Annotated in this window: 98 protein-coding genes and 4 pseudogenes (1 of these 102 running past the window's edge); 51 read left to right on the top strand and 51 right to left on the bottom strand. The window is 72.2% G+C overall.

Annotated features, from left to right (window positions below):
- On the top strand, window positions 1-524 hold the end of the coding sequence (locus IG90_RS0129820; RefSeq protein WP_030591246.1) for an acyl-CoA dehydrogenase family protein. 1,207 nt of this gene lie to the left of the window's left edge; only the last 524 of its 1,731 coding nucleotides appear in the window; its start codon lies off the left edge, out of view; the stop codon is at window positions 522-524.
- 179 nt (window positions 525-703) lie between these two features.
- On the opposite strand, the gene IG90_RS0129815 is transcribed toward IG90_RS0129820, so the two are convergent.
- The 9 genes from IG90_RS0129815 to pgfA all read right to left on the bottom strand — a co-directional run bounded on the left by IG90_RS0129815 (window position 704) and on the right by pgfA (window position 12,198).
- A complete protein-coding gene (locus IG90_RS0129815; protein WP_030591243.1) occupies window positions 704-1,474 on the bottom strand; it encodes an FkbM family methyltransferase in 771 nt (256 codons plus the stop codon).
- Window positions 1,471-1,689 (bottom strand): Trm112 family protein, encoded by a 219-nt coding sequence (locus IG90_RS0129810; RefSeq protein ID WP_030591240.1) that lies wholly within the window; start codon window positions 1,687-1,689, stop codon window positions 1,471-1,473. The genes IG90_RS0129815 and IG90_RS0129810 overlap by 4 nt, the downstream gene beginning before the upstream one ends.
- Window positions 1,690-1,741: 52 nt before the next feature.
- The gene (locus tag IG90_RS0129805; protein WP_030591237.1) at window positions 1,742-2,635 is read right to left on the bottom strand and encodes a hypothetical protein; all 894 of its coding nucleotides are present in this window, start codon (window positions 2,633-2,635) and stop codon (window positions 1,742-1,744) included.
- Window positions 2,636-2,639: 4 nt separating this feature from the next.
- Window positions 2,640-3,365: a class I SAM-dependent methyltransferase gene (locus IG90_RS0129800; RefSeq protein ID WP_030591234.1), complete on the bottom strand. Its 726-nt coding sequence runs from the start codon at window positions 3,363-3,365 to the stop codon at window positions 2,640-2,642.
- Window positions 3,362-4,690, bottom strand: coding sequence for a condensation protein (locus tag IG90_RS0129795; RefSeq protein WP_030591231.1), 1,329 nt, complete (start codon window positions 4,688-4,690; stop codon window positions 3,362-3,364). Before IG90_RS0129795 ends, IG90_RS0129800 begins: the two co-directional genes overlap by 4 nt.
- A complete protein-coding gene (locus tag IG90_RS0129790) occupies window positions 4,690-9,069 on the bottom strand; it encodes an alpha-(1->3)-arabinofuranosyltransferase domain-containing protein (protein WP_030591228.1) in 4,380 nt (1,459 codons plus the stop codon). Before IG90_RS0129790 ends, IG90_RS0129795 begins: the two co-directional genes overlap by 1 nt.
- Window positions 9,066-9,785 carry a class I SAM-dependent methyltransferase gene (locus IG90_RS0129785; protein ID WP_030591225.1) on the bottom strand — a complete coding sequence of 240 codons (720 nt, stop codon included), beginning with the start codon at window positions 9,783-9,785 and terminating at the stop codon, window positions 9,066-9,068. Before IG90_RS0129785 ends, IG90_RS0129790 begins: the two co-directional genes overlap by 4 nt.
- Window positions 9,782-10,975: a glycosyltransferase family 4 protein gene (locus IG90_RS0129780; RefSeq protein ID WP_030591221.1), complete on the bottom strand. Its 1,194-nt coding sequence runs from the start codon at window positions 10,973-10,975 to the stop codon at window positions 9,782-9,784. Before IG90_RS0129780 ends, IG90_RS0129785 begins: the two co-directional genes overlap by 4 nt.
- A gap of 239 nt (window positions 10,976-11,214) precedes the next feature.
- Window positions 11,215-12,198 (bottom strand): cell envelope lipid trafficking protein PgfA, encoded by a 984-nt coding sequence (pgfA, locus tag IG90_RS0129775; protein ID WP_030591218.1) that lies wholly within the window; start codon window positions 12,196-12,198, stop codon window positions 11,215-11,217.
- Between the two features lie 185 nt (window positions 12,199-12,383).
- Here pgfA and IG90_RS44965 point away from each other — a divergent pair, with 185 nt between their 5' ends.
- Together IG90_RS44965 and IG90_RS0129765 are read left to right on the top strand one after the other, a co-directional pair.
- The gene (locus tag IG90_RS44965; RefSeq protein ID WP_164494007.1) at window positions 12,384-12,536 is read left to right on the top strand and encodes a hypothetical protein; all 153 of its coding nucleotides are present in this window, start codon (window positions 12,384-12,386) and stop codon (window positions 12,534-12,536) included.
- Window positions 12,533-13,738 (top strand): PucR-like N-terminal domain-containing protein, encoded by a 1,206-nt coding sequence (locus tag IG90_RS0129765; protein ID WP_030591215.1) that lies wholly within the window; start codon window positions 12,533-12,535, stop codon window positions 13,736-13,738. The genes IG90_RS44965 and IG90_RS0129765 overlap by 4 nt, the downstream gene beginning before the upstream one ends.
- Window positions 13,739-13,826: 88 nt before the next feature.
- Here IG90_RS0129765 and IG90_RS0129760 read toward each other — a convergent pair whose 3' ends face one another.
- The 3 genes from IG90_RS0129760 to IG90_RS0129750 are packed head-to-tail and all read right to left on the bottom strand — an operon-like array spanning window position 13,827 to window position 17,416.
- Complete coding sequence (locus IG90_RS0129760) at window positions 13,827-14,612, bottom strand: 3-oxoacyl-ACP reductase (protein ID WP_030591210.1); 786 nt, start codon at window positions 14,610-14,612, stop codon at window positions 13,827-13,829.
- Window positions 14,613-14,617: 5 nt separating this feature from the next.
- Window positions 14,618-16,000 carry an aldehyde dehydrogenase family protein gene (locus IG90_RS0129755; protein ID WP_030591208.1) on the bottom strand — a complete coding sequence of 461 codons (1,383 nt, stop codon included), beginning with the start codon at window positions 15,998-16,000 and terminating at the stop codon, window positions 14,618-14,620.
- 51 nt (window positions 16,001-16,051) lie between these two features.
- A complete protein-coding gene (locus IG90_RS0129750; protein WP_030591206.1) occupies window positions 16,052-17,416 on the bottom strand; it encodes a glutamine synthetase family protein in 1,365 nt (454 codons plus the stop codon).
- 139 nt (window positions 17,417-17,555) lie between these two features.
- Here IG90_RS0129750 and IG90_RS0129745 point away from each other — a divergent pair, with 139 nt between their 5' ends.
- From IG90_RS0129745 to IG90_RS0129735, 3 genes are all read left to right on the top strand, one after another.
- Entirely contained in the window at window positions 17,556-18,269 is a 714-nt protein-coding gene (locus tag IG90_RS0129745) for a FadR/GntR family transcriptional regulator (protein WP_106972994.1), read from the top strand.
- Between the two features lie 170 nt (window positions 18,270-18,439).
- Window positions 18,440-19,909 (top strand): ethanolamine permease, encoded by a 1,470-nt coding sequence (gene eat, locus IG90_RS0129740; RefSeq protein ID WP_030591202.1) that lies wholly within the window; start codon window positions 18,440-18,442, stop codon window positions 19,907-19,909.
- A 93-nt stretch (window positions 19,910-20,002) separates the two neighbouring features.
- Window positions 20,003-20,752, top strand: coding sequence for a gamma-glutamyl-gamma-aminobutyrate hydrolase family protein (locus IG90_RS0129735; protein WP_030591199.1), 750 nt, complete (start codon window positions 20,003-20,005; stop codon window positions 20,750-20,752).
- On the opposite strand, the gene IG90_RS0129730 is transcribed toward IG90_RS0129735, so the two are convergent.
- From IG90_RS0129730 to IG90_RS0129720, 3 genes are all read right to left on the bottom strand, one after another.
- Entirely contained in the window at window positions 20,655-21,413 is a 759-nt protein-coding gene (locus tag IG90_RS0129730; RefSeq protein ID WP_030591196.1) for a hypothetical protein, read from the bottom strand. The genes IG90_RS0129735 and IG90_RS0129730 overlap by 98 nt on opposite strands.
- Window positions 21,414-21,512: 99 nt before the next feature.
- A complete protein-coding gene (locus IG90_RS0129725; RefSeq protein ID WP_030591193.1) occupies window positions 21,513-22,094 on the bottom strand; it encodes a TerD family protein in 582 nt (193 codons plus the stop codon).
- A 72-nt stretch (window positions 22,095-22,166) separates the two neighbouring features.
- Window positions 22,167-22,742, bottom strand: a complete 576-nt coding sequence (locus IG90_RS0129720) for a TerD family protein (RefSeq protein WP_030591190.1) — start codon at window positions 22,740-22,742, stop codon at window positions 22,167-22,169.
- A 238-nt stretch (window positions 22,743-22,980) separates the two neighbouring features.
- Here IG90_RS0129720 and IG90_RS0129715 point away from each other — a divergent pair, with 238 nt between their 5' ends.
- Together IG90_RS0129715 and IG90_RS0129710 are read left to right on the top strand one after the other, a co-directional pair.
- Window positions 22,981-23,412 (top strand): BlaI/MecI/CopY family transcriptional regulator, encoded by a 432-nt coding sequence (locus tag IG90_RS0129715; protein ID WP_030591187.1) that lies wholly within the window; start codon window positions 22,981-22,983, stop codon window positions 23,410-23,412.
- Window positions 23,413-23,414: 2 nt separating this feature from the next.
- Window positions 23,415-24,350: a M56 family metallopeptidase gene (locus IG90_RS0129710; protein WP_030591184.1), complete on the top strand. Its 936-nt coding sequence runs from the start codon at window positions 23,415-23,417 to the stop codon at window positions 24,348-24,350.
- A gap of 194 nt (window positions 24,351-24,544) precedes the next feature.
- Here IG90_RS0129710 and IG90_RS0129705 read toward each other — a convergent pair whose 3' ends face one another.
- The 3 genes and pseudogenes from IG90_RS0129705 to IG90_RS42595 all read right to left on the bottom strand — a co-directional run.
- Window positions 24,545-24,748 carry a twin-arginine translocase TatA/TatE family subunit gene (locus IG90_RS0129705; RefSeq protein ID WP_030591181.1) on the bottom strand — a complete coding sequence of 68 codons (204 nt, stop codon included), beginning with the start codon at window positions 24,746-24,748 and terminating at the stop codon, window positions 24,545-24,547.
- Between the two features lie 288 nt (window positions 24,749-25,036).
- Entirely contained in the window at window positions 25,037-26,185 is a 1,149-nt protein-coding gene (locus IG90_RS0129700) for a winged helix DNA-binding domain-containing protein (RefSeq protein WP_030591178.1), read from the bottom strand.
- Window positions 26,186-26,343: 158 nt separating this feature from the next.
- Window positions 26,344-26,934 (bottom strand): annotated as a pseudogene (locus IG90_RS42595) (FAD-dependent oxidoreductase); the annotation flags it as partial.
- Here IG90_RS42595 and IG90_RS0129690 point away from each other — a divergent pair.
- Window positions 26,819-31,786, top strand: a pseudogene (locus tag IG90_RS0129690) (HEAT repeat domain-containing protein); the annotation flags it as partial. The pseudogenes IG90_RS42595 and IG90_RS0129690 sit on opposite strands and share 116 nt — an antisense overlap.
- 123 nt (window positions 31,787-31,909) lie before the next feature.
- Here the strand turns inward: IG90_RS0129690 and IG90_RS42590 are convergent.
- Window positions 31,910-32,476 carry a DNA polymerase ligase N-terminal domain-containing protein gene (locus tag IG90_RS42590; RefSeq protein ID WP_078841977.1) on the bottom strand — a complete coding sequence of 189 codons (567 nt, stop codon included), beginning with the start codon at window positions 32,474-32,476 and terminating at the stop codon, window positions 31,910-31,912.
- Window positions 32,477-32,786: 310 nt separating this feature from the next.
- On the opposite strand from IG90_RS42590, the gene IG90_RS0129685 reads away from it, so the two are divergent.
- Both IG90_RS0129685 and IG90_RS0129680 read left to right on the top strand, forming a co-directional pair.
- Window positions 32,787-33,695, top strand: coding sequence for a glycoside hydrolase family 16 protein (locus IG90_RS0129685; protein WP_030591172.1), 909 nt, complete (start codon window positions 32,787-32,789; stop codon window positions 33,693-33,695).
- Between the two features lie 207 nt (window positions 33,696-33,902).
- Window positions 33,903-34,895 (top strand): aldo/keto reductase, encoded by a 993-nt coding sequence (locus IG90_RS0129680; protein ID WP_030591169.1) that lies wholly within the window; start codon window positions 33,903-33,905, stop codon window positions 34,893-34,895.
- A gap of 28 nt (window positions 34,896-34,923) precedes the next feature.
- On the opposite strand, the gene IG90_RS0129675 is transcribed toward IG90_RS0129680, so the two are convergent.
- From IG90_RS0129675 to IG90_RS39875, 4 genes are all read right to left on the bottom strand, one after another.
- Complete coding sequence (locus tag IG90_RS0129675; RefSeq protein ID WP_030591166.1) at window positions 34,924-36,132, bottom strand: serine/threonine-protein kinase; 1,209 nt, start codon at window positions 36,130-36,132, stop codon at window positions 34,924-34,926.
- A gap of 270 nt (window positions 36,133-36,402) precedes the next feature.
- Window positions 36,403-37,095: an HAD family hydrolase gene (locus IG90_RS0129670; protein WP_030591163.1), complete on the bottom strand. Its 693-nt coding sequence runs from the start codon at window positions 37,093-37,095 to the stop codon at window positions 36,403-36,405.
- A gap of 38 nt (window positions 37,096-37,133) precedes the next feature.
- Complete coding sequence (locus IG90_RS0129665; RefSeq protein WP_030591161.1) at window positions 37,134-37,649, bottom strand: Lrp/AsnC family transcriptional regulator; 516 nt, start codon at window positions 37,647-37,649, stop codon at window positions 37,134-37,136.
- Window positions 37,650-37,727: 78 nt separating this feature from the next.
- Window positions 37,728-37,979, bottom strand: a complete 252-nt coding sequence (locus tag IG90_RS39875; RefSeq protein ID WP_233436116.1) for a hypothetical protein — start codon at window positions 37,977-37,979, stop codon at window positions 37,728-37,730.
- A gap of 308 nt (window positions 37,980-38,287) precedes the next feature.
- Between IG90_RS39875 and IG90_RS0129655 the strand changes: the two genes are divergently transcribed.
- From IG90_RS0129655 to IG90_RS0129640, 4 genes are all read left to right on the top strand, one after another.
- Window positions 38,288-38,482: a hypothetical protein gene (locus tag IG90_RS0129655; RefSeq protein WP_030591158.1), complete on the top strand. Its 195-nt coding sequence runs from the start codon at window positions 38,288-38,290 to the stop codon at window positions 38,480-38,482.
- Window positions 38,483-38,531: 49 nt separating this feature from the next.
- Window positions 38,532-40,037: an FUSC family protein gene (locus tag IG90_RS0129650; RefSeq protein ID WP_030591155.1), complete on the top strand. Its 1,506-nt coding sequence runs from the start codon at window positions 38,532-38,534 to the stop codon at window positions 40,035-40,037.
- Between the two features lie 411 nt (window positions 40,038-40,448).
- The gene (locus tag IG90_RS0129645) at window positions 40,449-41,327 is read left to right on the top strand and encodes a universal stress protein (protein ID WP_030591152.1); all 879 of its coding nucleotides are present in this window, start codon (window positions 40,449-40,451) and stop codon (window positions 41,325-41,327) included.
- 150 nt (window positions 41,328-41,477) lie between these two features.
- Window positions 41,478-42,329, top strand: a complete 852-nt coding sequence (locus tag IG90_RS0129640) for a DMT family transporter (RefSeq protein WP_030591149.1) — start codon at window positions 41,478-41,480, stop codon at window positions 42,327-42,329.
- An 80-nt stretch (window positions 42,330-42,409) separates the two neighbouring features.
- Here IG90_RS0129640 and IG90_RS0129635 read toward each other — a convergent pair whose 3' ends face one another.
- Window positions 42,410-43,045, bottom strand: a complete 636-nt coding sequence (locus tag IG90_RS0129635; RefSeq protein WP_030591147.1) for a universal stress protein — start codon at window positions 43,043-43,045, stop codon at window positions 42,410-42,412.
- 465 nt (window positions 43,046-43,510) lie between these two features.
- Here IG90_RS0129635 and IG90_RS0129630 point away from each other — a divergent pair, with 465 nt between their 5' ends.
- Both IG90_RS0129630 and IG90_RS0129625 read left to right on the top strand, forming a co-directional pair.
- On the top strand, window positions 43,511-44,398 hold the full coding sequence (locus IG90_RS0129630; RefSeq protein ID WP_030591146.1) for a universal stress protein: 888 nt from the start codon (window positions 43,511-43,513) through the stop codon (window positions 44,396-44,398).
- 530 nt (window positions 44,399-44,928) lie between these two features.
- Window positions 44,929-46,185 (top strand): YncE family protein, encoded by a 1,257-nt coding sequence (locus tag IG90_RS0129625; protein WP_030591143.1) that lies wholly within the window; start codon window positions 44,929-44,931, stop codon window positions 46,183-46,185.
- A gap of 203 nt (window positions 46,186-46,388) precedes the next feature.
- Here IG90_RS0129625 and adhE read toward each other — a convergent pair whose 3' ends face one another.
- The 3 genes from adhE to IG90_RS0129610 all read right to left on the bottom strand — a co-directional run bounded on the left by adhE (window position 46,389) and on the right by IG90_RS0129610 (window position 51,665).
- Entirely contained in the window at window positions 46,389-49,031 is a 2,643-nt protein-coding gene (adhE, locus tag IG90_RS0129620) for a bifunctional acetaldehyde-CoA/alcohol dehydrogenase (protein WP_030591141.1), read from the bottom strand.
- 206 nt (window positions 49,032-49,237) lie between these two features.
- Window positions 49,238-49,885: a CBS domain-containing protein gene (locus tag IG90_RS0129615; protein WP_206434053.1), complete on the bottom strand. Its 648-nt coding sequence runs from the start codon at window positions 49,883-49,885 to the stop codon at window positions 49,238-49,240.
- 511 nt (window positions 49,886-50,396) lie between these two features.
- A complete protein-coding gene (locus IG90_RS0129610) occupies window positions 50,397-51,665 on the bottom strand; it encodes an MFS transporter (protein WP_106972997.1) in 1,269 nt (422 codons plus the stop codon).
- Window positions 51,666-51,989: 324 nt separating this feature from the next.
- Here IG90_RS0129610 and IG90_RS0129605 point away from each other — a divergent pair, with 324 nt between their 5' ends.
- On the top strand, window positions 51,990-52,412 hold the full coding sequence (locus IG90_RS0129605; protein WP_030591135.1) for a pyridoxamine 5'-phosphate oxidase family protein: 423 nt from the start codon (window positions 51,990-51,992) through the stop codon (window positions 52,410-52,412).
- 59 nt (window positions 52,413-52,471) lie between these two features.
- On the opposite strand, the gene IG90_RS0129600 is transcribed toward IG90_RS0129605, so the two are convergent.
- From IG90_RS0129600 to IG90_RS0129560, 8 genes are all read right to left on the bottom strand, one after another.
- The gene (locus IG90_RS0129600) at window positions 52,472-53,491 is read right to left on the bottom strand and encodes an Acg family FMN-binding oxidoreductase (protein ID WP_033894762.1); all 1,020 of its coding nucleotides are present in this window, start codon (window positions 53,489-53,491) and stop codon (window positions 52,472-52,474) included.
- A gap of 383 nt (window positions 53,492-53,874) precedes the next feature.
- Complete coding sequence (locus IG90_RS0129595; protein ID WP_030591130.1) at window positions 53,875-55,080, bottom strand: globin domain-containing protein; 1,206 nt, start codon at window positions 55,078-55,080, stop codon at window positions 53,875-53,877.
- Window positions 55,081-55,355: 275 nt separating this feature from the next.
- Window positions 55,356-56,321 carry an Acg family FMN-binding oxidoreductase gene (locus IG90_RS0129585; protein WP_033894760.1) on the bottom strand — a complete coding sequence of 322 codons (966 nt, stop codon included), beginning with the start codon at window positions 56,319-56,321 and terminating at the stop codon, window positions 55,356-55,358.
- A gap of 292 nt (window positions 56,322-56,613) precedes the next feature.
- Entirely contained in the window at window positions 56,614-57,249 is a 636-nt protein-coding gene (locus IG90_RS0129580) for a vitamin K epoxide reductase family protein (protein ID WP_030591125.1), read from the bottom strand.
- A 5-nt stretch (window positions 57,250-57,254) separates the two neighbouring features.
- Complete coding sequence (narI, locus tag IG90_RS0129575; RefSeq protein ID WP_030591124.1) at window positions 57,255-58,022, bottom strand: respiratory nitrate reductase subunit gamma; 768 nt, start codon at window positions 58,020-58,022, stop codon at window positions 57,255-57,257.
- Entirely contained in the window at window positions 58,019-58,816 is a 798-nt protein-coding gene (gene narJ, locus IG90_RS0129570; RefSeq protein WP_030591123.1) for a nitrate reductase molybdenum cofactor assembly chaperone, read from the bottom strand. Before narJ ends, narI begins: the two co-directional genes overlap by 4 nt.
- Window positions 58,813-60,345 (bottom strand): nitrate reductase subunit beta, encoded by a 1,533-nt coding sequence (gene narH, locus IG90_RS0129565; RefSeq protein WP_030591121.1) that lies wholly within the window; start codon window positions 60,343-60,345, stop codon window positions 58,813-58,815. The genes narJ and narH overlap by 4 nt, the downstream gene beginning before the upstream one ends.
- Window position 60,346: 1 nt before the next feature.
- Window positions 60,347-64,045, bottom strand: a complete 3,699-nt coding sequence (locus IG90_RS0129560; protein ID WP_030591119.1) for a nitrate reductase subunit alpha — start codon at window positions 64,043-64,045, stop codon at window positions 60,347-60,349.
- 401 nt (window positions 64,046-64,446) lie between these two features.
- On the opposite strand from IG90_RS0129560, the gene IG90_RS0129555 reads away from it, so the two are divergent.
- From IG90_RS0129555 to IG90_RS0129470, 17 genes are all read left to right on the top strand, one after another.
- Window positions 64,447-65,256, top strand: coding sequence for a DUF2249 domain-containing protein (locus tag IG90_RS0129555; protein ID WP_030591117.1), 810 nt, complete (start codon window positions 64,447-64,449; stop codon window positions 65,254-65,256).
- Window positions 65,257-65,508: 252 nt separating this feature from the next.
- A complete protein-coding gene (locus IG90_RS0129550; protein WP_078585459.1) occupies window positions 65,509-66,798 on the top strand; it encodes a TIGR04053 family radical SAM/SPASM domain-containing protein in 1,290 nt (429 codons plus the stop codon).
- Complete coding sequence (locus IG90_RS0129545) at window positions 66,795-69,440, top strand: multicopper oxidase domain-containing protein (protein ID WP_051860311.1); 2,646 nt, start codon at window positions 66,795-66,797, stop codon at window positions 69,438-69,440. Before IG90_RS0129550 ends, IG90_RS0129545 begins: the two co-directional genes overlap by 4 nt.
- Window positions 69,440-69,886, top strand: coding sequence for a hypothetical protein (locus tag IG90_RS0129540; RefSeq protein WP_030591110.1), 447 nt, complete (start codon window positions 69,440-69,442; stop codon window positions 69,884-69,886). The genes IG90_RS0129545 and IG90_RS0129540 overlap by 1 nt, the downstream gene beginning before the upstream one ends.
- A gap of 359 nt (window positions 69,887-70,245) precedes the next feature.
- Window positions 70,246-72,504: a formate C-acetyltransferase gene (gene pflB, locus IG90_RS0129535; protein WP_030591106.1), complete on the top strand. Its 2,259-nt coding sequence runs from the start codon at window positions 70,246-70,248 to the stop codon at window positions 72,502-72,504.
- 8 nt (window positions 72,505-72,512) lie between these two features.
- Complete coding sequence (gene pflA / locus IG90_RS0129530; RefSeq protein ID WP_030591103.1) at window positions 72,513-73,238, top strand: pyruvate formate-lyase-activating protein; 726 nt, start codon at window positions 72,513-72,515, stop codon at window positions 73,236-73,238.
- A 93-nt stretch (window positions 73,239-73,331) separates the two neighbouring features.
- Window positions 73,332-74,024, top strand: a complete 693-nt coding sequence (locus tag IG90_RS0129525) for a response regulator (protein ID WP_030591101.1) — start codon at window positions 73,332-73,334, stop codon at window positions 74,022-74,024.
- A 228-nt stretch (window positions 74,025-74,252) separates the two neighbouring features.
- Complete coding sequence (locus IG90_RS0129520; protein ID WP_030591098.1) at window positions 74,253-75,977, top strand: GAF domain-containing sensor histidine kinase; 1,725 nt, start codon at window positions 74,253-74,255, stop codon at window positions 75,975-75,977.
- 829 nt (window positions 75,978-76,806) lie between these two features.
- Window positions 76,807-77,436, top strand: coding sequence for a DoxX family membrane protein (locus IG90_RS0129510; RefSeq protein WP_030591094.1), 630 nt, complete (start codon window positions 76,807-76,809; stop codon window positions 77,434-77,436).
- A 152-nt stretch (window positions 77,437-77,588) separates the two neighbouring features.
- On the top strand, window positions 77,589-78,494 hold the full coding sequence (locus IG90_RS0129505; protein ID WP_030591082.1) for a universal stress protein: 906 nt from the start codon (window positions 77,589-77,591) through the stop codon (window positions 78,492-78,494).
- A gap of 345 nt (window positions 78,495-78,839) precedes the next feature.
- The gene (locus IG90_RS0129500; protein WP_030591080.1) at window positions 78,840-79,280 is read left to right on the top strand and encodes a pyridoxamine 5'-phosphate oxidase family protein; all 441 of its coding nucleotides are present in this window, start codon (window positions 78,840-78,842) and stop codon (window positions 79,278-79,280) included.
- Between the two features lie 509 nt (window positions 79,281-79,789).
- Window positions 79,790-80,584, top strand: coding sequence for a sigma 54 modulation/S30EA ribosomal C-terminal domain-containing protein (locus tag IG90_RS0129495; RefSeq protein ID WP_030591077.1), 795 nt, complete (start codon window positions 79,790-79,792; stop codon window positions 80,582-80,584).
- Window positions 80,585-80,754: 170 nt separating this feature from the next.
- Entirely contained in the window at window positions 80,755-81,675 is a 921-nt protein-coding gene (locus IG90_RS0129490) for a universal stress protein (protein ID WP_030591074.1), read from the top strand.
- A 292-nt stretch (window positions 81,676-81,967) separates the two neighbouring features.
- On the top strand, window positions 81,968-82,843 hold the full coding sequence (locus IG90_RS0129485; RefSeq protein ID WP_030591071.1) for a universal stress protein: 876 nt from the start codon (window positions 81,968-81,970) through the stop codon (window positions 82,841-82,843).
- 502 nt (window positions 82,844-83,345) lie between these two features.
- On the top strand, window positions 83,346-84,245 hold the full coding sequence (locus tag IG90_RS0129480) for a universal stress protein (protein WP_030591057.1): 900 nt from the start codon (window positions 83,346-83,348) through the stop codon (window positions 84,243-84,245).
- Between the two features lie 32 nt (window positions 84,246-84,277).
- A complete protein-coding gene (gene adhP, locus IG90_RS0129475; protein WP_030591054.1) occupies window positions 84,278-85,300 on the top strand; it encodes an alcohol dehydrogenase AdhP in 1,023 nt (340 codons plus the stop codon).
- A gap of 5 nt (window positions 85,301-85,305) precedes the next feature.
- Window positions 85,306-86,169, top strand: a complete 864-nt coding sequence (locus tag IG90_RS0129470) for a universal stress protein (RefSeq protein WP_030591051.1) — start codon at window positions 85,306-85,308, stop codon at window positions 86,167-86,169.
- A gap of 306 nt (window positions 86,170-86,475) precedes the next feature.
- Here the strand turns inward: IG90_RS0129470 and IG90_RS0129465 are convergent, their stop codons facing one another.
- From IG90_RS0129465 to IG90_RS0129455, 3 genes are all read right to left on the bottom strand, one after another.
- Window positions 86,476-86,931 (bottom strand): cyclic nucleotide-binding domain-containing protein, encoded by a 456-nt coding sequence (locus IG90_RS0129465; RefSeq protein ID WP_030591049.1) that lies wholly within the window; start codon window positions 86,929-86,931, stop codon window positions 86,476-86,478.
- Between the two features lie 90 nt (window positions 86,932-87,021).
- Entirely contained in the window at window positions 87,022-88,497 is a 1,476-nt protein-coding gene (locus tag IG90_RS39870; protein ID WP_233436117.1) for a cation:proton antiporter, read from the bottom strand.
- A gap of 4 nt (window positions 88,498-88,501) precedes the next feature.
- Complete coding sequence (locus IG90_RS0129455; RefSeq protein WP_030591046.1) at window positions 88,502-88,981, bottom strand: cation:proton antiporter regulatory subunit; 480 nt, start codon at window positions 88,979-88,981, stop codon at window positions 88,502-88,504.
- A 363-nt stretch (window positions 88,982-89,344) separates the two neighbouring features.
- Here IG90_RS0129455 and IG90_RS0129450 point away from each other — a divergent pair, with 363 nt between their 5' ends.
- The 4 genes from IG90_RS0129450 to IG90_RS0129435 all read left to right on the top strand — a co-directional run bounded on the left by IG90_RS0129450 (window position 89,345) and on the right by IG90_RS0129435 (window position 93,056).
- Window positions 89,345-90,262, top strand: coding sequence for a universal stress protein (locus tag IG90_RS0129450; protein ID WP_030591043.1), 918 nt, complete (start codon window positions 89,345-89,347; stop codon window positions 90,260-90,262).
- A gap of 259 nt (window positions 90,263-90,521) precedes the next feature.
- The gene (locus IG90_RS0129445) at window positions 90,522-91,403 is read left to right on the top strand and encodes a universal stress protein (protein ID WP_030591041.1); all 882 of its coding nucleotides are present in this window, start codon (window positions 90,522-90,524) and stop codon (window positions 91,401-91,403) included.
- A gap of 201 nt (window positions 91,404-91,604) precedes the next feature.
- A complete protein-coding gene (locus IG90_RS0129440; RefSeq protein ID WP_030591038.1) occupies window positions 91,605-91,823 on the top strand; it encodes a hypothetical protein in 219 nt (72 codons plus the stop codon).
- A 171-nt stretch (window positions 91,824-91,994) separates the two neighbouring features.
- Window positions 91,995-93,056 (top strand): lactonase family protein, encoded by a 1,062-nt coding sequence (locus tag IG90_RS0129435; protein WP_030591036.1) that lies wholly within the window; start codon window positions 91,995-91,997, stop codon window positions 93,054-93,056.
- Between the two features lie 144 nt (window positions 93,057-93,200).
- Here IG90_RS0129435 and IG90_RS0129430 read toward each other — a convergent pair whose 3' ends face one another.
- The 4 genes from IG90_RS0129430 to IG90_RS0129415 form a co-directional block, all read right to left on the bottom strand.
- Window positions 93,201-94,133: a sirohydrochlorin chelatase gene (locus tag IG90_RS0129430; protein WP_078585461.1), complete on the bottom strand. Its 933-nt coding sequence runs from the start codon at window positions 94,131-94,133 to the stop codon at window positions 93,201-93,203.
- A gap of 167 nt (window positions 94,134-94,300) precedes the next feature.
- Window positions 94,301-95,443, bottom strand: a complete 1,143-nt coding sequence (locus IG90_RS0129425; protein ID WP_030591031.1) for an N-acetylglucosamine kinase — start codon at window positions 95,441-95,443, stop codon at window positions 94,301-94,303.
- On the bottom strand, window positions 95,440-96,117 hold the full coding sequence (locus IG90_RS0129420) for a uracil-DNA glycosylase (RefSeq protein ID WP_030591028.1): 678 nt from the start codon (window positions 96,115-96,117) through the stop codon (window positions 95,440-95,442). The genes IG90_RS0129425 and IG90_RS0129420 overlap by 4 nt, the downstream gene beginning before the upstream one ends.
- Window positions 96,118-96,161: 44 nt before the next feature.
- Window positions 96,162-97,244: a WD40/YVTN/BNR-like repeat-containing protein gene (locus tag IG90_RS0129415; protein ID WP_030591024.1), complete on the bottom strand. Its 1,083-nt coding sequence runs from the start codon at window positions 97,242-97,244 to the stop codon at window positions 96,162-96,164.
- Between the two features lie 472 nt (window positions 97,245-97,716).
- On the opposite strand from IG90_RS0129415, the gene IG90_RS0129410 reads away from it, so the two are divergent.
- On the top strand, window positions 97,717-98,121 hold the full coding sequence (locus IG90_RS0129410) for a hypothetical protein (RefSeq protein WP_030591021.1): 405 nt from the start codon (window positions 97,717-97,719) through the stop codon (window positions 98,119-98,121).
- Window positions 98,122-98,200: 79 nt separating this feature from the next.
- The gene (locus tag IG90_RS0129405) at window positions 98,201-98,941 is read left to right on the top strand and encodes a class I SAM-dependent methyltransferase (protein WP_030591018.1); all 741 of its coding nucleotides are present in this window, start codon (window positions 98,201-98,203) and stop codon (window positions 98,939-98,941) included.
- 48 nt (window positions 98,942-98,989) lie between these two features.
- On the opposite strand, the gene IG90_RS0129400 is transcribed toward IG90_RS0129405, so the two are convergent.
- Window positions 98,990-100,414: an FAD-dependent oxidoreductase gene (locus tag IG90_RS0129400; protein ID WP_030591015.1), complete on the bottom strand. Its 1,425-nt coding sequence runs from the start codon at window positions 100,412-100,414 to the stop codon at window positions 98,990-98,992.
- A 67-nt stretch (window positions 100,415-100,481) separates the two neighbouring features.
- Window positions 100,482-101,168 (bottom strand): DUF305 domain-containing protein, encoded by a 687-nt coding sequence (locus tag IG90_RS0129395; protein ID WP_030591012.1) that lies wholly within the window; start codon window positions 101,166-101,168, stop codon window positions 100,482-100,484.
- Window positions 101,169-101,328: 160 nt separating this feature from the next.
- On the opposite strand from IG90_RS0129395, the gene IG90_RS0129390 reads away from it, so the two are divergent.
- Window positions 101,329-102,822: an LVIVD repeat-containing protein gene (locus IG90_RS0129390; protein ID WP_030591009.1), complete on the top strand. Its 1,494-nt coding sequence runs from the start codon at window positions 101,329-101,331 to the stop codon at window positions 102,820-102,822.
- Window positions 102,823-103,127: 305 nt separating this feature from the next.
- On the opposite strand, the gene IG90_RS44960 is transcribed toward IG90_RS0129390, so the two are convergent.
- The 5 genes from IG90_RS44960 to IG90_RS0129365 all read right to left on the bottom strand — a co-directional run bounded on the left by IG90_RS44960 (window position 103,128) and on the right by IG90_RS0129365 (window position 106,599).
- Window positions 103,128-103,304, bottom strand: a complete 177-nt coding sequence (locus tag IG90_RS44960) for a hypothetical protein (RefSeq protein ID WP_164494008.1) — start codon at window positions 103,302-103,304, stop codon at window positions 103,128-103,130.
- A 96-nt stretch (window positions 103,305-103,400) separates the two neighbouring features.
- On the bottom strand, window positions 103,401-104,096 hold the full coding sequence (locus IG90_RS0129380; RefSeq protein ID WP_030591006.1) for an HAD family hydrolase: 696 nt from the start codon (window positions 104,094-104,096) through the stop codon (window positions 103,401-103,403).
- 48 nt (window positions 104,097-104,144) lie between these two features.
- Complete coding sequence (locus IG90_RS0129375) at window positions 104,145-104,885, bottom strand: phosphatase PAP2 family protein (protein ID WP_030591003.1); 741 nt, start codon at window positions 104,883-104,885, stop codon at window positions 104,145-104,147.
- 72 nt (window positions 104,886-104,957) lie between these two features.
- Window positions 104,958-105,893, bottom strand: coding sequence for a M56 family metallopeptidase (locus IG90_RS0129370; RefSeq protein WP_030591000.1), 936 nt, complete (start codon window positions 105,891-105,893; stop codon window positions 104,958-104,960).
- A gap of 97 nt (window positions 105,894-105,990) precedes the next feature.
- Window positions 105,991-106,599 carry a DUF5134 domain-containing protein gene (locus IG90_RS0129365; protein ID WP_030590997.1) on the bottom strand — a complete coding sequence of 203 codons (609 nt, stop codon included), beginning with the start codon at window positions 106,597-106,599 and terminating at the stop codon, window positions 105,991-105,993.
- Between the two features lie 228 nt (window positions 106,600-106,827).
- Here IG90_RS0129365 and IG90_RS0129360 point away from each other — a divergent pair, with 228 nt between their 5' ends.
- A complete protein-coding gene (locus IG90_RS0129360) occupies window positions 106,828-107,388 on the top strand; it encodes a GNAT family N-acetyltransferase (RefSeq protein ID WP_030590994.1) in 561 nt (186 codons plus the stop codon).
- A 12-nt stretch (window positions 107,389-107,400) separates the two neighbouring features.
- Here the strand turns inward: IG90_RS0129360 and IG90_RS0129355 are convergent, their stop codons facing one another.
- Window positions 107,401-108,084: a glycerophosphodiester phosphodiesterase gene (locus tag IG90_RS0129355; RefSeq protein WP_078585463.1), complete on the bottom strand. Its 684-nt coding sequence runs from the start codon at window positions 108,082-108,084 to the stop codon at window positions 107,401-107,403.
- 294 nt (window positions 108,085-108,378) lie between these two features.
- Between IG90_RS0129355 and IG90_RS0129350 the strand changes: the two genes are divergently transcribed.
- From IG90_RS0129350 to IG90_RS0129330, 5 genes and pseudogenes are all read left to right on the top strand, one after another.
- The gene (locus IG90_RS0129350; protein WP_030590988.1) at window positions 108,379-109,776 is read left to right on the top strand and encodes a DUF6421 family protein; all 1,398 of its coding nucleotides are present in this window, start codon (window positions 108,379-108,381) and stop codon (window positions 109,774-109,776) included.
- Window positions 109,777-109,802: 26 nt separating this feature from the next.
- Window positions 109,803-110,570, top strand: coding sequence for an SDR family NAD(P)-dependent oxidoreductase (locus IG90_RS0129345; RefSeq protein WP_030590985.1), 768 nt, complete (start codon window positions 109,803-109,805; stop codon window positions 110,568-110,570).
- The gene (locus IG90_RS0129340; RefSeq protein WP_206434063.1) at window positions 110,567-111,628 is read left to right on the top strand and encodes a threonine aldolase family protein; all 1,062 of its coding nucleotides are present in this window, start codon (window positions 110,567-110,569) and stop codon (window positions 111,626-111,628) included. The genes IG90_RS0129345 and IG90_RS0129340 overlap by 4 nt, the downstream gene beginning before the upstream one ends.
- 76 nt (window positions 111,629-111,704) lie before the next feature.
- Window positions 111,705-112,249: pseudogene (locus IG90_RS39860) on the top strand (transglutaminase-like domain-containing protein); the annotation flags it as partial.
- 102 nt (window positions 112,250-112,351) lie between these two features.
- Complete coding sequence (locus IG90_RS0129330; RefSeq protein ID WP_030591352.1) at window positions 112,352-113,044, top strand: B3/B4 domain-containing protein; 693 nt, start codon at window positions 112,352-112,354, stop codon at window positions 113,042-113,044.
- 30 nt (window positions 113,045-113,074) lie between these two features.
- Here IG90_RS0129330 and IG90_RS0129325 read toward each other — a convergent pair whose 3' ends face one another.
- On the bottom strand, window positions 113,075-113,797 hold the full coding sequence (locus IG90_RS0129325) for a lysophospholipid acyltransferase family protein (protein WP_030590970.1): 723 nt from the start codon (window positions 113,795-113,797) through the stop codon (window positions 113,075-113,077).
- 230 nt (window positions 113,798-114,027) lie between these two features.
- Between IG90_RS0129325 and IG90_RS0129320 the strand changes: the two genes are divergently transcribed.
- The 3 genes and pseudogenes from IG90_RS0129320 to IG90_RS43885 all read left to right on the top strand — a co-directional run.
- Window positions 114,028-114,354: a TlpA family protein disulfide reductase gene (locus IG90_RS0129320; protein WP_030590967.1), complete on the top strand. Its 327-nt coding sequence runs from the start codon at window positions 114,028-114,030 to the stop codon at window positions 114,352-114,354.
- Window positions 114,355-114,550: 196 nt separating this feature from the next.
- Window positions 114,551-115,060, top strand: coding sequence for a flavin reductase family protein (locus tag IG90_RS0129315; RefSeq protein WP_030590964.1), 510 nt, complete (start codon window positions 114,551-114,553; stop codon window positions 115,058-115,060).
- Window positions 115,061-115,256: 196 nt separating this feature from the next.
- A pseudogene (locus IG90_RS43885) lies at window positions 115,257-115,343 on the top strand (electron transfer flavoprotein subunit beta); the annotation flags it as partial.

Genomic DNA, 115,343 nt, shown 5'->3' with positions numbered 1-115,343 from the left:
ACCCGGTCGACCACCCGGTCGTCCCGACCCGCCTCGACGCCGCCGACGACGCCTTCCTGTTCCGGCAGGGCCCGGCGCGCGGCCTCGGCTCCGTACGCTTTCACGACTGGCGCACCGCGTTCGACGCGTACGCCGAGGTGCCGAACGTCGCCCGCTTCCGCGAACAGGCGGACGCCCTGTGCACGTTCGTCGAGACGGCCGCCCCCGACGAGGAGCAGAGCCGCGACCTCGACCTCCTCCTCGCCGTCGGCCAGTTGTTCGCCCTCGTCGTCCACGGCCAGCTGATCCTGGAGCAGGCCCGGCTGACCGGCCTGGACCAGGACCTGCTCGACGAACTGTTCGCCGTGCTCGTACGCGACTTCTCCGCGCACGCCGTCGAACTGCACGGCAAGGACTCCGCCACCGGGGACCAGCAGGAGTGGGCGCTGGGCGCGGTACGCCGCCCGGTCGTCGACGCGGCCCGCTCGGCCCGGATCTGGGAGCGCGTCGAGGCGCTGTCGGGGGCGTACGAGATGGCGCGGTAGCCCCGCTCGTCCAGCGGTGGGCCGACGGACGGGGCCGGGGCCGGTGCGGGGACCGGAAGGTGCGGTCGGCCCACTCCGCACCGCGGTGTGCGAACGCCGCCGTCGAGGAAAGGGCGAAGCGCCCGTTCCCGGCGTCGGCCAGGTGGGCCGACGGGGCGGGCAGCTTGATGCGGGGCCGGTCAGACCGTGCCCGGCGTCCGCCCGTCCGGCAGGAAGAGCACCGAGTTGATGTACCGGTCGCGGTGCGGCACGAGGGCCCGGCGCAGCAGACCCTGGTGCACCAGGTGCTCGGTCCGCGCCTGGTGGGCCACCAGGTCGAACCCGTCGAGCGCGATCCAGCGCCGGCCCGCCAGGAGCCAGCCCGCGTAGCCCTGTCCGGTCAGCACGTCGATCGCCGGTGCGATCGGGCCGAGCCGGCTCTCCAGCTCGATGAGCAGGGCCGGCCGGTCCTTGCTCAGCAGCTCCGCCGCGCCGAGCAGCGCCGCCCGCTCGCCGCCGTCGACATCCATCTTCACGAAGCCGACCCCGCGCAGCCCCAGACTGTCGACGGTGATCGACGGCACCTCCAGGCAGTGCGCGTGGATCTCGCGGCGGGCCAGCGACGACACCCCCCGGTCGCCCCGGTCGCCCTCCGGGAACCACAGCTGCGCCGTGCCCTCCCGGTCGGTCGCCGCGCCCTGGACCACCCGGGCGTTCGACGGCAGCGTCCGGCGCAGATGCTCCGCCAGATGCGGCACCGGCTCGATGGTGACCACCTCGGCGCAGCGGGCGGCCAGCCGCCGCGACCAGGGGCCGTACCAGCCCCCGATGTCGAGGGCGACGCCGTCCGGCGGGCAGAAGTCGGCGAGCCGCCGGAGCTCGGGCTCGAAGCGCGGATAGAGGGCGACGGCCACGGAGCCGACGAGGCTGCTGGGCAGCCGGGACGCCACCGCCGCGGCGAACGTGGTCACGTGGCCGAAGCCTTGAGCCGGGTGAGCAGGCGCTCGTGGTCGTCAGCCGAGACCTTCCGGCCCGACGAGGGCAGCAGCTGCGGGATGCCGTCCACGATCGGGTAACTCAGGCGCAGCCGGGGGTTGTACAGCGCCTCCTCCTCGGGCAGCAGGGACAGCGGTCCCTTGTCGAGCGGGCAGGCCAGGATGGCGAGCAGCGGGTCGTCGGGGTTCATCGGTAAAGCTCCCTCAACTCAGGTGGACCGGACGGCGGATCGGATGCGGCGGTCAGGACGGCGCGGCGGGCGGCGGATCGTGACGCGGCATGGCCAGCAGGACGGACAGGGCGAGCGCCGTGCCGCCCACCCGCAGGGCCAGCAGCAGCGGATCCTCGGGCAGCGTCTCGCCGAACGCGAGCGTCCCGAGGACCGCGGTGAACAGACAGGTCACCGTGGTGCACACCGGCACGATGAGGGACGCCCGGCAGCGCTGCAGCGCCGCCTGCGACATCACCAGACCGGCCGCCGCGGTGAACAGCAGCAGATACGGATACGGGGACCCCAGCAGCGACAGCGCGGCCTCGCTCGGATCCGTGCTGTTCAGACGGCTGGACGTGCCCTTGATGGCCAGCGAGCTGACCCCGTAGAGCAGGCCCACCGCCACCCCGTACCCGATGCCGCTGGTCGGGACCCGGTGCCGTTTGGCCGCCCGGCTCTCGACCCGTACGTACAGCCAGACGCCCGCCGCCAGCGCCGGCAGACAGACCAGGAGCACCAGCATCCACGGGGCGCCGCCGCTCACCACGTCCTCGCCCTCGCGCACGGAGGCGACGACCATCAGCAGGGCGACCAACACCCCGCCCAGCGCATAGCGTTCGCGGCCCGTCGACTCCTCGCCGAGCACGGCCGAGGACAGCAGCAGGAGCAGCACCAGACCGGAGACGAAGATGCCCTGCGCCGCCGCGATCGGCAGAGCCCGGTAGACGACCAGCTGGGCCCCGAACCCGGCCGCCAGCGCCAGCGCGCCGACGATCCACAGCGGGCTCGTCAGCAGCACCCGGATGACGTGCAGCGGCCGGCCGGCGGAGAGCGCGGGCAGCGAGCCCAGGGCCCGCTTCTCCACCACGAACCCCACGCTGTACAGCGCGTTGGCGACCAGCGCCGCGCCGACACCCCACCACATCGCGCTACCTCCGCCGCGCGTGGGCCAGCAGGATGGAGGACGCCCCGGGCACCGCGCACGCCGCCCGGTCCAGCAGCCGCAGCGGACGCGGCACCCCGTGGAAGGGGGCGCCCTTGATCGTCACATCGGTGAAGCCGGACGCCGTCAGGAACGAGCGCAGCGCACGGGCCGTGTACAGCCGCAGATGCCCGACCACCTCCGAGCCGGGGCGGCCGTGGATCCCGCGCAGGCTGACCTCCGAGAACACCGGCTGCACCCCGGCGAGCAGGAGCGCCCGGTTGTACCAGGCCGCCAGGTTCGGGGTGGACAGCATCAGGTGGCCGCCGGGCCGCAGGACGCGCCGCAGCTCGTCCAGCGCCTGGTCCGGGTCGACCAGATGCTCCAGGATCTCGCTGAACAGCACCGCGTCCGCGCACCCGTCGGCCAGCGGCAGCCCGCCGTGCTCCAACTCGCCGCGCACCACGAGGCCCATCCGGGGCCGGGCCCTGCGCAGCGCGTCCTGCGACCAGTCGACACCGATCAGCCGGTGCCCGGCGAGGATCGGGGCCGCCGTGGCCGCAGCCGTGCCGTCGCCGCACCCGATGTCGAGGATCACCTGACCCGGCGCGTCCAGCGCGTCGGCGAGGAGCCGCGCCTGCCGTCTGCTGCGCCCGTCGCCCGACGCCACGGGGACGGCCGGGTTCTCGTAGAAGTCCCGCAGCCCGGGCGGAGGAGAGGCGGTGCTGGTCATACGGTCTCCGAGGACGTAGAGGCCAGGTGGCTGGTGAACATCTCGCGCAGGCGTACGCCGTCCTCGTCCCCGAGCAGGGTGCGCGACCAGCGCAGCGCCAGATGCAGCCGACCGCCCGTGGACGCCGTGGTGAAAGTCAGCCCCCGGGGCATCCGGGCGGGCGCGGAGAACCACACGGCCTTCGCCCGGCCCGCCTCCCCGAAGTCCAACGGGTACGGCACCCGGCCGATGTTGCTCAGCAGCGTCGTCGAGGTCCACGGACCCGCCAGCACCCTCAGCCCCCGGGTGAACGCGGCGCGGGCGGCCACCGGCAGCAGCGGCGCGGTCAGCAGGGAAGCCGAGCGGCCCAGCGGGGGCCGGGGGCGCGCCTTGAGCGCCCGGGTCCGCTCGGCGGTCGCCCGGAGCAGGGCGGCGACATCCGCCCCGGGCGCCAGCTCCGGGGCGGCGAAACCGACCTCCACCAGCCGGGTGCCGTTCCCGATCGGCATCTCGGGCCCCCGGCTGCGGTCGTCGACCGGCATGGTGATCCGCAGCGGCCGGCGGTCGGCCCCCGGCCCGCCCTGCGCCCGGTTCCAGTCGGCCACCGTGAGCGCGGTGGCCACCATCAGCTGGTCGTTCACCGTGTACGGGGCGCCGGACTCCCGCCGGGGGACCGGCAGTTCGACCAGCAGCATCGCGTTGCCCGGTACGGGGGACGGTCCCGGCGCGCCCGCCGCGATCCGGGCGGGCCGGGCCAGGGGCGACGCCGGGGACTCCCCGACGAGCGGCTCGGACGCCGGGCGCGCCGGGGCGGGCGGTGGCGGGGTGCGGTGCGCGCCGTAGATCTCGGCGGCCGTCGCCGCCAGCCGCAGGCACGCCGGTCCGTCGAGGGCGGTGTGGTGCACGGCGAACACCAGCACACACCCCTCGCGCCCCGGCTCCTCGACCACCTCCAGCCGCAGCGGCGGCGATGCCGTCAGCGGCGGGGCCTGGTCCAGCGCCCGCGCCCGGGCCCGGTCGAGCGCCCCGGGCCCGGACGGCGGGAAGGAGACCGGATCCGCGTCGGCGCCGGCGGTCAGCTCCCACTCGTAGCGCCGGGCGAACGGGCCCCGGGGGCGCTCCCGCATCAGCGCCCGGGGGTGCCGGGCCAGCGCCTCGGTGAACGCGGAGCGCAGCCGCCCCTCGTCCACCCGGCCGGGCAGATGGATCTCGATGTGCACCGTGTTCGGCTCGGCGCCCTGCTCGCAGTGCCGGGCCACCTCGTCGACCACCGGGAACGGCACCCGGTCCGGGGTCCCGGGCCGGGGCCCGTCGCCCCGCGCCCGCGATTGCTGCGTGGTCACCATCAGGTGCTCCCTCCGGGCCGGGACGGCGGGCGCTGAACGCCCAGTTGCCGCGTCGGACCGTCACCACCGTGGCCGGGGTCGTCGCCCGCGTCGGATCCGTGTCCGGCTCCGGGAGCGGGCGGTGGAGTTCCCTGCGGCCGCTTCGGGTCGGTGGACAGTGTCCGGCCGGAGGGGGAGACGGCCTGCGCCGGGACCGTGGGCGCCCCGTCGCCCGCCGCGACCGGGCCACCGGCGGCCCGCCTGCCGAGCGGCCCGCGCCCGACCGTGACCAGGGCCGCGAACAGGCCGACCAGGGCCAGGAACTGGGCCGTCGCGCCGAACGCGCCCTCGTCCGCCGCCGTGGTGTCCCCGGTGCCCACCGCCGCGACGACACCCGCGGCGGCCATCGCCGCGAACGCCACCGGCGAGAGCAACCGCGGCCGGAAGTGGGCGAGTACGGCGAGGAGGGGAACCGCCAGGGCGAGCGGCCCCGCGATCACCACACCCACCAGGGTGAGGGCGACCGTGCCCAGGATCAGGCCCGGTCCCGGCGGAACGGGCTGCTCCTCGGCCGCGTACGGCTCGGCTTTCCGGCGGCGCCCGAAGGCGAGGCCGGCGAGCACCAGGAGCAGGGCGCCCGCCCCGATCAGACCCACCTGGTAGATCCGGGCCGGCTCGTACTCCAGGGCGACCTTGCCGCCTTCGCCCTCCGGGACCAGCCAGGCCTGCTGCCAGCCGTCGATCCGCAGCGGCGTCAGCTCCTCGCCGTCCAGGGTGGCCTTCCAGCCCGCGTTGTGGTTCTCGTGGATCTGGAGGTAGGAGGCCTCGCCCGCGCCGACGGCGATCGTGCGCCGGTCGCCGTCGCCCTGCTCGACGTCCACCGAGCGCGGCGTGCTCGCCCCGGCCTCGGAGGTGCCGTTGCTCAGCGTGACGTCGGTGATGGCGAGCGGTCCCGCGTCCCCCGCCTCGACGGTGGTGGACGAGGCGGCCAGCTCCACCGAGCCGTCCTTCGTGCACGGCGTCACCTCGATGGGCCGGCGCTGGGTCAGGTCCCGCACCCGGCCCTCGGCCCGGGTCTCCAGGAACGTACCGCCGACGGACAGGACCGGGCCCTTGCCGCAGGCCAGGCTGAAGGTCTTGTCCGGCTTCGGCTGCGGCGAGCGGTACTCCTCCAGGGCCGGGATGTAGACCTCGCTCAGGCCGACCGGCAGCTGCAACTGGTCGTCGGCGACCGGGTTGTGGACGGTCAGCGGCGCCTGCCGCGAGATGGTGATGTCCATCCGGTCGGTCCTGATCGGCGAGAAGCGGGCCATGCCGTTCTCGTCCACGGCGGCCACCGCCGTACCGTCGGGCGAGCTGATCTGCACCTGCTCGGGGCGGGTGGAGAGACCACCGGCCGCCGCGAAGACGATCTCGCCGACCTCCCTCTTCTCCGGCCACGACAGATGCAGTACGGGGCGTTCGCCCGCGATCCACGCCGTGGTCAGATCACCGTCGGTCAGATTGCGCGGACTCAGATTGGTGCCCAGACGTGCCGTGGAGTCGGCACGCACCTCGATCTTGTCCCGCTCGCCCGTCAGCTCGAACAGCAGCTTGTCCAGGTCGTCCCCGGGCACCGGCACAGCACTCGCGGACACCTTGTACGTGCCCGCCTCCTGGGCGGTGAACTGCCGGTGCAGGCCGACCTCGGCCGCCACCGACGACAGACCGCCCGGGTCACTGCCCCGCCGCAGCGAGTAGATGGTGGAGTCCGCGCCCTCACGCGGCGCGTCGGAGGGCAGCTCCAGCATCCGGGTCACCTGCACCCCGGGGATCGCGATGTCGGTGAACCCGGCGCCGGTGAGCCCGGGACGCCCCTGCTGGGACTCCAGGATCGTCACCTTCAGCCAGGCCGCCTGCCCGGCGGGCGCGGCCACCGTCTGCGCCGATCCGTCCGGCTTCAGCGGGCTGTCCTTGAAGCCCCGGTCGGTCTCGACCCGGACGACCGTCGGTGCGGCGCGCACGTTCGCGCTGGGCAGCGGCGTCACCTGGAGCGAGCCCGGCAGGTCGGTCGGGGAGGTGAAGTCGATCCGCACCCACTCGTTCTCGGGCGATCCCGGGGACCCTTCCGCCCAGCCGGTGTCCGGATTGCCGTCGAACGCGTTGACCGGGTCGTACTGCGGCAGATGGAACAGCCAGTTCCCCACGGACGAGGCACTGACCTTCTTCGCGCCCCGCAGCACGGCGGTCGTCTGGTGCTTCGCACCGGACGTCGGCAGGATCTGCCGGGGGCTCCTGCCCGGATCCTGCGCCGCCTCCGCGGCGTTGCGTTCGTCCGCGGTGTACGTGTACGAGGTGTTGGAGTTCACCAGCCCGAACCGGGTGTCGGCGCGCCGCAGCCCGTCGCCCGCCGCGTACAGCGACGGCCGTCCCAGACCCGGGTGCGCGTCACCGGCCAGCACGGCCGGCCGGCCGTCCAGTGCGCCGCTCGCCGACAGCGGCAGCAGCGACTCGGGCCCGCCGCTCACGACGGCCGTCGAGGCCACCGGGGCCGTACCCGCCCGGCCCGGACGCTCCGTCCCGGCGGGCGGCTCGTAGATCTCCACGGCCCGCTGCCGCGGATAGAGGCCCTCGACCTGTACGGGGGTGTCCGCCGCGATCCGGCCGCCGGTCATCACCGGACCGAACCCGGTCACGCGCCGGTAGCCGGAGGCCTCCAGCGTGCGCTTCACCGTGGTCGTCGGGACGTACCCCAACTGGTCGGGATCCAGGTCGTTGCGGACCACCACATAGTGGAGCCCGGCCCGGTTCAGGTACTCGCTCAGCCCCGGAACCTGGCCGCCGGAGGTCAGCGCCTGCTCGACGGCGTCCATCGCCCGCCGGTTGCCCGGCGTGCCGAACGGCACGTAATCCCTTTGAGCCCAGGGCGAGTTCGCCAGGACGTCCAGCGGCTGGTCGATGGGGGAGCCCCAGGTGTAGATGCCGTGCGCGGTCGCGGGGACCACCAGGGCACGGTCGTTCGCCGAGTTGTCCTTGAGCCAGCTCCCGGTCGCGTCCCAGTACTTGGGCAGCTGCTGGAACGAACCCGTCTGCAGGATCGACCCGTTGAGGTACGGCCAGGCGAGACCCGGCAGCACGATCGCGGCAGCGACCACCGGGGCGAGCCGGCGGGCGCGCACCGGGTTGCCGCCGCTCCGCGCGGCGGCGGCCAGGGACGCCACCGAGGTGAGGTGCGCGAGCCCCAGGGCCAGCGCCAGCGCCAGACCCGTCTGGAACTTGTAGATGTTCCGGAACGGCACCAGCCAGCCGTCCAGCCAGTCCTGCACCGTCCCGTGGAACAGCCCGCCCAGCGCGCCGCCGTAGCCGGCGAGCGTGATGAGCGCGACGCTCAGGACGGTCAGCACCAGCCAGCGGCGCTCGGGCAGATCACGCCGTGCCAGCCCTGCCAGACCCAGGGCGGCGGCGAGCGCCGAGCCCAGGATGGTGACGGTCGCGGTGGCGACGGTCCAGCCGGCGGGCAGCCAGGCCTCGCCGAAGTTCAGATAGCCGACCCAGTTCCCACCGCCGCGCAGCACCTCGGTCGCCGACATGGTCGTGGTGGTGGTGTACGAGGACTCCACGTACGGCATGAAGTTCTCGCCGAAGGTGCCGAGGAGCAGCAGTGGCACGATCCACCAGGCGGTCGCCAGGATCACGCCCGGGATCCACCAGGCCAGCAGCGCGCGCTTGCGCGGGCCGCCGGGCCGGGACAGCAGATACAGCCCCACCGGCAGCAGCGAGGCCAGCGTGGAGGCGGCGTTGACGCCGCCCATCAGAGGGATCAGCAGCGCGGACCGGGCCGCGGCGATCCGCGGTGTGAGCCGCGGGTCCGTCAGGGGCAGCAGCACCCACGGCAGCAGGGCGCCCGGCAGGGCCGCCGCCGAGGTCGAGCCCACGACGATCGTGTACGTCGGCCACAGCGCGTACACCACCGCGCCCAGCAGCCGGGTGGCCGGGGAACCCACGCGCAGCCGCTCCGCCAGCCGCAGCGCACCCCAGAAGGCGGTCGCCACGATCAGCGACAGCCACAGCCGCTCCGCGAGCCAGACCGGCACATGCAGCAGGTCGGCGGCGCCGTAGTACGGCAGCATCGGGATGGCGTAGCCCACGTACTGGTCGGCGATCCCGCCGAACCCGGCCCGGCTGTGCCACAGCTCGCCCAGATCACCCAGGAAACGCCAGGGATCCACGACGACGCCGAGCTTCGTGTCGAACGTCATCCGCCCGGGCGACACCGCGAGGAACGCCGCGAACACGGCGGCCCAGAAGCCCAGCAGCCAACGCCGCGACCGGGGCGGGGGCGGGCCCTCGGCAGAGCCGGGCGGCACGGGACCCGCGCCGTCCGGGGCCGTGGACCGGGTTGGGTGGACAGCGCTGGTCATGAACACCGCCGGAGGATGAGGAGGAGGTTCCAGGTGGCGAACTCCCGGAGTACGGGGATCCGCGGCACAAGCTGGGGAAGGACGGGCCAGTAGCGCGAGCGTGCTGAGACGATGGTTACGTCGGAGCGGCTCCGGACGTGGTCCAGGGTCTCGCCGACGCCGATCTTGAAGAGGTTCTCGCCGAGCCGGTGCTTGGCCGGGCCGCCGGTGCGCCGCTCGTAGCGGCCCCGGGCGCGTTCGGCGCCGAGGTAGTGCCAGGGCGCCCACTCGTGGCCGCCCCACGGAGAGAGCCAGTTGGTGAACGAGACGTAGATGAGACCGCCGGGGCGGGTCACCCGTGCCATCTCGCTGAGGAAGGTGTGCGGATCGGCGACGTGCTCCAGCACGTTGGAGGAGAAGCAGACGTCGGCCGCGCCGTCGGCGAGCGGCAGCAGATAGCCGTCGGCGACGACGGTGTCCGCGCGCTGCCCGGGGCCGATCTCCGCCGGATCCGGTTCGAAGAGGTAGCTCTGCGCACCGCGCCGCCGGAACTCCCGGGTGAAGTAGCCGTCGCCGCCGCCGATGTCGACGACGACCTTGTCCCGGAGCGGACCGTGCCGTTCGACCTGGTCGGCCGCGTCACGGGCCAGCAGGGTGTATGCCGTGGCGGGGTCGCCCTGTTCGCGCAGGAAGGCGCGGAAGAGGGCGGCCGACCGCCGGAACGAAGGGTCCTTCACGCGCTCGCGCCGATCGTCGGGGCGTCCGGGCCGTCCGCCGTCGGAGCCGTGGAACCGGCCGCCGCCTCGGCGGCCACCGCCGCGAACCGGCGCACACTGGCGGTCCACCGGTAGTCCGCGGCGCGCTCGCGGGCCGCCTTGCCCATCGCCTCGCGCCGCTCGTCGTCCAGCGCCAGTGCGCACCAGGCGGCGGCGAAGGAGGACGCGCCCGGGGCGAGGATCCCGGTGACGCCGTCCTCGACGGAGTCGCGCAGCCCCGGCACGTCGAAGCCCAGGGTCGGGGTGGAACGGGCCGCGGCCTCCGTGACCACGAGCCCCCACCCCTCGACGGCCGCCGGGTGCAGCAGCATCCAGGCGGCACAGAGCAGCCGGTGCTTCTCCGCCTCGGTCACATGGCCGGCGAACTCCACACCGGGACCGGCGAGTTGTTCCAGCCGGGCCCGCTCGGGGCCGTCACCGACGATGACGAGGCGCCCGCCGGTGACCGGCCGGACCCGCTCCCAGAGCTGGAGCAGCAGGTCGATGCGCTTGTAGTCGACGAGCCGGCCCAGCGCCACGAACAGCGGCTCCTGGGACCTCTCGCTCTGCGGGCTCGGCTCCTGGACGCCGTTGTGCACCACCCGGATCCGCCGGTCGGGCACGCCGAGGTCGCGCAGGGCGCCCGCCGTGGACGGGGACACCGCGATCATCAGGTGGTCGCGGTAGGCCCGGGACAGGGCCCAGTGTTCGAGTTTGCGCCCGGCACGGGCCACCGGCGCCGGGAAGCGCATGTCCCACAGGTCGGTGTGCACGTGGTTGACCAGGCACACCGTTGGCCCGCGGTGCCACAGGGGCGCCAGGTACGGCATGCCGTTGCAGACCTCGACGAGCAGGTCGCACGCCCCGATGTGCCGGGCGAACGCGGACCGCGCGCCGACGTAGTGCCCCAGCGTGCTGCCCGCCGAGACGACCCGGTAGGGCCGGCGGGCGGCCTGCCCGCCACACAGCAGCGTGACGTCGTGGCCCTGCTCGGTGAGGCCCAGAGCGAGCTGGTCGACCAGCAGCTCGGAGCCGCCGGCGGCCGGATTGCCCAGGTCGCGGTGGGCGAGGAAGACGATGCGTCTCGGGGTGGCGGGGACCGGGGCGGACGCCGGGCCCTGACCCGGGCGTGCGGCGGCGTCGAGCAGTGGGGGAGGGACGTGCTGGGGCATGGGTGCTCCAACTCGGCTCGGGGTGCGGGGAATCGGGGAAGCGGCCCAGGAGGGGCGAGGGCCGTGCGGTACGGGGACGTGACAGGGGGCGAGGGATCGCGAGGGTGAGGCGGGAGGAAGAGGAGAGTTGAGAGGGATGGACGGGGACGAGACCGGGGGGCCGTGCTCTGGTGGGGATAGACAGTTTTCGGCACGGGTACGCGCCCGGCTACTCACCAGCGCAACAACTTGTCGGTAACTCAGGTGTGCGGAATCGTCCTCATGTGAGTATTCGGAGCTTCCGGCTCCGTCCGGCGCCCCCGCACGACGAGGACGACACCCACGAGAGCGAGCACGCCGCCCAGCCCGGCCGCCCCGGCCGGCGCGGTCGTGCCGAGCATCGCCAGCCGGTCGCTGTCCGCCGAAGCGAGCTCGACCTGCTTGAGCTGGGTCTCCTCGGTGAACTCCACCCGCTTGCTCTCCAGCAGCACGACGGCGTCCTTCTCGGAGCCCGGGGCGCGCAGCGTCTTCCTCGGGCCGATCGCCGCGTTGATGATGCGGCCGGTCCGCCGGTCCACGACCAGCTCGATGCCGCTGTTGGAATACCACTCCTCGGCCAGCACCTGGGGGGTCTTCTTCTTCCCCACGAGCAGCCCCGGCACCTGGCGCACCCCGGTTTTGGTGGGCTCCACCTCGCCCTTGAAGAGAAGGCCGGAGTAGCCCTGAATCTCCTGCTCACCGGCGTACGAGAGCCGCACGACACCGCCGAGCGTGCTGTCCCACCAGCGGTAGGAACGCTTCTCGACGTCGAAGGGGAACTTCAGGTACGCCTCCCCGTCGAACGCCGGGGTCTCCTCGCAGCAGTGGACCGGCTCGTTGGTGGCCCGGTCGGTCACCCAGCGCTCCAGTGTCCACTGGAGGGCGTCACGCGGGTCCGAGGCGGGCAGGGTGTCCTGGTGGTCGACCGACGTGGACACGTCCCACACGGCGTTGCCGCTCTTCTCGCTGTCGGCCACGTCCCCGCGCACCTGCCGGGTGATCGTGATCGTTCTGCCCTCGACCGTCTCCACCTCGGACGTGTCGAAGTAGCTGCCCGTCCCGGTGAAGACGGTGGTGGTGTCGGTGTCGATGGGGGTGCGCTTGGCATGCGGCTGGACGTACCAGACGAGCAGCGGCGCGAGGACGAGCAGGAAGACTCCCGCCCCCAGCAGGACAAGCGACAGGGGTGAAGCGTTGTGGCGCATCCGGGCACTCCTGGGTCGAAATCTCTTCGCGGAGGTGCACGGGCCCCGGGCCGGTCAAGCCCTTGATTGGCGTGAACAGTAAGCACGCTCTTGACGGATGTCAATGTGCTGTCGACACTGTGTCCCAGCCGGAGGGGCCCGGCTGAAGGGGTGGGGATCGTCTCCAGCAAGGAGCTGACCCGACTATGCGCAGACTCATCGCCGCCGCTGTCACCGTCCTGGTGGCCGCGACGCTCGCCGTTGGCGCGGCGGTCGGTGTCGTGGCACTGCTCGACGCCACCCCCGACCAGCCCAATACGCCCTTGATCAGCTATGACACCGGACCGGCGGCTCCGTGACGCGCCCCGCCTGGCAGGACGTCCCCCGGTCGAAGCTCGATCGCTTCGAGGCCATCGCCCGGTCCGAGGCCCCGGAGCTCGCCCAGACGATCCTCTGCCAGATCCGCCAGGAATATCCCTATCTGCACCTGGTCGAGGACGAGTCCGGGGAGCCGCTGGCCCTCGTCGGGATCCGCCGCGCCATCGAGGGCTTCGTCCACAACCTCACCGCCGGCGCCCACCCACGGGTGCCGCCTGAGATGTTCCAGGAGTTCGGGCGGGGCGAGGGGCTCGAGGGCCGCAGCCTCGACGCGCTCCAGGCCATCTATCGCCTCGGGGTCCGGCTCACCTGGCGCAGGCTCGCCGAGATCGGCCAGCAGGTCGACATCCCCGCGCCCGCCATGTACGAGCTGGCCGAATCGGGATTCGAGTATCTGGACGGGCTCGTGGAACAGTCGGTACGGGGCTACGCCGAGGCGGCGGCCCGGCGTGCCAGTGAACGGCTCCGCCTCCAGCGGCAGCTCATCGATCTCCTCCTCGTGGAACACCGCGGGGATGTGTCCATGACCCTGGCCGAGCGGGCCGCCCGCATCGGCTGGGAGCTCCCGGAGACGATCGCCGTGGGCGTGCTCATGCGCCCGGCCCGCGAGGCCGTGGCCCCCGCGGTGGGGCAGGGCATCCTGCTGGAGATGGAGAGCGAGCAGCCGCGCATCGTCATCCCGGATCCGGACACGGCGGGCCGTGCGGAGATCCTGCGGCGAGCCACGGCCGGCTGGTCCGGGGCGATCGGCCCGGCGGTCCCGCTGGCGGCGGCGGCGACCTCGCTGCGCTGGGCGGAGACCGCCGTCCAGTTGATCAAGAAGGGCCTGCTGCCGCAGGGCGAGGTGCTGTACTGCACAGAACGGACGGAGGAACTGCTGCTGCTCCCCGCCCATGAGCTGATCGACGCCGCAGCCCGCCGTTGCCTCGCCCCGCTGGACGGCCTCAGCCCGACCCAGACGCGGCGCATGGCGGAGACGCTGCTCGCCTGGATCGAGACCCCCGGCGGCGCCTCCGATGTCGCCGCCCGCCTCGGTATCCACCCCCAGACGGCCCGCTACCGGCTGCGGCAGATCCGCGAGCTGTGGGGCGACGCCATCGACGAACCGGACCAGCGCTTCGAGATGCTCCTGGTGCTCCGGGCCCGACGTCTGCGGGGCGATCCGGCCGCGGCCCCGGGCTGAACGACGGCGGAGCGGCCGGACGTCCGATGACGTCCGGCCGCCGGGACCGCAGGAGACCGCCGGGATCGGGCCGGGGCCGGGGCCGGGATCAGACCGGGGTGACGTACGCCCCCGCGATCCCGCCGTCGACCAGGAAGTCCGTGGCGTTCACGAACGAGGAGTCGTCGCTAGCCAGGAACGCGACGGCGGCGGCGATCTCGGTCGGCTCGGCGAACCGTCCGACCGGGATGTGCACAAGACGCCGGGCGGCCCGCTCCGGGTCCTTGGCGAACAGCTCCTGGAGCAGCGGTGTGTTGACCGGACCGGGGCACAGGGCGTTGACCCGGATGCCGTCGCGCGCGAACTGCACCCCCAGCTCGCGCGACATCGCCAGCACTCCGCCCTTGGACGCGGTGTACGAGATCTGCGAGGTGGCGGCGCCCATCCGGGCCACGAACGAGGCCGTGTTGATGATGGAGCCCTTGCCCTGCGCGCGCATATAGGGGATGGCCGCCTTGCAGCAGAGGAACACGGAGGTCAGGTTGACCTCCTGCACCCGCCGCCACGCCTCCAGGCCGGTGTCCAGGATGGAGTCGTCGTCGGGCGGCGAGATCCCCGCGTTGTTGAACGCGATGTCGACCGAGCCGTAGGTGTCGAACGCGGCCTTGAAGAGGGCGTCGACCTGCTCGGCGTCGGTGACGTCGGTACGGACGAAGAGCCCGGCGGCCTCCTCGGCGGCGGCCTTGCCGCGATCCTCGTCCACATCGGCGCAGACGACGTGCGCGCCCTCGGCGGTCAGCCGCCGCACGGTGGCCAGGCCGATGCCGCTGCCGGCTCCGGTGACGACGGCGGTGCGGCCGACCAGGCGGCGGCAGACGGAAGAAGTGTCGGTCATGGTGCTCAGGCCTCCGTGCTGATGAAGACGTTCTTGGTCTCGGTGAAGGCGGCCAGGGCGTCCGGGCCGAGCTCGCGGCCCAGGCCCGACTGCTTGTAGCCGCCGAAGGGGGTCGAATAGCGCACGCTGGAATGCGAGTTGACGGAGAGGTTGCCCGCCCGCAGCCCCTGCCCGAGGCGCAGCGCGCGGCCGACGTCCCGGGTCCAGACCGAGCCGGCGAGCCCGTAGTCGGTGGCGTTCGCGAGGCGCAGCGCGTCCTCCTCGTCCTCGAACGGCACGACCACCGCGACCGGCCCGAAGACCTCCTCCACGGCCACCGGCGCATCGGGCGAGACCCCGGTGAGGACGGTCGGCGGATACCAGAACCCGGGGCCCTCGGGGGCCGTTCCGAGGATGGTCCGTACACCGTCGGCTCCCCGGCCGCCGTCGACGAGCCCTCGGACCCGGTCCCGCTGGACGGCCGAGATCAGCGGCCCCATCTGCGTCTTCTCGTCGTTCGGGTCGCCCACCACGACGGCGGACACGGCCGGGACGAGCAGGTCGAGGAAGCGGTCGTACACGGACCGCTCGACCAGGATGCGGGTGCGGGCACAGCAGTCCTGGCCGGCGTTGTCCAGGAAGGACATCGGGGCGGCCGCCGCCGCGGCCTCCACATCGGCGTCGGCGAAGACGACGTTGGGGCTCTTGCCACCCAGCTCCAGGGTGAGCCGCTTCACGCGCTCGGCGCAGCGGGTCATGATGTGCTTGCCGGTCCGGGTGGAGCCGGTGAACACGATCTTCGCGACGCCCGGATGCTCGACCAGGGCGCTTCCGGCCACCGGCCCCTCGCCGGGCAGCACCTGGAACAGCCCGTCGGGAAGGCCTGCCCGCAGGGCGAGTTCGGCCAGTCGGAGGGCGGTCAGCGGGGTCGTCTCGGCGGGCTTGAGGAGGACGGCGTTGCCCGCCGCGAGGGCCGGGGCGAGACCCCAGGCGGCGATCGGCATCGGGAAGTTCCACGGGGCGATGACGCCGACGACGCCCAGCGGCTCCAGGATGGTGAAGTCGATGCCGCCCGCCACCGGGATCTGCCGGCCCAGGAGCCGTTCGGCCCCGCCCGCGCTGTAGTCGAGGAGATCGCGTACGTTGCCCGCCTCCCACCGGGCGTTGCCGATGGTGTGGCCGGCCTCGCGGACCTCCAACCGGGCCAGTTCCTCGATGTGTTCGTCGACGACGACGGCGAAGCGGCGCAGCAGACGGGCCCGGTCGGCGGGCGCGGCGGCCGCCCAGGGCCGCTGGGCCGCGGCGGCGCGGGTGACGGCGGCGTCCACATCGGCGGCGGAGGCGGCGGGCACGGTGGCGACGACCTCGGCGGTCGCCGGGTTCAGGACGTCCAGGGCGGGTTGTGACACGTACGGACCCCGATCACGGAAGGTGGTGGTGGTGCGGAGGTGTTCTGGCTGTCAGAGGCGTTCGAAGGAGCGGCGCAGCTCCCAGTCGGTCACCGCGGAGTCGTACGCGGTCAGTTCGACTCGGGCCATGTTCAGGTAGTGCGCGACGACCTCCTCGCCGAAGGCCTCCTTGGCGATGGGGCTGGCCTCCCACAGCTCGGCCGCCTCGCGCAGCGTCGTCGGCACCTGGTCGTAGTCCCCGGTGTACGCGTTGCCCGTACAGGCCTCGGGCAGCGGCAGCCGGTGCTCGACCCCGTACAGTCCGGCGGCGACCAGACCGGCGACGGCCAGGTGCGGGTTGACGTCCCCGCCGGGCAACCGGTTCTCGAAGCGCATCGAGCGCCCGTGGCCGACGACCCGCAGGGCGCAGGTGCGGTTGTCGACGCCCCAGGCGACGGCGGTGGGAGCGAAGGAGCCTGGCTGGAAGCGTTTGTAGGAGTTGATGGTGGGCGCGTAGAGGAGGGAGAAGTCCCGCAGCGCGGCGAGCTGACCGGCCAGGAAGTGCCGCATCAGCTCGGACATGCCGTCCGGGCCCTCGCCCGCCATCAGGTTCTCGCCCCCCTCGTCGGTCAACGAGAGGTGGATGTGGCAGGAGTTGCCCTCGCGCTCGTCGTACTTGGCCATGAAGGTCAGCGAGACGCCCTCCTGGGCCGCGATCTCCTTGGCGCCCGTCTTGTAGACGGCGTGCTGGTCGCAGGTGGTGAGCGCCTCGTCGTAGCGGAAGACGATCTCGTGCTGACCGGGGTTGCACTCGCCCTTGGCGGACTCGACGGTCAGCCCGGCCTCCTGCATCTCGTTGCGGATCCGGCGCAGCAGCGGCTCGATGCGCCCCGTGCCGAGGATCGAGTAGTCGATGTTGTACTGGTTGGCCGGGGTCAGCCCGCGGTAGTCGCGGTCCCAGGCCTCCTCGTAACTGTCCCGGAAGACGATGAACTCCAGTTCCGTGCCGACCTGCGCGGTGCAGCCGAGCTCCGCCAGCCGGTCGAGCTGGCGGCGCAGGATCTGACGCGGCGCGGCCACCACCGGACTGCCGTCGTGCCAGGCGAGATCCGCGATCAGCAGAGCCGTCCCCTCGTGCCAGGGGACGGGGCGCAGGGTCGCGGCATCCGGGACCATGCCGAAGTCGCCGTAGCCGTTCTCCCACGAGGACATCGCGTAGCCGTCGACGGTCCGCATCTCGGTGTCCACGGCCAGGAGGTAGTTGCAGCCCTCGGTACCGTGCTCCAGCACCTCGTCGAGGAAGAACCCGGCCGCGAACCGCTTCCCCTGAAGCCGGCCCTGCATGTCCGGGAAGGCCAGCACCACGGTGTCTATCGACCCGTCCGCGACACGTGAGCGGAGCTCGTCGACGCCGAGCGGGGGTGTGCGGTCTGCCACGGGATGCCTCCTTGGGTGAACCGGGAGGCATAAGGTATGACAGAGAACCATTGCTTGGGAAGGGGATCCGCCAGTGGTCACGAGGAGAAGAGCGGACGACACCCGTCCGGCGGTAGGGGCGGCGGGGGAGGGGTGCGACGTGCCGGCCGCCCGGCCGGCCTCCGTGCTGCGACCGGTCCGCGCGGGCAACGGCTTCGAGGAGGCGCTGGAGCAGATCCTCCAGCTCCTGCGCCTCGGCCTGGTCCCGCCGGGTGAACGCCTCCCGTCCGAGCGCGAGTTGTCCCAGCACCTGAGGATCAGCCGGGTGACCCTGCGCGAGGTCCTCAAGGTCCTCCAGGACCAGGGCATGGTCGAGAGCCGCCGCGGCCGCTACGGAGGAACGTTCGTCCTGCCGCGCACCGCCGCCCCCGGCGGCGGCGACGAACTGCGCCGCCGCATCGCCGCCGTCGACGTGGAGGACACCCTGCGCTTCCGCGAGGTGCTGGAGGCCGGGGCGGCGGGCCTGTGCGCCGAGCGGCTCCCGGCGGACGGCGAGACCCGGCTGCGGGTCGCGCTCGACGCGACGCAGGGCGCCCGGCTGGAGGACTACCGCCGCCAGGACACCCTGCTCCACCTCACGCTCGCCGAACTCTCCGGCTCTCGTACGCTCGCCGCCCAGTACGCCGCGGTCCGGGCCACCCTCAACGAACTGCTGGACTGCATCCCGCTGCTGGTGCGCAACCTGGAGCACTCCCAGCGGCAGCACGCGGCCGTCGTCGAGGCGGTGCTCGACCGGGACGCGGACGCGGCGCGCGAGATGATGCGCGAGCACTGCGGCGGCACGGCGGCGCTGCTGCGCGGCTTCCTCGCCTGAGCCCCGGCGCGCTTGAGCGGCGAGCGGCGCGGAGTCGAATCCGTAACCACTCTTCAACGCACGGCCCTTGCCATTCGCCCCCACGTTCCACAAAGGTGTGCCGACGAACCTTTGACCGACGCAGTGCCATCGACTCCCGTCGGCGGAGTCGACAGACATCGGGAGCGCTCATGGCTCAGGGAACCGAAACACCCGCCGGACCGCCCGGGGGCGCAGGCCCGGGGACGTCCGGCACGGACGCGTACCTTCACCGCCGGACCCTGCGCCGGGGCAGCGCCGGCTGGCTCCTGCTGACCGGGCTCGGCGTCGCCTACGTCGTCTCCGGCGACTTCTCCGGCTGGAACATCGGCCTGTCCAAGGGCGGATTCGGCGGACTCGCCGCGGCCATGGTCCTGATGGGCGTCATGTACGCGTGTCTCGTCTTCGCGCTGGCCGAACTCTCCGCCATCCTGCCCACGGCGGGCGGCGGTTACGGCTTCGCCCGGCGGGCGCTCGGCACCTGGGGCGGCTTCCTGACCGGTACGGCCATCCTCATCGAGTACATCCTCGCCCCCGCCGCCATCTCCCTGTTCATCGGCGACTACGTGGAATCGCTCGGCCTGTTCGGCCTCACCTCCGACTGGCCCGTCTACCTCGCCTGCTTCGCGATCTTCATCGGCATCCACCTCTGGGGAGTCGGCGAGGCACTCCGCTTCAGCCTGGTGGTGACCGCCATCGCGGTGGCCGCGCTGCTGATCTTCGCCGTCGGCGCGTTCACCGAGTTCGACGCGGGCCACCTCGACGACATCCCGGTGGACACCACCGCCTTCGGCTCCAACTCCTGGCTGCCGTACGGACTTCTGGGCATCTGGGCCGCCTTCCCGTTCGGCATGTGGTTCTTCCTCGGGGTGGAGGGAGTGCCGCTCGCCGCCGAAGAGGCCAAGGACCCCATCCGCTCGATGCCGAAGGCCCTGGCCATCTCGCTCGCCGTACTGGTCTTCCTGGCCCTCATCACCTTCGTCTCCGCCACCGGCGCCCAGGGCGCCAACGCCATCAAGGAGGCCGGGAACCCGCTCGTGGTGGCCCTGCAGGGCACCGGCGAGCCGACCGCCCTGAGCCGCTTCGTCAACTACGCGGGCCTCGCCGGACTGGTGGCGTCCTTCTTCTCCCTGATCTTCGCCGGATCCCGTCAGCTGTTCGCCCTCTCCAGGGCCGGCTACCTGCCACGCTTCCTGTCGCTGACCAACCGCCGCAAGTCCCCCTACCTGGGCCTGCTGATCCCCGGCGTCATCGGGTTCACGCTCGCCGCCTGGAGCGGCAACGGCGGCCGGATGCTGAACGTCGCCGTCTTCGGCGCCACGATCAGCTACGCCCTCATGGCGCTCTCCCACATGGTGCTGCGCCGCCGCGAACCGGAGCTGCCGCGCGCCTACCGCACCCCCGGCGGCGCGCTCACCTCGTCCGTGGCGTTCGTTCTGGCATGCTCGGCTCTGGTGGCGACCTTCCTGGTGGACCGCGACGCGGCGTTCATCGCGCTCGGCGTGTACGCGGTCGCGCTGGCCTACTTCGCCTTCTACAGCCGCCACCGGCTGGTCGCGGGAGCCCCGGAGGAGGAGTTCGCCGCGCTGGCGGAGGCCGAGGCCGAACTCGCCCGCGACTGAGCCCGCCCGGGCGACGGGCCCCCGCCTCCGGAGGCGGGGGCCCGCCCCCTGAAAGCGACCACGTGATCACCCCGACCCGAAGGAGTACGTTCCATGCCCCGGCCCGTCATCGGCATCAGCACCTATCAGGACCCGGCCCGCTGGGGTGTGTGGGAGATGCCGGCGGTGCTGCTGCCCGCCGGCTATCCCCGACTCGTCCGGGCGGCGGGCGGACTCGCGGTGCTGCTGCCGCCCGACGACGCGCCGGACGCGGCCCGGGACACCGTCGCCGCCCTGGACGGGCTGGTGATCGCCGGGGGAGCGGACGTGGAGCCGGCGCGGTACGGAGCGGTCGCCGACCCCCGTACCGGCCCCCCGGCCCGCGAACGCGACGCCTGGGAACTGGCGTTGATCCGCGCGGCGATCGCGCGGCAGGTCCCCCTGCTCGGCATCTGCCGGGGCATGCAGCTGTTGAACGTCGCCCTCGGCGGCACCCTGCACCAGCATCTGGACGACCACACCGGCGGCCCCGGCGTCTTCGGCAGCCACCCGGTGACCCCCGTGCCCGGTACCGCGTACGCGGACGCCGTGCCGGAGACCGCCGTGGTCCCCGCCTACCACCACCAGGCGGTCGACCGCCTCGGCGCCGGTCTGGTGGCCTCGGCGCACGCACCCGACGGGACGGTGGAGGCCCTGGAGCTCCCCGGGCACGGGAGCCTGGTGCTCGGGGTGCAGTGGCACCCGGAGATGGGCGAGGACACCCGGGTCATGGCCGCGCTGGTCCGGGCCGCCGCGGGACGGGCCCGCCGGAGCCGTCGAAGCCGGGACCGGAGTAGTCAGGTCCTGCGAACGCCGGTGAGCTGAAACGGGAGCCGTGGCCCGCGCCCGGCCCCCGCGCGGGCACCGCCGCCTCGGCGAGCTCCTGGAGGAGGAACGGCCGGATCCCCCGGTCGCGCAGCGCCGCGAGCCAGGCCTCACGGGAGTCTTCGAGAGCCGGGGACCGGTCGGGCCCGGATGCCGTGCCGCCCGCCGGCTGCTTCGCCGCCTTGCGGTAGAGGGCGACGACGCTGACCAGGCCCGTGGCTCCCGCGACCACCAGACTGAGCCAGCCGACGCCGACCAGGGTGCCCGCCAGGTCGGGCAGTGCCTCGGCGAGTCGCAGCCCGTACCCGAGGAGCAGGAACGTCGCCGCGGCCACGGCGGCGAGCACCGGCGTCAGCACCCCGAGGACCGCCAGCACCCCCGCACCCGGCCGCTCCTGATCGCCCGGCCCGGAGAGCGGCGACATCCCGGCGTCCCGTCGCGCGCCGCGCGCCTGCCGCCGCAGGGCCGCGTACCGCCGGTACTCGGCGTCGGAGGCCGCGGTGGTGTACGCGACGGCCGCCAGGCCCCGGACGCGCAGCCGGTCGCCGGGGACTCCCGAGCGTTCGAGCAGCTGTCGGATCTCCGGGGAGCCGATCACCTCGTCGAGTGCGCTCACGTAGTCGGATCTGTCCTCGTCCCCGAGCCGGGAAGGTCTGCCCATGCTGTTCCTCGGTCCATACCTGTGGGTGGTCCGTACGGCTGCCCGCGGGGGTGCGCACGTGACCCGTACGACACCCCCGCCGCTGTCCGGTGAGGCGTCCTAGAGGTGCTGCACGACCGCGGGCATGAGGTCCTGGAAGGTCCGCCCGTCCGCCGCCGCGCCGATCGCGGTCATCTGCCAGCCCGAGCCGGTCCGCTGGACCTTGGCCATGATCTGGGCGGTGTGCCGCCCGCCGCCGGTCAGCGTGTACCGGGCCAGCTCCTGGCCGTTGCTCTCGTCGACCAGACGGCAGAAGGCCGCCTCGACCTCCTCGAAGGTCTGGCCGGTGAACGAGTTCACCGTGAAGACGATCTGGTCCACATGGACCGGCACGCGCCGCAGGTCGACGACGATGGACTCGTCGTCGCCACCCTGGCCCGCCCCGCCGACCCGGTTGTCCCCGGTGTGCTGGACCGAACCGTCGTCACTGGTCAGGTGCTGGAAGAAGACCACGTCCTGCGGGTCCGGGCCCGCGAAGAGCACCGCCGAGGCGTCCAGGTCGATCTCGCGGGCGGTCAGCCGCGCCAGAAATCCCTTACGGGGAGCGGACTTCCAGCCCAGACCCATCCGTACGACGCCGAGTTCGCCGCCGCCGGACTTGGTGAGGCTGACCTGCTGGCCCTTGGTGAGGTTGATCGTCATCGTTCCGCCTTCGGTGACTGGGTGCCTGTGATGGCTTCGGTGGTCGTGCGGTGCTGTCCGGAGCCCGGCGGCTCAGAGAGTGACGCCGAAATCGGCGACGATGCCGCTCAGGCCGGATGCGTAACCCTGCCCGACCGCGCGGAACTTCCACTCGGCGCCGTGCCGGTACAGCTCACCGAAGACCATCGCCGTCTCGGTGGAGGCGTCCTCGCTCAGGTCGTAGCGGGCGATCTCCGCGCCGCCCGCCTGGTTCACCACACGGATGTACGCGTTGCGCACCTGGCCGAAGCTCTGGCCCCGGCCTTCCGCCTCGTGGATCGACACCGGGAACACGATCTTCGCGACGGTCGCGGGCACCGAGGCGAGGTCGACCTTGACGATCTCGTCGTCGCCCTCGCCCTCACCGGTGAGGTTGTCGCCGGTGTGCTCGACCGAACCGTCGGGGCTCTTCAGGTTGTTGTAGAAGATGAAGTGCTCGTTGGACTGCACCTTGCCCGCCTCGTCGCAGAGCAGCGCGCTCGCGTCCAGGTCGTAGTCGGTGCCTGTGGTGGTGCGGACGTCCCAGCCGAGACCCACGAGGATCGCGGTCAGCCCGGGAGCCTCCTTGCTCAGCGAGACGTTTCCGCCCTTGGCGAGGCTGACGCCCATGATGTTCTCCCTTGTGCGGTGACGGGTGTTCACGTGGTGGCGGCCACGCCACGGGTGACGGCGCGGACACGCTGCGGTCCGGGATGAAATCTACAGCACTGTAGATTTTCGGGGCCAGGAGGCGAGCGGCCCGACCCCGGTCGGTGGCCGGTCCCGCCGCAGGCTGGATACGATTTCTTGATGCCCGGCAGGCGAAGCGCCACGCCCGGGCGGCCGAACGGAGAAAAGGGGTCGGGCCGTGGACGCCGAAGGAGCCGGTGGCGAGCGGGAAGCGCCTGTCCGCAGGCGTGGCCAGGGCGAGCTGGAGGCCCAGGTGCTGTCGGTGCTGGGCGGGGCGAGCGAGCCGGTGACCGCCGCTTGGGTGCTGGATCGGCTCGGCGCGGGCCTGTCGTACAGCACCGTCATCACGATCCTGACGAGACTGCACGCCAAGCAGGCGGTCACACGCACCGGACGGGGGCGCCCCGTCCTGTGGGAGCCCGTGGCGAACGAGGCGGGGCTCGCCGCCCTGCGGATGCGCCGGCTCCTCGACAAGCAGAGCGACCGCGACGCGGTGCTCTCCAGCTTCGTCTCCGTCCTCTCCCCGCACGACGAGGAGCTCCTGCGGGCCCTGCTCGCCGAGAGCGGTCCCGACGGCCCCGGGGCGCCCTCGGACCGGCCGGAGCGCTGACGATGGGCGTCTTCGTCTACCTGCCCCTCGTCCTGCCAGTGACCGCGTTGCCGATCGCGCGCCTGGCCGAGCAGCACCTGCACCCCCGCAGGGCCGCCCGGCTGCTGACCACCGTCGCCGTGATCCTCGCCTCCTGCAGCCTCGTGTGCCTCGGACTGCTGGTGGTCGTGGGCACGGCCCAGCTGCCCGGCAACCCGCTGCCCGACGGCTGGTCCGACGACGAGGTCCGCGAGGCCGTGCCGCACGACGCGTTCGCGGGCAAGGCGTCCATCCTGGCGCTCGTCGCCGTCACGGCGGCCTGCGGGTTCACCGTCCACCGCCATTACCGCTTCCGGGCGCGGGCCCACCGGGCGCTCGCGGCACTGCCGGGCGGCGACGGCGTCGCCGTGCTGCCCGACGACGTCCCGTACGCCTACGCGCTCCCCGGCTCCCCGGGGCGGGTGATGGTCTCCACCGCCCTGCTCGCCTCCCTCGAACCGGCCGAGCGCCGGGCGCTGTTCGCACACGAACGGGCCCATCTGGCGGGCCGCCACCACCGGTTGCTGCTCGCGACGCGGCTGGCCGGCTGCGTCAACCCCCTGCTGTGGCCGCTGCTCGGGGCCCTGGTCTACAGCACGGAGCGCTGGGCGGACGAGGAGGCGGCCCGGGTCACCGGCGACCGCCGGCTGACCGCACGCGCGGTCGGCAAGGCGGCGCTCGTCTCCCGTCCGGCCCCCGGCGGCACGGCCTTCGCCGCCTTCGCCGCCGCGGGACCGGTGCCGCGCCGAGTGGCGGCGCTCCTGGGCCCGGTGCCGCCGGACCGCGGCTGGCCCCCCGCCCTCACCCCGGCCGGCGCGGCCGCGTTCGTCGCCGCGGCCGGGACGACCGTCTCCGCGCTGTCCGCGCTGAACGCGGCCGTCGCGCTGTTCCTCGTCCTGGAGGCGGCGACGCCGCTGTAGCGCGGGATGTCAGGCCCGCCGGACCGCTCCGGCGGGCCGACGCCGCCGGGCCAGGACCCACTGGCGTCCAGCGCGGCGACCGCCTGGGTCCACCTGAGGTTCCGCGCCCGGCCGGCATCGAGAGTTCCGTGCCGGTCCGAACCCGCCCCGCCGCGCCCCGCCCACAGTGTGGTGGACGACGGCCGGCGCCAGGGCTACGGCGTCTCTCGTTCGGTCGCCTCGCCGCGGATCACGCGGCGAGGCGACCGGGGCCCGTCGTCGTCCTTGAGAGCCTGCTTCTCGCTCTTGAGGATGCGCGCCGCCTTTCCGGCCGACCGCATGAGCTCGGGCAGCCTCTTCACGGCCAGCACCGCCACGATCACCAGGAGAAGGAGAGTGAGCTCGCCGATCCCGAACATGGTTGCTGCTTTCTCTGGAGCGGACTGGACGACGGGGCATCCGGATCCCTGACGGCCCGGCAGAAGTGAATCTACAGGGCTGTAGAGCATCCGTCCGCAGGTTCCGGCATCAGGCTTCCCGGCTCAGAGTCTGTCGGGTGACCTCTGGCCGGGGGCCACGCCCTGGCACGCACGCTTCCGGCGTTGCCGAGAGGTCCTGGTAGCTCCGCTACGAGGACCTCTCGGCGCCGGGGAATCGAACGCACCGGACCGCGTCCGCTTTCCGGTCGAAGGCCACCCGACAGGCTCTCAGCCCGCGGGCAGCAGCCGCACGGTGGCATCCGGGAGGCGGCCCCACCAGTGGCCGTAGCGCCGGTAGACCTCCGGTTCACGGTCGGCGAGGAACCCCACCAGCGACCGGGCCTCGACGGCGAGCCCCTCCCAGACCTCGTCGGGCAGGGGGTGGAACGCGGTCGTCTCCACGCCCCCGGTGACCGGCCGCCACACTCCGGCGACGTACCCGTCGACCAGCAGCGTCGGCAGGACGTCACCGTTCGCCCGGATCACGATCCTGCGGTACGCCTCCGGGAGGACCCGGCCGCGATCCGCGTACGCCAGCAGGACGCTGTCCCACATCGCCATCAGCCGTGGCGGTGCCGGCTCCGTCCCGTCCGGACGCGGGGCGCCCGGCAGGTCGAACAACTCCTCGCCCTCCGGACCCGTCAGCCGCTCCAGGCGCCCGGCGAGGTCCGCCAGCGCCGCCCGCGCCCTGGTCCGTGTGACCATCGCGAACTGCGCCACGTCCGCGACCGAGGCGGGCCCGAACCCCGAGAGGTAGCGCAGGACCAGCGTCCGCAGGGCGGCGGCCGACGCCTCCGGACCAGGATCCGTCCGCAGGGGACCGGTCCGGGGCGCTATGTACGAGGGGCGGTGACCGAACGACCACGGCGGTGCGGTGGGCGCGTGGAGCAGTGGTGTGTACTGCCGCAGCCCCCACCACGCGCCGGGCCTCGGCGGCTCGCCCAGCCGTTCGCCCAGCCAGGCCTCGCACTCGGCGGTGGTCCGGGGCCGGTCCGCGAACTCCAGCAGCCGGGGGACCAGCGCGTCGGCGTCCTCGGCCGTCAGCCCGGACGCGGTGAAGCGGGTACTCAGCCGGGACGCGCGCACCACCGGATGCATGGCCTCCCGGAACGCGGGGTGGTCCTCGGCGTGCACGGCATGGAGCGTCAGCCGCATCAGCGTCGCCTTGACGACGGCGTGCTCCGCGAACGCCGCGTCGAGACCGGCCGGGTCGAACTCCGTGAGCCGGTTCCAGAGGGCGAGGTAGGGCGAGGCCGGCTGCTGGGCCTGGAGTGCGACCACGCGCCGCACCCCCTCGGCGGCGTCCAGCGGCTCGCGCCGCAGGAGCAACTGGCGCGCGAGCGTGGAGCGGTTGAGCCCCTGCGCGGTGATCCTCATACCGTCATCGGTCCGTTCCTCCGGTCCACCGGTCACCTGTCGTCGAAACCGTACGCCGCCCGGCTCGCCGCCCGGACACCCGCCTCCGTCGGGGGCGTGGTTCTCGGGGCCCGGGCGACGGCCGTCCTCGTGCGCTGTACGGGGACATGCCTTCCGCGTCAGCCCTTCCGGGGCCGGCCGCCGCGCAGGCCCGGCCTCGGGGCCGGGACGAGGCGGAACGCCGTGCTGAGGACGTGGTCGATCACATCGCGCGCAGGCTTGTCCGTCAGGTCGGTGAGCAGGCGGGCCGGCGTGTCGAGGAGGAACGGCGAGCCCACGACGTACCGGTTGAGCACCGGCTGGAAGCCCGAGCGGCTGAAGATCAGGTCGCGGCGGTGTCGCCCAGGCGCGGTAGTAGCGGCCCCGGCGGCGGTTCATCTCCACCGGGCAGCCGCGCAGCACCTGTTCGCGACGGGGCCCCCGGGGGTGGGCCGCGGTCTCGGCGGGGCCCCCGGGGGTGGGCCGCGGTCTCGGCGGCGACCTCGCCCGCCTCATCGCCTGGCCGATGCCCTCGCCGTCCCCGGGCTGACCATCCCGCCGGAGTCGCCCACCAGCAGAAGCCCGCGTGCGTAGAGCGGATGGCGGTTGAAGCCGATGGGCAGGGCGGCGCCGCGGCCCGGGCCCTCCGCGTTCTCCTCGCGCGGCCCCCAGCCGGTTCCCGCTTCGCACAATCCCTTCGTCCACCGGATTTTGCCCCTGCCACGGCGGCGGCCCGCGGCCACATCATCGATCAGGGCGGGCCGGTGCGGTACCAGGCGTCGGAATATCCCGAGGCGGCAGAGTGAACCGGCCGTCTACGATCCGCCGGTGACCACCCTGCCGGACGAACCGATCCACGCGGCCCTCGACCGCGCCGACGCCGGTCTGCTCGCCCGGCTCCTCGACGCCCGTACCTGCCCGCCGGAGCTGCTCGGCCGGATGGTCCGGCACGCCGTGCCCCGGATACGGCACCTCGGCCTCGCCCTCCTGGTCGAACGCACGGACAGCACGGACAGCGCGGATGCCACGGATGCCGGAGACGGGGTGCGAGGCGGGGGAGAGTATCTGACCCTGATGGCCCGCCTGTTGCCCGATTTCGCGGGGGCGTCGCCCGAGGAGTCCCTCCTGCTCGCGGAGCTCCACGCCCGGCTCGCGAAGCGGAAGCCGCGGCACCGGCTGCCCGACTGGCGCGCTGCCGAGCTGCCCGCCCGGGTACGGATCGCCTGGCTGCGCGCCGAACTCCTCGGCGACCCGGCGGTCCTCCGTACGGAACCGGCGGGCGAACTCCTCTACCGGGCCGTCCGCGAGAGCGACGCCGCCGAAGCGCGCCGCCCCGACCTGCTCGTGGCCGAACTCGTCGACACCGGCGACCCGGTCCTCCAGGCCGAGGCGCTGCGGCTGGCCCGTGACGGGCTGCATGCCGGACTGCTCGCACCGGCGTTCGTACGAGGCCGGCTCGTCCGGCTCCTCGACGCGTCCGACCCCGACGTCGTGACCGGTGCGCTGCGCGAACTCGCCGAGCCCTGGGCGGCGGTGACCCCTTTGGACCCCTCGCTGCTGACCCGGCCGTCAGGGGCCCGGGACGGGCGGTCCGCCGATGGTCCGGGGGCCCGGGACGCCAGTGGGTGCGCCGGCCATGGCGGGCGTCCGACGGCGGCGCTCGCGGCCGCCGCTCTCGTCGCCGCGGCCCGGCACGGTCACCACAGGGTGCTGTGGACCACGGCCGAGGATCCGGCCGGGCCTCCGGCCCTGCGCCGGCAGGCCGTGGAACTCCTGGGCGAACAGGCGGAACGCACCGACATCGCCCGCCTGGTGGCCCTGGCCGCCACGGACCCCCTCCTGCTCGCCGGGCCCGTGCTGACCTGTCTGCGCGGACTGCACCGGCGTGGCCACTTCCCGGGCGATCCGGACGCTGGGCCGCTCCTCGCCCTGGCCCTGACCGACCACACCCTCCCGGCGGAGGACCTCGCCACGGTCCTCTACACCTGCCGTCGCCCACTGTTCGACGCCCTCGCCGACGCCCCGCCCACCGCCCCGGACTGGCCGCGCCGCCTGGAGCTGCTCGTCGCCCTGTCGCGGCAGGGTGCCGCCGACATCCCCATCGGCGAGGCCGTCGCAGGGCTTCTCCCCGCCGCCCGCGACCCGCGCCCGTTCCTCGACGCGATCCGCGTCCTGCGCCCCCCGGGCGCCGAGGAGGCCGTACTCGCCCTGCTGCCCACGGCCCCGGCCGCCGCACTGGACGCCCTGGAGGCCATCGGCGGTGACCGTACGCGATCGGTGCTGGCCCGGGGCTTCGGCGTCGGCGCCCCGGCGGACGGCCCGCCCACGGCCCCGGACGGATCCCGCCGCCTCCCGGTCGCACCCGAACTGCGCCCCGTACGGGACCGGGCACAGGCGATCCTGTGGCACCTCACTCCCGACCCCGGGCAGCGGCGGGACCTGCTCGACCGGCTCGACCCCCAGGCCCTCCCGCGCGACATCGAGGCCGACCTCGGCGCACCGGATGAGCGGGAACTGGCCGTCCTGCGCGCCCGCGTGGACGTGGACGACCCCGTGGCGTCGCTGTGCCGGATCGCGGAGTACGCCGGTACGGTGAGCCAGTCCCTCGTGGCCGGCCTGCTCCTGCGCGTCGTGCGTGATCTCGCGGCATCCCAGGAAGACGCTCCCGGCCCGCCCCGGCCGGACGGCGAACCGGAGTTGCCGCACGAGGCGTTGGAAGCGGTGCGCGCCCTCGGGCGCCGACTGCGGGGGCGGCGGCGGATCAGGCCCGTCTGTCTGCTCGACGCGCAGGACGACACCGGCGCGGGCCACGCGTTCCTCACCGCGACGGTCCTCGGTCTGCTGGAGCGCCCCGGGCTCACCGGCGCCGAACAGGCGGTGCTGCTCAAGGCGTTGCTCCAGTGCCCCGCGACCCCCTCCACTCGCGCCCGGGTGCACCGCCTGCTGCGCAGCCGCGACCCGCACGTGCGCAAGCACGTCATCGCCCTGCTGGCCCACGACGCCTCGGGCGAGGATGCCCGCGCCCTGTCCGCGACGCTCGTCCCGCTGACCTTTGACCCGGACGTCCGGACCGTACGGGCGGCCCTGCAGGCCCTGGGCACGGCACGGGCCCGCTGGGCGGGCGAGGCCGTCGCCGCCTGCCTCCATCACCCGAACATGAACATCAGGAAGACCGCGGCGGCCACCCTCCTCCACGCGGGCGCGCCCGCCTCCGTCCCGCATCTCCTGCGGGCCATCGCCCGCGACGACAACCCAGGGCTGCGGTCCGCACTGACACGGGCGCTGCGGGCCGTCCTGGGCCGCGCCTGCGCCGCCACGCTCCTCGCCGCCGCCGAGGAGGCGCGCGACGAGCACGCCCGCCGTCTCCTGCTGAGCGCCCTGGACCGCGAGGTGACCGCCCGCGCCGTGCTCGCCCTCGACGCGGGGGCCTCGCCGGTCGTCCCCGCCCTGCTGGCGCTCGTCGCCGACGGCGGCGTCCGGCTCGCCGCCGGCTCCGTGGAGGAGCTGGCGGAGCCCTTGGCCCGGCACGGTGTGGCGACGCCGCCCGCCGGCCGGGGCGGGGCGCCGGGCGGGTCCGACCCCGATGTGGCGGCTCTGCTGCGGGCCGGATGGGACCCGGCGCTCGCCCTGCGCATCGCCCGGCGTCCCGCACTCCCGGATGTTGGCGTGTCCGGCGAACTGCCCGCAGCGCGCGGCCTGTTGGGCTACTGGCTCGGCATGGCCGGCGGCGTCGGCGAGGCCGGACTCCGAAGCCGCCTCCTGCTGTGCGCTCTGCGCCTGTGCCCGGGGCCGTGGTCCGCCGACGAGGTGGCGGTACTCGCCCGGCACGCCGGTTCGGTGACGGACGCGTTCGACGCCGCCGCGGCCGGGGGAGAGGCGGCCGGGTCGGCCGGGGAGCTGATCGACGTCCTGCATGCCGTCGCACCGCGCCTGTCCGTCGTCCAGCGTCTCGGCGCCGTCGAAGGGCTCCGCGCCCTGCCGGCCGCCGACCCGGACGCCGGGCCCCGGCCCCGGACGGCCACCTCCACGCTCACGTTGCTCCGGCGGCTGGGCGCGGTGCTCGTCCGCGACGACCTCGACCGGGCCCTGGCCGCCGCCCACCTCGGCGCCGACCCCTGGCGAGCCGCGCCCGCGGTGCTCCGTGAGGCGTTCGGCGTACCGGAGGAGCAGGCGGCCGCCGGGGAACCAGCCGTGTGGCGCGCGCAGTTGACCGAAGCGGTGCGGACGCCCGAAGCGCTGGCGGAGTTTCGGGGGCGCGGCGCCACCGCCGGGGCCGGAGCCCGATGTGCCCCCGGTGCCTCCGGTACGGAAGGGGCCGGCCGTGTCCCCGCCGCGCCCGGGTCCCGGGAGCTGCTCTCTGCGCTCGTCGAGGCGTATCCGGGGGCCGCGCCCGGCGTGCGGGGGCGGCTCGTCGACTGGATGACCGAGCTCCAGCCGCTCGACGCGCCCGAGTGGACCATCGCCGAGACCAGGGCGGCGAGCGCGGCCGCCGGAGCCTCATCGCTTCCGGTGCGGGCGGACGATCTCGACCAGCCCCGGTCGGCCGCCCAGCGAGCCCGGTTGCTGGCCATGCTGGACGCCCGGAGTCCGGAGCGCCGCACCACCGCCGCGCGGGCCCTGGCCGACTGGCCCGAGCCGGAGACGTCGCTCGCCGTGCTGCGGGCCTATCTGCGCGGCCGGGTCGACGTACTCCCCGACGCCACCTCCCTGGACCTCCTCGCCCACCCCGGGGACCGCACCGAAGCCCACCTCGGAGGGGGTTGCGGTCGCCAGCCCGCCGTCGCGGAACTGACCGCCCACGGCGTGCGGCCCGAGCGGGTGCTGCGCTGGGCGGCCCGGCTGCCCGAGGACGACCTGCCCCCGCTCGTCCCGCTGCTCGTCCGGTGGTGGGAACACGGTCCCCCCGCCGTGCACCAGGCGGCCCGCACCACGCTGCGCAACGTTCGGGCGGATGTCCTCGCCCACCTCCTGGCGCCGCGTATCGAAGCGGGCGACCTCGGGCTGCTCGACCTGCTGACCGGCCTGCGCCTGCTCCGGACCCCCACGCTGACCAGGGCCGAGCGCCTCCTGCGCACCGGGGGCCGCGATGCCCTGGCCGATGCGCTCGTCCTCGTCGGCGGCCCCTTGCGCGCGCCCGGGGCCGAACACGAGGACGCCGCCGCGCTCGACGCCCTGCGCACCCCGTTCCGGACACCGGCGGCTCCGGCGGACCCCCCGTCGCTGCCGGAACTGCTGGGCCTCGCCCGCGCCGGAACGCCCGAGCAGACCCGCCGGGTGCTCACCCGGCTCGTCGAGGAGCACGCGCCCGCGCCCGGAGCCGTTCCGGACCCCGGGGTGCGGGCAATGGTCGAGGAGTTGCTGCGCCACCCGCGTACCGGGGTGCGCCTGCACGCCCACCGGACCTCGCGCGCCCTGTTCGACCGGGACACCCACGCCCGGCTCACCGCGCTCCTGCTGTCCGATCCGCTGCCGGACGTGGTGCGGATGGCGGTCCGTACACTCGGCCGCGCCTCCTGGGAGCCCGCGCTGCCCGATCTCGTCCGCCTCCTCGACCACGCGAAGCCGGTGGTCCGCAGGGCCGCCCGGGACGCGCTCGTCGGCTTCGGCGGGGCCCAGTATCGGGGCGACCCTCCGCCTTGCGATCGCACGCACCAGACGCCGCCGAGCCCGCCCTCCGGGCGGACGGCGCTACTTTCGAAACACGCCCTAGAGATCCCCGGGCTCCCGGACAGCCGCCGCGGCGACCTGGTGCAGCGTCCGTCCCGTACGGGCAGAGCGGGCGTGGTACGGGTCGGGGGAACCGGGCCTGCCGCGTACGGCGAGGCGATCGTCGGCCTTGATCAGCAGCCACGCCTCATGGCCCCCGCTGTCCGGTTCGTCGCCTCTCTGGATGCGGGTCAGCGCGAACTCGCCGTGCAGTTTCGCCCCGTACAGCCAGAACGTCGCATGGCCGAGGTCCAGGGACTCGGCGAAGGTGACGCGGTCGCCCTGCGCGTCGTGCCCGAGCGGCCGGTAGGTGCCCTGGTCCCAGACGATGACCGTGCCGCTGCCCGACTCGCCCCTGGGGATGACCCCTTCGAACTCGCGGTACTCCAGGGCGTGATCCTCCGTGGGCACGGCGAGCCGACGGTCGCTGGGGTTCTCCGAGGGACCGCGGGGCACCGCCCAGGACTTCAGTACGCCGTCGACCTCCAGCCGGAAGTCGAAGTGCAGCCGACGCGCGTCATGGATCTGTACGACGAAGTGGGGCCGCGGTGTGCCGTCGTTCTCCACGTGATGCTCCCTTCGTCACGGCGGCCCGTCGCCGCCGGCCCGTCCCGTCGGTCCGTGGTTCCACATCTCCACGCCCCCCGCTGTCTCCACTCTGCTGCCGCCCGGGGTGAACCGCACGGCGGGCCCGTTGCTTCAGGTGCATATGTCTTCGGGGTATGCCGTTCCTTTTTCGGTCCGGACCAGGTTATTGACGGCTTCTGCGGCACTCCCTTAAATCAAGAATTGAAATGTGCGCCTGAGGTGATCGCCCCAACCGTTCACCTCTCGGTGTCAACCTGTCATGCGCATGCCCCCCACGCGAAGTGATGTGATGACCGTGCACTCCACGCACTCCACGGCGCGCAGCGTCTCCCGGCGCCGCCGCGTCGCTCTCTACGCGGCCTCGCTGCTCTGCTGTTCCGCCATCCTGACCGCCCTCCCCGGCGGGGCGTCCGCCGCACCCGCCGCCGGCTCCCCGGCCCCCGGCCCCGGGGCCCAGACGGTCGCCTTCGAGGACCAGTTCGACGGACCGGCGGGCGCCGCCGTGGACGGCGGCAAGTGGCAGATCGAGACCGGTGACAACGTCAACAACCACGAGCGGCAGTTCTACACCCCGGGCAACGACAACGCCGCGCTCGACGGCCAGGGCAACCTCGTGATCACCGCCCGGAAGGAGAACCCGGGCAACTACCAGTGCTGGTACGGGGCCTGTGCGTACACCTCGTCCCGGCTCAACACCTCGGGCAGGTTCGCCGCCGCCTACGGCCACGTCGAGGCGCGGATCAAGATCCCGCGCGGCCAGGGCATCTGGCCCGCGTTCTGGATGCTGGGCGACGACTTCGGCAACGTCGGCTGGCCGGACAGCGGCGAGATCGACGTGATGGAGAACGTCGGCTTCGAACCCGGCACCGTCCACGGCACCCTGCACGGCCCGGGATACTCCGGCTCCGGCGGCATCGGCGCCGCGTACACGCTGCCCGACGGACAGGCGTTCGCCGACGACTTCCACACCTTCGCCGTCGACTGGGCGCCCGACTCCATCACCTGGTCCGTCGACGGCAACGTCTTCCAGCGTCGCACCCCGGCCGACCTGGGCGGCAACCAGTGGGTGTTCAACAAGCCCTTCTTCCTCATCCTGAACCTCGCGGTCGGCGGCTACTGGCCGGGCGACCCCGACGGCAGCACCCAGTTCCCGCAGCAGATGGTCATCGACCACGTCCGCGTGACGACCGGCGACTGACCACGGGCGACAGCCCCGCCGACAGCGCCCGCCTCCAGCTCCACCTGCTCCGGTGTCGGACAGCAGCCGTGGGACTTCACCCGGGTCCTCGTGCAGTACCGGGGCTGATTCCCGGCCCGCCGGCTCGCCGGGCGGCCCTCGGACGTGGACGGTGGCAGTAGTGCTCCTGCCGCCGTCCACCCCTTTCCACGCGAGAAGCGGAATAGCATGATCCTCATGGAACAGCGCACACTCGGCAGGACCGGCCGTGACGTCTCGGTCGTCGGACAGGGCACCTGGCAGCTCGGGGGCGACTGGGGCGAGGTCGCGGAGGGCGACGCCTTCGGGGTTCTCGACGCGGCCGTCGAATCCGGCGTCACCTTCTTCGACACCGCGGACGTGTACGGCGACGGCCGCAGTGAACAGCTCATCGGCCGCTACCTCAAGGACCGCCCCGACGCGGACGTCTTCGTCGCCACCAAGATGGGCCGCCGCGCCGACCAGGTGCCGGAGAACTACGTCCTGGACAACTTCCGTACCTGGAACGACCGTTCCCGGACCAACCTCGGAACCGACACGCTCGACCTGGTCCAACTGCACTGCCCGCCCAGCGCCGTCTACTCCTCGGACGCCGTCTACGACGCCCTGGACACCCTCGTCGCCGAGCAGCGGATCGCCGCCTACGCGGTGAGCGTCGAGACCTGCGCCGAGGCCCTCACCGCCATCGCGCGTCCCGGCGTCGCGAGCGTGCAGATCATCCTCAACCCGTTCCGCCTCAAGCCGCTGGACGAGGTCCTCCCGGCGGCCGTCGCCGCGGGCGTCGGCATCATCGCCCGGGTCCCGCTCGCCTCCGGCCTGCTCTCCGGCAAGTACACCAGGGACACGGTCTTCGGCCCCGACGACCACCGGACGTACAACCGGCACGGTGAGGCGTTCGACCAGGGCGAGACGTTCTCCGGCATCGACTACGCGACCGGCGTCGCCGCGGCCGCCGAGTTCGCCGAACTGGCCCCCGAGGGCGCGACCCCCGCACAGACCGCGCTGCGCTGGATCATCCAGCAGCCGGGCGTGACCAGCGTGATCCCCGGCGCACGCTCGGTGGAACAGACCCGGGCCAATGCGGCGGCGGCCGCCCTTCCGCCGCTGCCGCAGTCCACGCTGGACGCGGTACGGGACCTGTACGACCGGTCGATCCGCGCGGAGGTCCACGACCGCTGGTGAAGGCGGGCGGAGGAGCGGTGGGCAGGACTCAGTCGTCCTGTTCGCCGTCCCCGTCCCCGTCTTCCCGGCCCTGGTCCCCGTCCTGCTGACCTTGCTCACCCTGCTGCTCAGGCTGCTGTTCGCCGCCGCCGTCGCGGACGTCCTGCGAGGTGCCCGAGGACGGACTCCGATCCGGAGTGCCGGCGGAACTGGAGTCCGGGGAGAACAGGATCATCCCCAGATACACGGCGGCCAGGAACGTCGCCGCGCCCGCGATGGCGCTGGCCACCCTGGGCCGCCGCCGAATCGCCTCGCGGGTACTGCGGCGGCGGGCCGGAGCCGACCGGGCCGGCGCCTGCCGTCTTCGCCCCGTGGGCCCCGGGAGCCGGTAGGTCGTCGGGCCGACCGGTGCGGGCGGCGCCGCGAGGGAGGCCTTCGGGGCCACGGGGGCGGACGCCCGGTGGGACGTGGGCGTCTGCATCGGGAGGGGCTCCGGCCGGCCGCGCCAGGCGTCGGTGCGGAACCAGTCGGAGACCTGCTGAGCGGTGGGCCGCTCCTCGGGCTGCTTCGCCAGCAGTCCGAGCAGGTACGAGTCGAAGGCGGCGGAGATCTCCACGCCGCGCTGCCGCAGCGGGACCGGCGGGGTGTCGACGTGCTGGTAGAGCGTGGCGGTCGCGGTGTCGGACTTGAACGGCGGCTGACCGAGCAGCAGTTGGTAGACGACGCAGCCCAGGGAGTACATGTCGGACGCGGAGTCGGCGGTGCGCCCCAGTGCGCGCTCGGGGGCCAGATAGAGGCTCGTGCCCACGATGTGACCGGCCGTCGTCAACGCGGTCGAGGGGTCGTCGACGAACTGGGCGATACCGAAGTCGCCGATCTTCACCGAACCGTCCGCGTCCAGCATCAGGTTGCCCGGCTTGATGTCGCGGTGGACGATGCCCTGGCGGTGCGCGGCGGCCAGCCCGGCGGCCGCCTGGCCAGCGATCAGAGCGACCTGTTCGGGATGGACCCGCTCCTGGGCGGCCAGCAGGTCTCCGAGGCTTTGCCCCTCGACCAGCTCCATCACCAGGAAAAAACGGTCCTCCCAGGCCCCGAAGTCGAACACGGCCACCAGGTGCGGGTGGCTCAACCGGGCGGCGGTCTGGGCCTCCAGCCGGAAGCGGGCGGTCGACGAGGCATCCGCCTGGTCACCCAGCAGCAGCTTGACGGCCACGGCGCGTCCCAGCACCTCGTCCGTGGCGCGCCACACCTCGCCCATGCCGCCACGACCGATGGGGGATACCAATCGGTACCGACCAGCTACCAGCACCTGTACACCTATCTCGAATTATGGCCCGCTCCGGCTGTCGGCCCCCGGGGCCCCGGCCTCCGGCGGAGTCCTGGGCGGTGCGGCGAACGACATGATCAGGATATCTGTCCGGCGGGGCCCGGATGCCCCGACGGCCTTTTCACCGGGCTCGGCTGACGGCCCGACACCCTTCCCCGCCGGCCCCGACGCCGACGGCGTCACCACGTCGCATCCTCACTGTCAGCCGAGCAGCAGGCGGTACGCGGCCTCGGCCGTGAACGCCGTCTGCCCGCCCGGGAACAACAGGTCGGCCGCCTTGAACGCCGGGTCGGACACGGTCTCCGGCACATGGGGAACGGCGATGCACCGCATGCCCGCCGCGTGCGCGGCCGCCGCCCCGGCCGGGGCGTCCTCCAGCACCACGCAGTCCGCCGGCTCCGCCCCCATCCGCCGGGCCGCCTCCAGGAACACGTCCGGCTCCGGCTTGCCGTGCGCGACCTCCTCGGCGGAGACGTACAGCGGGAAGTACGCGTCAAGACCCGTGACCGCGAGCACCGCCCCGATCGCGGCCCGGGACGAACCGGAGGCCACCGACATCGGCACCCCGGCCGCGTGCAGCCGCTCCACCAGCACCCGCATCTGCGGGAAGACCTCCGTCGACGCCCTGGCGAGCTCCAGATACAGGGCGTTCTTCCCGGCGAGCAGTTCCTCGACCGGGGCGACGATCCCGTACTCCCCGCGCAGGACGGTCAGCGTCTCCAGCGTGCTGATGCCGATGAACCGGGAGTTGACCTCCCAGTCGAAGTCCCGCACCCCGTACCGGGCGAGCAACCGGCGCCCCGCCTCGTAGTAGTTCGGCTCGCTGTCCACCAGCGTCCCGTCGAGATCGAAGATGACGTGGGGGCCGGGAGTGGTTACGGCATGGGATGTCATGGCCCCAGCATGCCGCAGCCGCGGACCGACGGGTCCGGTCACCCCTGACGGTCAGCCCTGACCGGTCCCGGGGCCCGGCCGGCCCCGGTCGCCCGCCCCACGGACTCGACCAACGGCAGCACCCGGTGCGCCACCCGCTCGCGCAGCGCCACGTCCGTCCGTGTCCTGACGACACCCGGCAGCTGGATCAGCCGCTGGATCACGTCCTCCAGGTGCCCGTTGTCCCGGGCGACCACGCGGGTCAGCAGATCGCCTCCGCCCGTCGTCGAGAACGCCTCGATGATCTCGGGCACAGCCGCCAGGGCGTCGCCCACCTCGACCAGATGCCCCTGCGTGACCTCCAGGTGGACGAAGGCGAGCACGGGATGGCCGAGCGCGGCGGGGGAGAGGGTCGGTCCGGTGCCGGTGATCACGCCGTCGCGCTCCAGCCGGTCGAGCCGGGCCTGCAAGGTGCCGCGGGCCACGCCGAGGATGCGCGCGTACTCCCGGACGCTGGTGCGCGGCTGCTCGATCAGCAGGCGCAGGATCCGGGTGTCGAGAGCGTCCACCGCCATGATCCGCAGATCTCCTTCCGAGCCGTCCGGTGCGGCTCCGACTGTACCCAGCGGGGGCGCACCCCGTGCGCCGGCGTGTCACCCGTAGAGCGACAGCAGCCAGGCCATCAGCACGGCCGTCAGGACGAACCGGGTCACGGCGGCGCCCCGGAACCGGCCCCAGCACAGGGCCGGTCCCACAGCCGCCAGCACACCCCCGCTACCCGCCGGCTCCGCCACCGGAAGCGTGGGTTGCGCGCCGCTGTGCGCGGCGGCCCAGGCCTCCATGCCCACCGCGAGCCAGGCGTAGCCGCCCACGAGAGCGTCGAACGGAGCGAGGGCCAGGAACACCAGGAGGTTCTCCGCTCCGCGACTCGCGCTCCTCCCGGAGCGCGGTCGTGCGCATGTCCATGTCCATGTCGGCATCGTGCGCCGCCCGCACCGTGGGGAGATGAGTACACGTACTCATCTCGTGGATGGTCCGTTGGCGTGCTGATGGCCGACCTCTCGGCCCCTTGACTGGTCCATTGGTACAGAGTAATCCTCCCGGTTTGATCCATGGGCCCGGCAGGTGCTGCAATGGATCCGTCGATGGCGCTGCGGACTTCCGCGGCGCCTTTTTCATGCGAGTCCCGCGGTGACGCGGAAGGGGTGGAAGTGTGCTGAAGAGGCTGTTCGTGGCGCCGGACCCGGGGCGGGTACGGCTGCGCTTCGCCGTCCGTGCCGTTCCCGGTATCGGCCTCGCGGTCGCGCTGTGCGGCCTCGCCGGCCTCTGGCTGGTGGCGGCCATCACGGGCGGTCTCGCGGCACTGCTCGCCCTCGGACCGGCGCTGACCCGTTGCCGACTTTCCTGACTATGCGTCAGCTTTGCGAGTTGGTCGTTTCGGTCTTCGGAGGGAAGTCGTGTTGAAGAGGTTGCTCGTAGCACCGGATCCGGGTCGACTGCGATTGCGTAGTGCCGCGCGCTCCGTCGTGGGGGTCGGCGGGGCGGTGGCCGCGTGTGCGGTGACCGGGCACTCGCTGGTCGCTGCCATCACGGGCGGCCTGGCCGCTCTTCTGGCCCTGTTCACGGTCACGGACGCGGACATCCGCGCTCAGGTCCTGACCACCGCCCTGTTGCCGGCGGTCGGATTCCCGGTACTTGCGCTCGCGAGCGGACTGCACGATGTTCCCCTGGTCCGGGACCTCGCTTTCCTGGCAGTGATCGGTGCGGGAGTCTTCGCGCGGCGATGGGGGCCGCGCGGGAACGCGCTGGGGATCTTCGCCTTCATGATGTTCTTCACCGCCCAGTTCCTGCACGCCACTCTCACCCAACTGCCCGAGCTCCTCACTGCTGTCGTCCTTGCCCTCCTGGTCTCCTCGGCGGTCCGTTTCGGGCTGTGGCATTTCGAGCGCCACTATCCGCCCGCGGTTGTGCCTCCTCCGGCGGGAGGGCGGGGTCTGGAGCGTGTGACGACCCGCCAAGCGATACAGGCGACTGTGGCGTGCGCGTTCGCTCTGGGGGTGGGGCAGGTGCTGTCGCAGGACCGCTGGTACTGGGCGGTGGGCACGGCCTGGTGGATCTTCGTGAACACCACGTCGCGCGGTGAGACCCTCGTGCGCGGCTTCCGCCGCGTTCTGGGCACCGTCCTGGGAATTCCCGCCGGACTGCTCATCGCGATTCCCATCCAGGGCAACCTCACGGGCACGATGATCCTGGTGGCGGTGTGCGTCTTCGGGATCTTCTACACGGCCGCGGTGTCGTACTCCTGGATGATCTTCGCCGTCACGTTGATGGTCTCCCTCCTCTACGGACTGCTCGGAGTCCTGAACCCCGGACTGCTCGTGCTGCGGCTGACGGAAACCGGAGTCGGGGCGCTCGGAGCCGCCCTCGCGGTGCTGGTGGTACTTCCCGTCACCACGCACGCGACGACCCATTCCTGGATCCAGCGCGCACTGAGTTGTGTCCACGCGTGCACCGCCCAGGCCGCTGCGCGTCTTGCCGGCGCCCCGGACGCCGACCCCGAGCCCCACATCGCCGAGCTCGAACTTCTGCTGGGGCGGGTACGGCTCTCCCTCGCGCCCCTGGTCCACCCACTCAACCCACTTCGGGCCCGCAAAGCGCGCGCCCGCAAGGTCTTGGCCCTGCTCGACGACTGCGCCCGCGAGGTCCGCAGCCTGGCCGTTGTCGCCGCCGACCCCGACGCCTCGCACGACGCCCGCCTCGCGGCTGCCTGCTGGCGGGTCGAGTCCGCAGTCGAGATCCTCACCGCGCCCCGCCCCGGCGCGATCCCCACAGCGCCCGTCCATGCGAATCACTCCACTGCGGCAGACCCTGCCCTTGCACACCTCCACGACCTGGAACGTGCCCTCGCCGAACTCGTCAGCCCGCTGAGCCACGCTCCTTACACGGCGTCGACCAACGCCTGAAGCTGCGTACCGCGCCGGATCGAATGCGCCCAGGCGCACGGCGATGACGACGGAAGCCCACGACCGCGAGGACCGGACACCCTGGGATGAGACAGGAGCACGTAGCCTTCCGTCCCACCCGCAACCCCATCCGCCCCGCAGGGGGTCCTTCTCGGCACGCCCAGCGCGCGCAGCGCGCCACGATCCTTCATCGTGGTCGTACGGGGTTCTGCCCCACCTCGTGTGCCGGGGCTGCGGGGCGGGGAGGTGCGTGTCGATCGTCCCGAGCCCGAACGGGTGCTCAAGATCACCTCGATGTGCGGAAAGTGGCTGAGGAAAGTCGCCTCACCCGTCGCAGTACGGAGCCACTCCGCGTGACCTCAGGCCCGCAGTCCGGCGAGGAGCCCTCCGTCGCCAGAAGGGAACGTGAGCATGTCCCGTCCTGTGACTGCCGGTGTGGACGGGTCGCCGGCGGCCGTCGCGGCGGCCGTATGGGCCGCCGGGGAGGCGGTACTGCGCGAAGTGAACCTGCGGATCGTCTACGCGGATCAGTCGCAGGGCCCGGCGACCGCGCGGTCCGGCAGCCTCGAAGCGCGGAGCCACTGGGCCGACGATCTGCTGGCCGAGGCCGCGGAAGCGGTGCGGCGCGAGCACCCTTCTCTGGAGACCGAGAGTCGTCGGCGATCCGGGCAGCCCTCCGAGGTCCTGGCCGACGAGGCGGCCGAGGCCGGTCTCCTGGTACTCGGCTCTCGCGGTCTGGGCGTGTTGAGGGGGTTCCTCCTCGGGTCGGTCGGCATGGCGACGATCAGCGTCACCGAGCACCCGGTCGTGCTCGTACGGGCACGGGAGCGGCCGGACGCAGCGGACGGCGCTGTCCCGGCCGGCCCGGCGCGCGACGTGGTCGTCGGCGTGGACCTCGACCAGTTCTTCGCCCCGCTCCTCGACTTCGCCTTCCAGGAAGCCTCACTCCGTGGCGACCGTGTCCTGGTCCTGTACGGGTGGTCGATCATGCCCGTGGTCCGCGACGCCTCGGCGCTCATCGCGGCCGAGCGGGAAATGGGCCCCAGCCTCGCGCGGCGCCTTACGGAAGCCCTGAAACCATGGCGGCAGAGGTTCCCTTCCGTGGAGGTCGCCGAACAGTCGCCCATCGGCGGGCCGGCTCGACTACTCCTGCAGGCCGCGGCGGCCGCGGACCTCGTGGTGGTCGGCCGACGGGTACGCAAAGGACCTCTGGGCGCACACATCGGATCCGTCACCCATGCCCTGATCCACCACTGTCCGGCGCCCGTCGCCGTCATCGCGCATGAATGACACCTTCGCAGCCCGGACCATGCCCGCGTCAGAGTCCGTCGCGCGGACCCTGGCGACATCCGGCGTGCTCGCGTGCCTGACGGGCCTGCCCAGACCGTTCTCTCGTGCCTCAGACGTGGTCCGTCCCGTGGCGGCAAGGCTCCTTGACCAGTGAACATCGTGATCGCGGTGCCGAGTGCCCTGATGGCCGCCGTATGTTTCGGTATCGGGTCGGTGCTGCAGCACGAAGCGGCGCGGCAGGCGTCCGTACAGGAGTCGATGAGGCTGCGGCTCCTGCTCGACCTGGCCCGTCGGCCCAGATGGCTGGCGGGGCTGGGGCTCTCCGTCTCCTCCTTCGCCTTCCTCGGACTCGCGCTCGCGTACGGCCCGCTGGCCCTGGTCCTTCCGCTCGCGGCAACCGATCTCCTGTTCGCGCTGCCGTTCCTGGCTCTGCGGCGCGCGGAGCGACTGACCCGTTGGGAGAAGACGGGAATGGCCTGCACGGCGGGAGGCGTGGCGGTGTTCCTGGCGGTGCTGCCGCTCTCTGCCGGCGTTACGCTCCCTGCGCTCCACGACTGGGTCCCCGCGTTCGCGGTGATCGTCGGTGCCGTGGCCCTGCTGGCGCCGATGGGAGCCAGGCGCCCTGGATGGGTACGGACAGCCGCATACGCGGTCTGCGCGGCACTGATGCTGGCGCTTCTCGACGGCTTGGCCAAGAGCACGGCCGGCCGGTTCCGGGCCGACGGCCTCGAAGTACTCCTGCACTGGGAACCATACGCGCTGATCACCGTCGGGGTGACGAGCCTGGTTCTGTCCCAGAGCGCCTTCCAGGCCGGCTCTCTGGCTGTCAGTCTGCCGATCATCGACACCCTGGAGCCGATCGGCGCCGTCGCGATCGGCATCGTCGTCTTCGGCGAGCAGCTCGCACTCACCGGCGGGGCACTGACCGTGCAGATGCTGGGAGCGGCGGCGGCCGTGACGGGCATCATCTTGCTGGCACGGTCGCCGCTGGCCACGGTGTGACGCGAATGCCGCGGTGGCCTGGCCCGGCCTGTCACGCCTGGGTCGCTCGTACGCCGAGAACCTTCCAGGGAGTGCGCTTTCTACACGGCTTCATCGGGGGATGTACGCTGCTCGCCGATGACGAGAACCGGCACGCTCTGTTGACGCACCAGTTGCTGGGCGACGTTGCCGAGTAGGCGGCGTGACAGGCCGCGTCCGTGTGTGCCGACGACGATGAGGTCGATGTCCTGTTCCTTGGCGTAGGCCATCAGCGCCTGCGCGGGTGGCCCGGAGATGATGTCGCAGTGCGTCACCCGCCCGGCGGTGCGCTCGGTGACGGCCCGCAGGTGGTTTTTCGCCGTGGTGATGCTCGGGTCCGTTTCGCTGTCGGCCGCGTCGTAGCCGACCACCTCGACGGCGACGAGGGCCTGCGCGTACGGCCCCAGGAGGTCAGCGGCCTGGTCCAGCGCGGCCAGGGATTGCGGGGAGCCGTCCACGCCCACCAGTACTCGCAGGCCGCCCGGGCCGGGCGGACCGACTTCTGTCCGGGCGAGCGGTCCGAGGCGGTGCAGTCGGGTACGCTCGCCGGCGGCGAGGGTCAGGATCGGCCCGAAGACGATCCCCATGAGCGGCCATCCCCAGTGGCGGAAGCCCTTGCGGGCCATCCACCAGGCGGTGGCGAGGCCGATGGCGATCCAGGTTCCCAGGGCGATGAGGGCGAGTGCGAGATTGCTCATGGCGGCTTCCAGGTGTTGAGGGTTCGGGCGGCTGGAGGGTGGCAGGGCAGCACGACCTCATGGGCGCTCAGCCCGTGATGCGCGTCGCGGGTGGAACCGCCTTCTCGTCCGGGCGCTCCGGAATCCTCACCCTGAGGCATCGGATCCACATACGACGACCGGGCGGTTCGCGTGGTGGACGAGATCCTGACCGACCGATCCGAGGAAGCAGACGCAGACCGGTGAATCGGCCACGTCCTCGTTGCCCCGCACGAACAACAGTCATCATGACCATTTCGTCTATCTACCACATTTATCCCGAATGGTCGGGTGGTGCCCACGAACCGGTCGGGTCCTCTGTAGGGGAACGCCACCCGGCTCCGGCCTCGGTGCGAGGCGACGGAGCGGCAGGGACGGTCCCCTGGCAGCAGTGAGGCTTCTGGGGGACGCTGGGAGACGAAGGTGCGTCGGTGTCGAGGAGTCGGGATGAGCGGTCTGGTGGTCGTGGGCGTGGACGGGTCCGCGTCGAGCCTCGCGGCGGTGGAGGCTGCGGCGCGCGAGGCACGGTGGCGCGGTGCCGGGCTGCGCGTGGTGCACGCGTTCTTGTGGCCCGCGATGCATGTGCCGCTGACTCCGTCGCCGCTGGGCCCGCCGGAGGGCGGGCTGCGCGACATGGTCGAGCGCCTGGTGGCTGAGGCGGTGGCGCGGGCCAGGAGTGCGGCGCCGGGGGTGGATGTCTCGCACGCGGTGGTGACCGGTGAGCCGTTGACGGTGCTGGAGGCGCAGTCGCGGGCTGCGGATCTCGTGGTCGTCGGGTCGCGGGGCATGGGCGGGTTCGTCGGGCTGCTGATCGGCTCGACGGCGGTGCATCTTGCCGCGCACGGCCAGTGTCCGGTTCTGGTCGTGCGTGAGGGGGGCGACGAGAAGGGGCCGGTCGTGGTGGGCGTGGACGGCTCCGCCGCGGGCGAGCAGGCGATCGAGTTCGCCTTCGCGGAGGCCGCGCTGCGTGGAGCGCCGCTGAGGGCGATTCATGCCTGGACCCTGTGGAGTGCGCCCCCTTCCGAAATGCACGAGGGCGCAGACACCTATGTGGACCCGTCGACAGAACTCGCCGAGGCGGAGGAGCGGCTGGTGGCCGAGGTGCTGGCTGGGCGCCGGGAGCGGTACCCGGGAGTGATCGTGGAGCCTCGGGCTCTGCGCAGCCAGACCCGTGAGGCGCTGATCGAGGCCAGTCGCTCGGCGCAGCTGCTGGTGGTCGGCGCTCGGGGCCGTGGTGGGTTCGCCGGGCTGATGCTGGGGGCGGTCAGCCAGGCGGTCCTGCATCATGCGCACTGCCCGGTCGCTGTCGTACGAGGGGCCGCTGAGCGGTCATGATTTGTTGACGGTACGTGAGCTCCAGGCATCGCTGGTGACGGAGTGGACGGACGGACCGTCGGATCCCGGTCCTGAGGGCGCCCTGCACTCATCCGCCTTTCGTGTCGAGGTAGTTGGCAGGTGGCGGCGGGAGCTGGAGCGTCGGCGACCCCCTGTGCGCCCGGACGGATCCGTACGGGTTGAGGCCATTGTCGTGACGCCGCGCGACCCGAGGCAGGGCCGAGCGGGCCCCCGCGGGCCCGATGGCCCTCGGGATTCCCGACGCCCAAATGACGCTTGGGTTACCGGAGTTCGTCCGTCGCGAACAGGGCGGCTCGGATGATTCTGCCCGTGGCCAACCGTCGGGAAGGCTCGATCGCGCCCGGCGAGGAATCTCGATGGGACTCTGTTCAACTTTCCCTCTCCTGGCTACGTTACCTCCAGTAACAGATGCGGGCCTGTGTCTGACGGCGCGCCGCCCACCCCTGCCTCTGGAGTTCACCATGAAGCGTTCCCCTGCTCGTCGTCCTCGCCGTCGGCACCCCTTCGGCATGGCCGCCCTTGTCGCCGTGGGGCTGACCGCAGGATCGTTGTCCACGATCCCCGGCTCGGCCGGCGCGAGCGAGATCCCGAAGCAGGCACGGGCAACCTCCTTCGAGGAGCTCAAGGAGGTGTTCTTCGTCGGCAACAACTGGGAGGGCACCGCCGACGTCATCAACTCCCGTGGCGACTACGCCGGAATCGGCCGGATCAACATGATCCCCGACAAGAAGGAGCGCCTGCGGGAGATCTACCTCAACCCCGTCAAGCTCGCCTTCTTCCTCGGTATCCGACTCGGCCCGGGTGAGGGGCACGACCAGTACGTCGACGACATGTACACCACGAAGGACGGCAGGTCCGTCGTCGCCTCCCGGCCGAGTTTCGCCGACGTGGTCTCCATCGACGTGGAGAGCGGCAAGATCAACTGGCGCTTCCCGGTCTCCGGTTTCCGCTCCGACCACATGGCGGTCTCCCCCGACGGCACCCAGGTCGCCGTCTCCGCCTCCATCTCCAACACCGTGCACGTCCTCGACATGGCGACGGGCGAGGAGGCAGGCAGCTTCAAGACGGGCGACAAACCGCACGAGAACGTCTACACCGACGACGGCAAGTACCTCTGGAACATGTCCATCGGCGAGGTCAACACCGACATGGACGCGCCCTGGCAGGACTTCACCAAGGGCGACCGCCGCATCACCATCGCCGACGCGAAGACCTTCCAGGTCAAGAAGATCATCGACATGCGCGAACGGCTCGACGCCTTCGGCCGCAAGGACCTGTCTGACGCGCTGCGCCCCGTCGCCTTCACGCCCGACGAGTCGAAGATGTACTTCCAGGTTTCCTTCTTCAACGGCTTCGTCGAGTACGACGTGCACAACGACAAGATCACCCGAGTGAAGACCCTGCCGAAGAACCCGGACACCAGCGACGAACGCACCACCTACGTCAACGACTCCCGCCACCACGGCATGTCCATGAGCCCCCGGGGCGACAAGCTCTGCATCGCCGGGACCATGGACGACTACGTCACCGTCGTGAACCGCGAGACGCTTCAGGAAGGCCCGCTCGTCACCGCCTCCAAGCCGTACTGGGCCACCGTCAGCGGAGACGGCAAGCACTGCGTGGTGTCCGAGAGCGGCACCGACCAGGTGACGGCCATCGACTTCGCCACCGGTGAGAAGGTCACCTCGATCCCCGTCGGCGACCACCCGCAGCGGGTACGCCTCGGTCACGTCCCCACGGACTGGACCGGCCCCACCACAGGCTGAGACGCTTCGGCGCCCGAGCCTCACGCCGCTTCGACCCGAACGCGCCGCACCGGATCCGACGGTGGGGCGGGAGCAGTCTGTCCGCCCGCTCCCGGCCCGGATCGCGAAGCGCACTGGACGGTGACCGTATCTGCGGGCGGTCCCTTGCCAGGGCTGTCAGGGGGGACCTTGGCGCCTTCCGCGCGGAGATGACCGCCCCGTGTTCAGCCGTAGTAGGCCGTGCGCATCAGCTCCCGCATGTCGTCCAGCATCGGCATGCGGGGGTTGGCCGGTGCGCACTGGTCCTCGTAGGCCTGGAGGGCCTGTTGCGGCAGCGCGTCCAGGAAGGTCCGTTCGTCGACTCCCAGCGCCTTGAATGTCGGCTCGATGCCGACGGCGTCACGCAGGCGCTCGACGGCCGCGGCGAGGGACTCCACGCCCTCGGGCGGGGTCGTGGCGGGCAGCCCCAGGGCGCGGGCGATGTCCTGGAACCGCTCGGGAGCGCGGTAGTCCTCGTACTTGGGCCAGCCGGTCAGCTTCGTCGGGATGGTGCCGTTGTAGCGGATGACGTGGGGGAGCAGCACGGCGTTGGTGCGCCCGTGCGCGATGTGGAAGGTCGCGCCGAGAGTGTGGGACATGGCGTGGACGATGCCGAGAAAGGCGTTGCCGAAGGCCATGCCGGCGATGGTGCCGGCGTTGTGCATCTTCTCCCGGGCTTCCGGTGCGCCCTCGCGGTCGGTGACCGCTGCCTCCAGGTGGTCGAAGACCAGGCGGATGGCGTGCAGCGCGAGGCCGTCGGTGAAGTCGTTGGCGTAGACCGACACGTACGCCTCGACGGCGTGCGTGAGGGCGTCGAAGCCGCTGTCGGCAGCGAGGGCCGGGGGCAGGACCGTGGTGAGGAGAGGGTCGATGATGGCCACGCTGGGCGTGAGCGCGTAGTCGGCCAGGGGGTACTTCTTGCCGGTGGCGGGGTCGGAGATGACGGCGAAGGGGGTGACCTCGGCTCCGGTGCCGGAGGTGGTGGGCACGCAGACCAGGCGGGCGAGCTTGCCCAGGGTGGGGAAGCGGAAGGCGCGCTTGCGGATGTCGGAGAACTTCTGCCGCATGTCGGCGAAGTCGATGCCGGGCTGTTCGTACAGCAGCCACATGACCTTGGCGGCGTCCATGGGGGAGCCGCCGCCGAGCGCGATGATCGTGTCGGGGCGGAAGTCCCGCATGAGGTCGGCGCCGTGCTGGACGGAGTCGATGCTGGGTTCGGGCTGGACGTTGTCGATGATCTGGAGGGTGACCGGTTCCCGGCGCTGCTGCAGTACGCGGCTGATCCGGTCGACGAACCCGAGGCGGGTCATGGTGGCGTCGGTGACGATGGTGACGCGGTGGACGTCGGGCATGGAGGTCAGGTAGCGGATGGCCTGCGGCTCGAAGTAGATCTTCGGGGGGACCTTGAACCACTGGAGGTTGTTGCGGCGGGCGGAGACCCGCTTGACGTTCAGCAGTTGCGCGGCGGAGACGTTGTCGGACACCGAGGTGCTGCCCCAGGAGCCGCAGCCCAAGGTGAGTGAGGGCAGCAAGCCGTTGTAGATGCCGCCGATCGCACCCTGGGAGGAGGGGGAGTTGACGATGATCCGTGCGGTCTTCATCCGCATGCCGTACGCCTCCGCCACGGCCGCGTCTTCCGTGTGGATGACGGCGCTGTGGCCCTGGCCGTGGAAGGCGACCATGTCGGCGGCCAGGCCGAAGCCGTGACGTTCGTCCTCGGCGCGCAGCACGGCGAGGACCGGGCAGAGCTTCTCGCGGGTCAACGGCTCGTCGGGGCCGACGCGTTCGGCCTCGACCAGGATGACCGAGGTGTTCTCCGGCACCGAGAACCCGGCCCGCGCGGCGATCCACGCGGGGCTCTGTCCGACTGCGGCGGCGTTGACCTTGGGCTCGCAGCCGGCACCTGAACCGCCGGTGGCGGGGAACAGGAAGGTCTCCAGCTTCGCCTTCTCCTGCGGGGTGGCCAGATGGGCGTGCAGGGTGCGGAACTCGGCGAGTGCCGCGTCATGGATCGCCGTGTCCAGGATGACGGCCTGTTCGGAGGCGCAGATCATGCCGTTGTCGAACGACTTGGACAGCACCAGGTCGTTGACGGCCCTGCGCAGCTTGGCGCTGCGGTGGACGTAGGCGGGGACGTTGCCGGCGCCGACGCCGAGTGCGGGCTTGCCGGCCGAGTAGGCGGCCTTGACCATGGCGTTGCCGCCGGTGGCGAGGATCAGGGAGACACCGGGGTGCCGCATCAGCGTGCTGGTCGCCTCGACGGACGGGGCCTCGATCCACTGCACGCAGTGCTCCGGTGCACCGGCGGCGATGGCCGCGTCCCGTACGACGCGGGCCGCTTCGGCGCTGCACCGCTGGGCGGAGGGGTGGAACGCGAAGACCACCGGATTACGGGTCTTCAGCGCCATCAGCGCCTTGAAAATCGTGGTCGAGGTCGGGTTGGTGACGGGGGTGACCGCGGCCACCACTCCCACCGGTTCCGCGATCTCGACCATGTCCTCGATGTCGTCCCGGCCGATGACCCCGACGGTCTTCATGCGGCCCATGCTGTGCGTGACGTGCTCGCAGGCGAACATGTTCTTGGCCGCCTTGTCCTCGAAGACCCCGCGTCCCGTCTCCTCGACCGCCAGACGGGCCAGCGCGGTGTGCTGGTCCAGGGCGGCGACCGACGCCTTCTTGACGATGTGGTCGACCTGTTCCTGGGTCAGGCTCTCGTAATCGGCTAATGCCTTGAGACCGTCCGCCACCAGACGGTCCACGGCGACCGCGGTGTCGGACGGGGCGTCGGTCCTGACGCGGTCCTCGGTCCGCACGTCCTGTCGGGTCATGGCGATGTGCCTCCGTTGTCAGGGGCCGCCGTGGTGTACGGCGGTCCGGCCAGGAGCGGTGCGGCGGTGAACCGCGCCGCTCTCCGCCTTCACTGTCCTCCGGCGCCGTCTGCCGCAGGAGGCGCCGGAGGGCCTCTTCCGGGGCCGTCCGGCCCGGCTCGACAGGGACCGTCGGCCCAGGCCGTTCGAGGCTGCCGGCCGCGTTCTCATGAACTCCCGATGCGAGCGGGCCCAACCGTTGCCGCACAGTCGTCGATGCGGAAGCCCAGGCCGTTCACCACGCCGACCACGCCTTCGAGGCGCCAGACGGCGTGGACGATCTCCGGTATCCGGGAACGCAGTTCCACCTGGCCCGCGAGAGTGATGACGCCGTCGCGGACGGAGACGAGGACCGCGTCGGACGACAGCTCCTCTGCGCCGACGACGATCTCCTCGGTCACCTCGCGGCGGATGTCGTCGTCCGCACGCAGGAAGACCCGGAGAAGGTCGCGGCGAGTGGCGATGCCGATCAGACGGTCGGCCTCGTCCACCACGGGCAGCCGCTCGACACCGCGGCGCTCCATGAGCCGGGCGGCGTCCGGCACGGTCTGCTCCGGGTGCACGGTGACGGCCGGGCTGGACATCATGTCCTGCGCGGTCACGGCCGGTGGCGGAGCGGAGCCTTCCTGGTACGCCTGGGCGCGTACCAGGTCGCTTCCGGACAGGACACCGAGGACCTTGTCGTCGGCGTCGACCACCGGCAGTCCGCTGATCCGGTGGTGGTCGAGCAACCGTACGACCTCCTTGAACGGTGTCGTCGGGCCGGCCTGCACGACGTCCCGTGTCATTACCTCACCGACAGTGCGAGGGGTCACGATGGGTCCTCCTTCACGAGCAAGGGCGAAGAGAGCCGGAGCCGATGGCCGACTCCGGCGCCCCGCCACACCTGGCAGGCGCCGCGTGACGCCTACTTCTGCGAGCCGTCCCGCCATGGGGACTGTGCGGTCGTCCGACGGGCGCCGCCGTGGTGAGCACGTTCGGTACCGGTCGTGGAGTGCCCGCATGGTGGCGGAGGTCTCACGGGCACCGAAGTGCCTGGCGGTCCGGTGCTCCACTGCCTGTGACCGTTCTGCCACGTCCCAAGGTTGCCGCGCTCCCCAGCCACGTACCAGGGGCGGCCGGTCCTGGTGGGGAGGGGCTCCTCGGCCCTGGCAACTGGGCCGAGGAGCCCGTGTGTCGCCTGCTGCCCGCTCGCCTCCGAAGCGGCCCGGCCGGCCTCCGGGCGCGCCTTCGGCGTCCACAACGGCGAAGTAGCCGGACGACGAGCGACGGCCCGCTCTTCTCCGCTCGCTGTCGTTCGCTTCTGCCGGTCTGGGCCGCCTGTCCTCAGGCGGTCCGGCCGGCCGCGCGGGGCTCGCGCCGCCGGCCGGCGCGTGACTTCCCCTCACCGCCAGCGGACGAGGCGCGGACGGCGGTAAGGGTGAAGGCCAGAGCCCCGGCGGACACGATCGCGAGCAGGACAAGGCCTATCGCGTACGACTCGAACGCCCCGTACAGCGACCCCATCACCAGCGGCGGCAGGAACCCGCCCAGTCCGCCCGCGGCGCCCACCACTCCGGTCACCGAGCCGACCTGGTCGGCCGGGGTGCGCAGGGCCACCAGGGCGAAGGTCGCCCCGCTGCCCGCGCCGAGTGCGGCGGCCATGGCCAGGAAGGCGATGGTGCCCACGGGCGCCAGGGCGGGGGTGAACGCCTGCGCGACGGCACCGGCCACGACCGTGGCCAGCGAGCCGGCCAGCACTCGGACCGGGCCGACGCGGTCGGACAGCCAGCCACCGAACGGGCGCATCGCCACCGCGAGGAGAACGAACCCGGCCATGCGGTTCGCCGCGTCGGCCTGGGCGAGGCCGTAGCCGGTCTTGAGGTAGGTCGGCAGGTAGACGGAGAAGGCTACGTAGCCGCCGAACGCAACCGCATACAGTGCGGACGCCTGCCAGGTGATGGGCAGCCGGACGGTGGCGGCCAGGCGGCGTGCCGGCGACTCGGTCGGCACGGTCCGGCCGGGCGCGTCACGGAGCAGGAGAGCGGCGGCCGCGGCGTACACCGCGAGAACCGCCGCGGTGATCAGGAACGGCGTGGACATGCTGTTGGCGTCGACCAGCTTCACCGTGGTCAGGGCGCTGATGGCGGTGCCGCCCATACCCGCGCCGAAAACTCCGATGGCAAGACCGCGCCGCTCGGGCGGGAACCAGGCGTTGACGAGCGGAACGCCGACAGCGAAGGCGGTGCCGCCGATACCGAGGAAGAACCCGCCGATGAGCAGGGCGGCGAGGGAGGAGTGTCCGGCCAGGCCGAGGTAGAGCACCGGCACGATGGTGGCCGCCGACACGATCGGGAACATGACCCGTCCGCCGAACCGGTCGGTCAGTGCGCCGACCGGGATCCGGCCCAGAGAACCGACGACGACCGGCACCGCCACCAGCAGCGACTGCTCGAACGATGACAGGTCGAGACCGTCCTTGAACCGGGGGCCGAGCGGGCTGAGCAGCGCCCAGGCCCAGAAGTTGACGGCGAAACCGACGGTGGCCAGGGCCAGCATCAGCCAGGCTCGGCCGGGCATCGGCGCACCCGAAGCCGTCCTGTTGCTGTCGGTCATCGAAGCCTGGACCATGCTGTCCGCCTCTTCCCTTTTATCTGGTTCCGCTACATGGAGTAGCAGATGATCCGCAGGCCTTCTGCCCGCGGATCGGCGACTGCTCAGCCACTGTCGCCCTCGGGACGCCGGGGCGGCATGGGCCAAGGGGCCCTGCCGCGAGGCTGACGGTCCTCCATCGAATCCGGCCGGCCCTTTCGAATCCGTGCCCCGGATCGCTCACACGAATCGGTCCGAGCGGCGGCTGCGGCCCGTCTGCTGCCGGGATCCGCAGATAGGGCCGACCGGCCCTACCCGGCGTAACGCCGCGACACGGAGGATGGTGGGATGCTCGAGAACGACGCCATTCGCATTCTCGACCGGCTGGAATGCATTCGTCTGCTGGCCAAAGTGCCGCTCGGCCGGGTCGTGTACACCCGGCAGGCACTGCCCGCGGTCCTCCCGGTCAACTTCTTCCTGGACGAGGACGACTCCGTTCTGCTGTACACCTCTGCGGTCTCCGACCTCGTGCACGCCATTGATGGTGCCGTGGTCGCTTTCGAGGCGGACGAGTTCAGCGCGGCGACCCGGTCGGGCTGGAGCGTGGTCGTCACCGGCCGGGCCGGCGTGGTGACCGAGCCCGCCGAGCACGAACGGCTCTCGCAGTCCGGCCCGCATTCCTGGATGCCCGTACGTGACGGGGTCTTTGTGCGCATCGAGTCCGAGTTGGTCACGGGTCGCAGGATCACGGGCACCCGCACCACCGGATGAGGCGGACGCCGCGGGCGTTTCCGAATGCCTCTCCGGTCGGCAGTGCCGACCGGACACGGTCAACCGGGTAGGGCGGTCCTCCCACCGGAAACCGCCGGCCCGGGCGTTGGGGACGACGCGGCGTACGCGGCCGCGCGCGGGGTGCGGCCGCCCTCGGGGCCGTATCCGAACCGGATCAGCAGCTGCGGGCACCGCTGCTGCGAACCGCTCACCGCCGCCCGCAGATCCGTCCATTCCATCGCCTGGTGCAGTATCGAGGTGCGTACCCCGTACGAGGTCGCCGTGAGCAGCACGTGTTGCAGCGCCTGGCCCGCCCGCAGCCAGTCCTCACGCCGGTCCCGCGCCGTCCACAACAGTGCCACCTGCGCGTGGCGTTCGAAGTGCAGGGCGGGAAGACGCGGCACGGGCAGCCGACCGGTGAAGTCCCGCATCGGTATCCGGCCGGACGCGTCCAGGGCTCCCACCGCGGTGACGGGGACGCCGTACCCGGAGTCGAGTCCCGGGGCGGTGAGGCAGCCGTGCGCCTCCGCCGTGCGGCCGGGGTGGGAAGCGTTGCGGACCTCGCCCGTCCGGGTCAACCGCAGCAGACGCCTGGTCCCTACGATGTCGGGGACCTCAAGGCGCGCGCCCTGCGTGCGCGCCGCGGCGATCATCTCCGTCACGATCGCCTCGGGCACGGGGCGGCCGGTGAAGGGCATCCGGCTGCTGTGACGCCGTTCGACGGCCTCGTACAGCGGCCGCAAGGACGGGGGCCCGTCCTCGCCGGCCCCGGCCAGGTGCACGATGGCCAGCAGCTCGGGATCGTCTGCGTCGGGCAGCAGCCGGACGACGGGCTCCCAGCCCAGGTGCGCCGCGGCCACCCGGAGATTGAAGACGGCCGCGCCCACGGAGAGGTGGCGGGCACGCAGGTCGGGATCGGTCATCGGTAGCCGCCGCCCGGCGGCGGCACGGACCTCGACCGACCCGTTGTCCGCGTCCAGGCCGAACCGCCAGGGCTGCGTGTTGTGGATCGACGGCGCGGCGACCGCCGCGGCCAGCAGGGTCTGGACGGCTGTGGCATCGACTTCCCGGGTCCTCATGGCGACTCTCCTTCACAAGCTCTCGCGTGTCACCCACCCTGCGGCACCACGCCCGCTCACGGGAGGGTTGGGCGGCCCCTCCCCACCCGCCGGACGGCCCCAAACCGTGGTCCGCCTGACCAGGGGCAGGGCGGGACCGACGAGCACAACCCGGAGCAAGGCCGAGTGCGGACCGAAGGCGCGCCCATGAGAAGCCTCGTACATACACCGCTCGCGCGCCGACGGGACGATCTTCCGGGCCGCGTGGACCTCCGCAGGCCGCTCGTCAGGCAGCTACCGGTGGTCGGCGGCGACGGGCTCGCTCCTCACCGCCGTCAGGGCGGCCCGCCCAGCCTCCGCCGCAGACCAGGTCGCCGGCCCTACGTCCGCCGCACCGCCTGAGCTCAGCCTTCCGTGTGGGCCAGCCACAGGTCGGGGCCGAAGACCTCGTAGCGGATGTGGCGCGCCGGGACACCCGACTGGAGCAGCTGTGCCCTGACGGCCCGCATGAAGGGCAGTGTGCCGCAGAGGTAGACATCTGCGTCGGCGGACAGGTCGAGCCCCTTGAGGTCCATCAGACCGGAGTGGGCGCCGGGCTCGGCGGCAGCGTTCTGCTCGTACCAGAACTCTGCCCGGGCGGCGGGCAGGCGGCCGACCAGGCGGTGGGTGTCGGAGAGCAGGGCATGGTCTGCCGGAGAACGGTCGGCGTGCAGCACCGTGACCGGGCGGGTGGCTCCGGTCGCCACGAGGTGTTCGAGCATGCCGACCATCGGGGTGCAGCCGATGCCGGCCGAGATCAGCAGCAGAGAGCTGTCGGCCTCGTCGAGGACCACATCGCCGAACGGAGCGGACAGGGTGAGTTCGTCACCGGCCCCGACGGTGCGGTGCAACTGGTTGGACACCTCGCCCTCGGGTGCGTCGGACAGGCTCGCCACCCGTTTCACGGTGACACGGCGCAGCTGGTCGCCGGGGGCGCCCGACAGGCTGTACTGGCGCACCTGGTGTATGCCGTCGGGCATCTGCACCCTGACGCTGACGTACTGGCCGGCGCGGGCGGGCGGCACGGGATCCTCGTCGGCCGGGCGCAGCAGGAAGGACACCACGTCGGGGGTCTCCTCGCGCCGTTCCACCACCGTCCACTGCCGCCACGGGTGACGGGGGTCGACCTGCGCCTCCTGATAGAGACGGGCCTCCTGGGCGATCAGGGCGCCGGCCATGAGCCAGTACACCTCGTCCCAGGCGGCGGCCACCTGCGGCGTGACCGCTTCGCCGAGCACCTCCGCGATGGCACGGAAGAGGTACTTGTGGACGATCGTGTACTGGTCCTCGGTCACACCGAGCGCGGCATGCTTGTGGGCTATCCGGGACAGCAGCGCATCCGGCCTCGCCTCGGGATCGGCGAGCAGCGCCTGAGCGAAGGCGGCGATGGAACCGGCGAGAGCACGGCGCTGACCACCGCTGGCCTGGTTGCCACGGTTGAACAGCCCGTCCAGCAGTTCGGGCTGCTCGGCGAACATGGTGCCGTAGAACCGGGTCGTGATCTCGTCCAGGGCTCCGCCGACGGCGGGCAGGGTTGCGCGGACGACGGCGGCCGAATCGGGCGAAAGCATGGGTCTCCTCGACAAGGTGGTGTGCAGGGGAACTGTGCTCACCATCCTGGCGGTCCGGGTACCGGACCAGATGGGCCGATCGGCCTTCTCCGCGGGGCCGACCGGCTCGGGTGCATCCGGGCGCCCGAGAACGGACCCGCCGGCCGGGGCCGCGCGACCGCTGAGGCGCTACCCGCTCCTCGGCCGGAACGGGCCGTGCGGGCGCGCCCGGTTCGCCGTGGCGGCCGCCGCCGGCGCCTGACGCGCGAGAGACTTCACACGTCGGCGCGGCCCGGTCACATGATGTGCAGAACGTCCTTCACCGGGCGGCGGGGGGTGGCCGGGCCTCTCGGGCCGTAGCCGATACGCAGCACCATCTGCACCTGCCCCACGCCCGATCCCGGGTCGCGGACCAGCAGCCGCAGCTCTGCGGTCTCCAGCGCGTGGGAGGTCGGAGAGGTCACCAGCTCGGCCAGGGTGGCCTCCAGCAGCACCCGTTCCAGTGCCTGCCCTGCGTGCAGCCAGTCCTCAGGGCCGTCCCCGGAGGTGCTCAGCAAGGCCAGGTGCGGGGTGAACTCGAAGGTGGTGCTGCCACGGTCGGCCACCGGCCGACGTCCGGCGAAGTCCCGTACGGGGGCTCTGCCGTCCCGTTTGCGTGGCCCGAAGGCGTACTCGGGGACTCCGTCGACGGCCGTGTCCGCTTCCGGCCCGAGCCGGGTCCAGCGGATGAGGTCCTCGCGGGCGCCGGGGTCCATGGCGTCCCGGCTCTCCGCGTCGCTGACCAGGTCGAGCACCGTCTCGGCATGCCAGGGGCCGGGGAAGTGCAGGGCGGCGGACTCGCGCGCGGCGGCGTCCCGCAGCATGGTCCGCACATCTTCGGGAATGTCCGTCTCCGCGAAGGGGTGCCGGCTGGTGTGCCTCTGCCGGATCCCCGCGTGCAGCCGCGCCAGGGCATCGTCCCGCTCGCGCCCGGCCTGCTCGGCCAGATGGACGGCGGCGAGCAGCAGCGGGTCCTGCGGCTCGGGCAGCAACCGGACGTCCGGGGCGAGGCCCGCGTGCGCGGCGGCGACACGCAGATTGAACAGCGCAGCCCCACAGCCGATGTGCAGCGCCCGGTTGCCGGGATCGGAGCGCGGCATGGCCCGCTCGTCATCGGCGTACAGCAGCAGGAGACGCTCGCCGGTCAGGAAGCGGAAGCGCCACGGCTGCGCGTTGTGCATGGAGGGCGCCGCCGTGGCCCCGGCCACCAAGGTGACCACCATCTCCTCATCGACATGTCGCAATGCCACGCCTCCTCCTCACTCAGACCGAAACGCGGCCTCCACCCGCCAGGTACCCGGTGAGCGGATCGGTGCACACAGCACATCACCGCGATGGTCGCTCCGCACCCCGCGGGCCCACCTCACGAGAATCCGTGGCCCTCAGGAACCGGAACAGCGGCTGCTGCCGACGCGAGGCATCCACGCCCCCCGGCAGAACACGCCGACTGCGGACGACGCGGGGTCCTGGTCCGAGTGGAGCTCCGGATGGCGCGGTCCGTGGCTGCGCGGCCGGTCACAACAGGCCACGCCAGTAGGGCCAGAAACGCGTGAGGACCAGCAGCGCGATGGCCGCGTACCAGGCGCCGAGGAGCATCCAGTGCGTGTCCCGCACGACCGCCGACACACCACGGGGCACGGGGACGATGCCCCACTCCACGCAGTGCAGGGTCAGGTACCAGAACAGGGCGATGCTCACGACCCAGACCGCGGCGCAGTACGGGCACAGCTTGTTCAGCTCGTAGAGCGACTGCCAGATCAGCCAGTGGACGAACACCACCGCCACCAGCGCCCCGGCGTTCAGTGAGAGCCAGAGCCGCCGGTGCAGGCGCGCCCCGGAGAGCACGGCCACGCCGAGGGCGGCCACGGCGGCGAAGGCACCCAGTCCGAGCAGCATGTTGGGGAAGCCGAACAGGCTGCCCTGCGGGCTGGACATGACACTGCCGCAGCTCACGACCGGGCTGATGTTGCAGGGCGGCCGGTAGGACGGGTCCTTGAGGAGGTGCCAGTCGTCCACGGTGAGCTGGAAGGAAGCGAGCCAGCCGACGATCCCGGTCAGGAGCATGATCAGGCCCGTTCGGCGGCTCGCTCCGATCGAGCCTGTGCGCCGGCCGGTCGCGGCGTCCGGGGCGAGCGCGGGCCCGTGCTCCACGCCGCTCACCGGGAGCCGGAGGCCGACCGCCGCCGGCCCGGGGCCGCTGCCGGTGCGGCCCGCCTGCGGTAGACGAGATAGGGCCGGGCGAGGTACCCGATCGGGGCGCTCCACACGTGCACCAGCCGGGTGAACGGCCAGGCGGCGAAGAGGAGGAAGGCGGTCAGGGCGTGCAGTTGGAACAGCAGCGGCGCCCCGACGATCGCCTCGGGCTGCGGCTGGAGGACGAACAGGCCGCGGAACCAGACGGAGACGGTGGAGCGGTAGTCGTAGCCGGCGCCGAAGACGTTGTGGGCGGCGGTCGCGGTGATGCCGAGCACGACGGTCGCCGACAGCAGGGGGAAGAGGAGCTTGTCGCTGCGGTCGGTGCCGAGGCGGACCGTGCGGTTGAGCAGCCGGCGGGCGCACAGCATGCCGAGCCCGGCGACCATGGCGACGCCCGCCACCGAGCCCGCCCAGACGGCGGTGGTGTGGTAGGCGTGCTCGGAGATGCCGACGGCCTCGGTCCACGAGTCGGGAATGGCGAGTCCCACGACATGGCCGGCGATCACCATGAAGGCACCGAGGTGGAACAGCGGGCTGCCCCAGCGCAGCCAGCGGTGTTCGAGGAGCTGGCTGGTGTGGGTGGTCCACCCGAACTGGTCCTGGCGGTAGCGCCAGACGTGCCCGACGACGAACACCGCGAGGCAGACGTAGGGGACGGCGACCCACAGCAGGAGGTCGGTGCCGCTCACCGCACCTGCGGCCGACGGGGAGAGGGATACGGCGTTCATCGGGTGCCTTCCATGCGGGTGGTGGTCGGATCGGCGGGCGGCACACGGGTCGGCGGAGCGGCCATCGGCGGCACGAAGGTGCCCGGAGGGGCGAACTCCCCCTCCCCGTAATTCCCGTAGGGATCGAGGCCGACTTCCTCGTCCGGCGGTCCCTCGGCGACGAGCTGGGCCACGGCCGCGCGGTCCGCGTCGGTGGGCGGCGGCAGCAGGGTGAGCAGCGCGCTCATGACGTGTTGGTACGGCGATCCGGCGTCGGCCAGCGCCCGGTGGATCAGCTCCAGCCCCCGCCGGTGCTGGCGCAGCGGTGCTTCGCCGCCGCCCGGGCCCATCAGAGCGGCGAACTCCAGCACGACCGGGAGGTGGTCGGGCAGTTCACCCCCTTCGATCTCCCAGCCGGTGGCGCGGTAGCGCTGGCTCAGGGTGAGCAGGGCCATGCCGCGGCGGCGGGTGTCGCCGTGCAGGTAGTAGGTGAGGTAGAGGCTGCTCCTGCGGCGCAGGTCGAACGTCTCGACGTAGTGCCGCTCGAGGGCGTCCGTCTCCTGGCCCGTGAGCCAGGTGGTGAAGCCGGCCAGGTGATCGGCGGCGGGCGAGGGCGGCAGCGCCTCGATGGTGGCCGCCAACCCCGCTGCGGAGGCGGTGAGTTCCTCGTCCGGATACTGCAGCAGCAGCGAGCAGAGCCGCAGCAGCAGGGCGCGCTCCTCCGTCTCCTGGGGCGTGAGCCGGGCCGGACGGCGAACGGCCGCCCGGATGCGGGTGCGGACGAGGGCGGGAACGCTTGCGGGAAGCGGGCTCACGCGTGTCCTCCGGTGGTCTTGCGGCGCAGGGTGGGGATGCCGAGCATCACCCGTCGGCCACCGGCCTCCGCGGGCTCGCCGGAGGATTCGACGGGGCAGCGTTCCTCCATGGCGGTCAGCGCGGCGGCGTCTTCCTTGTGGGCGGCGGGGACGACGTAGCGGTCCTCGTACTTGGCGATGGCGAGCAGGCGGTGCAGGTCGGTGGCCTCCTGGGCGGTGAGGCCGACCGCCTTGAGCACGGCTTCGTCGCCGTCCTCGCCGAGGGTGCGCTCGCGCATGTAGGAGCGCAGGGCGGTGAGTTTCATCAGCACTCCGGCGACCACGTCGGCGTCCCCGGCGCTGAACAGCTCCGCCAGGTACTCCAGCGGGATGCGCAGCCGGGTGACGGCGGCGAAGACGTGGTCGGGGTCGTCCTGGTTTCCGCCCGCGGCGTCGACGGCGTCCAGGACGGGGGAGAGCGGCGGTACGTACCAGACCATGGGCAGGGTGCGGTATTCCGGGTGGAGCGGCAGCGCGACCCTGTACCGCATGACGAGGTCGTACACCGGGGAGCGGCGGGCCGCGTCCAGCCAGTCCTCGGGGATCCCGGCTTCCCGTGCCGCCGCGATCACGTCGGGGTCGCGCGGGTCGAGGAAGACCCCGCGCTGGGCGTCGAGGAGGTCCTTCTCGTCGGGAGTGGAGGCGGCCTCGCCGACCCGGTCGGCGTCGTAGAGCAGCAGGCCGAGGTAGCGCAGCCGTCCGACGCAGGTCTCGGAGCAGACGGTGGGCTGGCCGGCCTCGATGCGCGGGAAGCAGAAGGTGCACTTCTCGGCCTTGCCGGTGACGTGGTTGACGTACACCTTCTTGTACGGGCACGCCGTCACGCACATCCGCCACCCGCGGCACTTGTCCTGGTCGACCAGGACGATGCCGTCCTCGACCCGCTTGTACATGGCCCCGGACGGACAGGCCGACACACAGGCCGGGTTGAGGCAGTGTTCGCACAGACGCGGCAGGTGGAAGAGGAAGGTCTGCTCGAACTCGAACTTCACCTTCTCCGCCCACTCGCCGGTCAGGTTCGGGTCGCCGCCGGCGTTCTCGGGAGCCCCGCCGAGGCCGTCCTCCCAGTTCGCGCCCCAGGTGATGGCGGTGGGCTCGCCGGTGAGGACGGAACGGGGGCGGGCCACGGGCATGTCCTTGCCCGCCGGGGCGTTGACGAGGTTGTCGTAGTCGTAGGTGACCGGCTCGTAGTAGTCCTCGATGGACGGCAGGTCGGGGTTGGAGAACAGCGAGAGGAGCCGCTTGACCCTCCCCCCGGAGCGCAGGACGAGACGCCCGCGCCTGTCGAGCATCCAGCCGCCCTTCCAGTGCTCCTGGTCCTCGTAGCGGCGCGGGTAGCCGACACCGGGCTTGGTCTCGACGTTGTTGAACCAGGCGTACTCGACACCCGTGCGGTTGGTCCACGTCTGCTTGCAGGTGACCGAGCAGGTGTGGCAGCCGATGCACTTGTCGAGGTTCATCACCATTGCGATCTGTGCCATGACGCGCATGTCAGTACTCCACTTGCTGGCTGCGGCGGCGGATGACGGTGACCTCGTCGCGCTGGTTGCCGGTAGGGCCGTAGTAGTTGAAGGCGTAGGTGAACTGGGCGTAGCCGCCCGCGAGATGCGTGGGCTTGAGCAGGAGGCGGGTGAGCGAGTTGTGGATGCCGCCCCGCTTGCCGCTGACCTCGGTCTTCGGAACGTTCACATTGCGGTCCTGGGCGTGGTGCATGTAGACGGTGCCCTCGGGCATGCGGTGGGTGACCACGGCGCGGGCGGCGACGACGCCGTTGCGGTTGTACGCCTCGATCCACTCGTTGTCCTTGACGCCGGTCTTCTCGGCGTCGGCGGTGGACATCCAGATCGTCGGGCCACCGCGGGACAGGTCGAGCATGTACTTGTTGTCCTGGTAGTTCGAGTGGATGGACCACTTGGAGTGCGGGGTCAGGTAGCGGACGGTGACCTCGGCGCGCCCGTCGTCGTGCAGGTGCTCGTCGCCGTAGTGCCGTGGCGAGTTCAAGGGAGGCCGGTAGACGGGAAGTTGCTCGCCCAGTTCGGCTATCCAGTCGTGCTGGACGAAGAAGTGCTGGCGTCCGGTGAGCGTGTGCCAGGGCTTCTTGTGCTCGGTGTTGATGACGAACGGCGAGTAGCGGCGCCCGCCCGTCTCCGAGCCCGACCATTCGTACGAGGTGATGACCCCGCGCGGTTGGGTGCGGGTGTCGGCGAACGTGATGCGCTCGGCCTCGCGTTCGGAGGCCAGTTCCACCAGGCCCTCGCTTCCGGTCTGCCGCTCCAGCTCCCGGAAGCCCTCGGTGGCCAGGCGCCCGTTGGTGGTGCCGGACAGGGCGAGGATCGCCTCGCACATGTCGGAGGCGGTGGCGAGGGAGGGCCGTCCGGCGGCGATCCCGTCCCTGACGGCGCCGTTGTGACGCCGCAGCTCGTCGATCTCCTGGTCCGGGTGGACGGTGACGCCCTTGGTGGTGGTGCCCAGGGTGTCCAGCAGCGGGCCGATGGCGCGCATCTTCTGCGCCACGGCCGCGTAGTCCCGTTCGATGACGACGAGCTTCGGCATGGTGCGCCCGGGGACCGGCTCGCACTCGCCGCTCTTCCAGTCCCGTACGGTCCCGCCGGGCTGCGCGAGTTCGTCGGGGGTGTCGTGCAGCAGCGGCACGGCGATGACGTCGGTACGGGTGCCCAGGTGCTCGGCGGCCAGCTCGCTGAACTTGTCGGCCATGGTCAGGAAGGTGTCGTAGTCGGTGCGGGCCTGCCAGGGCGGGGCGATGGCCGGGGTGAAGGCGTGCACGAAGGGGTGCATGTCCGTGCTGGACAGGTCGTCCTTCTCGTACCAGGTCGCGGCCGGCAGGACGACGTCGGAGAGCAGACCGGTGGAGGTCATCCGGAAGTCCATCGTGACCAGCAGGTCGAGCTTGCCCTCGGGGGCCTCCTCCCGCCACACCACGTCCTTCGGGCGCCCCTCGGGCGGGGTCTCCTCGGAGCGTACGGCTGCGTCGGTGCCCAGCAGGTGCCGCAGGAAGTACTCGTTGCCCTTGCCGGAGGAGCCCAGCAGGTTGGCCCGCCACACGGTCAGCACGCGGGGGAAGTTCGCCGGGTCGTCCGGGTCCTCGACAGCGAACCGCAGCCTGCCGGACTTGAGTTCGTCGACGACGTGCTCGGCGACCGGCCGGCCCGCGGCGGCTGCCTCGTCCGTCACATCGAGGGGGTTGCGGTTGAAACCGGGGTGGCCGGGCGTCCAGCCCAGCCGCACGGCCTGCGCGAGAGTGTCCGCGAACGCCTTGCCCTTGAAGCGGCCGCTGCCGAGCGGCGAGGCCAGCTCATCGGGCCCGAACGCCTCGTAGCGCCACTGGTCGGAGTTGAGGTACCAGTACGACGTGCCCGCCATGTGCCGAGTGGGCCGCTGCCAGTCGAAGGCGAACGACAGGTGCTGCTGCCCGGTGACCGGGCGCACCTTCTCCTGCCCGACGTAGTGCGCCCAGCCCCCACCGTTGACGCCCTGACAGCCCGTCATCGTCGTCAGTGCCAGGAACGCCCGGTAGATGGTGTCGGAGTGGAACCAGTGGTTGGTGCCCGCACCCATCGCGATCATCGAACGGCCTTGGGTGCGCTCCGCGTTGCGGGCGAACTCCCGGCCGATCCGGGCCGCCTGCACCGCCGGGACCGAGGTGATCGTCTCCTGCCAGGCAGGTGTGTACGGCTGGCTCGCGTCGTCGTACCCGGTGGGCCAGCTGCCCGGAAGTCCGGGGCGTGCGACGCCGTACTGGGCCAGCATCAGGTCGAAGACCGTGGTGACCGTTCGCCCCGCGACCCGGCGCACCGGCACCCCGCGCAGCATGGTGGAGCCACCCTCGGTGGCGCCCTCGTCGAAACGGGGCAGTGCCACCTCGGCCGTCTCCTCCGCCCGTTCCAGCAGCGTCAGTTCGGGTATCACCTCGCCGAGGTCGAGGTTCCAGCGGCCCTCGCCCGCCTCCCCCCAGCGGAAGCCGAGCGAGCCGTTCGGCACGACCGGTTCGCCGGTGGCCGAGTCGAGGAGAACGGTCTTGGAGTGGGCGTTCTCCCCCTCGTGTCCCAGGTCGGCCGCCGTCAGGAACCCGTCGGGGACGAGACCGTGCTCGTGCTCGCGCAGGGTCACCAGGAACGGAGCGTCGGTGAACTTCCGCATGTAGTCCTGGAAGTAGGGGACCTCGCGGTCGACGAGGAACTCGCGCAGGATCACGTGGCCCATGGCCATCGCCAGCGCCCCGTCGGTGCCGGGGTGCGGGGCCACCCACTCGTCGGCGTGCTTGACGTTGTCGGCGTAGTCGGGGCTGACCGCGACGACCTTGGTGCCGTTGTAGCGGGTCTCGGTGAGGAAGTGCGCGTCCGGCGTGCGGGTCACGGGGATGTTGGAGCCCCACATGATCAGATAGCCGGCGTTCCACCAGTCCGCGGCCTCCGGCACGTCGGTCTGGTCGCCGAAGACCTGCGGCGAGGCGATCGGCAGGTCGGCGTACCAGTCGTAGAAGGACAGCAGGGTGCCGCCGATCAGCGAGTGGAACCGCGCCCCGGCCGCGAACGACGCCATGGACATCGCGGGGATCGGCGAGAAGCCGGCGACGCGGTCGGGGCCGTACTCCTTGACGGTGTGCACCTGGGCGGCGGCGATCAGCTCGCTGACCTCCTCCCAGTCGGCGCGCACCAGGCCGCCCTTGCCGCGGGCCCGCTTGTACGCACGGGCCTTGGCCGGGTCGCCGGTGATCTCGGCCCAGGCCGCCACCGGGTCACCGAGGCGCTTGCGGGCCTCACGCCACAGCTTCAGCAGCGCGCCGCGCACGTACGGGTAGCGGACCCTGCTGGGCGAGTAGGTGTACCAGGAGAACGACGCCCCGCGCGGGCAGCCGCGGGGCTCGTACTCGGGGCAGTCCGTGCCGATGGACGGGTAGTCGGTGGCCTGGTGCTCCCACGTGATGATGCCGTCCTTGACGTACACCATCCATGAACAGGACCCGGTGCAGTTGACCCCGTGCGTGGAACGCACCACCTTGTCGTGGGCCCACCGGTCCCGGTAGAAACTCTCCCACTTCGGGTCGCCTTCGCCGAACACTGCCCGGCCGTCGGCCGACACCTCGCGGCGTGTCAGCAGTCTGCGGGCCGCCAGCGGCCAGCCCTCTCCGGTGGGCGACGCCTTGCGCCGTGCGTTCTGATCGTTCTCCATGACAGGGAACGCTATGGGCCGCGGGCATGGGTGCGCCTGGGCTGGCGGTCCCTGCCGGATGGCCTTCCGGCCCCATCCGGCCGGCCGTAACAGGGACCAATGGCGCCGTGCGGGGTCCGGTCGGCGAGGGAGCCCACGGTGCCCGGCGTGCATGCTGGCCAATGACCGAACCGAACCGCAGATGCCCGTCTGCGCCACCGCCTTCCGTGCTTGTCGGGCGGCCGGATTCTTCGTCCCCGGCTGCCGCGGGTGCGGCGCGTACGGCCGGTGGGCACCGGTCCGGTCGGGCGTCCGGCCGCTCTCTGCGGCCGGACGCGGCATCCGCGCCGCGAGTCGGTACCGGAATGCCAGCCCACCCGCATCGGCCGGCCGTGCCGGCCCGACCTGCTGGAGACACGACCATGAGCGTGCTCACCCTCGCCTCGGACCCCGAGGACGCCACGGCTCTCGAAGCTGCCGAGGCACACCACGCCCGGCTGGCCGGAGAACTGGCCGGACGCGTCAAGATGCTGCTCACCGCAGTGGACCGCGACCCGAGCGCCGCCGAGAAGATCCACGCCGGTCTCGTCACCTTCTGCGACCGCTCGCTGCTGACGCACGCCGCGGCCGAGGAGGCCGTGCTCTACCCCGTGGCCCACGGCATGCCCGAGGCCCGCCTGCTCATCGAGGGCCTGATCAGCGAACACCGTTGCCTCACCGCACTCGTCGACGCCCTGCGCAACGCATCCGGCCCGGCGGGCGCGGCGGCCGACGCCAGGGCCCTGCAGGTGCTCTTCGAGGAGCACGTGGCCAAGGAGAACGGCCTGGTTCTGCCCCTGCTCGCCATCACGCCCGAGGTCTCCCTGGCCGAGCTGCTCGCGGACACGCACCGCCGGCTCGCGAGGGAGGTGCCCGCCACGGGCACCGAAGGGGCTCAGAACACCGAGGAAGGACCGGAGGCCGGCGGTTGCGGGGGAGTCTGCGGCTGCGGTGACGCGGAGGAGGCGGCCGAACCCGAACTGGACGTGCGGGAGGTGCCGCACGCCCTGCGCCACGCGACGGTCTTCGGTGCGCTCGACGCCGTCCCGACGGGCACCGCCATGGTGCTGGCCGCCCCGCACGACCCCCTGCCACTGCTCGCACAGATCGAGCAGCGCAGCCCTGGCACGTTCTCGGTGGAGTACCTGGAACGCGGCCCCGACGTCTGGCGGCTGAGGCTCAGCCACCGCTGACCGGAAGCCGTTCCCGTCTCCTGACGGCGCGCCGACGTTGCCCGACCAGCGTGCCCGCACCGTCTTCCCCGCAGCACAGAGGAAAGAAGGAACCGTGCACGACGACGCAGACCGCCCTGGAGGCCGATTCCACCGCCGCCGGCGACGGCCGCCGCGCACGGTCAGGCCCGGTCACCGTCCGGCCGCCCGGCTCGGCCGCCCCGACTCCAGGGCGGCCGGACACAGCCCCGTGCCGCGGGGAAGGGCCGGACGATGAGCGCCGCCCAGGCCATCCGCCACCAGCGCCACGACGCGGGCGAACGGCCCTTCATCGTCATCTGGGAATCGACCCGGGCCTGCCCGCTTGCCTGCCTGCACTGCCGCGCCGAGGCCGTGCCCGACCGCGATCCGCGCGAGCTGGACACCGCCGCCGCGAAGGACCTGCTGGACCAGGTGGCCGCCTTCGGGCAGCCGGCTCCGCTGTTCGTCATCACCGGCGGCGACCCGTTCCAGCGACCCGACCTGAACGAGCTCGTCGCGTACGGCCGGGAGGTCGGCGTCCGCATGGCGGTGTCTCCGTCCGGCACCCCGACACTCACCGCCGAACGGCTGCGTGACCTGCACGCGGCCGGTGCGGTCGGCCTCTCGCTCAGCCTGGACGGCTCCACCGCCGCGCTGCACGACGGCTTCCGCGGGGTGCCCGGGGTGTTCCGCTGGACCCTGGACGCCTGGGACGCGGCGCGCGCCCTGGGCATGAAGGTGCAGATCAACACCACGGTCGCCCCGCACAACCTGCATGACCTCCCGGACGTCGTCCGTATCGTCACGGAACACGGCGCGACGCTGTGGAGCGCCTTCTTCCTGGTTCCCACGGGCCGCGGACGCGGCCTCGGGGCGCTGACCTCCGCCGAGGTGGAGGACGTCCTGAACTTCGTCCACGACGTCGGCCTGGCCGTGCCCGCCAAGACCACGGAGGCCCACCACTTCCGCCGGGTCTCCCTGCAACGGCGCGTCCTCGCCGCCGCCGGCGAGGACCACGTGGCGGTGCTCGGACTGGGCCCGCTGTACCGGGAGTTGCGCGAGCGGGCCGCCGAACTGGGCCTGGACGCCGGAGCACGCCGGGTGCGGCGACCGCCCCTGGACGTCAACGCGGGCCGGGGCTTCGTCTTCGTCTCGCACACCGGCACCGTGCACCCGAGCGGGTTCCTGCCGCTGGGCGCCGGAAGCGTGCGCGAGACGCCGTTGACGGAGATCTACCGCACCTCGGAGCTGTTCACCGGGCTGCGGAACCCCGACCGGCTGGGTGGCCGCTGCGGAGCGTGCGAGTTCCGCCGGGTCTGCGGCGGCTCGCGGTCCAGGGCGTACGGCCTCACCGGTGACCCGTATGCCGAGGAGCCGTGGTGCGGATACGTCCCCGGCTCCTTCCCGCACCAGCGGGAACTGGCCGCGCTGCTGTCCGGCGGTAGCGGCACCGAGGGCCGGCCGGTCCGTGGACACGCGGCCGGCAGCACATCGAACACGAACACCGACGAGGGTTCGCCCCGACGTCAAGGAGCGGCATGACCGGCATCGAGGCCCGGCCGCCCACCGGGACCGGGAACGGGAACGGGGGTGAGCCCGGTACGTACCCGAACAGGTTCAGGGCCTCCGGTGTGAAGGCCCGGCATCTGCGCGCCCACGTCCTGGTCGTGGCATGGCTGGCAGCCGCCCTGCTCGCGGTCGCGGCGCAGGGGACGCTGCCGGTGGCCCAGTGGCTGGCCGTGCACATGTTCCTGCTCGGCGCCGTCACCACGGCCATCCTGATCTGGAGCGAGCACTTCGCCGTCGCCCTGCTGCACGCCAAGGTCCCCGACGCACGATGGAGTGCCGCCCGGCTCGGGACCGCCAACCTCGCCGTGGCCGGGCTGATCGTCGGGATGTGGACCGCGTCGCCGGCGCTGACCGCGGTCTTCGCCACGCTGCTGGCCGCCGCCGCCGTCGCACATCTGGTGATGCTGATCCGCCTCGGGCGAGGTGCGCTCGGAGGGCGGCTCAAGCCGATCGTCGCCTACTACCGGGTGGCCACGGCGGCCCTGATCGCGGGTGTCGTCCTCGGCGGGTTGCTGGCCGCCGGCGGTGCAGGCGGGCCCGACCGGTACGCCGGGCTGCGCCTGGCCCACATCCACGTCACCCTGCTCGGCTGGATCGGTCTGCCCGTCCTGGGCACGCTGTTCATGCTGTGGCCGACCGTGCTGGGCGTACGGATGAAGGACCGCACCACGAAGGTGTCGCGGTGGGTGCTGTGGCTCACCGGCGGCGGACTGCTGGTGGCGGTCGTAGCTCTGGCACTCGGATGGCGCTGGCCCGCCGCTGCCGGCCTCGCTCTCTACGTCGAGGGAGCTGCGCTCACCGTCAACCTCCTGGCCCGCACCGTACGCGGCAACCGGGCCGTCTCCGCAGCGGCGGCCTGGACGCTCGCCGCGGCCACCTGCTGGCTGCTCATCGTGGTGGTGACGGATCTGGCCTGGCTGGTCGTCCGGCCGCTCGCGGCCGCACAGACCGGTATCGACCGCCTGCTCCCGGTGTTGCTGATCGGTTTCGTCGCGCAGATCCTGATCGGCGCGCTGACCTATCTGCTGCCGGTCGTCCTCAGCAGCGGCCCCAGGGACCGGGCGGCCGAACGGGCGGTGCTGGAGCGAGGCTGGCCGACCCGGCTGGTGGCGCTCAACGCCGGTGTCGCGCTGGCGGCGCTACCGCTGCCCGGTCCGGCCGTGACAGCCGGCATGCTGCTGGCCGTACTGGCCGGCGCCGCGTTCCTGGTCCCGGCGGTGGCCGTCCTCGTCCGCAGCGGCCTGGCACGGTCGCGGAACGCGGGCACGGACAGCGCGTCACAGCGTCCCGCCGTGTGGGGCACGGCCGCGGGCGCCGTCCTGATCGTCCTGGCCGTGCTCGTGGCCAACAGCGGCGGGGACACCGACAACCCTGCGGTCGCCTCCGCGACGGGAGGAGGCGCCACCACCGCGACCCGCACGGTCGACGTCACCCTCGCCGCCATGCGTATCCACCCCGCCCGGATCGAGATCGCGGCAGGCACCGTCCTGCGGCTGAGGATCACCAACGACGACGCCCAGCGTCACGACCTCAAGGTGCAGGACGGCCCTGCCACCCCGATGCTCGCCAAGGGCGACACCCGCGTGCTGGACATCGGCCCGGTCACCGGGAACCGCGAGGCGTGGTGCACCCTGCCTGGTCACAAGGCGGCCGGGATGACGATGGACATCGTCGTCAAGGGGCACGACACGGCCAAGGACAGCGGCGGACACGAGGGACACGCATCGGCCGCGGACAACGCCGGCCCGGACCTCTCCGCGGACTTCTCCACCGGCTGGCACGCCCGCGACGCCGACCTGGCACCCGCGCCCGGCGGGACGGTCCACAAGGTCGAACTGCGCGCCGCGCACACCACGGTCGAAGTGGCTCCGGGCACGAGGCAGCAGATGTGGACCTTCGGAGGCACCGCACCCGGCCCCACGCTGCGCGGCAAGGTCGGCGACGTCTTCGAGATCACTCTCGTTAACGACGACACCGGCATGGGCCACGGCATCGACTTCCACGCCGGCGCCCTCGCCCCCGACAAGCCCATGCGCACCCTCGACCCGGGCGAACGGCTCGTCTACCGCTTCCGGGCCGAGAAGGCCGGAGCGTGGTTGTACCACTGCAGCACCACACCGATGCTCCAGCACATCGGCAACGGCATGTACGGCGCCGTCGTCATCGACCCGCCCGGCCTGGCGAAGGTGGACCACGAGTACCTGCTGGTCTCCTCCGCGCTCTACCTCGGCACGCCCGGCAGCACCGCCCAGGTGACGAAGATGCGGCGGAACACCCCGGACGCATGGGCGTTCAACGGCATCGCCAACCAGTACGCCCAGCAGCCCCTGAAGGTGAAGGCCGGTGAGCGGGCCCGGTTCTGGGTGGTCGCCGCGGGACCCAGCGACGGCGTCGCCTTCCATATCGTCGGCACCGTGTTCGACACCGTGTACAAGGAAGGGGCCCATCTCCTGAAACCCGGTCAGCCGGGTGGCGCGCAGGTCCTGGACCTGGCTCCGGCGCAGGGGGGCTTCGTCGAGACGACGTTCCCCGAGGCCGGCCACTACGCCTTCGTCGACCACGACATGCGGCGCGCCGAAGCAGGCGCGCACGGCATGGTGGAGGTGAGCGAGTAGTGGACACCGTCGGCTGGTGGTCCTTCGTACGGTTCGCGCATGTGGCCGGTGCCGCTCTGTGGGTCGGCGGCCAACTCGCCCTCTCCCTCGTCGTCCTGCCGCTCGCCCGCCGTCTGCTCGCCCCGGAGGCCAAGGACAGCTTCACCGCCGCGGCCGGCCGCAGGTTCGGCATGCTGACCGGGGCGGTGTTCCTGCCCGTCCAGCTGGCCACCGGCTGGGCCATGGCCTGGCACAAGGGAGTCACCTGGGCCTCCCTCGCCGAGCCCGGCTACGGCCGGACCCTGGCGACCAAACTCGCCCTCTTCGCGGTGGTGATGCTCGCCGCGGCCTGCCACGGCATCGCGCATGCCAGGGGCCGCGCCGACCTGGCCCGCGCCCTGGCGACCGTCTCCCTCGTCGGCTCACTCGGCGTGGTCCTCCTCGCCACCGCCCTGCCCACCACCTGACCGGCGGCCGCGACGGAGAAGGGAGGAGTGGGCAGCGGGCGCGCCCAAGCCCTGCTGGAGGCGGCCACGAGGGAGTCGCTCCGCCAGCCGCCGCAGCGGCCCCGTCGATCCGTGGAGCACAGACCTGGCACGCCCGTCCGGCCCCTGCCACCGGGCGCCGGGGGGGCCATGCGGCTCCGGAGCGAACACTGCCGCCGGCCGACTCGCCGCACCGCGCCCGGTGTCCGTCCGTGGGAGGCCGAACGTCCCGCCGGCCGGGGCCGCACGGGACCCGCCCGGTGCCCTGACCGGCACTGCCCGCCACCGGCCCGCACGACGAGCATCGGCAGTGACGAGACAGTCCGACGAGAGGACCTGCGATGACCGCGACGGTGACAGCCGCCCCCCGGACCGCCGACGCCTGGCGACAGTTCACGGGGAGCGGGTGGCGTGAGCGCATCGACGTGCGCGACTTCATCCAGGCCAACTACACGCCCTACGAGGGCGACGCTGCCTTCCTGACCGGTGCCACGGACCGCACACGGGCGGTATGGGGGAAGGTCAGCGCGCTGTTCCCCGAGGAACGGCGCAGGGGCGTCCTCGATGTGGACACCACCACCCCCTCCACCATCACCTCGCACGCCCCCGGCTGGATCGACCGCGACCGGGAGCTGATCGTCGGCCTGCAGACCGACGCCCCGCTGAAGCGGGCGATCATGCCCAACGGCGGCCTGCGCATGGTGGAGAACGGGCTGAAGGCGTACGGCTACGAGCCGGACCCCTTCGTGACGAGGGTGTTCGACACCTACCGCAAGACCCACAACGCCGGCGTCTTCGACGCCTACACCCCGGCGATGCGCGCCGCCCGCAAGGTCGGCATCATCACCGGACTGCCGGACGCCTACGGCCGCGGCCGGATCATCGGCGACTACCGGCGCGTCGCCCTCTACGGTACCGACCGGCTCATCGAGGCCAAGCGTGCCGAACGCGCCGGCCTCGACGGCAGGCCGTCCACCGCGGACGTCATCCGCGACCGGGAGGAACTCGCCGAACAGGTCCGGGCGCTGGGCGAGCTGACGGCGATGGCGGCGACGTACGGCTGTGACGTCAGCCGTCCTGCGGCTACCGCGCACGAGGCCGTGCAGTGGCTCTACCTCGGCTACCTGGCCGCTGTGAAGGAGCAGAACGGCGCGGCGATGTCGCTCGGCCGGACCTCCACCTTCCTGGACGTCTACCTCCAGCGCGACCTGGACGGCGGACTCCTCGACGAGACGCGCGCCCAGGAACTGATCGACGACTTCGTCATCAAGCTGCGCATCGTCCGTTTCCTGCGCACCCCCGAGTACGACGCGCTGTTCTCCGGCGACCCGACCTGGGTGACGGAGTCCATCGGCGGCATCGGTGCCGACGGCCGCCCGCTGGTCACTCGAACCTCCTTCCGTTTCCTGCAGACCCTCTACAACCTCGGCCCCGCCCCGGAACCGAACCTGACCGTGCTCTGGTCGCCGCGACTTCCGGACGGCTTCAAGAAGTTCTGCGCACAGGCGTCCATCGACACCAGCGCCGTCCAGTACGAGTCGGACGACCTGATGCGGAGACGCACCGGCGACGACACCGCGATCGCCTGCTGCGTCTCCGCCATGGCGGTGGGCAGGCAGATGCAGTTCTTCGGAGCCCGCGTCAACCTCGCCAAGGCACTGCTGTACGCCGTCAACGGCGGCCAGGACGAGATGACCGGCGACCAGATCACCCCCGAGATGCCGCCGCTGACCGGTGAGTACCTCGACTACGACGAGCTGTCGGCCGCGTACGACCGCGTCCTGGACTGGCTCGCGCAGACGTACGTGGACGCGCTCAACGTCATCCACTACATGCACGACAAATACGCCTACGAGCGCATCGAGATGGCGCTGCACGACTACCCCGTCCACCGCTTCATGGCCTGCGGCATCGCCGGCCTGTCGGTCGCCGTGGACAGCCTGTCCGCCGTCAAGCACGCTCGTGTCAAGGTCTTCCGCGACCGGACGGGGCTGGCCGTCGACTTCCGTACCGAAGGGGAGTTCCCTGCGTACGGCAACAACGACGACCGTGCCGACAGCATCGCCGTCGACCTGGTGGAGTCGTTCATGGCGAAGGTGCGCGAGCACCCCGCCTACCGCGACGCGGAGCACACCCAGTCCGTGCTGACCATCACCTCCAACGTCGTGTACGGCAAGCACACCGGTAACACCCCTGACGGCCGGCGCGCCGGACAGCCCTTCGCTCCCGGCGCCAACCCGATGAACGGCCGTGACAAGCACGGAGTGGCCGCCTCCGCCCTCTCGGTGGCCAAACTGCCCTACGACGCCGCACGGGACGGCATCTCCCTGACCACCACGATCACCCCGGAGGGGCTGGGGCACGTCCCCGGGGAACGCGCCGGTCACCTGGTCGGCATCCTCGACGCCTACGTCTCCGCGGGCGGCTTCCACATGAACGTCAACGTGCTGAACCGGGCCGTGCTGGAGGACGCCATGGAGCACCCGGAGAAGTACCCCGAGCTGACCATCAGAGTCTCCGGCTATGCGGTGAACTTCGTCCGTCTGACCCGCGAGCAGCAGCTCGACGTGATCAGCCGCACCTTCCACGGAGCGCTGTGAGCACCCTGATGACAGGCCGGATCCACTCCTGGGACCTGTCCACCGGCGTGGACGGTCCCGGGACCCGGTTCGTGCTCTTCGTGAGCGGTTGCCCGCTGCGCTGCCTGTACTGCGCCAATCCCGACACCTGGCACATGCGCGACGGGCGGGAGGCCACCGTCGACGAGCTGATGGCGGAGATCGGCAAGTACCGGGGCTTCATCACCACGGCCGGGGGCGGGATCACCGTCACGGGTGGTGAACCCCTGCTCCAGTCGGCCTTCACCGGAGCGCTCCTGCGCCGCTGCAAGGAGGCCGGCCTGCACACAGCCCTCGACACCTCCGGACTCCTGGGGGCCCGGGCCTCGGACGAGCTCCTCGCCGACACCGACCTGGTGCTCCTCGACATCAAGTCGTTCGACATCACCACCTACAAGAAGCTGACCGGCGGCGCACTCGCTCCCACCCTCAGCTTCGCGACCCGTCTCGACCGGCTGGGCAAGCGGGTGTGGATCAGGTACGTCCTGGTGCCCGGCTGGACCGACGACGAGTCCGCCGTCGACGGACTTGCCGCGTTCCTCTCCGGCCTGGGCTGCGTGGAGCGGGTCGACGTCCTTCCGTTCCACAAGCTCGGCGCCGCCAAGTACGACGCACTGGGCATCCCCTTTCCTCTGCGTGACACGCCGATTCCCGACCCGGCGCTGGTGGACCGGGTACGGGGCCAGTTCCGCGGGCATGGGCTCGCGGCCCATTGACGCGGGCGAAAGTGGGGGTCGACCGGCCCTGGTCCTGGACCGTCCGAGAGGATGAGGATGCCAGCACAGGACGAGGCACAAGAGGAGCGGTCGATGACGCACGGCGAGCAGGACGGCAGCACGGGCAGCCCGATCAGGGTGTTTCTCCTGGACGACCACGAGGTGGTACGGCGAGGGGTGCACGACCTGCTGGAGGATGAACCGGACATCACGGTCATCGGAGAAGCGGCGACGGCGGAGCAGGCATTGGTGAGGGTTCCCGCCCTGCGGCCCGACGTGGCCGTCCTCGACGTGCGCCTGCCCGACGGCGACGGGGTGACCGTCTGCCGTGAACTGCGCTCGACGATGCCGGACCTGGCCTGTCTGATGCTGACCTCCTTCGACGACGAGGAAGCGCTGCTGGACTCGATCATGGCGGGAGCCGCTGGCTACGTACTGAAGCAGATCCAGGGATCGGACCTGGTCACGGCCGTGCGGACGGTGGCCCGTGGCCAGTCGCTGCTGGACGCGAGCGCCACGACCAAGCTCATGGCGCGGCTGCGGGGCGGAGGCCCGCCCGAGGAGCCGGAGATGCTGCCGGGCCTGACCGACCGCGAGCGCGAGATCCTCGACCTGATCGGTGAAGGGCTGACCAACCGGCAGATCGGGCAGCGGCTGTACCTCGCGGAGAAGACGGTGAAGAACCACATCTCCCGCCTGCTCGCCAAGCTCGGCGTGGAGCGCCGCATCCAGGCCGCGGTCATCGCCACCCAGGCCCGCGACCGTATGCGACCCGAAGGGCGCTGAAGGCGGGGGGCCGGGCGAGGACGGCGCGCCGGCCGGCCTGACCGTGGTTCTCGACCGGGCGGGTGAGCGCGGAGAAGATCCACGCCGTCTGACCGGGAGGCAGGCGAACGGGCGGCCGGCTGACCCGCACGCTGCGGTGGTCCCTCGTCTTCGTCCTGTTCGAGCCGTTACTGTGGTGGTTGAACGGGGCGGTTGCCGACAGGCGGTGTGGCGTTGGAGGAGCAGCGGGTGGAGAACGCCGAGGAAGCCGGCGAGGCACGGGTACGACTGCCGCAACTGCGACTGGACGAGTTGCTGGAGGAGCTGCAGGCCCGGCTGGACGCGGCGCGAGGGACCCGGGACCGGGTTCACAGCCTGCTGGAGGCCGTGCTGTCGGTCGGTCGTGAGCTGGACCTGGAGCAGGCGCTGCGCAGCATCGTGGAGGCCGCGGCGGCACTGGTCGACGCCGAGTACGCCGCGCTCGGGGTGATCGGCCCGGACGGCCTACGGCTGTCGGCTTTCCACACGGTGGGTGTGGACGAGGAACAGATCGCGAGGATCGGACCCTACCCGGAAGGCCACGGCATCCTGGGCGAGTTGATCCGCCACCCGGAGCCGTTGCGACTGCCCAAGCTCTCCGAGCACCCGGCCTCCTACGGCTTCCCGGCCCACCACCCGCCGATGAACACCTTCCTCGGCGTCCCCATCCGGGTGCGTGACCACGTCTTCGGCAACCTGTACCTGACGGAGAAGCGCGGCGGGCAGCAGTTCGACGAGGACGACGAGTCGGTGCTCGCCACGCTGGCCGTGGCGGCCGGCGTGGCGATCGACAACGCCCGCCTCTACGAGGAGTCCCGGCTACGGGAGCGCTGGCTGCAGGCGAACGCGGAGATCACCCACACGTTGATGTCCGGCGCCGATCAGGGCGGGGTGCTGCCGCTGATCGCGGAGCGGGCCAGGGAGATCACCGCTTCGGCCCTGAGCGTGGTGGCCATGCCCGTGAGGGGGACGGACACACTCGCCGTGGAACTCGCGATAGGCCAGGAGGCCGACGTGTGGCGGGGGGTCGTCCTGCCGGTGGAAGGCACTCTCGTCGGGCAGGCGTTCGTTCGCCGGGCTCCTGTCACCACCGCGGACGTTTCACGTGACTTCCCGCTCTCGGTCGGCCCGCCGCGCTTCGAAGGGCTGGGACCGGCCGTCGCCGTGCCGATCGGCTCGCGCGACGAGGCCCAGGGGGTGGTCCTGCTGGTCCGGCAGTCGGGCGGCCGGGAGTTCACCGAGAAGGAGACCGAGTCGCTCCAGGTCTTCGCCGCGCAGGCTGCCGTCGCGATGGAGCTGGCGGAACGCCGCCAGGACGCCGAGCAGATCACGCTGCTGGAGGACCGCGACCGGATCGCACGCGACCTGCACGACCTGGCCATCCAACGGCTCTTCGCCACCGGCATGACGCTGCAGAGTGCTGGGCGGCGCGTCCAGGACGACGTGGCTTCCGAGCGGATCCTGCGGGCGGTGGACGACCTCGACGAAACCATCAAGATCATCAGATCGACGATCTTCGGCCTCCGCTCCCGCGACGACGACGCGGCGCCCGGCTTGCGCTCCCGCGCGGTACGCGCGATCGGTGAGGCGGCTCCTCTTCTGGGCTTCGCCCCCAGTGTCCGCATGGAGGGCCTGCTCGACACGCACGTGCCCGGTCAGACCGCCGACCATGTCATGGCCGTCCTCACCGAGTCCCTGACCAACATCGCCCGGCACGCCCGCGCCGACCGCGCCGACGTGGTGCTGGACACCGACGGCAAGCAGGTCCGCCTGACGGTCACGGACAACGGCGTCGGCATCCCGGCCGGAGGCCGCCGCAGCGGCCTGGCCAACATGGCGGAACGCGCGCGGACGCTCGGCGGCGACATGGAGCTGGAGAGCCCGGAGGGAAAGGGGGCGCGGCTCGTGTGGCACGCTCCCCTGGGACAGTTCTAGGGCCTGTCTGACGATTCCCGTCGTCGCCCGCGGGGCGGCCGCGCGGCGTCAGGTGCGTGCTCTCGGCGGGCCGGCCCCAGGCCCTCGTACTGGGCGTACGTGGGTCTGGGGCCGGCACGGCGAGAGTGCCCGCATGGCGTCGTGAGGCAGACGGGAATCGTCAGACAGGGGGGCACTGCGGAGGGTGCCCGTCCCGCCTCGTGAAGCGCGGCTCAGCTGCTGAGCGGCTCTTCGGCCCCTTTTCCGGAGGCCGCTGTCGAGCGGGGCGGCAGCTCGCCTGGCCATCGGCCCACAGCGTGGAAGCCCCAGCGACGAGGGGTGGGCCCGCTGAGCCGCCGGCGGTTCTCGGCGGCCTTGTCGGCGTCCGTCGCGTTGCTGCCCGCCCCTTCCCCAGGCACGCGGCACCCGGTCGGTTCCCGGCGGTCCTGGTAGGGGCGGGCCCGACCCTCCGCGAGAGCGGCCTCAGCGCCAGGGCAGGGTGCGGTGCAGGGGTGGCCCGGCCACGGCGGCCCCGACCGGCCGTTCCCGGGGCGGGGTGTCGAGCGTGGTGCGGTTCATCGGAACTCCTCCCGGTCCATGTCCGAGTCGGCGGGCTGGTGGATGACCCTGCCCGGCCCCGGTCCGTGTCCGCGCGTGCGGATGCGCGAGAACCTTGGGGAACTCGTCCGGCACCGGTCCGGACTGCTCGCTCGAATACGCCGAACGCCCCTTCTTCTAGGGGTCGTTCAGCCCTTCGCTGCGGACCTTCGGCGTCGGGTGCACGGTGGCGCGGGCCGGAAGAGTGAGCGATGTCGGGAACCACTCGGACAGTGTTGAAGGGACCATCGTCATGGCCGTGCACCAGCCCACTCACCGCCGCTCGGGTTTCCACCTGCCGTCGTTACGCAGGACCCAGGCGGCTTCCGGACCGGAGGCGGACGTGTCGGCGGGTGCCGGCACGCGTACCGCCTCGGCTCATGTTCTGGCCTCTGCACGTGTGTTGATGGGTTTCGTCTTCCTGTGGGCCTTCCTCGACAAAACGTTCGGCTTCGGTTACGCGACCGCCTCCGGCAAGGGCTGGACCGACGGTGTTTCGCCCACCGAGGGATTCCTCGGGCATGTCGCTGTCGGTCCGATGGAGTCGACGTTCCACGCGTGGGCCGGTGCGGCCTGGGCGGACTGGCTGTTCATGCTGGGCCTGCTCGGGGTCGGGCTGGCTCTGACGGCGGGGGTGGCGCTGCGTCTGGCGGCGCTCGCGGGAACGGTGATGATGGCGTTGATGTGGGTGGCGGAGTGGCCGCCCGCGCAGCACCTGTCAAACGGGTCGGCGAGCATGTCGACGAACCCGTTCGCCGACTATCACCTGGTCTATGCGGTGTTGCTGATCGCTCTGGCCGCTGTCTCGGCCGGTGACGTGTTCGGTCTGGGTCGGCTGTGGGCCCGGCTCCCGGTCGTCCGTGACCACGGATGGTTGCGCTGAACATCGCTGGTGGGGCGGGTCCGCCGACGGGCCCGTCCCACCAGCCCGTCGACAGGGACCGTCGGCTCTCTTCCGGGACCAGCGGCCCCTGCCCCGTGCGGCCGCCGCAGGACACGCTGAGAACAGACCGAACGACACAGGAGGTGGGCAGCATGGCTCGCTCGATCACCGTAGGACTCGACGGCTCGCCCGAGAGCCGGGCAGCAGCTGAGTGGGCGGCCCGCGAAGCGGCGCTGCGGGAGCAGCAGGTACGGCTGCTGCACGTGTGGCAGCCGGTGCCGGAGGCCATGGCTGAGGCTCCGCCTCTCGGCGCCGAGACACATCAGCACTGGACCGAGCAGATTCCCCGGGAAGCCGCGCAGGGACTGATGCTGCGTCACCCCGGCGTGGAGGTGGCCACCGAGCAGCGGACAGGAGTTCCGGCCGAGGTTCTGCTCGACGCCACGCGCGACGCGGAACTGCTGGTGCTGGGTTCCCGCGCCCTGGGTGGCCTCACGGGCTTCCTGGTCGGATCGGTCGGCCAGTCGGTGGTCGCCCGGACCAGGGTGCCCGTGGTCCTGGTGCGCGCCGGGGAGCGGGCCGCCGACGAGCACGTCGAGGACCCCGCCGGCCTTCCGTCCACCGCTACCGGTTTCCGGCCTGTGATCCTGGGTCTGGACACCGACAGTCCCGACGGCACGGTGATCACTTTTGCGTTCGAGGAGGCACGGCGCCGCCAGGCCGTGCTGACCGTCGCCACGGGCTGGAATCTCCCGTCCTACTACGCGTACAGCCTGGCCGCCGGTGTGGACCTTCGCGAGGACATCATCCGGGAGCAGGCCATGGCACTCACCGAAGTGCTCTTGCCGTGGCGGGAGAAGTACCCGGATGTGGAGGTGGCCGAGGTCTCTCGGCTCGGCAGTCCCGCCGGCCTCCTGATCGACGCCTCGCGCGACGCCTCCCTCGTCGTCGTGGGCCGGCGCGTGCGCCGCAGCCCCTTCGGCGCGCACATCGGTGCCGTCGCCCACGCGGTCATGCACCACGCCATCGCGCCGGTCGCCGTCGTCGCACACGACTGACGCGCGGACACGCCTGCCGCCACGCCGGCCACCGGACTCCTGCCCGCGCCAGCCGAGCATCGTCGCCCGGCACGACCTGCCGCGCGTCTTCCCGCGCCCGGACGCGGAGATCAGCGAATCGGTTCGACACGGCACGAGTGTGCCGCGGGGAGCCGCGAGGTGGTGCGGGGTGGCCGGCCGCGTCTACGCAGCCCGAGTACGGCACGACGAGCGGGGCAGCGGGAGAGAACATCGGCGTGAGGCCGTTCTCCGGCAGGTCAGGGACGGTCGGCCCTCGACGCCGGCCGTCCCTGCCGTGAACGATGAAGATCCGCGCAGGACCACGCACGGAAAGGCGACCGGCTGATGTACCGCAATGACGGATTTCGCGAACTGAACCGGCGGGAGAGCCTGCGCCGACTGGCCGAGGCGACTGTGGGGCGCATCGTCCACACGCGCGACGCCCTGCCGGCGGTCCTGCCGGTCAACTATCTTCTCGATGACGACGGTGCCGTGTTGCTGCGTACGTCAGCCTCCTCCGAGCTGGTCCGCGCCGTCGACGGCGCCGTCGTCGCTTTCGAGGCCGACGAGTTCGACACCGCGGCGCACTCCGGCTGGAGCGTCGTCGTCACCGGTCTCGCCTCGGTGGTGACCGACCCCGACGAGTACGAGCGCCTGGTCCGCACCGGGCCCCGCTCCTGGGTGCCCTGGCCCGTGGAGGTCTTCGTCCGTATCGAGCCGGAACTGGTCACCGGCCGGGAACTGGTCGGCGGGCGCACCCTCTACGGAGTGAACCTGCCCACGTGATCCGCCGGGTGCGCCCGGACATCGGCCCCCACCTTCCGCCGACACGAGATCGTCCTACCTGCGCAGGGGCTTTGCGGCGGTGTCCTCCGGCCGGCCCGACCGGCCTCTTTCGATCCCTGCCCGCTCCACCGGCGGTCCACGAGCCTGGTCCGCACGAGCCGTCATGGTCCGGTGGACGGCGGGCGGTGTCCCGCACCCGTCCGCACGGTGCGTCCCGGAGCACGAACGGCTCGGGTCCGCACGGGCGCCTGCCGGAAGCATCGCCTGAGGACACGTGATCCGGGCTGCCTGCCGGCGAGCGGCGTAGCGCGGTCCGCGCTGCGCCGCCCGTCCTTCCCGACCCTCCGGGCTCCGCGGGTGGCTGTGGGCCGAAGGGCCCTCACCGGCAGTCCGGTGGTCCTCGCGCACGGGCCTCCCACGGGTACGGGTGGCACCTCGGCGCGGACCCGTCGGCACTGCCGGGGATGAGCGGCGCGAGCCAGGCTGGGGGAGACCGAGGAGGAGTTGCCATGAGTGGTCTCAGGACCAGCGAAGAAGTCGACGTCCAGGTGCGGAACCGAGGACAGGTGCCGGACGGGGCGGAAGCCTACGCCCGGAGGAAGGTGCTCGTGGTGATCAGCCATGTGAGCGAACCGGTCCTGTCGGCCCAGGTGAAGCTCACGCAAGCCGCCAACGCCTCGGCGGCCCGTCCGGCGTCGGCTCAGGCCGTGGTGGACGTCAACGGCAGGCCGGTGCGGGCCCATGTCGCCGCGACCACCATGTTCGAGGCCGTCGATCTCCTGCAGGAACGCCTGACCGCGCGCATCGCCCGCGCACGGCGGAACAGGGCGCGCGGATCGCGCGGTGGCACGGACGACCGGACGTGGCGGGACGGCTCGGGTCATGAGCACCGCCCGCACCGCCAGCACCTTCCGGCCGAAGAGCGCCGCATCATCCGGCACAAGTCGTTCAGCCTGGCCCGGCAGACACCGCAGGACGCCGTGATCGACCTGGAGGCCATGGACCACGACTTCTGGCTCTTCACCGACCTGGCCTCAGGGCACGACAGCGTGGTCTACCGGGACGCTGTCGGCGGCCGGCATCGTATGGCGTCGCTCGGGACCACCGGCCGGCAACGGGACTTCGAGGGACCGCTGAGCGCCAGCACGGTTCCCGTCCCCGCGAGCGATGTGGACGAGGCCGTCCAGCGACTGCGCCTGACCGGCCTGCCCTTCGTCTTCTTCCACGACACCGGCACCGGCCGGGGCAGCGTGCTCTACCACCGCTACGACGGACACTACGGACTGATCACCCCGGCCCTGTAGGGGGACCATCCCACCGCCGTACCGCCCCTTCCGGCTCTCCCGGGATCGGACGGCTCGCGCTCGACGGCCCGCGCGCCGCCGCCAGGCGCCGCATCCGGGCCGTCGCCCTGCCCTCGCCTTCGCTCTGCCGCCGCTCCTCGACCAGACGCACCCCGCATTCGGAGGAAACCATGTCACGACGTACCGTCATCGCCGCTGTGGACGGCTCGGCCGAGTCGCTCGCCGCAGCGGCGTGGGCTGCCCGAGAGGCGCGCCTGCGCGGTCTGCCCCTGCACCTCCTCCATGCCCGGCAGGACCGTTCGCCGCTCTTCAGCCCCGCCCTGTCGGGGGGCATGGGCACCACATCCGACGGAACCACCATGACCCGGCACGGGGCGGAGCGCGTCCTCGCTGAGACGGCCGATCGGCTGGGGGAGGGGCATCCCGACCTCGACGTCAGCGTCGAGCAGGTCATCGGGCGCCCCGCGGAGGTGCTGCTCTCCGCGACGGAGCAGGCGGAGGTCCTGGTGATGGGATCGCGAGGGCTCGGTGTCCTCGGTGGTTTCCTGGCCGGATCGGTGTCCTCGCCCGTCATCGCACGTGCCGAGCGCCCGGTCGTCGTCGTGCGGCCCGGCGAACGGGCCGAGGACGGCAGGGCCGGTGGCAGCGCGGCCGGCAGGCAGTACCTCGATGTGGTGCTCGGCCTCGACCTCTCCCGGCCGTGTGACGAGTTGATCTCCTATGCCTTCGAAGCCGCCACCGCTCGCGCGGCCGGGCTGCTGGTCATCCACGGCTGGACCGCGCCGGCCGTCTTCGACCACGACCCCGCAGCCGCCGACCCCGGCCACCGGGTCGCCCGGGGACTGCGCGAAGCGAGCGCGCTCACGGACGTACTGCGGCCGTGGCGCGGCACGTTCCCGCAGGTCGAGGTCACAGAACAGTGTGTCGTCGGCAGGGCCGCCCACCACCTCGTGGACGCCTCCGCGGACGCCTCACTGCTGGTGGTGGGGCGGCGTGTACGCCGCTCACCGTTCGTCGCGCACGTCGGGCCGGTCACGCAAGCGGTGCTGCACCACGCCGCGGCCCCGGTCGCAGTGGTCCCACACCTGTGAAGCGCGTACGGTCGGCTCGACGCTGACAGAGAGACCGCCGGGTCGGCTGTCTCAACTTCCACGGCACACCGGCTCCCCGGAGCGGCCCTCCCGGCGGTCGCGCCGTCCACTCCCGGGCCGAGAGACGGTTCGAGGCCCCGTCGGCAGCACAACCAGGGCCGCTCAGGCCCACACCAGGGACGATCGGCTCCAGCGCCGGATGCCGGCCCCGTGCGAGGCTCATACCATCACTTCATCATGTCAGCACGTCCGCTGGAGTCTTCCCCTCCCAGCGACAGCATCAGGAGGCAACATGTCCGGCATCATCACCGTAGGACTGGACGGGACCGACCACGCTTCGGCGGCGGCGGACTGGGCGGCCCAGGAGGCGGAGCGCCGACGATCGGCCCTGCGACTGGTCCACGCCTGGGTCTGGCGACCCACCGACGAGGCGTACGTCGGAGACCGGGCGGCCGAGGAGCGCTGGGTGCGCAACATGCTCGACGAGGCCCGGTCCCGCGTGGCCAGGGAGCATCCGGCCCTGGACGTCACGACCGAGCTGATCGTCGACGACCCGGTGCCCACCCTCCTGGCCGAAGCCGCACGCGCCGACATGCTGGTGCTGGGATCGCGCGGTTACGGCACCCTGACCGGCTACCTGCTCGGTTCCATCTCGATGAAGGTGCTGCGCCACGCGGCCGGGCCGGTCGTCATGGTCGGGAAGCCGCATTCCGGCGCGCCCCAGCAGGCTCAGGAGGTGGTGGTCGGCGTGGAACCCGGGCAGATCGGTGACGCGGTCCTGGAGTTCGCCTTCTCAGCCGCGGCCGAACGCGGAGCGACCCTGCGCGCCGTAAACGCCTGGAGTGTCCCGACGGCCCTCGCCTGGAGTCCGGGTTCGCTGTACCTGGCCGACGAGGCGAACGGTCTGGAGCAGATCAACAGGGAGGTCCTGGCCGAGACCCTCGAGCCGTGGCTCGACAAGTATCCGCAGGTCGAGGTCGTCAAGCACTTCGAGATCGGCTCGGCCGCCGAGGTCCTGCTGTCCAACAGCGCAGGTGCCGGCCTCGTGGTCGTCGGGCGGCGCAGTCACGAGGCGGGCCTGCGACGCCTCGGCCCGGTCACCCACGCCGTTCTGCACCACGCCACTGCCCCCGTGGCGGTCGTGCCTCACGACTGTCCCCCCAGGTAGGACCGCCGCCCGCATCGCCTCGCCGTGCTGACGAAGGGGCGTGGGGGGAGAGACCTCAGTACCTCACACACACGCGGGGAATGCCGCACGGTGCTCGCGGGCACCGGTGCCGCGCAGCAGCGGACCGAGCGGATTCCCGGCACAGAAGTGCGGCTGCCGAGCACCGACGACGGCGTACCGGCCTTCACTTGTCACGTCGTGGTCGGCCCGGTGCGATGCCTTCTCTCCCGCGCCGGCCGGAGCGGCCCGGGCGGACCGCTCCGGCCGCGCCGGGTCGAGCGGTACCCGCCCGGTGCCGCTCGACCCGGCGCGGCTGTGGCCGTCCGCTTCCGGCCGTCCCGGGCAACGGGTGCCTGCGGCTGAGCACCCCCGGTGCCCCGGACCGCCGCTCACCCGCACCGATGGGGCCGGTCGGCCCCTGCGGGGGACCAGCGGCCCCTGCCGCGAGAACCTGCCGAACGCGAAGCTGGAACCAGAGCATCCGACACCGGAGGAGACCATCATGGCCCGCACGATCACCGTAGGACTCGACGGATCGGCCGAGAGCGGAGCCGCTGCCGAATGGGCGGCGCGCGAGGCGAAACTGCGTGACCTGCCGGTACGGCTGATCCACGTGTGGATGCCGGTGCCGGAGCCGATGGCCCAGGCCCCGCTCCTGGGAGCAGAGACCCACCAGCACTGGACCGAGCGGGTCCCCCGCGAAGCCGCCGAAGGGCTGAGACTGCGTCACCCAGGGGTCGAGGTGAGCACCGAGCAGCGTACCGGGACGCCGACCGAGGCCCTCGTAGAAGCCGCCGGCGACGCGGAGTTGCTGGTCCTCGGGTCCCGGGCGCTGAGCGGGCTCGGCGGATTCCTCGTGGGCTCCGTCGGACAGGCCGTGATCGCCCGGACCAAGGTGCCCGTGGTCCTGGTGCGCGCCGGGGAGCAGGCCGCCGACGAGCACGTCATGGACCCCGCGGGCATTCCGTCCGCCGCCACTGCGTTCCGGCCCGTCGTCCTCGGCCTGGGCAGCCCCGACGACGCCGTCATCGCCTTCGCCTTCGAGGAGGCGAAGCGCCGCGAGACCGCCTTGTACGCGGTCCAGGCCTGGGACTCGTGGCCCTATGCCGTGTACACCATCGGGCCGGGTTTCGAGGACCACGAGGAGTTCTCCCGCCAGAGGGCCGCCGCACTCGCCGAGACCCTGCGTCCGTGGCGGCAGAAGTATCCGGACGTCGAGGTCGTCGAGGTGTCCCGCCCGGGTAGCGCCGCCGCTCTCCTGGTCGACGCCTCCCGTGACGCCTCCCTCGTCGTCGTCGGCCGGCGCGTACGCCGTAACCCCATCGGCATCCACATCGGTGCCGTTACCCACGCGGTGCTCCACCACTCCACCGCGCCCGTCGCCGTCGTCGCACACGCCTGACGCACATCCGGACACAAGAGAACGAGGACATCATGAAGGCAGCGGTCGTACGGGAATTCGGTCAGCCCCTGGTCATCGAGGAGCGCCCCGACCCCGAGCCCGGCCCCGGACAGGTCCGCGTCCGCGTAGAGGCGTCCGGGCTGTGCCACACCGACATCCACGCCGCGCACGGTGACTGGCCCGTCAAGCCCACCCCGCCGTTCGTGCCCGGTCACGAAGGTGTCGGCCTCGTGGAGAAGCTCGGCGAGGGTGTCACTCATCTCGCCGTCGGTCAACGGGTCGCCGTGCCGTGGCTCGGCAGCGCGTGCGGGCGGTGCGAGCACTGCCTGTCGGGGTGGGAGACGCTGTGCGAGAGCCAGGTCAACACCGGTTACGGCTGCGACGGCGGATACGCCGAGAAGATGCTGGCCTGGGCCAACTTCGCCCAGCTGGTGCCAGAGGGCGTCAGCGCCGTCGACGCGGCCCCGCTGACCTGCGCGGGCGTCACCACCTACAAGGCCCTGAAGGTCGCCGGCGTCCGGCCGGCACAGCTCGTCGCCATCTCCGGGGTGGGCGGTCTCGGCCATCTGGCGGTGCAGTACGCGAAGATCGCCGGAGCCACCGTCGCCGCCATCGACGTCACCGACGAGAAGCTGGAACTCGCCCGTGAACTGGGGGCCGACATCCTCATCGACGCCCGTACCCAGGACGTCGGGGCGGAGCTGAAGCGGCACGGCGGCGCTCACGCCGCACTCGCTCTCGCCGTCAGCCCGGCCGCCTTCGAAGCCGTCAACTCGGGTCTGCGGCGCGGTGGGAAGCTCGTCATGGTGGCCCTGCCCGCGCACGGCACCATCCAGGTGCCCATCTTCGACACCGTGCTCAACGGCACTTCGGTGATCGGCTCCATCGTCGGCACCCGCCAGGACCTCGCGGAGGTCTTCCAGCTCCACGCGGACGGCCGGACGAAGGTCATCCAGGAGACCCGCCCGCTCACCGCCGTCAACGAATCGATCGACGAGGTCCTGCACGGGCAGGTCAAGGCCCGCATCGTCTTCGACCTCGGCGCGGGAGGCTGAGAGCGATGAACCTGCCCCTGGTCGTCGGCGTCGACGGCTCCGAGCCCAGCCTGCGGGCCGTCGACTGGGCGGCCGACGAGGCCGCCCTGCGCCGGGTGCCCCTGCGGATCGTGTACGCCTCCCTGTGGGAGCGTTACGAGGGGCCCGCACTCGCGCCGGAAGTCGGCAGCTCGTCCGGGCGTGTCGCCGCGGAGGACATCCTCGCGGCCGCGGCCCTGCGGGCGCTGCGCCATCATGCAGAGCTGCCCGTGACGACCGCCGACGTGCTGGAGGAGCCCGAGCACGCCCTCGTGCGCGAAAGCCGCGACGCGTCCGCCGTGGTCGTAGGCACCCGTGGACGCAGCGGTATCGCAGATCTGCTTCTGGGCTCCGTCAGTCTGACCGTGGCCGCACAAGCGGACTGCCCGGTCATCGTGATCCGTGGCAACCACAGCAACCGCGCCGTCGGCGGAGGCCAGGACCACATCGTCGTCGGAGTGGCCGACGCGCCGACAGCGGCCGTGCGCTTCGCCTACGCGGAGGCGAAGCGGCGCGGTGTCGCGTTGGAGGCGGTACGGGCGTGGCGGTGCCCCGTGCACGAGACGGTCGACCACCCTCTGCTCGCGGGTGATCCCGAGCGCCTGCACGAGGAACGGGCGGCCAAGGAGCTGGAGGAAGCTCTCGCCGACGCTCCCGTGGAGCTTCGGCTGCGTCGGCGCACGGTGGAGGGCCCCGCCCACAGGGTCCTCCTGGCCGCCTCGCGAGACGCCGGCCTCCTCATCGTCGGCCGACGGCGTCCCGGCCGCCTGGGACCCCGTCTCGGACGGGTCGCCCACACGGTCCTGCACCACTCCGGCTGCCCTGTCGTGGTCGTGCCCGAACCGGAGTGAGGGCAAAGGCTCCGACGCGGGACGACGGGGACGACGGGGAGAGCGGACCGGTTTCTGCCAGGCGGTGGCCTACCCGTTCACCCGCGACACGCGGCAGACCGCCCTGCCGGAGAGTTCGCGGTAACAGGACAGCTGACTCGCCGGACTGTGCGACGGAGCCGGTGGACGGTGCCTACTACCGTGCCCAGGGCACGGCAGAGGTGACGCTGTGAGGGACCAGGACCGAGGTGGTCCGCCGGCCGCCCGGCGGACCACCGCACCGCCCGCATGGTGCGCGACACGGCCGGCAGTGTGCGAAGGGCGCGCTCATGTTCCGTCTTCGCCGCCGCGAGGGGCGTTCAGGTCGAGGAGCCGCTTGCGTGACGCCTGGAGCCGGCAGGCGACCACCGAGCCGACCCAGACAGCGATCGATCGCCCGAACTCCGCGTCCGCGGCACACATGGCCCGCACGGTCGCCGCGTCGAATTCCCAGGCGCGCACCGGGCTCACGGCCTGGGCGCCCAGCTGCCACCGGTAGGGCGGGAAGTGCCAGGACCAGCCGAGGAGCTCCTCGTGACCCAGAGAGCCGATGGTCGGGGCCCGCTGCCCGGGGACTTGCGAGTCGAGAGCGACGGTGCCGCTCCGAATGATCCAGAACCGGTCTGCCGGCCCGCCCTCCTCAAGCAGACGGGTACCCGGCTCGAAGACGGCTTCCCTGGCCGTGCGCATCAGCCTGTTCCGGTGGGCGGGCGGCAGGGCCGCGGTCATCGTGGTGGTGATCATCGTGCCGGTTCCCTTCTTCCTCCGGCGGCTGTCCGGTCGGTGGCATGCTGCCGGTCGCAGACGCATTCGCCTGTTGCGAAGACTCCTGACTCAGGCTGCCCGCTGGCAGGGGCATGAGTCATGTACCGACAGGACCCGCTGGTGAGCCGTTCGGCCCCACTTGCCTGCCCGGTTGCACCGCTGCGCGGCCCAGAGCAGTACCGGATGAGGGAGAAGCGCGGGATTCAGCTTTGCGGCGGCCCGTTCCGCGTGGCCGGGCTCTCGGCCGGGCCGCCCGGCCCACGCGCTGTCGCAGGCTCGTACGCCGGTCCTTCGAGGCTGAAGCCCCTCCGTGCGGAGATCTCGGTGCCGTCTGCCGTCTGCCGTCTGCCGTCTGGCGTCCGCCGTCTGACGGATCAGCACACGCGCATGCGGCGTCGCGGTGAGCGCTTCGCATCGGACGGGCGCGGTCCGGTGAAGCGGGTGATGACGGGGCCGGCCACGGCGAGCAGGAGGACGTAGGCGGCGACCAGGGAGCCGGTCATGGCCGTTGCCCATGAGGCCGATGATGACGATGGAGAACTCGCCCCGGGCGATGAGCGCGGTCCCCGCCCGCAGCCGTCCTCGGCGTCCCACTCCCGCGCGGCGTGCCGCGTACCAACCGGACGCCACCTTCGTCGCGGCGGTGACAACGGCCAGGAGCAAGGCGACCGGAAGTACAGGCAGCAGCGAGTCCGGCGGGATGGACAGGCCGATGGCGAGAAAGAACACCGCGGCGAACAGGTCTCGCAGCGGGCTCAGTACCTTCCGTGCCCGGTCGGCCGCTTCGCCCGTGAGGGAGAGCCCGACCAGGAAGGCGCCGACCGCCGCCGAGACGTGGACGGCCTCCGCGAGGGCCGCCACGACGAGTGTCACGCCGAGGACGCGCAGCAGCAGCTGCTCCGCGTCGGGGTGCGACAGCAGTCGCCCCAGATGATGCCCCCACCAGTAGGACATGGTCAGCGCGGCCACGACGGCGCCCAGGGCCAGCAGCACTCCGAGCAGGGCCTGCTGCCATGTGCCTCCGGCGGCCACGACGGCGAGCAGCGGAAGGTACGCGGCCATCGCGAAGTCTTCCAGCACCAGCACGGACAGTACTGCCGGGGTCTCCCGGTTGCTCATCCTCCGCAGGTCGCCCAGGAGCCGGGCGATGATTCCCGAGGAGGAGATGTAGGTCACCCCGGCGAGCGCGAGGATGCCTCCGGCGTCCAGCCCGAACAGCCATCCCGCCACCGCGCCGGGGGTCGCGTTCAGTACGAGATCGACCCATGCCGAGGGCAGATGGCGGCGCAGACTGACCGTGAACTCCGGCACGGTGAACTCGAGACCGAGCACCAGCAGCAGAAGGACGACGCCGATGCCCGCGCCGGTCTCCACGAAGGAGCCGGCTGCCGGGACGGGGGCGATTCCTCCCTCTCCCAGCGCCAGGCCGGCCAGGAGATACAACGGGACGGGGGACAGGGCGAAGCGTCGGGCCAGCGTGCCGAGCATGCTCAGGAAAGCGAGGATGATGCCCAGCTCCAGCAGCAGGGCGACCGAGATGTGCATCCGCTCAGCCCCGGACGAGGCGGTCCACTGCGGCGATCCCCTCGCGGGTCCCGATCACCACCAGTACGTCCCCCGCACTGAGGACCTTCTCCGGCCCGGGGGACGGGATGACCTCCTCATCACGGACGATCGCCACGATCGACGCGCCCGTCCGTGTCCGTGCCCTGGATTCTCCCAGTGGGCGGCCGACGAACGGGGTGCCGGCGAGCACCTCGACCTGCCCGGCGCTGAGCCCGGGCACCTCTTTGGTCAGATCCGCGAACCGCTCGGCGATGCGCGGCGCGCCCAGGATCTCGGCGAGGACGTCGGCCTCCTCGCCGGTGAGCCGGAACACGGCCCTTGCCTGGTCCGGGTCACCTTCTCCGTAGACCGCCACTTCGAAGTCGCCCGAGCGCCGTGCGACCACACCGACCTTGTCACCCTCCCGATTGACGAACTCGTAGAGCAGCCCCACACCCGGCAGTAGCACTTCGTTGACGTCCACCTGCACTCATCCCGTCCGCCGTGAAACCGTTGTCGTGCGGCTCGGTAGTCCTGACCGCCGTGCCCGGTGTATTCGGCATCCGAGGACGGCAGCTCAAGCTCCGGCATCGGCCGCGGAGGCCCACGGGTCACTCTTCCTCCCGTCGCGCTCGGGCCGGCAGAGCCCGAGCGGCCCCGCACTGAGGGCCGGACGGGGCCTCCGTACGACAACTGCCTCCCGCCGGGGCGCCGGCAGCGGCCGTGTCGGACGAGCGTGTCGGGACGGTCGGCCCTGAAAATGGCCCACACGCCCCATGGCAGGAGGAGCATGAGCGGGGTGGGCTGGGATACGAGAGAGCCAGGCGGTCCGGACGTAGGAGGCATTGTGAGTGGTCTGGTGGTCGTGGGTGTGGACGGGTCGGAGTCGAGTTTCGCCGCGGTGGAGGCGGCGGCTCGGGAGGCGCGGGCACGTGGGGTGGGGCTGCGGGTGGTGCACGCGCTGGTCTGGCCGGTGACGTACGTGCTTCCGCGCCCTTCTCCGGGGGGCACGTCGCCGTTGGGGCCGCCGCCGATGGACCCGTCCGAGGACGCGCTTCGGAAGATGGCCGAGGGGCTGGTGGCCGAGGCGGTCGGGCGTGCGCGGGCCGAATCGACGGATGTCGAGGTCAGCCACGCCGTGGTGACCGGTGAGCCCCTGACCGTCCTGGAGGCGGAGTCCCGCGCGGCCGAGCTGGTCGTGGTGGGGTCCCGGGGGCTGGGCGGGTTCGGCGGGCTGCTGGCCGGGTCGACGGCGGTGCACCTGGTGGCACACGGGCGATGTCCGGTGCTGGTGGTTCGCGAGCAGCCACGCGCGGACGGTCCGGTCGTGCTGGGCGTCGACGGCTCGGCCGCGGGCGAACCGGCGGTGGACTTCGCCTTCGCCACGGCGGAGCGTCGGAAGGCCCCCCTGGTGGCGCTGCACGCCTGGACGACGTGGAACGCGCCACTGCCCGCTCCACAGGACGCGTCCGCTCCGTACGCCAACCCACCGGGCGCTCTCGCCGAGGAGGAGGAGACGCTGCTGTCCGAGGCGCTCGCGGGCTACCGGGCGCGCTACCCGGACGTGGTGGTGGAGCGCCGGGTGGTGCACGGCCGAACGCGCGAGGCGCTGATCGACGCGAGCCGCTCCGCACAGCTGATGGTGGTCGGTGCCCGAGGGCGCGGTGGGTTCGCCGGACTGCTGCTCGGCTCGGTCAGCCAGGCCGTGCTGCACCACGCCCACTGCCCGGTCGCGGTGGTGCGGGCGGCGGGCGCGCAGCACTGACCACGTCCCGCCGACGGGCGCGCCGGCCAGTTCCGGGGTGCTGACGCGGACTGCCGAACGGACGGTGATGACGCCGCGGGGCATGTACGTCCGCACGGCGAGGGCGCAGCCCTGCCCGGTCGCGACGGCTTCAGGGCCGCTCGGCAGGGCCGAGTGGTCCTGAAGGCGGCCTGATGGTCCCTGGGCGCAACGCGGTGGCTGCGCCCAGGATGGGGGTCGACGAGCCGCGCATCGGCGGCGTCCAGGACGGGAGAATGCAATGACTGATCCGGTGATCGTGGGTGTGGACGGTTCCGCCTCGAGCCTTGAGGCGGTCGACGTGGCGGCTCGTGAGGCTCGCCTGCGCGGCGCCCCGCTGCGGATCGTGCACGCTTTCGGCCACGCGCCTGGCTACCGTCCGGCCGGCGGGCCACCGTGGAGCCCGGCCGCCCACGGTCTGGAGCCGATGGTCGACGGTGTGCTGGCCGGCGCCGAGGAACGGGCGCACGCGGCGGCGCCGGGCGTGACCGTCACCCGGTCGGTGGTGGCCGGGGAGGCGCTGGAGGTGATGGAGATCGAATCGCGGTCGGCGTCCTTGGCCGTCGTCGGCAGCCGGGGGCTGAGCGGCTTCTCGGGATTGCTGGTGGGCTCGACCGCGGTACACCTGGCCGCACATGGCCACTGCCCGCTGATGGTGGTGCGAGGCCGCCCCGATCCGGCCGGAGCGGTGCTGCTGGCCGTGGACGGCTCCGATGCCGGTGGCGCGGCGGTGGAGTTCGCGTTCGCCGAGGCCGCCCTGCGCGGGGTGCCGCTGGTGGCCCTGCACGTCTGGAACACCTGGAGCGAGCGCGCCTACGAAGGCCCCGGCGACCCCCTCAACGCCATGGTGGTGGATATCGAACGGCTCCGTGAGGCCGAGCAGAGCCTGTTGGACGAGACGGTCGCCACCTGCCAGAAGGAGTTCCCTCAGGTCACGGTGGAGCGCCGTCTGGAGCGTTCCCGGATCCGCCCGGCACTGATCGAGGCCAGCCGCGACGCTCAACTGGTGGTGGCCGGCGCCCGGGGACACGGTGGCTTCACCGGCCTGCTGCTCGGCTCGGTCAGCCAGGCCCTGCTGCACCACGCCCACTGCCCCGTCACCGTGGTCCGCGGCCAGGAATGACGCTGCCTCAGCAGACCACGACCGAGGGCAGCGCTCTGCCGGTACCGGGGGGCCCGCAGCGGGATGCCCATCGACGCGACGCCGCCGACGTGGCGGGCTCGCTCGCAGTGGTTCCGGCCCTTGGCCTGACCACTGCGGCGCCGAACGGCGGGCCGACGCCTGGGGAGCCGACGAACTCGCCGAGCCGGTACGCCGGCCGCAGTGGCTGCGTCTGCTGGAACGGACCTGCACGACGCGCTGCTGCCGTTCGCGCTGTGCAACGACGCCCGCCTCACTCCGGAGGGCATCATCGGAGACCCGACCGAAGCTGCCCTGGTGGTCCTCGCTGTCAAAGCAGGCATCGACGTCGACCTGCGCGCGCACATGACGCGTACGGTCGCGCGGCAGCCCGTACGGAAGCCCCGACGCTCGCACGCGTGACGGTTCGGGGGAGAGCCGGACCCGGCCGAGCGGCACCTCCAGCCCGGCGAGGCGGGGGCCGTCCACGTTCCGCGCCACCGATCCCATCCGGCCGCATTGGTCCGGACCGCAGCGGGCTGCCTGCTACCGTCGGCCGTGAAGATCGCGGCGACGGTGAAATGGGGTAGCGCGATGATCGGCAACAGCACAGGGCGGGCATTCATAGGGTCGTTCACCTCGGCGGGCGGGCGCGGCATCACCGCCGCCGCCGTGGACCGGGACACCGGCGCGCTGACCGTGCTCGGATCCACGGACGCCGTACCCGACCCCTCCTTCCTCGCGGCCGGCCCCCGAGCGGGCGGCACGGTCCTGTACGCGGTCGGCGAGAGCGCCCCGGGTGTCGCCGCCGCCTTCGCCCTCGACGAGGACGTACCGGCCCTCCTGGGCCCCGTACGGTCCGTCGACGGCGATGCGCCCACGCACCTCGCGCTCGCCGCGAACCACTTGGTCACGGCCAACTACACCTCCGGCAGCGTCACCGCCCTCCCGGTCCTCGCCGACGGCTCGCTGGGGGCCGCGACCTCGGTGCTCCGGCACGAGGGCAGCGGCCCGGACACCGGCCGCCAGGAAGCCCCTCACGCCCACCAGGTGCTCGCCGACCCCTCCGGGAACTGGGTGGTCAGCGTGGACCTCGGCACCGACTCCGTACACGTCTGCGCCCTGGATCCCGCCACCGGCGCCCTGCGACCGCACGGCGAGACCGCTCTGCGCCCGGGCACCGGCCCGCGCCATCTGGCCTTCCATCCCTCGGGCTCCCTCGCCTACGTCCTGGGCGAGCTGGAGCCGACCCTCACCGTGTGCCGCTGGGACGCGGCGACGGGCCGCCTCGACGTGCTCGGGGAGACGCCGGTGCTGCCCGAACACGAGGCGGCCGAGGACGCGGCGCGCACCTACCCGTCCGAGGTGGTCGTCGGGCACGACGGACGCTTCCTGTGGACCGCCAACCGGGGGCACGACAGCATCTCCGTGCTCACCCTCGACGAGAGCGGCGAGAAGGTCTCCCTGGTGGCCACCGTCGGCTGCGGCGGCCGCCGGCCGCGCGACCTCACCCTCGACCCGAGCGGTCAGTGGCTGTACGCGGCCAACGAGCACTCCGGGAACGTCAGCTGGTTCGCCGTGGACGCCGAGACGGGCGTCCCGCGGCACGCGGGCTCCGTCGAGGTCCCCGCGGCCTCCTGCGTCGTCCTCGTCTGAAAACGGCGCCCTGGGGGGCACGGCCGCCCGGACGGCGCGGCAGCCCCGGACAGCATGACGGGCCCGGACCGGAGAATTCCTCCGGTCCGGGCCCGTCATGCTGTCCGGCTTCCCGAGCCGCCGCCCGCCGGCGACGGCGTCCGGTCAGTGGGCCTGAGCTCCCTGGGCGCCCTGCGGCGTCGCCGGCGTGATGCCCAGCGTCGTGGCGTACAGGGACAGCACGAGCTTGCCGATCGCCGGGTAGGCGCCCAGCGGCTCGGCCGTCGCGCAGCCCGCCTCCTTCGCGGCGGCGTCCAGCAGGCCGGGGTCGACCTCCGGGCCCACCAGGTACGGCGCCAGCGCCAGCTGCGCGGAGCCGGAGCCCTGGAGCTGCTCCGCGATCGAGGCGACCGAGCCCTCGACGTCCAGCGCGGCGGCCATCACCGGCACGGCGAGCCGGGCGGCCAGCAGCATGCCGGTGATCCCGGCGGCCCGCACGGCCTCCTCGCCGCCCACGGTGGCCAGCACGATGCCGTCGGCGGCGGTGGCGACGGTGAACAGCCTGGCGCGGTCGGCGCGCGCCAGACCGGCCTCCGACAGCCGTACGTGCAGGGCCTCGGCGAGCAGCGGGTGCGGGCCGAGCACATCGGTCAGCTCTGCCTGCGTACCGCTGTCCATCACGGCCTGCCGTATCCGCCGGATCAGCGCGCTGTCGGGACCCGCGAGCAGCGGGACCACGACGGCGGGCGGACCTGCGGGCTCGGCGACCTCACGCCCGGCGGCGACGGCCTGCTCGAAGCGCGCGACGCGCTCGGCGGCGGTGTGGGCGAGAACGGAGGCAAGGGTCGGGTACTCGGCATCGTCGCCGTCGAGGTAGCCGATCCGGCCGTTGAGGCCGGGCAGCTCGGAACGGGCGATGCTGATCACTTCTTCGGCGAGGCTGCGCGTGGCCGAAGAAGGGGTACCGGGAACGGCGAGAACGAGCGCGGCAGCGCCTTCGGGTGCGACCACGGGCTCCGGGCGGCGGTGCCGTCCGGACTGGCGAGGTCGCGGCATTCGTACAGGCAGGCCGGAAGCGGGCCCAGTGGGGGTGCTCATGGCGCCGCATGCTACTGGTTTTGCCTGCCCCTCTGTTCGGGGAGGGTCCGGTCGAGCGTTAACTATCCGCTTATGTCCGATGAGTGATGTACCGCCGGAGTGTCCCTGTCTGTCGGGTCGTTGCTCCGCTCGGTCTCCGTCCCCCTCCCTCGACGGCCTCCTGTGCGTCACCCCGTCCGGGGATCGTCGCGTACCGCCGTCGCGACCCGCTGTCCGGGCTCGTGCTCCTGGGGCACGAAGAGCATCGTCGGGTGGCGCGGCAAGCGCAGATCCCCTGCTGCCAGGGCCTGCGCGATCCGGAGTGCGCCGGTCAGCGGATCGCCCGCCGCCGACGTCACGCGCGCGCCCGGCAAGAGGTGTGCCAGCTCCTCGCGCAGGGGTGCGAGCAGCGGCTCACCCATCCGGAACAGGCCGCCGGTCAGGGCTACTTCGCCGCACGCGCCGAGCTCGCCGCCCTCGCCGGCCTTCCCGGAGGCCGTCGTGCGCACAGTCGTCGGGCACACGGCCGCCGCCGCCTCGGCGATATGGCCGGCAGCCGCCCGCAGGATGCCGGCGGCGACCGGATCCGCTCCGGCGCACGCCGCCACCTCCGGGGCGAACGAGGCCAGCACGGCCGGCCGGTCGGAGCGCGGATAGAGCAGCCCCGGCAGCGCCTCGGCCGGTCCGAACACGGCCCGCAGCCGGTCCAGCAGCGTGGGGGAGCCGCCACGCCGCCCGTCATGGGCGCGCATCGCCGCGTCCAGCCCGGCTCGGCCGATCCACGCACCGCCACCACTGTCACCCAGAAGATGACCCCAACCGTCGGCCCTGTGCCACTCCGTCAGGTCCGTACCGAGGGCGATCATGCCCGTGCCGCCCGCGACGACCGCCCCGGGGTGCTGTCCCACCGCGCCCGCGTAGGCCGTCACCGCATCGGCGGCCAGCGCCAGCCGGCGTACCCCCAACGCGTCCGCGAGTGCGCCGGGCAGCTCCGCCCGCAGCCGCTCGCCCAGGGTGGCCATGCCGGCGGCCCCGATCGCCAGCGCCGTGACCTCGCCCGTCGGGGCGTCGTCGGGCGCGGAGGCGTCCGCCCGCTCCAGCAACTCCCGGGCGGCGGGCAGCAGCTGGTCCAGCAGATGCCCGGCGTCGATGCCGCCGGGTCCGGTCCGCACCGGCTCGGCGCAGACCGTCGTCGAGAGGGGCCCGGACAGCCCCACCCGGCCGAGCGCCACCCGCAGCCCGGAGCCCCCGGAGTCGATCCCGAGGACATACGCGCCGGGCCCGGCCGGGCTGGTTCCGGCCGGGGCGGGCGACGCCGGGGGGCGGGTCACGGAAGCCGCCAGTCCACCGGCTGAGCCCCTTGGCGCTCCAGCAGTTCGTTGACTCGGCTGAACGGCCGCGAGCCGAAGAAGCCCCGGTCCGCGGACATGGGAGAGGGGTGCGAGGACTCGATCGCGGGGAAGTCGCCCAGCAACGGGCGCAGATTGCGGGCATCGCGCCCCCAGAGCGCCGACACCAGAGGAGTGCCCCGGGCCACCAGCGCCTTGATGGCCTGCTCGGTCACCTCTTCCCAGCCCTTGCCCCGGTGGGCTGCGGGCCGCCGGGGCGCGGTGGTGAGCGCCCTGTTGAGCAGCAGCACCCCCTGCCGCGCCCATGGTGTGAGATCGCCGTTGGCCGGTCTGGGCAGCCCCAGATCCGTGTGCAGCTCCCGGAAGATGTTCTCCAGGCTGCCGGGCAGCGGCCGGACGTCGGGGGCCACCGCGAAGCTCAGCCCGATCGCGTGGCCCGGGGTGGGATACGGATCCTGGCCGACGACGAGCACTCTCACCTCCTCGAACGGCTGCTGGAACGCCCGCAGTACATGAGCCCCGGAGGGCAGGTACGTGCGTCCCGCGGCGATCTCCGCGCGGAGGAAGTCGCCCATAGCGGCGATGCGTTCGGCGACGGGCTCGAGGGCGTCGGCCCACCCCGGCTCGATGATCTCTTTCAACGGTCGTGCTGCCACGGCCCGCACTCTACTGCTGATACGACCACTCCGATCAACCGCCGTCAGCCGAGCGCCACCGCCCGCACGCACAGGACGTCCGGCAGATGCGAGGCGAGCTGCTGCCAGCTGTCCCCGTCGTCCGCGCTGGCGTACAACTCGCCGTTGCGGTTGCCGAAGTAGACCCCGGCGGGATCGGCGTCGTCGGTGCACAGGGCGTCCCGCAGCACCGTGCCGTAGTGCGCCCCGTCCGGCAGGCCCTCGGTGAGCGGCTCCCAGGTGCGGCCCGCGTCGGTCGTACGGAACACCCGGCAGCGGTGCTCCGCCGGGACGCGGTCGGCGTCGGCGTTGATCGGGAAGATGTACGCCGTGTCGCCGCGGTGCGGGTGTGCGGCGGCGGCGAACCCGAAGTCGGAGGGCAGGCCCGCGCCGATGTCGCTCCAGTGGTCGCCGGAGTCGTCGCTTCGGAACACGCCCCAGTGGTTCTGCAGATAGAGCCGGTCCGGGTCGGCCGCGTCCCGGGTGACCTTGTGGACGCACTGGCCGAACTCAGGGTCGGGATCCGGGAGGAAGACCGCGGAGACGCCCTTGTTCGACGGGGCCCAGCTCGCGCCGCCGTCCTTGGTCCGGAACACGCCCGCCGTAGACACGGCGACGGTCACGGCCTTCGCGTCCCGGGGGTCGGTCAGTACGGTGTGCAGCCCCTCGCCGCCGCCCGGCTCCCACCGCGAGCGGGTCGGGTGCTCCCAGAGCGGGCGGACCAGCTCGAACGACTCGCCCCGGTCCTCGGAACGGAACAGCGCGGCCGGCTCCGTGCCCGCGTAGACCACGTCCGGTGCCTCCGGGCCGGCCGGGTGGAGCTGCCAGACGCGCTCCAGCGACGCCCCGGTGGACTTGGGGAACCTCACCGCGGGCTGTCGAGGCTCGACCCAGGTCTCGCCCAGATCGTCGGAGTGGAAGACGGACGGCCCCCAGTGCGCGCTGTCCCCGCCGACCAGGATTCTCGGGGTTTCCCCCCGGGTGTCCACGGCGACAGAGTAGATCGCCTGCGCGTTGAAGTGCGGGCCCGTGATCTCCCAGGCCCCATCGCGTCTGCGGCCGATGAAGAGACCCTTGCGGGTGCCTGCGGTGAGCAGTACGTCGGTCATGGTGCTGAACCTCCCGATACGCCGTTGTGCCGGAACAGTGCCAGTTTGCACCCGACCGCTGACAGTGGCCCGCGCACACGCCCACCGCCCTGGCCGCCCCACCGCCCTGGCCGCCCCCGCCGCCCTTGACCGGTGTCCGGCGGCGGCCCAGGCGTTCGAGAAGGGTGGAAAGCGCCTGCCCTCGCCTGTCGGGAAACGCCCGCTCCGTCGCGCTGGACCGGGGCGACGCCGGCCACCTGGCCGACGCCCGCGTCCACGCCGAACGGCCCGCGGCGCACGGCAGGTTCGACAGGTGTGGCCGCCTCGACGTCTACCGGACCAGACGCCGCCCGGCCGCGCGGACCCGGCCCGCACGGGGCCCGCCCGCGCGTCCCGCCACCGGGTGCTGACATGCTGGCGGAGGCCCGAGGAGAGGCCGCACCGGGGCCGGACGGAGGCCCGGGAACGGTCAGGGGACACCGAGGAGACGACGATGGGCAGCGGGATCACGGACGCCGACGGCCACCCCGTGCCGGTCACGGTCACCGCGGGCGAGGTCGGCCCGGATCCCCGCGTCGGCATCCGGCTCTCGCCCCCGGCCGGCGAGCTCGTCTGGTCCTGCGCCCCCGAGGCGGCCCGCGAGCTGGCCGCCGTACTCCTCCGGGCGGCCGAGGAGACCGAGAACGCGCCGGGGGAGCGCCCCGTCACGGTCATGGCGAACCAACTGCGCCGCGGCGACGTGCGCGACGGCGACCGGGCCATGACCGTGGAGAGCGCCCGGACCGACGGCTCCACGGTCCACGTCACCTGGAGGTCCGGCGCCGGCCGCAGCTGGACCCAGGCGTACGCCGCCGATACGGCCATCACCCTCAAGCGGCGACGCGCCGGAGGCCGTTGACGCCCCGACGCGCCAGGCCCCCCGCACTGCCGCCACGACCGGCCGCACGGGGTGCGCCGCGCCGGTAGGGTGGCGCGTGATGTTCACCGAACAGGGCCCCGAGCAGGGCCCCACCGTGCGCGAACTGGCCGTCCAGGCGCTCTCCTCGACCGAGCGCGGATACGACCTCCTCGCCCCGAAGTTCGACCGGACGCCCTACCGCACACCCGACCGCGTGCTCGACGCCGTCACCCGGGCGGTGCGCGAGCTCGGCCCCTTCGACACCGGCCTCGACGTCTGCTGCGGCACCGGGGCGGGCGTGGGCGTACTCCGGCGGCTGTGCCGGGAACGGGCGGTCGGGGTCGACTTCAGCGCGGGCATGCTCGCCGAGGCCAAGGCCGCCTTCCCGCCCGGGGGCGAGGGGCCGGACGTGGACTGGGTACGGGCCGACGCCCGCTCGCTGCCCTTCGCGCCCGCCTTCGATCTCGCCCTGAGCTTCGGCGCGTTCGGCCACTTCCTGCCCGCCGAACGCTTCGGCCTCTTCGCCGAGGTGTACGGATCCCTCCGGCCGGGCGGACAGTTCGTCTTCCCGATCGGCGCACCGCCCCCGGTGGGATCGCGCGCCTACTGGTCGCTGTTCGGCTTCGACGCCGCGATGCGGGTGCGCAACGCCCTGTGGCGGCCGCGGTTCATCATGTACTACCGCACGTTCCGGCTCGGCGACGTGCTGGAGGACCTGACACAGGCAGGATTCGTCGTGCGGCTGCTGCCGCTGACCGAACTGGGCCTGCGCCCCGACGGCAGCCCCCGCGCCCGGCTGGTGGTGGCGACCCGGGAGTGAGAGAGCGGGGCGTCGCCCAGCGGTGGATGCGAAAGCGCCGGGTGCCCCTCAGCGGTCCGCGTCCCGGGCCGCCGCCAGCAGCCCAGGCCAGTCGGGAATCTTCACCGGGCCACGCCCCAGCGAACGGCCCAGCTCCGCCTCCGCGCGCTCGATCGACAGCCAGCCGGCCCACTCCACCGGCCGCAGCCCCCACTCCCGGAGCACGGCCAGCGGATCGTCCGCCGCCGTACGCCGCGTCAGCGCGGCGGCGTCCTCCAGGAGCGAGGCCACCGTCTCCTTGGCGCACGAGCGGTTCGATCCGATCACCCCGGTCGGCCCCCGCTTGATCCACCCCGCCACGTACTCACCCGGCGACGGCACTCCGTCCCGCAGCACCCGGCCCGCCACGTGCGGCACCGTGCCGCGCACCGGGTCGAAGGGCAGCCCCGGCAGCTCCACCCCGCGGTAGCCGACGGCCCGCAGGACCAGTTGCGCCTCGACGTCCTCGTACGCGCCGGTGTCCTGGACCCCGCCCGCACCGTCCGGAGCCGTCCGGGCGAACCGCACCCCGGCGACCCGACCGGCGCGCTCCAGCAGTTCCACCGGCCGCAGGAAGAACCGCAGCCGGATCCGGCGCGCGGCCTCGGACCCGCCCGGAGCCGCGCCCGGCGCCCCCTCCGGCACGGTGTCCGCCGTCCCGCCCGCCGACCAGCCGCGCAGGACCGCCAGGTTCCGCCGCACCACGGCGGGCAGCGGGGGCGACCCCGGCAGGCCGTCCGGAGCCGCGTACGCCGGGTCGAGCGCGAGCTCCGCCGGGTCGACGACGACCCGCGCCCCGGGCAGCGCCCCCAGCTCCCGCAGTTCCCTGGTGGTGAACCGGGCCTGGGAGGGGCCCCGTCGGCCCACGATGTGCACATCGCGCACCCGGCTGGCCTCCAGCGCGCTCAGCGCGGCGCGGGGCACGTCGGTGGTCCGCAGTTCGTCGGCGCCGCGCGCCAGGATCCGGGCCACGTCGACCGCCACGTTGCCCACGCCGATCACGACGGCCGAGCGGGCGTCCAGGGCGAACGGGTCGGCGCCGACGTCCGGGTGGGCGCTGTACCAGGAGACGAAGCGGGTGGCGGAGTAGCTGCCCGGCAGACCCTCGCCCGGTACCGCCATCCGGCGGTCCGCCGACGCTCCCACGCAGTAGACGACCGCGTGGTACAGCTCCGCGAGCCGGGCGGGGGAGACCCCACCGGCTCCATCGGCCCCGCCGACGCCGACGTTGCCCACGAAGGTGACCCGCTCGTCCTCCAGCACCGCCCGCAGACTGTTCTGCAGCGACTTGATCTTCTCGTGGTCGGGGGCCACCCCGTACCGCACGAGTCCGTACGGGGTGGGCAGCCGGTCCAGGACGTGCACGCGCACGTCGGGCACGAGCGACTGCTGGAGCAGGGCCTGGGCGGTGTAGACCCCACTGGGACCGGAACCGACGACGGCGACGGAGAGCACGGCGCACCTCTTCCCGGAAGTTCCTTCCAGGATGGCACCGAAGGGCGGATCGGGGCAGTGGACGGGCTCAGGTCATCAGCGACCGCATCCGGTTGATCTCCACGGTCTGCTGGGCGACGACGTCGCTCGCCATCTCCTCGACGATGACGTCGTTCCCCTCGGTCAGCGCCTCCGTGGCCATGGTGATCGCCCCCTGGTGGTGGGTGATCATCAGCTCCAGGAAGAACTTGTCGAAGGCCTTGCCCTCGGCGGCGCGCAGCTTTTTCAGCTGGGCGTCGGTCGCCATACCGGGCATCCCGGTGTGGTCGTGGTGCTGCTTGCGCTTGTCGCCGCCGTTCCTTTTCAGCCATCCCTCCATCGCGCCGATCTCCGGCTTCTGACCGGCCGATATGCGCTCGGCGAGCCGCTTGACGGTGGAGGAGGAGGCCCGTTCCGGGACGAGTTCGGTCATCACGAGCGCCTGCCCGTGGTGCTCGATCATCATCTGCGCGTAGCGGAAGTCCGCGGAGTTGGCGGTGTCCTGACCGGCCTCCTCGACGGCCTCCTCGGCGGAGAGCGTCCGGGCGGGCTCGCCCGGTCTGCCGGGCGCGACCACGCCCGGACCGGCGTCCTTGGCCTTGTCCGACGTTCCGTCACCGCTGTCCGCGTCACAGGCTCCCAGGACGAGCACGGCGGCAACCGCCGTCGCCGCGAGAGCGGTTGAGCGCAGAGCTGCGGACCGGCGATGGATCAACACGGCGACCTCCTGTGCCACATGGTTTGTTGCAGACCGTCCTGACACGCTTCCACCGGCCGAAGATCAAAGACTTTCATTACGTCTGTGTTGCCATCTGTTGATGTGTACATGGGAGGGACGATACTGCCGGGGGTTCATGAACCGTTCGCGACCTCGAACGGATACAAGGGAGGACGCAGTGACCTCGTTGCACACCACCCGCGTGCGGCGCAGACGTCTGGGCGCGGTGGCAGCCGCAGCCGGACTGCTCGCCACGCTGCTGACGGCCACCACAGCGGCCGCGACCCCCGACCCGGGCGACGCCCCGGCCGACCGCGGTTCCGTCACCAGGAGCGAGCAGGCCGAGGCCAGGGCCGCGATAGCCGGCGGTGACATACCCGGCGTGGACGAGATCGTCCACAGCTCGAACATCAAGCACCTGACGAACGTGCCGAAGGGCGCCCTCCAGGGCACCAACACGGACCTCTCGTTCCAGGGCAAGTACGCCTACGTCGGCAACTACGACGGCTTCGTCATCTACGACATCAGCAAGCCGAAGAAGCCCAGGACGGTCTCCCAGGTCCTCTGCCCCGGCTCGCAGAACGACATCTCGGTCTCCGGGAACCTGCTGTTCCTGTCGACGGACTCCTCGCGCAGCGACGACTCCTGCTCCAGCACCTCCCAGCCCGCCACGGAGAAGTCCTCCTGGGAGGGCATGAAGATCTTCGACATCAGCAACAAGCGGCAGCCGAAGTACATCGCCGCCGTGGAGACCGCCTGCGGTTCCCACACGCACACCCTGGTGCCGGACGGCAAGAAGAACGTGTACGTGTACGTCTCCTCGTACTCGCCCAACGAGACGTTCCCGGACTGCCGGCCGCCGCACGACGGGATCTCCATCATCAAGGTGCCGGTCAAGGCGCCCCAGAAGGCCCGGATCGTCAACTTCCCGGTGCTCTTCCCGGACGGCGGCAACCCGGGTGCGCCGGAGAACCCGGGCGTCTCCAAGACGACGGGCTGCCACGACATCACGGTGCTGCCGTCCAGAAACCTCGCGGCCGGAGCCTGCATGGGTGACGGTCTGCTGTTCTCCATCGAGGACCCGGAGCGGCCGAAGATCATCGACCGGGTGCAGGACAACGTGAACTTCGCGTTCTGGCACTCGGCGACCTTCAACCAGGGTGCGAACAAGGTCGTCTTCACCGACGAGCTCGGTGGCGGCGGCGCTGCCACCTGCAACGAGGAGATCGGTCCCGAGCGGGGCGCCGACGGCATCTACGACATCGTCGGCGAGGGCGACGAGCGCAAGCTGGTCTTCCGCAGCTACTTCAAGATCGACCGTCACCAGGCCGACGCCGAGGTCTGCGTCGCCCACAACGGCTCGATCATCCCGGTTAAGGGCCGCGACCTGATGGTCCAGGCCTGGTACCAGGGCGGCATCTCCGTATGGGACTTCACCGACTCGGCCAAGCCCGAGGAGATCGCCTTCTTCGAGCGCGGCCCGGTCACCCTCGACCAGGTCACCACGGCCGGCCCCTGGTCGGCGTACTACTACAACGGCCACATCTACTCCAGCGACATCGCCAAGGGCTTCGACGTGCTGAAGCTCGACGACAAGCGCACCGACCCGGCCAAGCGGGTCAAGCTGGACGAGCTCAACGTGCAGACGCAGCCGGACTACTTCGACCGCTGATCCGTCAGCGGTTCCCGTAGCCGACGCGTCACGCATTCCGGGGCCGGTGTCTCCCGGGCGGTCATCCGCCCGTGCGGCACCGGCCCCGGTGCGTGTGGAGCCGGAAATTCATTGACCGATGAGCCGGGTGGGGACATGCTGGATCCCTGCGACGGCGGACTCGACAACTCCGGTCCCCGGCGCGGTCCGCGGCCGTGTCCCACGTGGCACGCCGAGGGTGCGCCCGGATCCGGCGACGCGGGGGATCGCCGGATCGGGCGCGATCTCCGCTCCCGCCTTCGGCGTGGGCGCCGGGGGTGCGACGGTCAGGCGGCGGCGCGGGCGCTCCCGCCGGTCGCGGCGGCCCACTCCACCAGCAGCCGCTGGTACTCCGCCTCGTCCTGTGGCGTCAGAGACCCGCCGGAACGCTGCCACAGGTCGCGGATCTCCGCGTTGACCTCGGCTGCGGAACGGGCGGACACGGGCGACGACATCGGGGACATGTCCACCAGGCTACGGCCACGAGCGGCTGTCCTTACCCTTTCCGCGGCGGGATATGCCTCACACCCCGGCCCGATTTTCCTTTTCCGCTGTGGGCTTCAGCGTGGGACCAGCCCCAGCGAACGCAGGCCGTCGGGCCGGTCCGGCACCGGCAGATGGTCCACGAACCGGACCTCGCAGCCCAGGGCCGCCGCGCCCCCGTCCGCCCTCCGGTCGTCACCGACCATGACCACGTCCGCCGGATCCCTGCCGATCAGCGAGCAGCCGATACGGAACAGTCCCGCGGCGGGCTTCCGGAGCCCGTGCTCGAAGGACAGGACATAGGCGTCGACCAGGGCGTCGAGCCCGTGGGCGCGGAAGACCGGGCGCAGGTCCCAGCCGATGTTGCTGACCACGCCGACCGCGACACCCGCCCTCCGCAGCTCCGCCAGCACCTCGGCGGCGTCCGGGTAGGGCTGCCAGGCCTCCGGCCGCATATGGCGGTCGTACAGCGCGTCGTACAGCCCCGGATCGGGCAGGGCGACGCCCCGGGCCAGACCGGTGTACGCCTCGCGGTGCAGGGCGGCGCTCAGATCCCGGCGCGCCATGGCGTCGGTCAGCCGCTCCGGGACCCGGACCGGAGGCGGGCCGCCCGGGAGAGCGCCGGCCGCCGTGAGCCCGCTCACGTACCGCTCGAAATCCTCCGGGGTGACGTCGACGCCCTCCTCGCGCAGGACAGCGGCGAACCAGTCCCGGACGGGCTCGATACGGAACAGGGTTCCCGAGAAGTCGAACAGCACGCCCTTGACCACCATGGGGGCGATCCTTCCCGGTCCGTCCCCGCGCCGGCAAGAGCGCCCTTCTCAGGTCCCGGACCCGCGGGGGCCGGTTCCCTCCTCCGCCGGAGCCCGGGCCGCCGCGTACCGGGCGTACCCGGCGGTGCTCAACGCCACCACGGCCACCCCCAGCAGCGCACCGCCCACCACATCCGTCAGCCAGTGCACCCCCAGATACACCCGGGTCACCGCCACACCGACCGCCGAGACCACCGCCACGGCCAGCGCCGCGCCCCGGGCGCCGGGGCCCGCACCGTACAGCCGCAGCACCCAGACGAGCAGCCCGCAGCTCACGACGGCCGTCATGGCGTGCCCGGAGGGGAAGGCGGCGTAGTGGGCCGCGTCCACCGGATCGGGCCACCGTGGGCGCTCCCGGTCCACGGCGGCCTTCAGCCCCTGCTGGAGGAGGGAGGTGAGCAGGCTCGTCGCGGCCACCCAGAGGGCGAGCGTGCGATCGCCCCGCCACCACAGGGCGACCACGGCCATCGCGATCAGGGCGCGCATGGTCCAGGGATCCCACACCCAGTCCGTCAGTACCCGGTTCACCTGGACCAGACGGGGATCGGTCACCGCGTGCCGGTGCAGCGCGTCGGCCACCGTCCTGTCCAGGGACATCAGTGGCGACCAGCGCGCCGCCACCAGCACGAGCAGCACCACGGACGCGGCGACGACGGCTCCGGTCCACCGGGCGGCCGCGGTGCGGGGGGAGCGATCCGGCGAGCGGGGGAGGGGGGAGCGGTTCGGTGAGCGGGGGAGGGGGGAGGGCATGGGGCGATCCTCGCGGAGGACACCGCCCGATGGCCAACCCCGCGCCCGAGCCGGTTCCCCGCGAGCCGACGACTACCCCAGTGCGCGGAGCCCCGGGACGAAGGTCACGATCACCGGGATGACCGGCACCAGTGCGGCGGCGGCCGTCAGCCGGAGCCTGCGGCCCGCCGTCAGCCGGTCGACCGGGGCCAGCAACCGGTTTACCCGGAGGGGCACTTGGGCCTGCGGGGTGGGGCAGGGGCCGAACACCCCACGGTCCTCGTTGAGTCCGACCAGGGCGAGTGCGGTCGTCAGCCGGCCGAAGCGGCGTGACGCCACGTCGTCGGCGGCCAGTTCGACCAGTCGGTGCATCTCGTCGCGGAACGCGGCGAACACCGGGATCTGCGGGAAACCGATGGCCAGCGCCGACGAGCAGTGCAGCAACCAGTCGTGCCGGGCCTGTGCGTGCCCCTGTTCATGGGCGAGCACCGCGTCGAGCTGACGGCCCTTCAGGCGGCCCAGCGCGGCGGTGGTGATGACGAGTTGCGGAGCCGTGCCGGGCAGCCACCAGGCATCGGGGCGCTCGCCCTCCAGCACCACGAGACGGTCGGCGCCGGGCTCCTCGCCAGGCATCAGCGGGGCACGCACCAGCAGTTCCGCCCGACGCTGCCTGCGGCGACGCCGCGCCCGCCGGATCTCCCGCAGGAGCATCGCCCCGGTCCACAGCCCGCCCAGCGCCAGCAGCACCGCGATGACCGCCGACCACGGCCCGTACGCCGCCAGGGCGTACGCCTCGACGACGGCGTGCGGGGCGGGGGCGAAGACATGGCCGCGCACCGCCTGCCAGGCGGCGGCCGCGCTCAACGTCATCGACAGCGCGAACGACAGGAGCACCCCGGCCACCACGCACTGCCAGACCCACAGGGCCACGACCGGCTCGCGCTCCGGCCACCGGGCGCGCGCCATCAGGCGCGGGGTCACCAGGGCGGTCAGTGCACCGAGCAGCAGCAGCGCGAGGGAGACCAGCATGGCTTCAGCTTAGGAGGGGCGGGCCGGCCGGGGTATGGCCTCGACCGGCAAGTGACGTAGGCCACGGCTAGGCGGGGGTTCTGTCCCACTTCCTGTCTCACAGGGTGAGCAGCATGACGAACATGCCGATGCCCATCGTCAGTCGGCAGGCCGTCGTGAGCTCGGGCCGGCCGTCCATACCGCCTCCGAAACCCTGCGGGCCCCGGCCTGGGACGCCCGTGCCGCCGGCCGCGGCCACGACGGTCCCGGGCAGCAGACGGCCGGCCGAGCCCAGCACGTAGAACGTGTAGTAGACGAGCAGCGCCCCGGTCAGCAGGGGTATGCCTCCGGCTCCTCCGCCCGCCCCGTGCCCGGCATGCCCGCCCCCGCCGCTCCCCGTGACCGCCGGGGCCATCGCCACGGCCATGTAGACCATGGCCAGCGAGCCGACCAGGTGGTGCCGGTGGTGGCCGCCGCGCAGGGCGGGCCGCAGCGCGCGCAGCGCCGCCGCGCCGAACAGCACCGCGTACACCGCCCAGGCCCAGTCCGGGGGCGGCAGCGCCGCCGCGGGAACGGCCATCGCCGCCATGCCGAAGCCCATGAGCGCCTCCGAGCGCGCGGTGCGGCGCTCCTGCGGCGTCCCCGCGCGGGTACGCAGCAGGCAGTAGGCGCCGCTCACCGCGCACAACGCCACCAGCAGCCAGCCGGTCAGGGCCCCTCCGTGCACGCGCGCCTCCCCCGGTCGGACGTACGCACTGTTACGGGTCGACCCATCGATGCCCGGGCGGCCGCCGCCGAACCCGGCGCATGGGGGTGTGAAGGGGGTGCGTCCGGGGCTCGCCGGGAGCGCTCCAGGTCGCGCTACTCTCGACCGCACGCGCGACGGCGGAGACCGCGACCGTATGCGCGGCAGCGGAGAAACACGTACGGCAGCAGAGAAACGGAGCGCCCCACCATGGACACCGCCACGCCCCCCGACGCGGCCCGGCTGACCTTCCGCGACGCGACCGAGGACGACGTCCCGGCGCTGCTGGGCCTGATCGAGTCCGCCTACCGCGGTGACTCCAGCCGCACCGGCTGGACCACCGAGGCCGACATCCTCCAGGGGCAGCGGACCGACGAACAAGGGGTGCGCGAGGTCCTCGACGCTCCGGCGGGCAGGCTCCTCGCGGTCGAGCGCGGTGGTGAGCTCGTCGCCTGCTGCCAGCTCGAACACCGAGGCGAAGCCGCCTACTTCGGCATGTTCGCGGTCCGGCCCGGGCTCCAGGGCGGCGGACTCGGCAAGTTGATCATCGCGGAGGCGGAGCGCGCCGCCAGGGAGACCTGGGGCGTCGGCGAGATGCACATGACGGTGATCTCGGTGCGCGAGGACCTGATCGCCTGGTACGAGCGCCGCGGCTACCGCCGTACGGGACAGCTCACCCCGTTCCCGTACGGCGACGAGCGCTTCGGCATCCCGCAGCGCGACGACCTGGCCTTCGAACTGCTCGTCAAGAACATCGGGGCCGGCGCCTGAGGGCGCCCGCCCTCAGGCGGTGAAGCGCCCGGTACGGCGGATCTCGGGGAAGTCGGTCGTCGCGCCGTCCAGACCCAGGGCCCGGGCGAGGCGTAGTTGGTCCTGGGTGTTCACCACCCAGCCGATTACCTTCACGCTCTCGGAGTGCGCCTGCTCCACGACCTCCAGGGTGAGGCGGCGGATGTTCAGCGCGAGCGTCGCAGCGCCCGCCGCCTTCGCCCGGTCCACCACGTCCGCGCCCCAGCGGCTGGCGATGAGCACCGTGCGTACGCCGGGCACCAGCCGGGCGATCTCGGTGACGGCCTCGTCGTGGAACGAGGACACCTCGACCCGGTCGACGAGCTCGCGCTCCCGGATCACGTCCGCCAGCGCGCGGGCCGCCGCCACGTCCTTGATCTCCGCCTGGAGCGGGGAGGACACGGCCTCCAGGACTTCTTCGAAGACAGGGATCCGCTCGCCCTGTCCTGCGTCGAGCTCGCGCAGCTCCGCCAGGGTCTTGGCCGCGACGGGCCCGGTCCCGTCCGTCGTGCGGTCCACGTCCGCGTCGTGCATCACGGCGAGCGCGCCGTCCTTGCTGAGGTGGAGGTCCAGTTCGATGGCGTCCATCCCGGACGCCTCGGCGCGGACGAAGGAGCGCAGGGTGTTCTCGGGCTCCACGCCCATCACTCCGCGATGACCCAGGGTGAGAAATGACAAGGCGACCTCGTTTCCGTCGGCGGGGACCCGTCGACTGCTCCTGCCCGCGCGGAGGTTCGGCAATGCGGCACTGGGGAGGGTAGCGGCCCCGGCCCGCGATGTCCCCCGTCGTGCGGGGCCGGTCGCCCGTGCCGGGGAAAGGCTGTCGGAACTGTGTGCCTACCCGGGATGTGACAGGAAAAACAGCGGTGACCATGGGGGTTACGCAGGATAATTTCCAGGCTCCCACTTGTCGGGAGGAGCCCTGCACGGCTACGGTGAAGCCACGCGAGGTTCTCCCGTGGAGGAAGTGTTATGACGGAAATTCTTGTGCACGACGCCATCGACGGCGCGATAGCTACGGCCCAGCGGGTGGTCGAGCACCCGGCCTGGCCTGTGCTCAAGGGTGCCGTCGAGGAGATCCGCCCCTGGCAGTCCAAGGACGGATCCATCGACTTCGAGGCCGAGGGCGCCCCGTCCCCGGCCGCCGTCGAACAGGTACTCGACCGGGTGATCGCAGCGGTCGAGGAGCTCTCCCCGCTCCTCCCGCACGACGTCGCCTACCACCGTGCGCTCGTCACCGACCTGCGCCGCTGGGCCGCCGACGGCTTCCGCGTCCCCGACTTCCTGGACTCGCTGCTCGCCTTCCAGCCCGCGAAGGACCGGACGGACGGCCTCCAGCACCTCGTCGTCTTCGCGATGTACACGCAGAACGGCAACCCCGACCGCAACCTCGAAGCGGTCGTCCTCAAGATGGTCTGGCCCGAGTGGCTCGCCGACCTGGAGGCGACCCGCTACGACAACCCGCTCTTCTGCGGCATCACCTTCGAGGACTTCACCGCCGGGTACGACACCAACTCCGCGGTGCTCTTCCCGGAGACCATCGCCGTGCGAGAGGCCCCCGAGCGCTTCAGCTGGGGCGGCATCTTCTGCGACCGCGAGGCCGCCCGCTTCCGCCGCGTCACCGAGGCCTCCGTCGACCTGCTCGGTCTGGAGCTGCCGGACGACATCCGCGAGATGATCGGCGACCAGCAGCGCTGCGAGCAGGCGTTCGTCCTGTGGGACATGATCCACGACCGCACCCACAGCCACGGTGACCTGCCGTTCGACCCGTTCATGATCAAGCAGCGCCAGCCGTTCTGGATGTACGGCCTGGAGGAGCTGCGCTGCGACCTCACCGCCTTCAAGGAGGCCGTGAAACTGGAGTCCGAGGGCAACGCCCACGGCCGTGACGTGCAGTACGCGGTGCTCTTCGACCGGATGTTCCGCTTCCCCGTCTCCGGCGAGCGTGTCCGCAACTACGACGGCCTCGGCGGCCAGCTGCTCTTCGCGTACCTCCACAAGCACGACGTCGTCCGCTGGACCGACAACACCCTGAAGATCGACTGGGACCGTGCCCCGCAGGTCACCAACCAGCTCTGCGCCGAGATCGAGAAGCTCTACCGCGACGGCATCGACCGCCCCAAGCTGGTCCACTGGTTCGCCGCGTACGACCTGGTCTCCACCTACCTCGCCCCGCACCCGGGATCCCGCTGGGCCAAGGGCCCCGACGCCCTGGACCTCACACTTCCCCCTCGCAAGCTCGTCGACGACGTGCTTCCGGACGAGTTTCCCCTGAGCATGTTCTATGAGGCGCTCGCCAAGAAGCTGAAGCATGTGATTGCCTCCACCAAGGGAATCACCGCGGCGAACGACGAGCGGGCAGCCGCGTGAACCATTCTCCCGAGGAGGCGGTGGCCATGAACGGAAAAGGCACGGGCGAGGGGACCGGTGTGCTTGAGGGAGCCGTGGTCGCGGTCGCCGGAGCGGCCGGTCCCGCCGGCCGCGCGACACTGCTGCGGCTCGCCGAGGCGGGCGCGACGGTCGTCGGCTGCGACGCCAACCCCGAGCGGCTCGCCGAGGCGGTGGACGCCGCCCGGTACGCCCACGGGGGCGCGACCGTCACCGGCGAGACCGTCGACCTGCTCGACCTCGACGCCACCCGGGACTGGGCCAAGCGCACCGAGGCGGAGTTCGGCCGCATCGACGGCCTGGTCCACCTCGTCGGCGGCTGGCGCGGCAGCCCGTCGTTCCAGGAGACCGTCCTGTCCGACTGGGACGCCCTGGAGAAGCTGCTCATCCGCACCGTCCAGTCGACCTCGCTGGCCTTCCAGGAAGGCCTCCAGCGCAGCGACCGGGGCCGTTATCTCCTGATCAGCGCCGCCGGCGCCGGCAAGCCCACAGCCGGCAACGCCGCGTACTCCTCCGCCAAGGCCGCCGCCGAGGCGTGGACCCTCGCGCTCGGCGACGCCTTCCGTAAAGCGGGGGGCGAGGAAGGGCCCGCGGCCGCTGCTGCGATCCTGGTGGTCAAGGCACTGGTGAACGACGCCATGCGCGCCGAGCGCCCGAATGCGAAGTTCGCGGGCTTCACCGACGTCACGGAGCTGGCCGAGGCCATCGCCGGCGTCTGGGACGAGCCCGCCTCCGAAGTGAACGGAAAGCGCCTGTGGCTGACCCCGCAAACGTGAGGACCGACGCGCGTCGTCACCACGATCCGCAGGTACGCGGCTTCGCCAGTGACAACTACGCCGGCGCGCACCCGGAGGTTCTCGCGGCCATCGCCCTCGCCAACGGCGGCCACCAGGTCGCCTACGGCGAGGACGACTACACCGGTCACCTCCAGCGGATCATGCACAGCCACTTCGGCCCCACCGCCGAGGCCTTCCCGGTCTTCAACGGCACGGGCGCCAACGTGGTCGCCCTCCAGGCGCTCACCGACCGCTGGGGAGCGGTCATCTGCGCCGAGTCCGCGCACATCAACGTGGACGAGGGCGGCGCACCCGAGCGGATGGGCGGCCTCAAGCTCCTGACCGTACCCACGCCCGACGGCAAGCTCACCCCCGAGCTCATCGACCGGCAGGCGTTCGGCTGGGACGACGAGCACCGGGCCATGCCGCAGGTGGTCTCGATCACCCAGAACACCGAGCTGGGCACCGTCTACACCCCCGACGAGATCCGCGCCATCTGTGACCACGCCCACGAGCGCGGCATGAAGGTGCACCTCGACGGGGCCCGGATAGCCAACGCCGCCGCCTCCCTGGACGTGCCGATGCGGACGTTCACCAACACGGTCGGCGTCGACGTGCTGTCCTTCGGCGGAACGAAGAACGGCGCGCTCTTCGGCGAGGCCGTCGTCGTGCTGAATCCGGACGCGGTCCGGGCGATGAAGCATCTGCGCAAGCTCTCCATGCAGCTCGCCTCCAAGATGCGCTTCGTCTCGGTCCAGCTGGAGGCGCTGCTCGCCAAGGACCTGTGGCTGCGCAACGCCCGGCACGCCAATGCCATGGCCCAGCGGCTCGCCGAGGGTGTCCGGGCGATCGACGGGGTGGAGATCCTCTACCCGGTCCAGGCCAACGCCGTGTTCGCCCGGCTGCCGCACGCGGTCAGCGAGCGGCTCCAGCAGCGCTTCCGCTTCTACTTCTGGGACGAGGCCGCCGGGGACGTCCGCTGGATGTGCGCGTTCGACACCGGCGAGGACGACGTCGACGCCTTCCTCCAGGCGCTCAAGGAAGAAATGGCGCGATAGCGCGATCCATGCATGACTGTGCGGCCGACCGGGAATCGATGGACTTCCGGTCGGCCGCTTCGTACGTTCTCCGATCATGGAGCTGACACAGCAGTCCCCGGATCTCGGCGGGTATCCGGCCGCCGACGAGGCCATCGATCACGAGCATCCCGTCGTGAGGAAAACGGCGACGACCTGATGCGCGAGGCCGACGACGCATACTCATACACCCGCACCGCCTTCGAGTTCGTCCGCGACGTCATTTCGCACTCCGCCGACTCGGGCGATCCGCGCGTACCCTGGCGCGCCTCCGACGTCCTCGCCACCCGCAACGGCATCTGCTACGCCAAGTCCGTCGCGCTCACCGCGCTGCTTCGGGCCCGCGGCGTCCCGGCCGGGCTCTGCTGCCAGCGGCTCACCGGCGACGGGACGCACCCGGTGGTCCACGGCCTGGTCGCGCTGCGCCTCCCCGGCCACGACCGCTGGGTGAGGGTGGACCCCCGTGGCAACGGGCCGGGCATCGACGCGCAGTTCTCCCCGGAGAAGGAGCGGCTGGCGTGGGCGGTACGCGAAGAGTTCAATGAAATCGACTATCCAGTAGTCTATGCCGCACCACCCGAGGTGATCCTCCCAGCGCTGAGGGGTGGGAGCTCTGGCAGAACCTCCCCGTCGGCCTCTGAACCACCCGGCACCCCGTACCACCGCACCCGAGCCACCGCACCCAGTAAGGCAGCAAGGCAGACGATGACCCTCACGCTCACCGTGTCCGACGAGGTGCGAGCGATCGCACCGGGCTTCACCCACCTCGCCGTCGAGGCGCACGGCCTGGTCAACGGACCCAGCGACCCCCGCAGCGCCGCCCTGCTGGACGCCGCCGCCCGCAGGCTCGCCGAGCGCCTGGACGGCCGCGCCCCGCACGAGGACCCGCGCATCGCGGCCTGGCGCGAGATCTACACGGCGTTCGGAGCCAAGCCCTCCCGCACCCGCAACTCCGCCGAGGCGCTCGCCCGGCGCGCCCTCGCCGACGGCGGCCTGCCCCGCATCAACCTGCTGGTCGACGCCTACAACGCGATCAGCGTCGCCCACCTCGTCCCGGTCGGCGGCGAGGACACCGACCACATCAAGGGCGGGATGCGGCTGATCCGCGCGACGGGCGACGAGCCGTTCCCCACCGTCGCCGGCGGCGAGGAGAGCGTGGAGCACCCCGAGCCCGGCGAAGTCGTCTGGTGCGACGACGAGGGCGTCACCTGCCGCCGCTGGAACTGGCGCCAGGGCGTGCGGACCCGGCTCACCGAGGAGTCGGTCAACGCGGTCTTCCTGCTGGAGGGCCTCGCACCCATGACGAACGGCGAGCTCGACGCCGCGGGCGCCGAACTCGCCGCAACCCTGGAGCGGCTGAGTCCCGGGGCGCGGATCACCGTCCACGCACCGCGGTGAAGTGACGGGGCCGCTCCCCCGGGGCGTCCGTCAGCCGAGCTCGCGCACCTCGGCGGGGGTCGGAGCCGTACCGCCGAGATGCGCCGGCACCCACCAGGTGTCGCTCGCGTCCTTCGGGCGCACCGGGTAGGCGCGCTGCGCCGCTTCGAGCAGCTCCTGGACCCCCTCCCGCAGCCGCCGGCTGATGGCACCGGCGTACTGGTCGGAGGGTGCCTCCATGGGCTCGCCGACGCGGATGGTGATGGGGATGTGGCTGCGCTGGAAATTGCGCGGCCGCCCCTTCGTCCAGATCCGCTGCGTGCCCCAGAGCGCCATCGGGATCAGCGGGACCCCGGCCTCCTGGGCGAGCCGCGCGGCACCCGACTTGAAGCTCTTCAGCGTGAACGACTGCGAGATGGTGGCCTCGGGGAACACTCCGACGATCTCCCCGGAACGCAGCGACCGGAGCGCGTGGACGTACGCGTCCTCGCCCTGGTTGCGGTCGACCGGGATGTGCTTCATTCCCCGCATCAGCGGACCGGAGATCTTGTGCCGGAAGACCGATTCCTTCGCCATGAAGCGGACCAGCCGCTTCTGCGGCAGGGCGCCCAGGCCGGTGAAGATGAAGTCGAGGTAGCTGATGTGGTTGCTGACCAGCACAGCACCACCGGTCTTCGGGATGTGCTCCGAACCCTGAGTGTCGATCTTCAGGTCGAGCGCCTTGAACAGGGTGCGAGCGGCGCCGATGACCGGTCGATAGACGAGCTCTGCCATCTGGATGAAGACCCTTCTTCAGTGCCTGGGGAGGGTTCTCCCGGCGGAAGTTACGCAGCCGTAGGTTTTCGGCATTGTGGCGATGGTGCCCCATGCGCGGGCCGGTGGCCAGCCCCGGCGGACGCGGGGCGCGAGATTCTCGTCACGTGCGCGTCCGCCGGGAGCTGCGGGAATGTCCGGGCGGCGACCGGTGCTGACCCCTTACGAAGAGCTCTGATCAGGAGGCACAGGTGGACCGAGGGACGCACGGACAGCGGCTCGACGCATCCCGACTCGGCGCGCAGCTCGGGGAACGCGCGACGCTCGTCCAGTTCTCCAGCGCCTTCTGCCAGCCGTGCCGGGCCACCCGCCGCACGCTCCTCGAGGTGGCCGGAATGGTCGAGGGGGTCGCCCACATCGAGATCGACGCCGAGGCCCACCTCGCGCTCGTGCGCGAGCTGGACATCACGAAGACGCCGACCGTCCTGGTGCTCGACGCCGAGGGCGAGGTGGTCCGCCGGGCGTCCGGTCGGCCCCGCACCGTCGACGTCGTCGCGGCGCTGGGGCACGCCATATGACGGACCGTGACGCATCTCCCACATCTCGGAACGCCCTTGACTGTGCACGCCACGCATCGTCAGTCTGACGTTATGCCGCCAGAACTCCTTCTTCACGGCCGGGCCCATGTGGACCTCGCACGCCATGCGAGTGCGCGTTGTCCGGGTGTCTGAGCACCCACGGACCCGCACGCCACTTCCGCAGAAGGACACGTCCATGACGGCAACGCCCGATCTCGCCCCCGCCCTGACGGTCGCCACGCCCGAACTCTTCCGTTCCGTCTTCCGCCGCCATGCCGCGGGCGTTGCCGTGATCACGGCAACGGGGGAGCGCCCGGTCGGCTTCACCGCCACGTCGCTGACCTCCGTCGCCGCCGAACCCCCGCTGATCTCCTTCGGCGCCGGTACGACGTCCTCCAGCTGGCCCGTGCTGTCCGAGGCCGAGTACGTCGGCGTCCACATACTCGGCGAGCACCAGCGTGAACTGGCCGCGACCTTCGCCCGCAGCGGGGCCGACCGCTTCGGTCCGTCGACCGACTGGAGCAGCGGCCCCGAAGGCGTTCCGCTGCTCGCCGGCGTGTCCGCCTGGCTGGTCTGCCGCGTCGTGAGCCGTGTCCCGGCCGGGGATCACCGCATCGTCATCGCCGAGGTCGTGGCGGGGGCACCCGCCGGAGCCGGCCGCCCGCTGGTCTACCACCAGGGACGGTTCACGGCTCTGCGAGACTGAGGCCACGCACGCACGGGCCCGCCGCGTTGGCAAGGTCACAGTGCACAGCGCTTGCCCAGGGGTGAGCGACTGGGTGTACTGGCGAGTAATATCGGCCTCGGAGCTTCGGTCGTCCTGACCGGATCCGTCCCGACAAGGCGCCTATGCTGCGTGCAACAAGGCAGCCCGGAAATGACGATGCAGTAGGAGAGCCGGCGTGAGCTTGAGGATCGTTGTCTGTGTGAAGTACGTGCCCGACGCGACCGGTGACCGGCGTTTCGCCGATGACCTGACGCTGGACCGT

The sequence above is a fragment of the Streptomyces anulatus genome, from assembly GCF_000721175.1.
GTDB lineage: Bacteria > Actinomycetota > Actinomycetes > Streptomycetales > Streptomycetaceae > Streptomyces > Streptomyces anulatus_C.
This window is presented reverse-complemented; position numbering and strand designations above follow the sequence as displayed.

Coding starts and splice junctions, on each gene's coding strand:
- IG90_RS0129430 (WP_078585461.1), bottom strand. CDS start 94,133: ATGAGCACCCCCACTGGGCCCGCTTCCGGCCTGCCTGTACGAATGCCG.
- IG90_RS0129700 (WP_030591178.1), bottom strand. CDS start 26,185: ATGAGGATCACCGCGCAGGGGCTCAACCGCTCCACGCTCGCGCGCCAG.
- IG90_RS0129800 (WP_030591234.1), bottom strand. CDS start 3,365: ATGACCAGCACCGCCTCTCCTCCGCCCGGGCTGCGGGACTTCTACGAG.
- IG90_RS0129675 (WP_030591166.1), bottom strand. CDS start 36,132: ATGGGCGAGGTGTGGCGCGCCACGGACGAGGTGCTGGGACGCGCCGTG.
- IG90_RS0129610 (WP_106972997.1), bottom strand. CDS start 51,665: ATGACCGACAGCAACAGGACGGCTTCGGGTGCGCCGATGCCCGGCCGA.
- IG90_RS0129345 (WP_030590985.1), top strand. CDS start 109,803: ATGAACGGAAAAGGCACGGGCGAGGGGACCGGTGTGCTTGAGGGAGCC.
- IG90_RS0129625 (WP_030591143.1), top strand. CDS start 44,929: ATGGCCGCCCTTGTCGCCGTGGGGCTGACCGCAGGATCGTTGTCCACG.
- IG90_RS0129470 (WP_030591051.1), top strand. CDS start 85,306: ATGAACCTGCCCCTGGTCGTCGGCGTCGACGGCTCCGAGCCCAGCCTG.
- IG90_RS0129605 (WP_030591135.1), top strand. CDS start 51,990: ATGCTCGAGAACGACGCCATTCGCATTCTCGACCGGCTGGAATGCATT.
- IG90_RS44965 (WP_164494007.1), top strand. CDS start 12,384: ATGCGCAGACTCATCGCCGCCGCTGTCACCGTCCTGGTGGCCGCGACG.
- IG90_RS0129665 (WP_030591161.1), bottom strand. CDS start 37,649: ATGGCGGTGGACGCTCTCGACACCCGGATCCTGCGCCTGCTGATCGAG.
- IG90_RS0129645 (WP_030591152.1), top strand. CDS start 40,449: ATGTCCCGTCCTGTGACTGCCGGTGTGGACGGGTCGCCGGCGGCCGTC.
- narH (WP_030591121.1), bottom strand. CDS start 60,345: ATGCGCGTCATGGCACAGATCGCAATGGTGATGAACCTCGACAAGTGC.
- IG90_RS0129490 (WP_030591074.1), top strand. CDS start 80,755: ATGTCACGACGTACCGTCATCGCCGCTGTGGACGGCTCGGCCGAGTCG.
- IG90_RS44960 (WP_164494008.1), bottom strand. CDS start 103,304: ATGTCCCCGATGTCGTCGCCCGTGTCCGCCCGTTCCGCAGCCGAGGTC.
- IG90_RS0129555 (WP_030591117.1), top strand. CDS start 64,447: ATGAGCGTGCTCACCCTCGCCTCGGACCCCGAGGACGCCACGGCTCTC.
- IG90_RS0129545 (WP_051860311.1), top strand. CDS start 66,795: ATGACCGGCATCGAGGCCCGGCCGCCCACCGGGACCGGGAACGGGAAC.
- IG90_RS0129435 (WP_030591036.1), top strand. CDS start 91,995: ATGATCGGCAACAGCACAGGGCGGGCATTCATAGGGTCGTTCACCTCG.
- IG90_RS0129595 (WP_030591130.1), bottom strand. CDS start 55,080: ATGCTTTCGCCCGATTCGGCCGCCGTCGTCCGCGCAACCCTGCCCGCC.
- IG90_RS0129410 (WP_030591021.1), top strand. CDS start 97,717: ATGGGCAGCGGGATCACGGACGCCGACGGCCACCCCGTGCCGGTCACG.
- IG90_RS0129710 (WP_030591184.1), top strand. CDS start 23,415: ATGGGCGTCTTCGTCTACCTGCCCCTCGTCCTGCCAGTGACCGCGTTG.
- IG90_RS0129705 (WP_030591181.1), bottom strand. CDS start 24,748: ATGTTCGGGATCGGCGAGCTCACTCTCCTTCTCCTGGTGATCGTGGCG.
- IG90_RS0129315 (WP_030590964.1), top strand. CDS start 114,551: ATGACGGCAACGCCCGATCTCGCCCCCGCCCTGACGGTCGCCACGCCC.
- IG90_RS0129760 (WP_030591210.1), bottom strand. CDS start 14,612: ATGACCGACACTTCTTCCGTCTGCCGCCGCCTGGTCGGCCGCACCGCC.
- IG90_RS0129600 (WP_033894762.1), bottom strand. CDS start 53,491: ATGAGGACCCGGGAAGTCGATGCCACAGCCGTCCAGACCCTGCTGGCC.
- IG90_RS0129585 (WP_033894760.1), bottom strand. CDS start 56,321: ATGGTGGTCACCTTGGTGGCCGGGGCCACGGCGGCGCCCTCCATGCAC.
- IG90_RS0129330 (WP_030591352.1), top strand. CDS start 112,352: ATGACCCTCACGCTCACCGTGTCCGACGAGGTGCGAGCGATCGCACCG.
- IG90_RS0129485 (WP_030591071.1), top strand. CDS start 81,968: ATGTCCGGCATCATCACCGTAGGACTGGACGGGACCGACCACGCTTCG.
- IG90_RS0129405 (WP_030591018.1), top strand. CDS start 98,201: ATGTTCACCGAACAGGGCCCCGAGCAGGGCCCCACCGTGCGCGAACTG.
- IG90_RS0129730 (WP_030591196.1), bottom strand. CDS start 21,413: ATGGGCAGACCTTCCCGGCTCGGGGACGAGGACAGATCCGACTACGTG.
- IG90_RS0129525 (WP_030591101.1), top strand. CDS start 73,332: ATGACGCACGGCGAGCAGGACGGCAGCACGGGCAGCCCGATCAGGGTG.
- IG90_RS0129810 (WP_030591240.1), bottom strand. CDS start 1,689: ATGAACCCCGACGACCCGCTGCTCGCCATCCTGGCCTGCCCGCTCGAC.
- IG90_RS0129480 (WP_030591057.1), top strand. CDS start 83,346: ATGGCCCGCACGATCACCGTAGGACTCGACGGATCGGCCGAGAGCGGA.
- IG90_RS0129325 (WP_030590970.1), bottom strand. CDS start 113,797: ATGGCAGAGCTCGTCTATCGACCGGTCATCGGCGCCGCTCGCACCCTG.
- IG90_RS0129350 (WP_030590988.1), top strand. CDS start 108,379: ATGACGGAAATTCTTGTGCACGACGCCATCGACGGCGCGATAGCTACG.
- IG90_RS0129790 (WP_030591228.1), bottom strand. CDS start 9,069: ATGACCAGCGCTGTCCACCCAACCCGGTCCACGGCCCCGGACGGCGCG.
- IG90_RS0129805 (WP_030591237.1), bottom strand. CDS start 2,635: ATGTGGTGGGGTGTCGGCGCGGCGCTGGTCGCCAACGCGCTGTACAGC.
- eat (WP_030591202.1), top strand. CDS start 18,440: ATGGCTCAGGGAACCGAAACACCCGCCGGACCGCCCGGGGGCGCAGGC.
- IG90_RS0129795 (WP_030591231.1), bottom strand. CDS start 4,690: ATGGTGACCACGCAGCAATCGCGGGCGCGGGGCGACGGGCCCCGGCCC.
- IG90_RS0129560 (WP_030591119.1), bottom strand. CDS start 64,045: ATGGAGAACGATCAGAACGCACGGCGCAAGGCGTCGCCCACCGGAGAG.
- IG90_RS0129360 (WP_030590994.1), top strand. CDS start 106,828: ATGGACACCGCCACGCCCCCCGACGCGGCCCGGCTGACCTTCCGCGAC.
- IG90_RS0129465 (WP_030591049.1), bottom strand. CDS start 86,931: ATGATCACCACCACGATGACCGCGGCCCTGCCGCCCGCCCACCGGAAC.
- IG90_RS39870 (WP_233436117.1), bottom strand. CDS start 88,497: ATGCACATCTCGGTCGCCCTGCTGCTGGAGCTGGGCATCATCCTCGCT.
- IG90_RS0129680 (WP_030591169.1), top strand. CDS start 33,903: ATGATCCTCATGGAACAGCGCACACTCGGCAGGACCGGCCGTGACGTC.
- IG90_RS0129670 (WP_030591163.1), bottom strand. CDS start 37,095: ATGACATCCCATGCCGTAACCACTCCCGGCCCCCACGTCATCTTCGAT.
- IG90_RS0129375 (WP_030591003.1), bottom strand. CDS start 104,885: ATGCCCTCCCCCCTCCCCCGCTCACCGAACCGCTCCCCCCTCCCCCGC.
- IG90_RS0129415 (WP_030591024.1), bottom strand. CDS start 97,244: ATGACCGACGTACTGCTCACCGCAGGCACCCGCAAGGGTCTCTTCATC.
- pgfA (WP_030591218.1), bottom strand. CDS start 12,198: ATGCGCCACAACGCTTCACCCCTGTCGCTTGTCCTGCTGGGGGCGGGA.
- IG90_RS0129500 (WP_030591080.1), top strand. CDS start 78,840: ATGTACCGCAATGACGGATTTCGCGAACTGAACCGGCGGGAGAGCCTG.
- IG90_RS0129720 (WP_030591190.1), bottom strand. CDS start 22,742: ATGGGCGTCAGCCTCGCCAAGGGCGGAAACGTCTCGCTGAGCAAGGAG.
- IG90_RS0129630 (WP_030591146.1), top strand. CDS start 43,511: ATGAGCGGTCTGGTGGTCGTGGGCGTGGACGGGTCCGCGTCGAGCCTC.
- IG90_RS0129735 (WP_030591199.1), top strand. CDS start 20,003: ATGCCCCGGCCCGTCATCGGCATCAGCACCTATCAGGACCCGGCCCGC.
- IG90_RS0129510 (WP_030591094.1), top strand. CDS start 76,807: ATGGCCGTGCACCAGCCCACTCACCGCCGCTCGGGTTTCCACCTGCCG.
- IG90_RS0129780 (WP_030591221.1), bottom strand. CDS start 10,975: ATGCCCCAGCACGTCCCTCCCCCACTGCTCGACGCCGCCGCACGCCCG.
- IG90_RS0129725 (WP_030591193.1), bottom strand. CDS start 22,094: ATGACGATCAACCTCACCAAGGGCCAGCAGGTCAGCCTCACCAAGTCC.
- pflA (WP_030591103.1), top strand. CDS start 72,513: ATGACAGGCCGGATCCACTCCTGGGACCTGTCCACCGGCGTGGACGGT.
- IG90_RS0129635 (WP_030591147.1), bottom strand. CDS start 43,045: ATGAGCAATCTCGCACTCGCCCTCATCGCCCTGGGAACCTGGATCGCC.
- IG90_RS0129445 (WP_030591041.1), top strand. CDS start 90,522: ATGACTGATCCGGTGATCGTGGGTGTGGACGGTTCCGCCTCGAGCCTT.
- narI (WP_030591124.1), bottom strand. CDS start 58,022: ATGAACGCCGTATCCCTCTCCCCGTCGGCCGCAGGTGCGGTGAGCGGC.
- adhP (WP_030591054.1), top strand. CDS start 84,278: ATGAAGGCAGCGGTCGTACGGGAATTCGGTCAGCCCCTGGTCATCGAG.
- adhE (WP_030591141.1), bottom strand. CDS start 49,031: ATGACCCGACAGGACGTGCGGACCGAGGACCGCGTCAGGACCGACGCC.
- IG90_RS0129370 (WP_030591000.1), bottom strand. CDS start 105,893: ATGCTGGTCTCCCTCGCGCTGCTGCTGCTCGGTGCACTGACCGCCCTG.
- IG90_RS0129380 (WP_030591006.1), bottom strand. CDS start 104,096: ATGGTGGTCAAGGGCGTGCTGTTCGACTTCTCGGGAACCCTGTTCCGT.
- IG90_RS0129495 (WP_030591077.1), top strand. CDS start 79,790: ATGAGTGGTCTCAGGACCAGCGAAGAAGTCGACGTCCAGGTGCGGAAC.
- pflB (WP_030591106.1), top strand. CDS start 70,246: ATGACCGCGACGGTGACAGCCGCCCCCCGGACCGCCGACGCCTGGCGA.
- IG90_RS0129550 (WP_078585459.1), top strand. CDS start 65,509: ATGAGCGCCGCCCAGGCCATCCGCCACCAGCGCCACGACGCGGGCGAA.
- IG90_RS0129685 (WP_030591172.1), top strand. CDS start 32,787: ATGACCGTGCACTCCACGCACTCCACGGCGCGCAGCGTCTCCCGGCGC.
- IG90_RS0129505 (WP_030591082.1), top strand. CDS start 77,589: ATGGCTCGCTCGATCACCGTAGGACTCGACGGCTCGCCCGAGAGCCGG.